The sequence below is a fragment of the Streptomyces sp. NPDC029122 genome (assembly GCF_055569445.1).
Window position 1 is genome coordinate 1 of record NZ_JBVHWK010000029.1, and the last position, 105996, is coordinate 105996.

The 105996-nt window shown below is 72.8% G+C and carries 86 protein-coding genes and 1 pseudogene; 60 read left to right on the forward strand and 27 right to left on the reverse strand.

Annotated features, from left to right (window positions below):
- Window positions 1-145: 145 nt before the first annotated feature.
- Window positions 146-1153, reverse strand: a complete 1008-nt coding sequence (locus ACZ4WZ_RS27415; RefSeq protein ID WP_467894342.1) for a TauD/TfdA family dioxygenase — start codon at window positions 1151-1153, stop codon at window positions 146-148.
- Window positions 1154-1369: 216 nt separating this feature from the next.
- Here ACZ4WZ_RS27415 and ACZ4WZ_RS27420 point away from each other — a divergent pair, with 216 nt between their 5' ends.
- Together ACZ4WZ_RS27420 and ACZ4WZ_RS27425 are read left to right on the forward strand one after the other, a co-directional pair.
- The gene (locus ACZ4WZ_RS27420) at window positions 1370-2158 is read left to right on the forward strand and encodes a 4'-phosphopantetheinyl transferase family protein (protein ID WP_467894344.1); all 789 of its coding nucleotides are present in this window, start codon (window positions 1370-1372) and stop codon (window positions 2156-2158) included.
- A 66-nt stretch (window positions 2159-2224) separates the two neighbouring features.
- Window positions 2225-2806: a hypothetical protein gene (locus ACZ4WZ_RS27425; RefSeq protein ID WP_467894346.1), complete on the forward strand. Its 582-nt coding sequence runs from the start codon at window positions 2225-2227 to the stop codon at window positions 2804-2806.
- A 28-nt stretch (window positions 2807-2834) separates the two neighbouring features.
- Here ACZ4WZ_RS27425 and ACZ4WZ_RS27430 read toward each other — a convergent pair whose 3' ends face one another.
- Entirely contained in the window at window positions 2835-4658 is a 1824-nt protein-coding gene (locus ACZ4WZ_RS27430) for an AfsR/SARP family transcriptional regulator (protein ID WP_467894348.1), read from the reverse strand.
- Window positions 4659-4791: 133 nt separating this feature from the next.
- Complete coding sequence (locus ACZ4WZ_RS27435; protein ID WP_467894350.1) at window positions 4792-5241, reverse strand: Lrp/AsnC family transcriptional regulator; 450 nt, start codon at window positions 5239-5241, stop codon at window positions 4792-4794.
- 143 nt (window positions 5242-5384) lie between these two features.
- Here ACZ4WZ_RS27435 and ACZ4WZ_RS27440 point away from each other — a divergent pair, with 143 nt between their 5' ends.
- Together ACZ4WZ_RS27440 and ACZ4WZ_RS27445 are read left to right on the forward strand one after the other, a co-directional pair.
- Complete coding sequence (locus tag ACZ4WZ_RS27440; protein WP_467894352.1) at window positions 5385-6386, forward strand: asparaginase; 1002 nt, start codon at window positions 5385-5387, stop codon at window positions 6384-6386.
- A 74-nt stretch (window positions 6387-6460) separates the two neighbouring features.
- Entirely contained in the window at window positions 6461-9817 is a 3357-nt protein-coding gene (locus ACZ4WZ_RS27445; protein ID WP_467894353.1) for an NACHT domain-containing protein, read from the forward strand.
- 44 nt (window positions 9818-9861) lie between these two features.
- Here ACZ4WZ_RS27445 and meaB read toward each other — a convergent pair whose 3' ends face one another.
- The 3 genes from meaB to mutA are packed head-to-tail and all read right to left on the reverse strand — an operon-like array spanning window position 9862 to window position 14921.
- Window positions 9862-10845 carry a methylmalonyl Co-A mutase-associated GTPase MeaB gene (gene meaB / locus ACZ4WZ_RS27450; RefSeq protein ID WP_467894355.1) on the reverse strand — a complete coding sequence of 328 codons (984 nt, stop codon included), beginning with the start codon at window positions 10843-10845 and terminating at the stop codon, window positions 9862-9864.
- Between the two features lie 12 nt (window positions 10846-10857).
- Window positions 10858-13059 carry a methylmalonyl-CoA mutase gene (gene scpA, locus ACZ4WZ_RS27455; protein ID WP_467894357.1) on the reverse strand — a complete coding sequence of 734 codons (2202 nt, stop codon included), beginning with the start codon at window positions 13057-13059 and terminating at the stop codon, window positions 10858-10860.
- Window positions 13056-14921, reverse strand: a complete 1866-nt coding sequence (gene mutA / locus ACZ4WZ_RS27460) for a methylmalonyl-CoA mutase small subunit (protein WP_467894359.1) — start codon at window positions 14919-14921, stop codon at window positions 13056-13058. The genes scpA and mutA overlap by 4 nt, the downstream gene beginning before the upstream one ends.
- An 877-nt stretch (window positions 14922-15798) precedes the next feature.
- Between mutA and ACZ4WZ_RS27465 the strand changes: the two genes are divergently transcribed.
- Genes ACZ4WZ_RS27465 through ACZ4WZ_RS27490 form a run of 6 tightly spaced genes read left to right on the forward strand, consistent with a single transcriptional unit; the run spans window position 15799 to window position 21551 of the window.
- Window positions 15799-16764 (forward strand): TauD/TfdA dioxygenase family protein, encoded by a 966-nt coding sequence (locus ACZ4WZ_RS27465; protein WP_467894361.1) that lies wholly within the window; start codon window positions 15799-15801, stop codon window positions 16762-16764.
- Window positions 16765-16784: 20 nt separating this feature from the next.
- Window positions 16785-17351 carry an NADPH-dependent FMN reductase gene (ssuE, locus tag ACZ4WZ_RS27470; protein ID WP_467894362.1) on the forward strand — a complete coding sequence of 189 codons (567 nt, stop codon included), beginning with the start codon at window positions 16785-16787 and terminating at the stop codon, window positions 17349-17351.
- Between the two features lie 30 nt (window positions 17352-17381).
- On the forward strand, window positions 17382-18422 hold the full coding sequence (locus tag ACZ4WZ_RS27475) for an ABC transporter substrate-binding protein (protein WP_467894364.1): 1041 nt from the start codon (window positions 17382-17384) through the stop codon (window positions 18420-18422).
- A gap of 6 nt (window positions 18423-18428) precedes the next feature.
- Window positions 18429-19244 carry an ABC transporter ATP-binding protein gene (locus tag ACZ4WZ_RS27480; RefSeq protein ID WP_467894366.1) on the forward strand — a complete coding sequence of 272 codons (816 nt, stop codon included), beginning with the start codon at window positions 18429-18431 and terminating at the stop codon, window positions 19242-19244.
- Window positions 19241-20176, forward strand: a complete 936-nt coding sequence (locus ACZ4WZ_RS27485) for an ABC transporter permease (RefSeq protein WP_467894368.1) — start codon at window positions 19241-19243, stop codon at window positions 20174-20176. Before ACZ4WZ_RS27480 ends, ACZ4WZ_RS27485 begins: the two co-directional genes overlap by 4 nt.
- Window positions 20177-20228: 52 nt before the next feature.
- Window positions 20229-21551, forward strand: a complete 1323-nt coding sequence (locus tag ACZ4WZ_RS27490; RefSeq protein ID WP_467894369.1) for an LLM class flavin-dependent oxidoreductase — start codon at window positions 20229-20231, stop codon at window positions 21549-21551.
- 28 nt (window positions 21552-21579) lie between these two features.
- Here ACZ4WZ_RS27490 and ACZ4WZ_RS27495 read toward each other — a convergent pair whose 3' ends face one another.
- Together ACZ4WZ_RS27495 and ACZ4WZ_RS27500 are read right to left on the reverse strand one after the other, a co-directional pair.
- Window positions 21580-22317 carry a DUF2470 domain-containing protein gene (locus ACZ4WZ_RS27495; protein ID WP_467894370.1) on the reverse strand — a complete coding sequence of 246 codons (738 nt, stop codon included), beginning with the start codon at window positions 22315-22317 and terminating at the stop codon, window positions 21580-21582.
- A gap of 43 nt (window positions 22318-22360) precedes the next feature.
- Window positions 22361-22984: a TetR/AcrR family transcriptional regulator gene (locus ACZ4WZ_RS27500; RefSeq protein WP_467894372.1), complete on the reverse strand. Its 624-nt coding sequence runs from the start codon at window positions 22982-22984 to the stop codon at window positions 22361-22363.
- 98 nt (window positions 22985-23082) lie between these two features.
- Between ACZ4WZ_RS27500 and ACZ4WZ_RS27505 the strand changes: the two genes are divergently transcribed.
- The 4 genes from ACZ4WZ_RS27505 to ACZ4WZ_RS27520 all read left to right on the forward strand — a co-directional run bounded on the left by ACZ4WZ_RS27505 (window position 23083) and on the right by ACZ4WZ_RS27520 (window position 25864).
- Window positions 23083-23478 (forward strand): cell division protein SepF, encoded by a 396-nt coding sequence (locus tag ACZ4WZ_RS27505; RefSeq protein ID WP_388938420.1) that lies wholly within the window; start codon window positions 23083-23085, stop codon window positions 23476-23478.
- Between the two features lie 66 nt (window positions 23479-23544).
- A complete protein-coding gene (locus ACZ4WZ_RS27510) occupies window positions 23545-24861 on the forward strand; it encodes an AAA family ATPase (RefSeq protein ID WP_467894375.1) in 1317 nt (438 codons plus the stop codon).
- On the forward strand, window positions 24858-25253 hold the full coding sequence (locus ACZ4WZ_RS27515) for a nucleotide pyrophosphohydrolase (RefSeq protein WP_467894377.1): 396 nt from the start codon (window positions 24858-24860) through the stop codon (window positions 25251-25253). The genes ACZ4WZ_RS27510 and ACZ4WZ_RS27515 overlap by 4 nt, the downstream gene beginning before the upstream one ends.
- 122 nt (window positions 25254-25375) lie before the next feature.
- Window positions 25376-25864, forward strand: coding sequence for a DUF6099 family protein (locus tag ACZ4WZ_RS27520; RefSeq protein ID WP_467894379.1), 489 nt, complete (start codon window positions 25376-25378; stop codon window positions 25862-25864).
- Window positions 25865-25962: 98 nt separating this feature from the next.
- Here the strand turns inward: ACZ4WZ_RS27520 and ACZ4WZ_RS27525 are convergent, their stop codons facing one another.
- Complete coding sequence (locus ACZ4WZ_RS27525) at window positions 25963-26223, reverse strand: hypothetical protein (protein ID WP_467894380.1); 261 nt, start codon at window positions 26221-26223, stop codon at window positions 25963-25965.
- 202 nt (window positions 26224-26425) lie between these two features.
- Between ACZ4WZ_RS27525 and ACZ4WZ_RS27530 the strand changes: the two genes are divergently transcribed.
- The 11 genes from ACZ4WZ_RS27530 to ACZ4WZ_RS27580 all read left to right on the forward strand — a co-directional run bounded on the left by ACZ4WZ_RS27530 (window position 26426) and on the right by ACZ4WZ_RS27580 (window position 39841).
- On the forward strand, window positions 26426-27349 hold the full coding sequence (locus ACZ4WZ_RS27530) for an LLM class F420-dependent oxidoreductase (protein WP_467894382.1): 924 nt from the start codon (window positions 26426-26428) through the stop codon (window positions 27347-27349).
- A 14-nt stretch (window positions 27350-27363) separates the two neighbouring features.
- Entirely contained in the window at window positions 27364-28230 is an 867-nt protein-coding gene (mmuM, locus tag ACZ4WZ_RS27535) for a homocysteine S-methyltransferase (protein WP_467894384.1), read from the forward strand.
- 115 nt (window positions 28231-28345) lie between these two features.
- Window positions 28346-28576 carry a hypothetical protein gene (locus tag ACZ4WZ_RS27540; RefSeq protein WP_388938431.1) on the forward strand — a complete coding sequence of 77 codons (231 nt, stop codon included), beginning with the start codon at window positions 28346-28348 and terminating at the stop codon, window positions 28574-28576.
- Between the two features lie 129 nt (window positions 28577-28705).
- Complete coding sequence (locus ACZ4WZ_RS27545) at window positions 28706-29446, forward strand: hypothetical protein (RefSeq protein WP_467894386.1); 741 nt, start codon at window positions 28706-28708, stop codon at window positions 29444-29446.
- A gap of 52 nt (window positions 29447-29498) precedes the next feature.
- Window positions 29499-30989: a 3' terminal RNA ribose 2'-O-methyltransferase Hen1 gene (locus ACZ4WZ_RS27550; RefSeq protein WP_467894388.1), complete on the forward strand. Its 1491-nt coding sequence runs from the start codon at window positions 29499-29501 to the stop codon at window positions 30987-30989.
- Window positions 30986-33559 (forward strand): polynucleotide kinase-phosphatase, encoded by a 2574-nt coding sequence (locus tag ACZ4WZ_RS27555; protein ID WP_467894389.1) that lies wholly within the window; start codon window positions 30986-30988, stop codon window positions 33557-33559. Before ACZ4WZ_RS27550 ends, ACZ4WZ_RS27555 begins: the two co-directional genes overlap by 4 nt.
- Before the next feature lie 197 nt (window positions 33560-33756).
- Window positions 33757-34224 carry a hypothetical protein gene (locus tag ACZ4WZ_RS27560; RefSeq protein WP_467894390.1) on the forward strand — a complete coding sequence of 156 codons (468 nt, stop codon included), beginning with the start codon at window positions 33757-33759 and terminating at the stop codon, window positions 34222-34224.
- Between the two features lie 55 nt (window positions 34225-34279).
- Window positions 34280-35506 (forward strand): arginine deiminase, encoded by a 1227-nt coding sequence (locus ACZ4WZ_RS27565; protein WP_467894391.1) that lies wholly within the window; start codon window positions 34280-34282, stop codon window positions 35504-35506.
- Window positions 35507-35590: 84 nt separating this feature from the next.
- Window positions 35591-36601 (forward strand): ornithine carbamoyltransferase, encoded by a 1011-nt coding sequence (gene argF, locus ACZ4WZ_RS27570; RefSeq protein WP_467894393.1) that lies wholly within the window; start codon window positions 35591-35593, stop codon window positions 36599-36601.
- A 110-nt stretch (window positions 36602-36711) separates the two neighbouring features.
- Window positions 36712-37539 carry an enoyl-CoA hydratase family protein gene (locus ACZ4WZ_RS27575; protein ID WP_467894395.1) on the forward strand — a complete coding sequence of 276 codons (828 nt, stop codon included), beginning with the start codon at window positions 36712-36714 and terminating at the stop codon, window positions 37537-37539.
- Between the two features lie 4 nt (window positions 37540-37543).
- Window positions 37544-39841 carry a bifunctional salicylyl-CoA 5-hydroxylase/oxidoreductase gene (locus ACZ4WZ_RS27580; protein ID WP_467894397.1) on the forward strand — a complete coding sequence of 766 codons (2298 nt, stop codon included), beginning with the start codon at window positions 37544-37546 and terminating at the stop codon, window positions 39839-39841.
- A 1-nt stretch (window position 39842) separates the two neighbouring features.
- Here ACZ4WZ_RS27580 and ACZ4WZ_RS27585 read toward each other — a convergent pair whose 3' ends face one another.
- From ACZ4WZ_RS27585 to ACZ4WZ_RS27595, 3 genes are all read right to left on the reverse strand, one after another.
- A complete protein-coding gene (locus ACZ4WZ_RS27585; RefSeq protein ID WP_467894399.1) occupies window positions 39843-40682 on the reverse strand; it encodes a GNAT family N-acetyltransferase in 840 nt (279 codons plus the stop codon).
- A gap of 252 nt (window positions 40683-40934) precedes the next feature.
- A complete protein-coding gene (locus ACZ4WZ_RS27590) occupies window positions 40935-41735 on the reverse strand; it encodes a PaaX family transcriptional regulator (protein WP_467894401.1) in 801 nt (266 codons plus the stop codon).
- A gap of 4 nt (window positions 41736-41739) precedes the next feature.
- A complete protein-coding gene (locus ACZ4WZ_RS27595; RefSeq protein ID WP_467894403.1) occupies window positions 41740-43359 on the reverse strand; it encodes an AMP-binding protein in 1620 nt (539 codons plus the stop codon).
- A 135-nt stretch (window positions 43360-43494) separates the two neighbouring features.
- Between ACZ4WZ_RS27595 and ACZ4WZ_RS27600 the strand changes: the two genes are divergently transcribed.
- The gene (locus ACZ4WZ_RS27600; protein ID WP_467894469.1) at window positions 43495-44619 is read left to right on the forward strand and encodes an acyl-CoA dehydrogenase family protein; all 1125 of its coding nucleotides are present in this window, start codon (window positions 43495-43497) and stop codon (window positions 44617-44619) included.
- Window positions 44616-45014 (forward strand): RidA family protein, encoded by a 399-nt coding sequence (locus ACZ4WZ_RS27605; protein ID WP_467894405.1) that lies wholly within the window; start codon window positions 44616-44618, stop codon window positions 45012-45014. The genes ACZ4WZ_RS27600 and ACZ4WZ_RS27605 overlap by 4 nt, the downstream gene beginning before the upstream one ends.
- 60 nt (window positions 45015-45074) lie before the next feature.
- On the opposite strand, the gene ACZ4WZ_RS27610 is transcribed toward ACZ4WZ_RS27605, so the two are convergent.
- Window positions 45075-45821 carry an SDR family NAD(P)-dependent oxidoreductase gene (locus ACZ4WZ_RS27610; RefSeq protein ID WP_467894407.1) on the reverse strand — a complete coding sequence of 249 codons (747 nt, stop codon included), beginning with the start codon at window positions 45819-45821 and terminating at the stop codon, window positions 45075-45077.
- Between the two features lie 104 nt (window positions 45822-45925).
- Between ACZ4WZ_RS27610 and ACZ4WZ_RS27615 the strand changes: the two genes are divergently transcribed.
- On the forward strand, window positions 45926-46831 hold the full coding sequence (locus ACZ4WZ_RS27615; protein ID WP_467894409.1) for a LysR family transcriptional regulator: 906 nt from the start codon (window positions 45926-45928) through the stop codon (window positions 46829-46831).
- 108 nt (window positions 46832-46939) lie between these two features.
- Here the strand turns inward: ACZ4WZ_RS27615 and ACZ4WZ_RS27620 are convergent.
- Window positions 46940-47362, reverse strand: a pseudogene (locus ACZ4WZ_RS27620) (M24 family metallopeptidase); the annotation flags it as partial.
- Window positions 47363-47394: 32 nt separating this feature from the next.
- Between ACZ4WZ_RS27620 and ACZ4WZ_RS27625 the strand changes: the two are divergent.
- From ACZ4WZ_RS27625 to ACZ4WZ_RS27695, 15 genes are all read left to right on the forward strand, one after another.
- Window positions 47395-47556: a hypothetical protein gene (locus ACZ4WZ_RS27625; protein WP_467894411.1), complete on the forward strand. Its 162-nt coding sequence runs from the start codon at window positions 47395-47397 to the stop codon at window positions 47554-47556.
- Window positions 47557-47697: 141 nt separating this feature from the next.
- Window positions 47698-50094: a collagenase gene (locus ACZ4WZ_RS27630; protein WP_467894412.1), complete on the forward strand. Its 2397-nt coding sequence runs from the start codon at window positions 47698-47700 to the stop codon at window positions 50092-50094.
- A gap of 93 nt (window positions 50095-50187) precedes the next feature.
- Entirely contained in the window at window positions 50188-51351 is a 1164-nt protein-coding gene (locus tag ACZ4WZ_RS27635; RefSeq protein WP_467894414.1) for an NAD(P)/FAD-dependent oxidoreductase, read from the forward strand.
- Between the two features lie 199 nt (window positions 51352-51550).
- Complete coding sequence (locus ACZ4WZ_RS27640) at window positions 51551-51862, forward strand: (2Fe-2S)-binding protein (protein WP_388938466.1); 312 nt, start codon at window positions 51551-51553, stop codon at window positions 51860-51862.
- The gene (locus tag ACZ4WZ_RS27645; protein WP_467894415.1) at window positions 51843-53372 is read left to right on the forward strand and encodes an FAD-dependent oxidoreductase; all 1530 of its coding nucleotides are present in this window, start codon (window positions 51843-51845) and stop codon (window positions 53370-53372) included. The genes ACZ4WZ_RS27640 and ACZ4WZ_RS27645 overlap by 20 nt, the downstream gene beginning before the upstream one ends.
- A gap of 75 nt (window positions 53373-53447) precedes the next feature.
- Window positions 53448-54374 (forward strand): dihydrodipicolinate synthase family protein, encoded by a 927-nt coding sequence (locus ACZ4WZ_RS27650; protein WP_467894416.1) that lies wholly within the window; start codon window positions 53448-53450, stop codon window positions 54372-54374.
- Window positions 54375-54407: 33 nt separating this feature from the next.
- Window positions 54408-55412 carry a proline racemase family protein gene (locus ACZ4WZ_RS27655; protein WP_467894417.1) on the forward strand — a complete coding sequence of 335 codons (1005 nt, stop codon included), beginning with the start codon at window positions 54408-54410 and terminating at the stop codon, window positions 55410-55412.
- Window positions 55409-56428 (forward strand): proline racemase family protein, encoded by a 1020-nt coding sequence (locus ACZ4WZ_RS27660; protein ID WP_467894419.1) that lies wholly within the window; start codon window positions 55409-55411, stop codon window positions 56426-56428. Before ACZ4WZ_RS27655 ends, ACZ4WZ_RS27660 begins: the two co-directional genes overlap by 4 nt.
- Window positions 56429-56490: 62 nt before the next feature.
- On the forward strand, window positions 56491-57417 hold the full coding sequence (locus tag ACZ4WZ_RS27665) for an ornithine cyclodeaminase family protein (RefSeq protein ID WP_467894471.1): 927 nt from the start codon (window positions 56491-56493) through the stop codon (window positions 57415-57417).
- 56 nt (window positions 57418-57473) lie between these two features.
- Complete coding sequence (locus ACZ4WZ_RS27670; protein WP_467894421.1) at window positions 57474-58184, forward strand: GntR family transcriptional regulator; 711 nt, start codon at window positions 57474-57476, stop codon at window positions 58182-58184.
- A gap of 263 nt (window positions 58185-58447) precedes the next feature.
- Window positions 58448-60190 (forward strand): ABC transporter substrate-binding protein, encoded by a 1743-nt coding sequence (locus ACZ4WZ_RS27675; protein WP_467894422.1) that lies wholly within the window; start codon window positions 58448-58450, stop codon window positions 60188-60190.
- Window positions 60191-60213: 23 nt separating this feature from the next.
- Window positions 60214-61191, forward strand: coding sequence for an ABC transporter permease (locus tag ACZ4WZ_RS27680; RefSeq protein ID WP_467894423.1), 978 nt, complete (start codon window positions 60214-60216; stop codon window positions 61189-61191).
- On the forward strand, window positions 61188-62174 hold the full coding sequence (locus ACZ4WZ_RS27685) for an ABC transporter permease (RefSeq protein WP_388938483.1): 987 nt from the start codon (window positions 61188-61190) through the stop codon (window positions 62172-62174). Before ACZ4WZ_RS27680 ends, ACZ4WZ_RS27685 begins: the two co-directional genes overlap by 4 nt.
- On the forward strand, window positions 62174-63196 hold the full coding sequence (locus tag ACZ4WZ_RS27690; RefSeq protein ID WP_467894425.1) for an ABC transporter ATP-binding protein: 1023 nt from the start codon (window positions 62174-62176) through the stop codon (window positions 63194-63196). Before ACZ4WZ_RS27685 ends, ACZ4WZ_RS27690 begins: the two co-directional genes overlap by 1 nt.
- The gene (locus ACZ4WZ_RS27695; RefSeq protein ID WP_467894426.1) at window positions 63193-64206 is read left to right on the forward strand and encodes an ABC transporter ATP-binding protein; all 1014 of its coding nucleotides are present in this window, start codon (window positions 63193-63195) and stop codon (window positions 64204-64206) included. The genes ACZ4WZ_RS27690 and ACZ4WZ_RS27695 overlap by 4 nt, the downstream gene beginning before the upstream one ends.
- Before the next feature lie 90 nt (window positions 64207-64296).
- Here the strand turns inward: ACZ4WZ_RS27695 and ACZ4WZ_RS27700 are convergent, their stop codons facing one another.
- Window positions 64297-66366 (reverse strand): S9 family peptidase, encoded by a 2070-nt coding sequence (locus ACZ4WZ_RS27700; RefSeq protein ID WP_467894428.1) that lies wholly within the window; start codon window positions 66364-66366, stop codon window positions 64297-64299.
- 83 nt (window positions 66367-66449) lie between these two features.
- On the opposite strand from ACZ4WZ_RS27700, the gene ACZ4WZ_RS27705 reads away from it, so the two are divergent.
- Window positions 66450-68015 (forward strand): MFS transporter, encoded by a 1566-nt coding sequence (locus ACZ4WZ_RS27705; RefSeq protein WP_467894430.1) that lies wholly within the window; start codon window positions 66450-66452, stop codon window positions 68013-68015.
- A gap of 36 nt (window positions 68016-68051) precedes the next feature.
- Window positions 68052-68627, forward strand: coding sequence for a hypothetical protein (locus ACZ4WZ_RS27710; protein WP_467894431.1), 576 nt, complete (start codon window positions 68052-68054; stop codon window positions 68625-68627).
- Window positions 68628-69074: 447 nt separating this feature from the next.
- On the opposite strand, the gene ACZ4WZ_RS27715 is transcribed toward ACZ4WZ_RS27710, so the two are convergent.
- The gene (locus ACZ4WZ_RS27715; protein ID WP_467894432.1) at window positions 69075-70454 is read right to left on the reverse strand and encodes a cytochrome P450; all 1380 of its coding nucleotides are present in this window, start codon (window positions 70452-70454) and stop codon (window positions 69075-69077) included.
- A 176-nt stretch (window positions 70455-70630) separates the two neighbouring features.
- Window positions 70631-72160, reverse strand: a complete 1530-nt coding sequence (locus tag ACZ4WZ_RS27720) for a helix-turn-helix domain-containing protein (protein WP_467894434.1) — start codon at window positions 72158-72160, stop codon at window positions 70631-70633.
- 199 nt (window positions 72161-72359) lie between these two features.
- Between ACZ4WZ_RS27720 and ACZ4WZ_RS27725 the strand changes: the two genes are divergently transcribed.
- The 11 genes from ACZ4WZ_RS27725 to ACZ4WZ_RS27775 all read left to right on the forward strand — a co-directional run bounded on the left by ACZ4WZ_RS27725 (window position 72360) and on the right by ACZ4WZ_RS27775 (window position 88609).
- Window positions 72360-73091, forward strand: coding sequence for a hypothetical protein (locus ACZ4WZ_RS27725; RefSeq protein WP_467894435.1), 732 nt, complete (start codon window positions 72360-72362; stop codon window positions 73089-73091).
- A gap of 315 nt (window positions 73092-73406) precedes the next feature.
- Window positions 73407-76124, forward strand: coding sequence for an aconitate hydratase AcnA (acnA, locus tag ACZ4WZ_RS27730; protein ID WP_467894437.1), 2718 nt, complete (start codon window positions 73407-73409; stop codon window positions 76122-76124).
- 320 nt (window positions 76125-76444) lie between these two features.
- On the forward strand, window positions 76445-77869 hold the full coding sequence (ngcE, locus tag ACZ4WZ_RS27735; RefSeq protein WP_467894438.1) for an N-acetylglucosamine/diacetylchitobiose ABC transporter substrate-binding protein: 1425 nt from the start codon (window positions 76445-76447) through the stop codon (window positions 77867-77869).
- 38 nt (window positions 77870-77907) lie between these two features.
- Window positions 77908-78852 (forward strand): carbohydrate ABC transporter permease, encoded by a 945-nt coding sequence (locus ACZ4WZ_RS27740; RefSeq protein ID WP_467894439.1) that lies wholly within the window; start codon window positions 77908-77910, stop codon window positions 78850-78852.
- A 12-nt stretch (window positions 78853-78864) separates the two neighbouring features.
- Entirely contained in the window at window positions 78865-79794 is a 930-nt protein-coding gene (locus tag ACZ4WZ_RS27745) for a carbohydrate ABC transporter permease (protein WP_467894441.1), read from the forward strand.
- Between the two features lie 339 nt (window positions 79795-80133).
- A complete protein-coding gene (locus ACZ4WZ_RS27750; protein WP_467894442.1) occupies window positions 80134-81348 on the forward strand; it encodes an ROK family transcriptional regulator in 1215 nt (404 codons plus the stop codon).
- A gap of 117 nt (window positions 81349-81465) precedes the next feature.
- The gene (locus ACZ4WZ_RS27755) at window positions 81466-82581 is read left to right on the forward strand and encodes a sugar ABC transporter substrate-binding protein (RefSeq protein WP_467894443.1); all 1116 of its coding nucleotides are present in this window, start codon (window positions 81466-81468) and stop codon (window positions 82579-82581) included.
- Window positions 82582-82758: 177 nt separating this feature from the next.
- Window positions 82759-83547 (forward strand): ATP-binding cassette domain-containing protein, encoded by a 789-nt coding sequence (locus ACZ4WZ_RS27760; protein ID WP_388938517.1) that lies wholly within the window; start codon window positions 82759-82761, stop codon window positions 83545-83547.
- A gap of 29 nt (window positions 83548-83576) precedes the next feature.
- The gene (locus tag ACZ4WZ_RS27765) at window positions 83577-84836 is read left to right on the forward strand and encodes a sugar ABC transporter permease (RefSeq protein WP_467894473.1); all 1260 of its coding nucleotides are present in this window, start codon (window positions 83577-83579) and stop codon (window positions 84834-84836) included.
- A 252-nt stretch (window positions 84837-85088) separates the two neighbouring features.
- A complete protein-coding gene (gene dxs / locus ACZ4WZ_RS27770; protein WP_467894444.1) occupies window positions 85089-87002 on the forward strand; it encodes a 1-deoxy-D-xylulose-5-phosphate synthase in 1914 nt (637 codons plus the stop codon).
- A 110-nt stretch (window positions 87003-87112) separates the two neighbouring features.
- Entirely contained in the window at window positions 87113-88609 is a 1497-nt protein-coding gene (locus ACZ4WZ_RS27775; RefSeq protein WP_467894445.1) for an amino acid permease, read from the forward strand.
- Between the two features lie 13 nt (window positions 88610-88622).
- On the opposite strand, the gene ACZ4WZ_RS27780 is transcribed toward ACZ4WZ_RS27775, so the two are convergent.
- Window positions 88623-89732: an LCP family protein gene (locus ACZ4WZ_RS27780; RefSeq protein ID WP_467894446.1), complete on the reverse strand. Its 1110-nt coding sequence runs from the start codon at window positions 89730-89732 to the stop codon at window positions 88623-88625.
- 155 nt (window positions 89733-89887) lie between these two features.
- Between ACZ4WZ_RS27780 and ACZ4WZ_RS27785 the strand changes: the two genes are divergently transcribed.
- Window positions 89888-91018 (forward strand): PLL family lectin, encoded by a 1131-nt coding sequence (locus ACZ4WZ_RS27785; RefSeq protein WP_467894448.1) that lies wholly within the window; start codon window positions 89888-89890, stop codon window positions 91016-91018.
- Here ACZ4WZ_RS27785 and ACZ4WZ_RS27790 read toward each other — a convergent pair.
- The 4 genes from ACZ4WZ_RS27790 to ACZ4WZ_RS27805 are packed head-to-tail and all read right to left on the reverse strand — an operon-like array spanning window position 90992 to window position 95048.
- Window positions 90992-92056, reverse strand: coding sequence for a hypothetical protein (locus ACZ4WZ_RS27790; protein WP_467894450.1), 1065 nt, complete (start codon window positions 92054-92056; stop codon window positions 90992-90994). The genes ACZ4WZ_RS27785 and ACZ4WZ_RS27790 overlap by 27 nt on opposite strands.
- Window positions 92053-92973 (reverse strand): N-acetylneuraminate synthase family protein, encoded by a 921-nt coding sequence (locus ACZ4WZ_RS27795; RefSeq protein ID WP_467894451.1) that lies wholly within the window; start codon window positions 92971-92973, stop codon window positions 92053-92055. The genes ACZ4WZ_RS27790 and ACZ4WZ_RS27795 overlap by 4 nt, the downstream gene beginning before the upstream one ends.
- Window positions 92974-92976: 3 nt before the next feature.
- The gene (locus ACZ4WZ_RS27800; RefSeq protein WP_467894453.1) at window positions 92977-93735 is read right to left on the reverse strand and encodes an acylneuraminate cytidylyltransferase family protein; all 759 of its coding nucleotides are present in this window, start codon (window positions 93733-93735) and stop codon (window positions 92977-92979) included.
- 35 nt (window positions 93736-93770) lie between these two features.
- Window positions 93771-95048: a DUF6716 putative glycosyltransferase gene (locus ACZ4WZ_RS27805; protein WP_467894455.1), complete on the reverse strand. Its 1278-nt coding sequence runs from the start codon at window positions 95046-95048 to the stop codon at window positions 93771-93773.
- A 272-nt stretch (window positions 95049-95320) separates the two neighbouring features.
- Between ACZ4WZ_RS27805 and ACZ4WZ_RS27810 the strand changes: the two genes are divergently transcribed.
- Window positions 95321-96298 (forward strand): glycosyltransferase family 2 protein, encoded by a 978-nt coding sequence (locus ACZ4WZ_RS27810; RefSeq protein ID WP_467894456.1) that lies wholly within the window; start codon window positions 95321-95323, stop codon window positions 96296-96298.
- Window positions 96295-98031, forward strand: coding sequence for a polysialyltransferase family glycosyltransferase (locus ACZ4WZ_RS27815; RefSeq protein WP_467894458.1), 1737 nt, complete (start codon window positions 96295-96297; stop codon window positions 98029-98031). Before ACZ4WZ_RS27810 ends, ACZ4WZ_RS27815 begins: the two co-directional genes overlap by 4 nt.
- Before the next feature lie 60 nt (window positions 98032-98091).
- Here ACZ4WZ_RS27815 and ACZ4WZ_RS27820 read toward each other — a convergent pair whose 3' ends face one another.
- From ACZ4WZ_RS27820 to ACZ4WZ_RS27840, 5 genes are all read right to left on the reverse strand, one after another.
- Window positions 98092-100230: a 3-hydroxyacyl-CoA dehydrogenase NAD-binding domain-containing protein gene (locus tag ACZ4WZ_RS27820; protein ID WP_467894460.1), complete on the reverse strand. Its 2139-nt coding sequence runs from the start codon at window positions 100228-100230 to the stop codon at window positions 98092-98094.
- A complete protein-coding gene (locus ACZ4WZ_RS27825; protein ID WP_388938543.1) occupies window positions 100227-101453 on the reverse strand; it encodes a thiolase family protein in 1227 nt (408 codons plus the stop codon). Before ACZ4WZ_RS27825 ends, ACZ4WZ_RS27820 begins: the two co-directional genes overlap by 4 nt.
- A gap of 245 nt (window positions 101454-101698) precedes the next feature.
- Window positions 101699-102985 carry an HRDC domain-containing protein gene (locus ACZ4WZ_RS27830; RefSeq protein WP_467894462.1) on the reverse strand — a complete coding sequence of 429 codons (1287 nt, stop codon included), beginning with the start codon at window positions 102983-102985 and terminating at the stop codon, window positions 101699-101701.
- A 126-nt stretch (window positions 102986-103111) separates the two neighbouring features.
- A complete protein-coding gene (locus tag ACZ4WZ_RS27835) occupies window positions 103112-103774 on the reverse strand; it encodes a helix-turn-helix transcriptional regulator (RefSeq protein WP_007267191.1) in 663 nt (220 codons plus the stop codon).
- Between the two features lie 274 nt (window positions 103775-104048).
- Window positions 104049-104705, reverse strand: coding sequence for a DUF3000 domain-containing protein (locus ACZ4WZ_RS27840; RefSeq protein ID WP_467894465.1), 657 nt, complete (start codon window positions 104703-104705; stop codon window positions 104049-104051).
- 91 nt (window positions 104706-104796) lie between these two features.
- On the opposite strand from ACZ4WZ_RS27840, the gene hemE reads away from it, so the two are divergent.
- Complete coding sequence (hemE, locus tag ACZ4WZ_RS27845) at window positions 104797-105861, forward strand: uroporphyrinogen decarboxylase (RefSeq protein WP_467894467.1); 1065 nt, start codon at window positions 104797-104799, stop codon at window positions 105859-105861.
- The last annotated feature ends 135 nt before the right edge of the window (window positions 105862-105996 follow it).

Genomic DNA, 105996 nt, shown 5'->3' on the forward strand with positions numbered 1-105996 from the left:
TGGCCACGCTGTTCCCGGGCCGCCTCGCCCGGACGGGCCCCCCCGCGGACGCCACAGCCTCGCGCCAGTAACGGCACGACGGCCGGAGGGCCGGCCCCCTGTCGGGGGCCCGCCCCTCCGGCCGTCGGTGCGTGCGGTGCGGGCCTCAGTTGAGCACCGCCCCGCCGCCCTTGCGGTCCACCCGGCTGCGCCGGTGGTCGAGGTGCGCGTAGACCCGGTGCAGCCAGCGGTCCTGGCCGTCGTAACGAGGGGTGAAGGAGGTCCTGCCGTGCACGGCGAGCCGGTTGTCCACCACCGCGAGGTCGCCGACCCGCAGCGCGAGGGCCGACATCGTGCGCATGAGCGCCTCGCGCAGCTCCGCCATGGCGGCCGCGGCCTCGTCGTCCAGCGGGTGCGTCGCGGCGAAGTCCACCAGGATGTTCGGGTCCTCGGGGTCCCCGACCAGGATGGGATGCGCCGGAGTGACGGAATTGAGGTCGCCGAAGGACGGCGGCGGCTCGGTGAGGAACCGGGGCGACGCCAGTACGGCGGCCGTGTGCTCGGAAAGCAGGGGAAGCGCCCGCCGGATCGAGGACGTGCACAGTTTCGCATCGCCCGTCGAGTCCTCGCGCACGCACAGCAGCCCCACGTAGTCGGGCTTGTTGTCATGGAAGGCGTTCTCGACGTGGAGTTCCAGCAGAACCGATCCTGCATTGCTCTGGGAATTCTCGCTCCCCGGCACCGGCACGACGTTCTGCACCAGGGCTCCGGTCTTCTCGCTGCGATAGGCGATGACCTCTCCGAGCTGCAGCATGGCCGCCGTCACCAGGGCCGACGCGACGGCCGGCACCCGCTCCACCGAACCGGGCACGCTCGGCGTCTCCGGCAGCGGGTCGTTCGCCACCACCGGCACGTTGCGCAGCAGCAGCACCGCGTCCGGGCCCGCGTCGTGACGGAAGCGGCGCAGCTCGGAGAGGATCCGGCGGGGCAGCATCGCCGAGGCGTCCCGGACGGCGTCCAGCCAGGCGGGCCCGTCGATCAGCGCCGGGCCGGACTCCAGCACCCGGGTCGCCAGGACGATCAGCTCGTCGCGCTCGGCTTCCGTGAGGGTCACGGCGTCCGGCGTCGTACCGGTCGCGGAAAGGGTAAGGGTGTGCTCTCGCGTCCTTGGCATGAAAAATTCCTCGGGGTAGATGAGCCTTGACCCGAGTCAGTTTCCGGACGTGCCCTATCACATTCCTATGGAAAACACTCCCGAACGGCCGGCGGAAATAGGTATAGGCGGGACGTAGTTGCCCGCCGAATGCTTATGGAGCGGCTTTGCCCGGCACATCGGCCGGCCCGCCGCGGTCCACGCACCGTTCGACGGGGGAGAAGAGAGGAGGATTTCATGGCATTAAGGGAAGAAGACTCCGCACACGGCGCGGCGATGGCCGCGGCCGGCGCCCTCGGCGCCCAGGGGGAGGCCCACGTCTGGTGGTGGCGTCCGCCGGAGAACACCGATCCGGCCGACCTGCCGCTGCTGGACACCGAGGAGTTCCGGCGGGCGCTGTCGCTCCCCGCGGAACGCGACGCCGCGGCCTTCGTCCGCTCCCGCGCCGCCGCCCGCCGGGCACTGGGGGCACTGTTCGCCCTCGAACCCCGGGACATCACCCTCGGCCGGGACGACTGTCCCGGCTGCGGCGACGGCAGCCACGGTCCGCCCCGGCTCGTCGTCCCGCCGGTGCCGCTCGCCCTCAGCATGAGCCGGACGAACGGCTGCGGGGTCTTCGTGCTCGGCGCCGGCGCCGCGATCGGCATCGACGCCGAGGCGCTGCGCCCCGTACGCGGCTCGGCGACCACCGATCCGGACCTGACCCCGGCGGAGCGCGCCCACCTGGCCGCCCTGCCGCCGGGCCCCGGGCGGGACGCGGCCTTCCACCGCATCTGGACCCGGAAGGAGGCCGTGGTCAAGGCCACCGGCCTCGGCCTGTCCGGCGTCGAACTGGGCCTGCTCGAAACCCATCCCGCCCGCTCCGGCCCGGTCCGGGTCACCCACACCCACCGCGGCCGGACCACCGCCTGGACCGTCGAGGACCTCGAGGTCTTCGAGGGCGTCGCGGTGGCACTGGCCCGGCCGGCGGGACCCGCCGCGCACGGCCCGGTCCACCACCACACCGACCGCCCGAACACCCCCTGAACCCGCCACGCTCCCCCTGACCGCCCGACCGCCCCGGTACCGCCTCAGCGAAAGGCCCGTAGCGCCATGACCATCGAGTCCTTCTTCCCCGTGGACGAGCTGATCGCCGCCCGTCCCCTCCCCGGCCGGCCGGCCTCCCAGGCCGCCCCCGGCGCCGCGCGCTTCGACGCGTCCGGACAGCTGCTGGGCCTGACCTCCCAGGACCTGGACGCGTACTTCGCGCGGATCGCGGAGGCCGTGGAACAGGACGACCCGGGCCCGGCCGCGCCCGGCGGCTGGGAGGAGCGGGAGCGGCTGCGCTTCTCCACCTGGGTCCGCCGGGTCTACGAACACCCGCTGTCCCCGGCCGTGTTCGCCCTCCCCGTCACCCGGCTCATCCGGGAGGTCCAGCTGGGCCAGGCGGCCGAACTGGCGTTCCGCATCGACGTGGGCCGGGCCCGGGCGAAGGCCGCGAAGCCGTCCGCCGAGGTGCGGGCCACGGCCGCCGTCGCGTCCGCCTGGGCCATCGTGGCCGACGCCTTCGCCCAGTCCCCGCGCCCGCCGCGCGAGCGGGTCGTCGGCGACGTGTGGACCATCGTCCGGGAGACCATCGAACCGGCCCTGCGGCCGGCCGGCACCTTCCAGCCGCGCTCCCACAGCTCCTGGTGAGCGCCCGGCGGGTGCCCGGCCAGCACGCTCACCGCACCGCGGAGGGGAAGGCGTCCCGTGTGGTCAGCGAGGCCGCCAGCAGCCGCACCAGGTCATTGCACCGGTACAGCGGCCTGCCCTGGGCGTCCAGCCCGGACAGCTCCATCAGGGCGCGGTCCACCAGGGCGTCCAGGGCCGACTCCGCCTCCTCCTCCGCCGAGCCCAGCACCAGCGCCGCGTACTGGGCGGAGAAGGGCTCCCCGTCCCAGTCGGCGAGTCCGGTCAGCGTGGCCAGCTCGGCGCCGCCCACCCGGCGCACGCAGTGCACCAGCGCCTCGCGCACGCTCACGTCCCCGTACGCCAGCTCGCCCAGCCGGCCGTCGGGATCGGCGAGCCGGGCCGCCAGCCGGGCCACCGGCCAGTGCGGCCGCGCCGCGAGCCGGGCCCCGGTCACGGAGAGGGCCAGCGGCAGCCCGGCGCAGTACGCCACCAGGTCGTCGGCCGCGTCCGGCTCCGCCTCCAGCCGGTCCCGGCCGATCAGCGAGGCCAGCAGTTCCTGCGCCTCCTCGTCGTCGACCGGGGTCAGCGCGATGGTGTCCGCGCCCGCCACCCGGGCCAGCCGGGCCTGACTGGTGATCAGCACGGCCGCCTCGGGGCCGCCCGGCAGCAGCGGGGCCACCTGCCGGTCGCCGACCGCGCCGTCCAGCACCAGCAGCAGCCGGGCGCCCGAGGTCCGGGTCCGGTACAGCCGCACCAGCTCCTCCAGGTCCTGCGCGGCGGCGGCCGGCGGGGGCTCCCCGAGGGCGCGCAGCAGCCGCACCAGCACCTCGGCGGGCTCCTTCGGGGCGCCGTCCGGGTGGCAGAGCTCCACGTACAGCTGCCCGTCGGGGAACCGTACGGCGCAGTCCTGGGCCGCGCGCACCGCGAGGGCGGTCTTGCCCACCCCGGCCATGCCGGTGATCAGCAGCCGGCGCGGGCGGCCGTCCTCACGGGTGAGCCGCTCGCGCAGCGCGGCCAGTTCGGTCCGGCGGCCGGTGAACTCCCCGTAGGGCGCCGGCAGCGTCGACGGCGCGGCCCGCCCCGCGGGCGCCGCGGGCGGAGCGCCGTCACCGGCGGGGGCGGCGGCGGCCGAGGCCAGGCCCAGGCCGCCGCCGAGCACCGCCTGATAGGTGGAGCCCAGCGCCTCGCCCGGGTCCACCCCCAGCTGGTCGGCGAGGACCGCGCGCCCCTCGTAGTAGGTGTGCAGGGCGTCGGCCTGCCGCCCGCAGCGGTACAGGGCCGTCATCAGCTGGGCGCGCAGGCGTTCCCGTACGGGGTGCTCGGCGACCAGCCCGGTCAGCTCGGCGGTCACCTGCTCGTGCCGGCCGACGGCCAGGTCGGCCTCGATCCGGCTTTCGAGCGCGATCATCCGCGCCTCTTCCAGCGGGGGCAGCTCCGTCTCGATCATCTGCTCCGTCGCGTTGGCCAGCGCGGTGCCCCGCCACAGGTCCAGCGCGTCGCGCAGCAGTGCCCCGGCCTCCTCGAACCGCCGCTCGGCGAGGGCCTCGCGGCCCAGCCGGTCGAGCCGGGTGAATTCGGTCAGGTCGATCCACGCGCCGGGCGCCCGCAGCACGTAGCCGGGCTGGCGCCGGACGATCTCGATCTCCTCGCCGAGGTGCTTGCGCAGCCTCGACATGTACGTGTAGATCTGCGCGCTCGCCGTCGCCGGCGGGTCCCACCCCCACAGGAGCGCGCTGAGCCGGGCATCGGAGACCACGCGCCCCTCGGACAGCAGCAGCGCGGCGAGCACCGTGTGCACCTTCGAACCGGAGAGCGGGATCGTAGCGCCGCCTCCCCGTCTGGCCTCGATCGGCCCGAGCAGCCGGAAGTCCATGCGGCACCCCCTTCTGGTGTGAGCGTCCGTTCTGGATTCCAGAAGCTATGCGGGGGCCTTATTGGCGGGTTATCGCGCGCCGTGCGCCTCCGGGGGCGCGGTGATATCCGCAGGTCGGGGCGGGGCCGCCGGATCAGACGGGCAGGCCCGTGGGGTCCTTGACGCGCTTCATGATGATCTGGGAGTTGACCTCGGTGACCCCGGACAGCGCCGTCAGCCGCTCGATCCACAGCCGTTCGTACGCGCGCAGGTCCGCGACCGCGATGCGCAGCAGGCAGCCCGGACTGCCGAACAGGCGGTACGCCTCGACGACGTCGGGGATGTCCTGGAGCGCCGCCTCGAAGGCCTCGACGGCGTCCCGGTCCCGGCGGACCTCCACCGACACCAGCACCTCGAAGCCACGGCCCACCGCCTCGGGGTCGATCACCGCGCGGTACCCCTGGATCACCCCGTCCTGCTCCAGCTGCCGCACCCGGCGCATACAGGGGGAGGGGGTCAGGCCCACGCGCTGGGCCAGCTCCTGGTTGCTGAGCCGGCCATCGCGCTGGAGCTCGCGCAAGATTTCACGATCAATGGCGTCCATGGCGCAATTATCCCTCGCCTTTTGTTGCGGGAGAGCTGGAACACGCAATCGTATTGCGCGTAGATCTCACTATCATTGCCCTCTCCAGAAAATCTGTACGAACTCCGGCCGGGGGTCGGTCCACACGTGAGGGAAGGGTGGCCATGGGGCGCATCGTCGTCATCAGCACCGGCGGGACGATAGCCAGCCGGTGGAAGGGCTCCGGCTTCGCCGCCGAAGCGGACGGCCGCGAGGTCATGGCCACCGCACCGCTGCCCGAGGGCGTCACCGTCGACGTCGTCGACCTGTTCAGCGTGAACAGCCCCCGCCTCACCACCGCCCACCAGCTCACCCTGCTGCGCACCGTCCACGAGGTCCTCGCCGACCCCGGCGTGGACGGCGTCGTCGTCACCCACGGCACCGACACCCTCGAGGAGTCGGCCTTCCTCGTCGACCTGCACCACCACGACGCGCGCAGCGTCGTCTTCACCGGCTCGCAGCTCCCCATGGGCTCCGCCGACGGCGACGGCCCCGGCAACCTCTACGACGCCCTCCTCACCGCCGCGACCACGCGCGGTCTGGGCGTCCTGATCACCTTCGCCGGCCGGGTGCACGCCGCCCGCGGCACCGTGAAGACCCAGGCCGTCGCCCTGGACGCCTTCGCCGACCCCTCGAAGGAACTGCTCGGCAAGATCGGCTTCGGCAAGGTCGCCGTGCTGCGCCGGCCCGAGCGCCCGGCCGCCCTCGCGCTGCCCGCCATGCCCGAACTGCCGCCGCGCGTGGACATGGTGATGCACCACGCCGACGCCGACCCGCTGCTGCTGAACGCCGCCGTCGAGGCCGGCGCCCAGGGCATCGTCCTCATCGGCACCGGCGCGGGCAACGCCACCCCCGAGATCGTCGAAGCAGTACGGGCCGCCGTGGCCCGGGGCGTCCTCGTCGCCCTGACCACGCGGGTCGCGGCCGGGCCCGTCACCGAGATCTACACGCACGGCGGTGCCGTCGACCTCGTCGCCGCGGGCGCCGTCCCGACCGGAACCCTGCGCGCCGGCCAGGCCCGTATCGCGGTCCTGGCCGCGCTGCTCGCGGCCACCGACCCCGCCGCCCGCACCCAGGCCCTGCGCGCCGCCCTCGGCACCCCGGACCCGGTGCTCGTCGACGCGTAGGGTTCCGCCGCCGCACCACTCCCGGGCCCCATAGGATTCCCGCAACGGACACGACGTCGCGGGGGGACGCAGACATGGAGCCCGGGATCATCGGCACCCGACTGGCCTCGGCGGCCATCGGCCCGCTCGTCAAGAAGCTCTTCGTCACCGAAGGCCCCGGGGCGGGCCTCGTCGACAAGCCGCTCCGGATCTCCGGATACGTCTCCTTCACCGGCGAGAAGCGCTCCCTGACGGAGTCCGACCTGCGCACGCTGGCCGCCAAGCTGGTCCGCCAGGCGCTGCGTACGGGGGAACGCCCCATCGCCGCCGACGAACAGCACGCGGTGGCCGACGCGCTGGCCGCCACCCTGCACGCCCTCGGCGACCTCACGCTCAGCGACGTGGACGCGGTCCGCATGGGGGCCGCCGACTTCGCCCGGGAACTGCGCCGCGCCGCCGACCGCCCCGAACGGGAACTGAGCGCGGACGGCACGCACTTCTACGAACGCCTCCTCGAAGCCGCCTGCCTGCACATCCTGCACTTCTTCACGCAGCGCTCCACCTTCGTCGCCCACGCCCTGGTGTCCCAGACCCGTGGCATCGCGGAGCTGACGGCCAAGGTGGACGAACTGATCCGCCGCGACCCCCTGCCCGGGGCGCGGGACGCGGCGTTCGAGGAGGAGTACCTGCCGTACGTGGCGCGCAGGCACGCGAAGCTCACCATCTACGGCATCGACCTGGGCAACTCCCCGACACGGTGGCCGCTGGACGCGGCGTACCTGAGCCTGGAGGTGACGGCGCAGCGCGGCCGCTTCACCTCAGCACTCCTGGACGCTCTGGAGGCGGGGGCCGTCGAAGGGCAGCCGCTGGCGCTGGACGTCGCCGCCCGCATCGGCGCGGCCCGGGCCGAGCGGCCGGCCGAGCCGGCCCTGGGCGAGAGCCACCTGTCCCTGTACCGCCGCGCGGACCCGGACGAGCGTTCCCTGGACCGGCTGGTGGCCGCCGCCGATGCCCCCCAGCCCGCCGACCAGGCCCTGGCCGGCAGCCGCCGGGTCCTGCTGCGCGGCGAGGCCGGCTCCGGCAAGACCACCCTGGTGCAGTGGCTGGCCGTATCCGCCGCCCGCCAGGACCTCCCGCCGCAGATGGCGTACCTCGAGGACCGCATCCCCTTCGTGCTGCCCCTGCGCACGCTGACCCGCCACGGCGCACGGCTCCCCGAGCCGCGGGAGTTCCTCACCGCCGCCGGCTGCCCGCTCGGCGGGAGCCAGCCCGAGGGCTGGGCGCACCGCGTCCTGGCCTCCGGACGGGGGCTGGTCCTGATCGACGGCATCGACGAGGTCCCCGACCGCGAGCGCGGCCGCGCCCGCACCTGGCTGCGGGACCTGATGGACCTGTACGACGGCGACAACCGCTGGCTCGTCACCTCCCGCCCCTCCGCCGTCGGCATGGACTGGCTCGCCGAGGACGGCTTCACCGAGCTGACCCTGTCCTCGATGGGCCCCGCCGAGACCGCCACCTTCATCAAGCGCTGGCACGCGGCCGCCCGCCAGGGAACGGACGAGGACAAGGAGCTGGAGGCGTACGAGGCCCAGCTCCTCGCAGCCGTCCGCCTCAAGGCCGACCTCGGCCGCCTCGCCACCAACCCCCTGATGTGCGGCCTGATCTGCGCCCTCCACCGTGACCGGCGGGGTTACCTCCCGCACGGCCGCAAGGACCTGTACGAGGCGGCGCTCTCCATGCTGCTGAGCCGTCGCGACCGCGAGCGCGACATGCGGGTCCCCGACCTCCGCGAGGAGCCGCAGCTCGACCTGCTCCAGCGGCTCGCGTACTGGCTGATCAAGAACGGCCGCACCGAGATGGACCGTTCACGGGCGGAGGACATCATCGCCCGCGCCCTGCCCGCCGTCCCGGAGGCGGCGGCCCTGGGGGAGGCGCCCGCCGTCTTCGAACACTTCCTCCAGCGCAGCGGCCTGCTGCGCGAACCGGCCCCCGGCACGGTGGACTTCGTCCACCGCACCTTCCAGGACTTCCTCGGCGCCCGCGCCGCCGTCGAGGACGGCGACTTCGGCCTGCTGACCGCCCACGCCGCCGACGACCAGTGGGAGGACGTCATCCGGATGGCGGTCGCCCTGGCCCGGCCCGCCGAACGCGTGACGGTCTTCCGCGACCTGCTCGCCCTGGGCGACCGCTCCACCGACCGGCGTACCCAAGCCCGCGTCTACCTGCTCGCCGCCGCCTGCCTCGAACACGCCACCACCCTCGCCCCGGACGTGCGCGCGGAGGTGGAATCGCGCACGGCCACCCTCATTCCGCCACGGGACCGGGAGGAAGCCCGAGCCCTGGCCGAGGTCGGCCCCCTGGTCCTGGGGCTGCTCCCCGGCCCCTCGGGCCTCACCGGCGGAGACGCCTACCACGTGGTGATCACCGCCTCACACGTCGCGTCGCCGGCCGCGGTTCCCTTCCTCGCCCAGTTCGCCCGGCATCCCTTCACGCCCGTCCGTTCCCAGCTCGTATGGGCCTGGTCGCGCTTCGACCTCGGCGACTACGCGGACGAGATCATCGCCCGGCTGGAGCCGGCCGGCCTCCTCTACACCGTCCAGTCCGACGAGCAGCTGGAGCAGCTGGAGCGCATCGGGCTCCGTCCGGCCGGGCTGGACGTGAGGCGCGGTGTGTCCTTGGCAGCCCTGTCGGACTTCCTGGACAGCTGTCGCCCCGCCCGGCTCGTGCTCCTGGGCGTTCCCGCGGCCGACCTGACGTTCCTGACGGCGCAGTCCGCTCCGCGCGCCCTCTCCCTCCTCGACTGCCCGAACGTGGCGGACCTGTCCGCGATCGGCGGGCTGCCCGTCGAGCAGCTGGACATCACCACCTCCCGGACGGACTTCGACCTGCGGGCGCTTTCAGAGCTCGGGCAGTTGCGGACCCTCACCATCGAGGGGCCCGCCGGCATGGCCTGGACCGTGCGGGACCTGCCCCCGAACGCCCCCTTGAGCGCCCTCTCCGTCTCCGGCGAGGTCGCCAGGACACACGCGCTCGAGGGGCTCGGGACCTTCTCCGAACTCCGTCAGCTGGTGCTCAACCCGACGTCCGGTCCGTTGACGGCCGCCGACTGGCAGGAGATCCGGGACCTGCCCCTTGACTCCCTCACGGTGCCCGCCGCGTCGCTCGACACGCTCCCGGCGGACGCGACCCTGCCGAATGTGATCAATCTGCACCTCTCCAGCAGCGGGGACGGAGCCCTCCGGAGTGCCATCCAGCGGCTGCCGGCCCTCTTTCCCCGGCTGACGTTCTGCCGGCTCCTCGGAGACCTCGGCGCGGAGGGGGACATCGACATCGCACCCCTGGCGGAACTGACGGAACTGGAGGACCTCTTCATCCAAACGCACCGAGACCGCATCCGCGGCGCCGACCTGCTCCCGAACGTGTCCCTGGGCTGCTCCCCGGCCGACGGCTGACCCCCGTGCGAGCCCGGTGCCCCGGGCCCGCACAGGGGGGCGGCTCAGTGGCCGAACGCCCCCAGGATCCGGTCCGCGGCCGACGTCGCCGTGACGGAGCCCTCCCGGACGGCCGCCTCCAGGGCGGGAGCCAGCTCCCGCACGGCGGGATCGGCCCGCAGCCGCTCCAGCAGGGCCTCGCGGACCATCGACCAGGTCCACTCCACCTGCTGCGCCGCCCGCTTCGCCGCCAGCCGGCCGCCCGCCTCCAGCAGCACCCGGTGCTGCTCCAGGCGGTTCCACACCTCGTCCAGGCCCGCCGACTCCCGCGCGCTGCACGTCAGCACCGGCGGGGTCCACGCCGCGTCCGCCGGGTGCATCAGGCGCAGCGCGCCCGACAGTTCCCGGGCGGCGGCCTTCGCGTCGCGCTCGTGCGGGCCGTCCGCCTTGTTCACCGCGAGGACGTCCGCCAGCTCCAGGACGCCCTTCTTGATGCCCTGCAACTGGTCGCCCGTACGGGCCAGGGACAGCAGCAGGAAGGAGTCCACCATCCCGGCCACCGTGGTCTCCGACTGGCCGACGCCGACCGTCTCCACGAGGACCACGTCGTAGCCCGCCGCCTCCATGACGATCATCGACTCGCGCGTGGCCCTGGCCACCCCGCCCAGCGTCCCCGCCGACGGGGACGGCCGGACGAAGGCCGCCGGGTCGACCGCGAGCCGCTCCATCCGGGTCTTGTCACCCAGGATGGAGCCGCCCGTACGGGTCGAGGACGGGTCGACCGCCAGGACGGCCACCCGGTGCCCGAGGCCCGTCAGCATCGAGCCGAACGCGTCGATGAAGGTGGACTTGCCCACCCCCGGCACCCCGCTGATTCCGATCCGGCGCGCCTTGCCCGTGTGGGGCAGCAGCTCCGTCAGCAGCCGCTGCGCCAGGGCGCGGTGGTCCGCCCGGGTGGACTCGACGAGGGTGATGGCACGCGCGACGTGCGCGCGCTTCCCGTCGAGCACGCCCTTCACGTACACATCGATGTCGATCTTCGGGGGCATACCCGGCGCCGCCTACAGCCCGTGGCCCAGATCCGCGGCCAGCCGCGTCACCAGGTCGTGGGCCGCGTCCGGGATGACCGTCCCCGGCGGGAAGACCGCCGTCGCGCCCATCTCCAGCAGCGTCGGGACATCGGCCGGCGGGATCACCCCGCCGACCACGATCATGATGTCCTCGCGGCCCTCCTCCGCCAGCTGCTCGCGCAGCGCCGGTACGAGGGTCAGGTGGCCGGCCGCCAGCGACGAGACGCCCACCACGTGGACGTCCGCCTCGACGGCCTGACGGGCCACCTCCGCCGGGGTCTGGAACAGCGGGCCGACGTCCACGTCGAAGCCCAGGTCGGCGAAGGCCGTCGCGATCACCTTCTGGCCGCGGTCGTGGCCGTCCTGGCCCATCTTCGCGACCAGGATGCGCGGACGGCGGCCCTCCGCCTCCTCGAACCGGTCGACGAGCGCACGGGTGCGCTCCACGGACGGGGACTCGCCTGCTTCGGTGCGGTACACACCCGAGATCGTACGGATCTGGCTCGCGTGCCGCCCGTACACCTTCTCGAGTGCGTCCGAGATCTCACCGACGGTCGCCTTCGCCCGCGCCGCGTCCACCGCCAGCGCGAGCAGGTTGCCCTCCAGGCCCTGGCCGGCGCCGCGCTCCGCGGCGTTCGTCAGCGCGCGCAGGGCGTCCTGCGTACGCGCCTCGTCGCGCTCCTCGCGCAGCCGCCGCAGCTTGGCGATCTGCTGCGCGCGCACCGAGGAGTTGTCGACGACGAGGACGTCGATCTGCTCGTCGTTCTCCACCCGGTACTTGTTCACGCCGATCACCGGCTGGCGGCCGGAGTCGATCCGCGCCTGCGTACGGGCGGCGGCCTCCTCCACGCGCAGCTTCGGAATGCCCGCGTCGATGGCCTGCGCCATCCCGCCGGCCGCCTCCACCTCCTGGATGTGCTGCCAGGCCCGGCGCGCCAGGTCGTACGTCAGCTTCTCCACGTACGCGCTGCCGCCCCACGGGTCGATCGACCGGCAGGTCCCCGACTCCTGCTGGAGCAGCAGCTGGGTGTTGCGGGCGATGCGGGCCGAGAAGTCCGTCGGCAGCGCCAGGGCCTCGTCGAGGGCGTTGGTGTGCAGCGACTGGGTGTGCCCCTGGGTCGCCGCCATCGCCTCGATGCACGTACGCGTCACGTTGTTGAAGACGTCCTGCGCCGTCAGCGACCAGCCGGAGGTCTGCGAATGCGTGCGCAGCGACAGCGACTTGGCGTTCTTCGGGTCGAACTGCCGGACCAGCTTCGCCCACAGCAGGCGAGCGGCGCGCAGCTTCGCGACCTCCATGAAGAAGTTCATGCCGATCGCCCAGAAGAAGGACAGGCGCGGCGCGAACGCGTCCACGTCCAGCCCGGCGCCCTGGCCCGCGCGCAGGTACTCCACCCCGTCCGCGAGGGTGTACGCCAGCTCCAGGTCGGCCGTGGCCCCCGCCTCCTGGATGTGGTACCCGGAGATCGAGATGGAGTTGTAGCGCGGCATCTTCTGCGAGGTGAAGGAGAAGATGTCCGAGATGATCCGCATCGAGGGCTTCGGCGGATAGATGTAGGTGTTGCGGACCATGAACTCCTTGAGGATGTCGTTCTGGATGGTCCCGGCGAGCTTGTCGGGGGAGACGCCCTGCTCCTCCGCCGCCACGATGTAGAGCGCGAGGACCGGCAGCACCGCGCCGTTCATCGTCATCGACACCGACATCTTGTCGAGGGGGATCCCGTCGAACAGCTGCCGCATGTCGTAGATCGAGTCGATCGCCACGCCCGCCATGCCGACGTCGCCCGTCACGCGCGGGTGGTCGCTGTCGTAGCCCCGGTGCGTGGGCAGGTCGAAGGCGACCGACAGGCCCTTCTGCCCGGACGCCAGGTTGCGCCGGTAGAAGGCGTTGGACTCCTCGGCCGTGGAGAAGCCGGCGTACTGCCGGATCGTCCAGGGCTGGTTCACGTACATCGTCGGGTACGGGCCGCGCAGGTACGGGGCCATGCCCGGGTACGTGCCCAGGAAGTCCAGGCCCTCCAGGTCGCGCCCGGTGTACAGCGGCTGCACGCCGATGCCCTCCGGGGTCTCCCACAGCAGGTCGCCGGCGGCGGCCCCGGTGGACTCCTTCACGGCCGCCCGCCACTGGTCCTCGGAGGCGCCGCGCGGGGGCGCGCCGAGGGCGAGCTCGGAGAAATCGGGGATGCTGCTCACTGCGCGACTCCCATCCGGTCGAGTACGGAGGACAGCACGGCGACCGCGTCGCAGCCGGCGAAGACGTACTCGTCCACGGCGCCGGCCGAGGTGCCGGGCCTGCCCGCGAGGAACACGGTCGTCGCGCCGGCCCCGCGCAGGGCGGCGGCCACCGCCCCGGCCTGTTCCTCGTACAGCGCGTCGCTGGAGCACAGCACCGCCACGCCGTCCGCGCCGCTCGCCGCGTACGCCTCGGCGGCGCCCGCCGCGTCCACGGACACCGGGTCGTGCACCGGCTCGATGCCGCCCGCCTGGAAGAGGTTCGAGGCGAACGTGGCGCGCGCGGTGTGCGCGGACGCCGGGCCCAGCGCGGCGAGGAAGATCCGCGGCCGGGCGCCGGTGGCCTCCAGGTGCGCGTCGCTGCGGGCGCGCAGCGCCTCGTACGCCTCGTCGCGCCGCACCCGGGGCAGACCTCCGGACGGCGCCGCCGGCAGGGGCTCGCGCACCAGGGGCTTCTCCGACAGCGACGGGAACTCGCTGACGCCGGTGACCGGCTCGCGGCGGGTGGCCAGCTTCTTGGAGCGTGCCGCCCAGGTGGCCGCGAGGCGCTCGGCGACCAGCCCGGAACGCAGCGCGGCGGCCTGTCCGCCCGCCCGCTCGACGGTCTGGAAGAACTCCCAGGCGGCGTGGGCGAGTTCCTCGGTGAGCTGCTCCACGTAGTACGAGCCGCCCGCCGGGTCGATCACCCGGGCCAGGTGCGACTCCTCCAGCAGGACGGTCGAGGTGTTGCGGGCGATGCGGCGCGCGAAGGCGTCCGGCAGGCCCAGCTCGCTGTCGAAGGGGAGCACGGTGACGGAATCCGCGCCGCCCACTCCGGCCGCCATGCAGGCGACGGTGGTACGCAGCATGTTCACCCACGGGTCGCGGCGGGTCATCATCACCGGCGAGGTGACGGCGTGCTGCCGCTGGGCGCCCGCTCCGGGAGTGCCGCAGGCCTCGGCGATCCGGGCCCACAGCCGCCGGGCGGCACGGAGCTTGGCGATGGTCAGGAACTGGTCGGCGGTCGCGGAGTAGCGGAACTCCAGCTGCCCGAAGGCGGCTTCCGAGCTCAGCCCGGCCTCCGTCAGGGCGCGGAGGTAGGCCACGCCGGTGGCCAGGGACAGCCCCAGCTCCTCGGCGGCCGAGCCGCCCGCCTCGTGGTAGGGCAGGGCGTCGACGGTCAGCGCGCGCACGCCCGGCCAGGAAGCCGCCGCCTCACGGGCGATCCCGGCGGCGGGGGCCGGGTCCAGGGCCTCTCCGGTACGGGCCTCGTGGCCCAGCGGGTCGATGCCGAGCGAGGCGCGGGCGGCGTCCGGGGCGGTGCCGCGCTCCGCGAACAGGGCGAGCAACGCCCGTGCGGCGTCGGCGTATTCGGCGCCCGCGTCCAGGGCGACCGGGGCGAGGTCGAGGTAGACCCCGTCCAGGGCCCGGCCCAGGCCCTCCACCGGGATGCCGTGGTGGCCGACGGTCAGCCACAGGGAGGTCGTGCCGTTCTCGAGGTCGGCCAGGGCCGCCTCGTTGACCCGTACCGGATCACTGCCCGCGATGCGCTGGCGCACGTCCCAGCCCGAGGTGCTGTTGCCCTCGGGAGTGCCGCCCCGTACGAAGGGCGCGAACCCCGGGAAACCGGTGTCGGGGCAGTCCGCGTCGGGGCGCGCCGTGTACAGCGGGCGGGTGATGAGCCCGTCCTCGAGCGTGGTGGACAGTGCTGCTTCCGCTGCCTCGCCGGTGACTTCCTTGCCCGACTTGCGCAGGACGCCCTCGACGAGGCGTTGCCACTGCTCATGTGTCGCGTCAGGAAATTCGGCGGCCAGGGAGAGCCCGTCGTCAGGCAGGACCGTCATGGCTCGAATGCTAGGGGGGCCTACTCGGCGGTACCAGAACCATCGGATGTGATCTCGCCCTCTCAGATGAGCCCGCCCTGGCCGGGCGGGGTACGGGCCGGCCCGCCGCCCCGCCGTTCAGGGGTGCCCCGGCGCCCGGATCGGGGTCGGGACCGATGCGAGTGGGGTGCGCCCCGGAGTCCTCCGGCCGGCCGGCCCGGCCCACCGACGCGGGAGCCGGGGGTCCGATCCGGCCCCGTCGGCGTTTTGAGCCCCGGGGAAGGCGGAAGGGCGGGTGGGGGACGGCCCCGCGCAGCGGTGACCACCCCGCGGCCGGATACCGGCCCCGGCCCCGACGCCCCACCGGGCCGCGGTCGTGGCGGCCGCGTTGCGGGGCCATGAAATCCAGCCAGCCGTTTCCGGCCGCCCGGCGGGGAGAAATCCCAGGTCAGCGCCGGTCACCGGCCGCCCCCCTAGCCCTCCGGCGGGGATTGACCCACCGCGGGGCCCCTGACACGCTCCGAGCCATGACCGCGAACGACCACCTCGCTCCGCGGCTCCGCACCCCCGGCCCCTGTACCGCGCCGGGCACGTGTCCGGGCCGCTGTCCGGCCCGCATCGGCGCCTGACTCCAAGCCGCCCCGCACTCCGCCGCCCTGCCGGTCCCGCCCCGCTCCGTCGTGCCCGAAGGCCCGGAGCCGGTTCCGGCGGTACCGGACCCCAGGACGTGCCGCCCCGCCCTCCACGGGCGGGCGAGGTCCGCCCCGGCGACCCCGCAGCCCCCCACGCCCCGCTTCCCCGGGGCGCCACCGGCAGCTCCCCTCCGGGCAGAGCCGGCACCCGCTGGTGTCCGCTCCGCCCGCCCACCCGACACCCGCCACACCTCCGAGGAGTCCCCGTGTCCACCGCCACCGCCTCCACCACCCCCGCGACCACCACCGTCACCCGCCTCGGCGGCCGCCTCGGCGCCGAGATCGGCGGCGTCCGCCTCGGCGGCGAGCTCCCCGCCGGGACCGTCGCCGAGATCCGCGCCGCCCTCCTCACCCACAAGGTCGTCTTCTTCCGCGGCCAGGACCACCTCGACGAGGCCGGCCACGAGGCCTTCGCCCGGCTGCTCGGCACGCCCGTCGCACACCCCACCGTCCCCTCCGCCGACGGCCGCTACGCCCTCGGCATCGACTCCCACCACGGGGCCCGCGCCAACCAGTGGCACACCGACGTCACCTTCGTCCCGGCCTACCCCGCCTTCTCCGTCCTGCGCGCCGTCACCGTCCCCCCGTACGGCGGCAACACCCTCTGGGCCAACACCGCCGCCGCCTACTCCCACCTCCCCGAGCCGCTGCGCGCCCTCGCCGACGGCCTGCGCGCCCTCCACTCCAACGAGTACGACTACGCCGCCCTGCGGCCCGACGGCCTTCCCGAGGCCCTCGCCCAGTACCGCGAGGTGTTCACCTCGACCGCCTTCCTCACCGAGCACCCGGTGGTCCGCGTCCACCCCGAGACCGGCGAACGCACCCTGCTCCTCGGCAACTTCGTCCAGCGGATCCAGGGGCTCACCGGCCGCGACAGCCGCGCCCTCCTCGACCTCTTCCAGGCCCACGTCGAGAGCCCCGAGAACACCGTCCGCTGGCAGTGGCGGACCGGCGACGTCGCCATCTGGGACAACCGCGCCACCCAGCACTACGGCGTCGACGACTCCGACGACCACGAGCGCATCCTGCGCCGCGTCACCGTCGACGGCGACGTCCCGGTCGGTCCCGACGGGGTGCCCTCCCGCCTGATCAGCCCGGAAGCCGTCCCGGAGCCCTCCTTCGGCATCGCCTCCGGCGCCTCCACCACCGCCACCGCCTCCACCACCGCCTGACCGCCAGAACGGAGCGCCCCGTGCCGCCCAGACTGCTCGCCCTCACCGGCAGCCCCTCCGCCCACTCCCGTACCGACGTCGTCGCCGACCACGTGCTGTCGCGCCTGTCGCACGCCGGCTTCGAGACCGCCCGCCTCCCCGTACGCACCCTCCCCGCCGCCGACCTGCTCTCGGCCCGGCGCGGCGAACCGGAGATCCGCCGCGCCCTGGAGGCCGTCGCATCGGCCGACGGCCTGGTCATCGCGACCCCGGTCTACAAGGCCGCGTACACCGGCCTCCTCAAGGCCTTCCTCGACCTGCTCCCGCAGGACGGCCTGGCCGGGAAGACGGTCCTGCCCCTCGCCACCGGCGGCAGCCTCGCCCACGTACTGACCCTCGACTACGCCCTGCGCCCGGTCCTCGCCGCCCTCGGCGCCCGGCACGTCACCGCCGGGCGGTTCGTCCTGGACTCCTCCGTCGAACGGGGAGCCGGCCCGGACCGGCTGCGGCCCGAGGCGGAGCTGGACCTCTTCCAGGCCGTCGACGAGTTCGCCGACGCCCTGCGCGGTCACGCCGCCGAAGCCACCGCCCTCACCGCCACCCCGTAACCAGCAGCCCCGTCACCCAAGGACCCCGCCATGCCCGCAGCACCCGCCACGACCACCCGCTCCCGGCGCCAGTTCCTCACCCTGCTCGGCATCTCGGCGGCGGCGGTGAGCTGCGGCACGGCCACCGCCACCGGAGGCGGCCGCCGCTCCGGCGGCCAGGTCACCACCCTCAAGTACCAGGGCAACGTCGGCGCCGTCACGCTCCCCGAGCTGGCCGACGACCTCGGCTACCTGGAGGGCCTCACGCTGGAGTGGGTCGGCAACACCATCAGCGGCCCCCAGGACATCCAGTCCGCCGCCACCGGCCAGATCCACTTCGGCGGCGCCTTCAACGGCGCCATCGTCAAACTCGCCGCCAGCAAGGCCCCGATCACCTCCGTCATCTCCTACTACGGCGTCGACCAGGACGCGTACAGCGGTTACTACGTCCTGGAGGACAGCCCGGTCCGCTCCGCCCGCGACCTGTTCGGCAAGAAGGTCGGCATGAACACCCTGGGCGCGCACTCCCAGGCGCTCCTCGACATCTACCTGAGCCGCAACGGCGTCTCCCGGGCCGAGGCCGCCAAGGTGGAGGCCCTGGTCGTGCCGCCCGTGAACACGGAGCAGGTGCTGCGCCAGAAGCAGATCGAGGTCGGCGTGCTCAGCGGGGTGCTGCGCGACAAGGCCCTGGCGGCGGGCGGGATCAGGCCGCTGTTCAGCGACTACGACCTGCTCGGCAGGTTCAGCGCCGGCTCGTACGTGATGACCAGGCAGTTCGTGAAGGAGAACCCGGACACGGTCCGCACCTTCGTCACGGGGGTCGGCAAGGCCATCGAGTGGTCGCGCACCACACCGCGCGAGGAGGTCATCGCCCGCCAGACCGAGATCGTCCGCAAGCGCGGCCGCAACGAGGACACCTCGACGCTCCGGTTCTGGCGCTCCTACGGGGTGGCGGGGCAGTACGGCCGGATCGAGGACGGGGAGTTCCAGCTGTGGCTGGACTGGCTCGGCGAGCGCGGCGAGATCAAGCCCGGCGGGCTCAAGGCGGCCGGCCTCTACACCAACGAGTTCAACGGCCTCGGGAAGGGCTGAACCGGCATGACGAAGATCGTGTTCGACGCGGTGACCAAGAAGTTCCCGGTCAAGGGCGGCGCGGGCGAGTTCACCGCCCTCGACGGCATCGACCTGGAGATCGGCGCGGGGGAGTTCCTGGTCGTCGTCGGCCCCAGCGGCTGCGGCAAGTCCACCCTGCTGGACCTCCTCGGCGGGCTCACCCGCCCCACCTCCGGACGCATCCTGCTCGACGGCGAGCCCGTCACCGGGCCCGGCCTGGACCGGGGCATCGTCTTCCAGCAGTACGCCCTGCTGCCCTGGCGCACCGCGCTCGGCAACGTCGAGTTCGGCCTGGAGGCGACCGGCGTCCCGCGCCGCCGGCGCAAGGACCGCGCCCGCGAGTTCCTCGACCTGGTCGGCCTCGCCGGTTTCGAGGACCGGCACCCGCACGAGCTCTCCGGCGGCATGCGCCAGCGGGTCGCGATCGCCCGCTCACTGGCGTACGACCCGGACGTGCTGCTGATGGACGAGCCCTTCGCCGCGCTGGACGCGCAGACCCGCGAGTCCCTCCAGGACGAGCTGCGGCGCATCTGGCTGCGCACCGGCAAGACGGTCGTCTTCATCACGCACGGCATCGAGGAGGCCGTGTACCTCGGGCAGCGGGTGGCCGTCCTCACCTCCCGCCCGGGCCGCGTCAAGGAGGTGGTCCCGGTCTCGCTCGGCGACCGGCTCGCCGGGGCCGCGGGCGAGGACCTGCGTTCCAGCCCGGAGTTCGCCCGCTACCGCCACGAGATCTGGGGCCTGCTCCACGACGAGGTGGCCCGCGCCCGGCAACTGGAGAAGGAGGAGGCCGCCGTATGAGCACCGACACCCCCGCCCCCGCCCGTCCCGGGCAGGAGGTACGAGGAGCCGGGCGCCCGGCACCGGCCCCGACGGCCCCCGCCGCCGCGGCCCAGGCCCCCGCCCCGGACCGGCCCCCGGCCGTCCCCGCCCCACCCGCGGCCGTCCGCCGCCCGGCCCGGGCCGCGGCCGTCCTGCGGTGGCTGCGGGCCGGCCTGCTCCGCTCGGCGGCCGTACTCGCCCTGCTCGCGCTGTGGGAGACCGCGCCCCGGCTCGGCCTGGTCGACGCCACCTTCCTGCCCCCGGTCAGCGAGGTGGCCCGGGCCTGGTGGGAGCTGCTCGGCGACGGGCAGCTGGGCGAGCACGTCCGGGCGAGCCTCACCCGCGCGTTCGGCGGCTTCGCCATCGCCGTGGCGGTGGCGGTGCCGCTCGGGCTGCTGATCGGCTGGTACCGGCCCGTCGCCGCCTTCCTGGGCCCGCTGCTGGAGCTCTTCCGCAACACGGCGGCCCTCGCGCTGCTGCCCGTCTTCGTCCTGCTCCTCGGCATCGGGGAGACGTCGAAGGTGTCGATCGTCGTCTACGCCTGCGTCTGGCCCGTCCTGCTGAACACCATCAGCGCCGTCCGCAACGCCGACCCCACCCTGGTCCGGCTCGCCCGGTCGATGGACCTGTCGACGCCCCGCCTCTTCCAGAAGGTGATCCTCCCGGCCTCCGTACCGGCGGTCTTCACGGGCATCCGGCTGGCGGGAGCGGTCTCCATCCTGGTCCTGGTGGCCGCCGAGATGATCGGCGCCAAGGCGGGGCTCGGATACCTGGTCAACGCCTCGCAGTTCAACTTCGCCATCCCGCAGATGTACGCGGGGATCGTCACGATCTCGGCGATCGGCGTCGCCTTCAACCAGCTCCTGGTCACGGTCGAACGCCGCCTCAGCCTCTGGCGCGTCCCCGCCTGACCCGCCTGGCTCCTCCGTCCCTCCGCCCCTTCGCCCGCCCCAGGGAACAGACATGCCCGCAGCCCGCACCCTCCACCTCAACGCGTTCCTGATGAACGCCGGCCACCACGACGCCGCCTGGCGGCACCCGGCCGGCAGCCCCGAGCGCATCACCGACCCGCGCTACTTCCAGGAGCTGGCCCGCACCGCCGAGCGCGGACGGCTGGACTCGGTCTTCTTCGCGGACGGCCTCGCCCTCTGGGGCAAGGCCCGGTACAACGCCCTCGGCGGCTTCGAGCCGATCACCCTGCTCTCCGCCATCGCCGCCGTCACCGAGCACATCGGCCTGATCGCCACCGCCTCCACGACCTTCCACGAGCCCTACCACCTCGCCCGCGCGTTCGCCTCCCTCGACCACATCAGCGGCGGCCGCGCCGGCTGGAACATCGTCACCTCCGGCACCGTCGACGAGGCCCGCAACTTCAACCGCGAGGAGCACCTGGAGCACGGCCTGCGCTACGACCGCGCCCGCGAGTTCCTCGACGTCGCCACCAAGCTCTGGGACAGCTGGGAGGACGACGCGATCGTCCTCGACAAGGAGCGCGGCGTCTACGCCGACACCGACAAGCTCCACCCGGCCGCGCACCGCGGTGAGCACTTCTCCGTCGCGGGCCCGCTCAACGTGCCCCGCTCCCCGCAGGGTCACCCGCTGCTCGTGCAGGCCGGCTCGTCCGAGTCCGGGAAGGAGTTCGCGGCCCGGTACGCCGAGGCCGTCTTCACCGCCCAGCAGACCCTCGCCGACGGCCAGACCTTCTACAAGGACCTCAAGTCCCGCCTGGCCCGCTACGGCCGCACCGAGGACGAACTGCTGGTCCTGCCGGGAATCGCCCCCGTCATCGGCTCAACCGAGGCCGAGGCGAAGGCGCTGGAGCAGGAGCTCACCGATCTCCAGGTCCCCGAGTACGGGCTCGCCCAGCTGTCCGGGATGCTCGGCACCGACCTCACCGGCGCCGACCTCGACGGCCCGCTGCCCCAACTCCCCGAGGAGCGGGAGATCAACGGCAACAAGAGCCGTTTCACGCTCGTCGCCGAGATCGCCCGACGCGACGGGCTCACCCTGCGCGAGCTGATCGCCCGCCTCGGCGCCGGCCGCGGCCACCGGGTGTTCGCCGGCACCCCCGAGCAGATCGCGGACCAGCTGGAGGAGTGGTTCACCCGGGGCGCCGCCGACGGCTTCAACATCATGGCGCCCGTCCTGCCCACCGGCCTCACCGACTTCGTGGACCACGTCGTGCCGGTCCTCCAGGCCCGCGGCCTCTTCCGCACCGAGTACACGGGGACCACCCTGCGCGAGCACTACGGTCTTCCGCGCCCCGCCAACCGCCACAGCCGGTAGGGGGACGGGAACGCGGCCCGGGCGGCCCTCAGGCCGGGAGCGAGTTGCGGTGGGAGCGCCGCCGGGCCGCGCTGAGCAGGGCCTGGATCTGGGCGCCCGCCTGGTCGACGTCGTCGAGGACGGAGGGGAAGGGCAGCCGCACGTCGCGGTGGCCGGTGCGCTCCTCCAGGCGCAGGGTGATCCCGTACCGGTCCAGGGCGAGGGGCAGCGCGCGCACGACGGCGGCCGAGGGCCGCGGCCGTACCAGCCGCAGCAGCAGGGTCACCAGCTCGGGGTGGTCGTCGAGGAGGTGGGTGAGCATGCCCGCCTCGTACGGGGCCAGCGGGTCGGGCCAGGCCTCGTCCAGTTCGTCCAGGCCGATGTACGAGGTCCCGCGCGCGGTCTCGAGCACCGCCCGGCCGTATTCCACGCAGGTGGCGGTCCCGGGGGCGGAGTCCTCGTCGGCCCAGGGCGTCAGCAGGTGGCCCAGGACGGTGACGCGGGCGCGCACCCGGTCGCGTACGGGCGTCGGGGCGATGTCGGTGAACTCCAGCCGGATGGCGGGCAGTCCGGCGCCCGGCAGCGGGGCGGGGTGCCCGGCCGGGGGTGCGGCGGGGTGCAGGTGCAGCCGGCCGAGCACGTCCCCGCCGTCCAGGTTGCGGACCTCGTGGCGCACCCCGTCGACGACCACCGTCATCGAGTGGGCGGCGGCCAGGACGGAGCGGACCAGCTCGGCCTCGGTGGGCCGGGCGGCGGAGGTGGCGGCGGGGGCACCGGGCAGGCGCATGCGGATCTCTCCCTCATCGGAGATTGACTTAGGTATGCCTAACCTAACCCATCGCCGAGGCGGGGAGCACCCCGCGCGCCAGCCGGGCGAGCGTCTCGGCGATCCGCACGGTCGGGTAGCCCAGGGTGTGCCGCTGGAACTGGTAGACCTCCGGGGAGAGCGGGCTGAGCAGGGCGTCCACGCTCACGTCGGGGTCGTCGGCACCGGCCTCCACCAGCAGGCCCCGCACGTGCGCGCGCCAGTGCCGGTACGCGCCGCCCGCGAACCGGGCCGGACCCGGACCGATGCCCAGGGCCAGCGGCAGGTGCCGCTCCAGGTGTTCCAGGGCCGCGGAGTAGAAGGCCGCCAGCCGCTGCGCCGGAGGAGCGCCGGGCCCCAGCGGCGGCGGACCGAACGCGAGCCGCCCCCCGAGGATGCGCTCGTGCTCCTCGAGGAGGGCGCCGGCCACGGAGGCGGGATCGGGGAAGCGACGGTAGAGGGTGGCCCGCCCGACCCCCGCGGCCTTGGCTATGTGGTCCATCGTCACGCTGCGAGGATCCCGCTCGGTGAACAACTGCTCGGCGGCGGCGAGGATCTGCGCGCGGTTGCGGACCGCGTCCTCGCGCAGCGGGGGCCGCCCGGCGGCCGTGATGTCGCGTGGCGTGCGGACCTCGTCGCCATTGGTCATGGCGGCGACCCTACGTGCTCCGTGTCGGTGTTGGGCTGAACGGGTGAAACGCGAGAGGATGGGTGGATGCACATGAAGCGCGCGGCCGAGGCGGCCCGGTGAGCAGGTACGACGTCACCGACGAGCAGTGGGAGGGGCTCGCGCAGGTGGTACCCCTGCGCAGCCGCAACGAGTGGCCCTCCCGGGTGGACCACCGCACCATCCCCAAGGCTCCCGGACCGGCCGCGGCGGAACAGCGGCGCTTCGTGGTGATCCGGGTCCAGATCTTCGCCGACGCGCGGGAGGTGGCGGAGTACCTGATCGCGCAGATCCCCGTACTGCTGGACCTCACCGGCGCGGACAGCGAAGTGGCCAAGCGGATCCTCGACTTCAGCAGCGGCGTGGTCTTCGGCCTGGGCAGCGGCATGCACCGCGTCGACCGCAACGTCTTCCTGCTGGCGCCGGTCGGCACCGAGGTGGAGGGGATCGCGGCGGCGGCCGTCCCCCGATCGTAGGAAGGTCACGGCGGCGGAACGGTTCGGCGGTCACCCGGCCCGCCCGGCGGACCGTACCGTCCGGCCATGGACGCCACCCTGGACACGGCGAGGCCCGGCGCACCCGCCGCCGCCCCGACCGGTACGCCCCCGTGCGACGAGACAGCTGACAGCCCGTTACGCGCGCACCCCGGCCGCGGCACCCGTTCCGGTACGCCGCCGGGCGCCGCGGGAGCCACCGCCTCCGACGGCGCTCCCGCCGACGCCGATGCCGGCCCACCCCGCCCGGCCGTCACGGAACTGCGGCTGTCCGCCTTCGGGACGCACCGGGCGGCCGTGTTCCCGCTGGGCCCCGTGACCCTCTTCACCGGCCCCAGCGGCAGCGGCAAGTCCCAGGCCCTGGCCGCCTACCGGGCGCTGGCCCAGCTCGCCTCCGGAGCCACCCTGGGCGAGGCCTTCCCCGACCCGCGGGCCCGGGTGCCCGAAGGGGCCCGGCCCGGCCCCGGCGGGCGGCGCGGCTTCCACCTCGGCTGCACGGTCGACGGCCCGTCCGGCCCCGTCCGCCTCGACCTCGCCGTCCAGGCCGAGCCCGTGCTGCGCATCGCCGGCGAACGGCTCTCCCAGGACGGCCGGATCCTCCTCACCACCGCCCTGCGCGACCCGCGCCGCCGCACCGTCGAGGCCGCCTGGTTCACCGGCGGAACCGTCGGCGTCACCCGCGCGCAGCTGCCGGACGACCGGCTCGGGACCGGTCTGCTGCCGCTGCGCGTGGCCGGGTCCACGGCCGGGCAGCGGCGGGTGCTGGCCGCCGCCGAGCAGGTGGTGGTCGCCCTGCGGGCGGTCTTCCCCTGTGATCCGCGGCCCGGCCGGATGCGGGCGCCCGTCCCGCCCGGGGAGGGCCGGCTGCGGACCGACTGCGGCAACCTGGCCGACGTACTGCGCCGGACCCGCCACGAATGCGGCACCCGCCACGCGCTGCTGGCCGCGGCGGCGCGGGCCGGATGCGCCGGGCCGGTGGCGGGGCTCGACGTACGGGCGGCCCCCGACGGCACCGGGCTCGTGACCGCCGTACTGGACCGGGGCCCCGCCCTCCCCGCCACCGGCCTGGACCGCCTCGGCGCGGGGGAGCTGCGTTTCCTGGCGCTGGCCCTCGTCCTGCTCACCGGACCCGGCGTGCTGGCCGTGGACCCGGCCGCCGAACTGCTCTCCGCCCGCCAGGCCCTCACCGTCCTCGCCGACGGCCTCGACCGGGGACTGGACCGCCGTCAGGCCGCCGAACTGCTGCGCCTGGCCCTCCTGTCCGGCGGGCGCGGGCACATCCGGCTGGTGGCGGCGGTCGGCGAGGACACCGCGGGAACCGGACGGGGGCTGCCGGGCGTCTCAGTGGTAGACCTGTCCCCATGAACGACGCCGCACCCACGGACGACGGGCCCGCTCATCAGCAAGGCGAACGCCTTTACCAGCTCCAGCGACGGCTGGCCGACTTCGCGGCCGCCCGGAACTGGGCCCAGTACCACACGCCCAAGAACCTGGCCGTGGCGCTGAGCGTGGAGGCCGCCGAACTGGTCGAGATCTTCCAGTGGCTGACGCCGGAACAGTCAGCGGCGATCATGGACGAGCCCGAAAGCGCACACAGAGTGGCCGACGAGGTCGCCGACGTGATGGCGTATCTGCTGCAGTTCTGTGAGGTTCTCGGGGTGGATGTGCTGGATGCGCTGGCCACGAAGATCGAGAGGAACGAACACCGCTTCCCGGTAACCGGTACTTCGGCACCAGATCGTCACTCTTCGGAGTGATGACGTCGTCCACAACCATGTTTGTGTCCACAGATTTCCGAATACCCCTGGCTTTACTGGCTCGCTGCCTTCACTCTGGGTAGTGAAGAATGAGGGGATGTCGTGCGGACGGGGGACGGCATATGGATGCGGTACGGCTCATCGCGGCCGGCCGGCACGCGCTGGCACGGAGCGGGGCGGCATGGGGCATCGTGGGCGAGGCCTGGCAGGCCCAGGCGCTCGCGCAGGGCATCGGGAGCTGGCTGGCCGTCGCCGGGCCGGCCGAGCTGAGGGCGGAGGCGCGGGGACTGGGCGAAGCCGGCGGCAGGGGGTGCGGGGTCATAGACCGGGCGGCCCTGCGCGGTGAGGGGAGACCGCCCGAACAGCCCCCGAGGGCGGCGCAGCTGAGCGGGGTGGCCGACGTACGGCAGGCGCTGCTCGGGCTCCAGGAGCTGCTCGGTGAGGTCGGCATAGCCCTGGTCGGGGTCGCCTGCGCGACGGACGAGGAGGGCCTGTACTGGCAGTGCATAGAGTCGATCGACGCGGCGGACGAGTCCAGCGACCGGGTACGGGCACTGCTGCGCCGGATGACGTCCGTGCGGGAGCGGGGTCCGGCTTCGGGAGTCGGCTGAGCCGGGAGTGAGCGGGAGGAGCGGCGCCGCCGGAGGGGGCCGCCGGGCCCGTGTCCGCGGCTGAGGGTCCCGGCGCGCGCGACGGGACCCCCGCGCGGTCAGTGGGACCGGTCCGAGCGGAGCTCGCCCTCGTACGCGCGGGTACCGGGGGCCGCTGGGGGAGTACGGTCCGCGGAGTGCTGGAGGTCGGCGTCGAGCTGCGAGAGGTCGGCGTTCAGCGCCGCCATCAGCTCCTCCATCTGCTGCAACAGGCCCTTCGGAGCCCCGCCCTGGGCGGGCGCCGCGGACTCCTGGCGTGCGTCGTCGTGTGCTGCCTGTCCGGTCTGTCCGGGATGCTCGGGCACGGACTCGTGGGACATGGCGGCCTCCTCGGCCCTGGCCCTTCCGATGCGGAAGGGGGCGGTGGACGCATCGGCGGGAGGCCGCCGGCGCGCGGGCCGGGCGGTCCGGCTCCGTCCGAGCCAACGATCTCCATCGCCGCTGGTCACTGGCGGGGCGGGGGGCGGGCTTCCGGTTGACGCGGATTCACCCGGCAGGGGTGGGACGGGCAGGATGGGGAGCATGGATCTCCGCATTTTCACCGAACCGCAGCAGGGCGCCAGTTACGACACGCTCCTGACCGTCGCCAAGGCCGCCGAGGACCTGGGCTTCGAGGCGTTCTTCCGCTCGGACCACTACCTGCGGATGGGCTCCGTCGACGGCCTGCCGGGTCCCACCGACGCCTGGATCACCCTCGCGGGCCTGGCCCGCGAGACGAAGCGGATCCGGCTGGGCACGCTGATGACGGCCGGAACCTTCCGGTTGCCCGGCGTCCTCGCGATCCAGGTGGCGCAGGTCGACCAGATGTCCGGCGGCCGCGTCGAACTGGGCCTGGGCGCCGGCTGGTTCGAGGAGGAGCACAAGGCGTACGGCATCCCCTTCCCGGCCGAGCGGATGGCCCGGCTGGAGGAGCAGCTGGCCATCATCACGGGCCTGTGGGCGACCGAGCCCGGCGCCACCTTCGACCACCGGGGCGTCCACTACCGGGTGGAGAACTCCCCGGCGCTCCCCAAGCCGGCGCAGAAAAAGGTGCCCGTCCTCATCGGCGGGCACGGCGCGCGGCGCACCCCGCGCCTCGCCGCCCGGTACGCCGACGAGTTCAACATGCCGTTCGCCTCGGTGGAGGACAGCCGCAGGCAGTTCGCCCGGGTCCGGGAGGCCGCCGCCGAGGCCGGGCGCAAGGCGGACGAACTCGTCTACTCCAACGCCCTGGTGGTGTGCGTCGGCAAGGACGACGCCGAGGTGGCCCGCCGGGCCGCCGCCATCGGACGGGAGGTGGACGAGCTCAAGGCCAACGGCCTGGCCGGCTCCCCGGACGAGGTGGTGGAGAAGCTCGGCACCTACTCCGCCATCGGCTCCTCGCGCGCCTACCTCCAGCTCCTCGACCTCGACGACCTCGACCACCTGGAGCTGATCTCCGCCCGGGTGCTGTCCCAGCTCGGTTAGGGGACCGTGGAACCATGCCCCGTGCGACCGGCCCGCTCGCCGAAGCCCTGGCCCGCAGGGTCGTGCTCCTGGACGGCGGGCTGAGCAACCAGCTCGCCGACCAGGGCTGCGACCTGTCCGGGGGGATGTGGACGGGCCGGGTGCTCGCCGAGCGCCCCGACCAGGTGGCGGCCGCCCACACGGCGTACGTCAGGGCCGGGGCCGAGGTGCTGATCACCGCGAGCTACCAGGTCGGGCACGACCCCGCCCTGCTGGAGCGGAGCGTGCGGGTGGCCGGCGGCGCGGCGCGGGCCGCCGGCCGCGAGGTCTGGGTGGCCGCCTCGGTGGGCCCGTACGGGGCGGTCCTGGCGGACGGCTCCGAGTACCGCGGACGGTACGGGCTGAGCGTGGCGGAGCTGGCCGCCTTCCACCGGCCCCGGGTCGGGGCGCTGCTGGCGGCGGGCCCGGACGTGCTGGCACTGGAGACCGTCCCGGACGCCCTGGAGGCCGAGGCCCTGCTGCGGGTGCTGGCGGGGACGGGGGCGCGTGCCTGGCTCAGCTACACGGTCGCGGGCGGCCGCACCCGGGCCGGCCAGCCCCTCGCCGAGGCCTTCGCCCTGGCGGCCGCCGCGCCCGAGGTGATCGCGGTCGGCGTCAACTGCTGCGATCCGGCCGACGTGCTGCCCGCCCTGGAGGCCGCCGCGTCCGTCACCGCGAAGCCGCTGGTGGCCTACCCGAACGACGGCTCCGTCTGGGACGCGGCCACCGGCACCTGGAACGCCCCCGCCACCCCGGCCCCCTGGCCCGTCCGGGCCTGGCGCACCGCAGGCGCGCGCCTCATCGGCGGCTGCTGCCGCATCGGCCCGGACGGCATCGCCGCCCTCGGCGCCCAGCGGGCCTGACCGGGACCCGTGGCGCGGGACCGGTGACGCGGCCAAGGCAAGGGCCCGCGGCCGACTGTCACTCGATCGGGTGAACGGCCTTTCTGGCCGGCTCCCGCTGGGATAGGCAGGAGAGATGAAGCGCACCAGCAGGACGGGCGCCGCCGCCAGGCGCCGCATCACCCGCTCCAGGGCGTGCGGGGAGAAGAAGCAGTTCGCGAACGAGGCCGCGGCGGAACGGGCCGCGAGCGAGATGAACCGGATCCAGCCGTGGCAGCACGAGCGGATCGCCTACCTGTGCCCGTACAGCGGCAGCGAACCGCACTGGCACATCGGCCGCCCGCTCAACATTCCCAAGCAGCGCTGAACACGAAGCCCACGGAGGTGCTCGCAGGACGGTGGCCGAATCACCCCCGTGGGTGGTCCGGCCGCCGCACCTCGGCCGGACCCGGTCGTTGTGCAGGGTCCGACACCCCCTACGGGCGAGAGGAACCCCATGGGACGCAGGAAGCCCAACAAGCCGGGGCGCAGCCGCCAGGCCCAGTACACGCTCCAGCAGTTGCAGCCCCCCGGCTACGACGAGTGGCTCAGGGTCGACCCGAAGTCCGCCGACGCCGCCGACGATCCGCGCCTGTCCCCGGACGCCGTCGACCTGGTGCGCCGCCTCGGGCGTCTGCGCGCCTTCTACCCGGGCCGCATCCCCGTCCAGGCCGTGCACCTCGACGTCGCCATCGACGAGGGCACCGTCCTGCTGCGCCAGGGCGACACGGTCGCGCCGCTGCCGGTCGACGTGGCCGCGGAGATGCTCGGCGCCGACCCGGCCGGCGACCAGGTCCGCAGGAGCCTGCACGAACTGCACGCCCACGGGGGCGTCCTCCTGGACACCGGCACGGAGGCGACCCTCCTGCGGATCGTCGCCCAGCGCCCCGAACGACCCGGAGACCCCTGGGTGTTCGCCGACTCCCCGGAGGACACGCTCGTCCCGAAGGTCTGCGTCCCCGCGCACCCCGGTGACATCGGCCCCGACGAGTTCGCCGCCCTGGCCTTCATCAGGTCCCACATGGCCGAGGGCGCCGAGCCCGACCCGGAGGATTTCGCCCGGCACGAAGGCGTCGGAACCGTCGAGCGGGCCCGCGAGCTCTTCGGGGCCGTCGCCGAGCTCGCCGGGGTCAAGGGCTGCTCCGCCTGCCCGTCCGGCCACATCTGCACCCGCGATCCCGGCCCGTCCGACGACTGATCTCCGGAAATCCGTTCGCCCCGGCGCTGCCGCCCAGGTCATGCTGGAGCGCATGTTCCTGACGATCAGCACCACCGGCACGACGGAGAATCCGGCCACTGACCTGGGGTTTCTGCTGCACAAGCATCCCGGGAAGGCGCAGGCGTTCTCCACCTCGCACGGCACCGCCCACGTGTTCTACCCCGAGGCCACGGCCGAGCGGTGCACGGCCGCGCTGCTGCTCGAGGTGGACCCCGTCGCGCTCGTGCGGCGCGGTCAGGGCAAGGGGTCGGGCGGAACGCCCGACGCCGCCCTCGCCCAGTACGTCAACGACCGCCCGTACGCGGCCTCCTCGCTCCTCGCCGTGGCGCTGAGCGCGGTCTTCCGCACCGCCCTCAAGGGCCGGTGCGCCCTGCGCCCCGACCTGCCCGGGCAGCCGCTCCCGCTGCGGATCGAGGTCCCGGTGCTGCCCGCCCGGGGCGGCCCGGAGCTGGTGCGCCGCCTGTTCGGGCCGCTGGGCTGGGACCGGGTGGAGACCGGCCCGATCGTGCTGGACGAGCGGTTCCCGGAGTGGGGCGACAGCCGCTACGTGCGGCTCGTACTGGAGGGCCGGCTGCGGCTGGAGGACGCCCTGCGCCAGCTGTACGTCCTGCTGCCGGTCCTCGACGACGCCAAGCACTACTGGATCGCACCCGACGAGGTCGACAAGCTGCTGCGCGCCGGGGACGGCTGGCTGCCCGCGCACCCCGAGCACGCGCTCATCACCGCCCGCTACCTGGCCCGCCACAAGCGCCTCACCCGGGACGCCATGGAGCGCCTGGAGCTGGCCCGGCTGGCCGAGGCCGACGGGAGCGAGGCCGCGGAACTCGACAACGCCGTCGACGACGCCGCGGACACGGCCGACGGGACTCCGGACGCCTTGGAGCGGTCCGTTCCGCTCGCCGTGCGACGGCGTGACGCGATCCTCGGCACGCTGCGCGAGGCCGGCGCCCAGCGGGTGCTCGATCTCGGCTGCGGCCAGGGCCAGCTGGTGCAGGCCCTGCTCGAGGACCCGGCGTACACCGAGATCGTCGGCGTCGACGTGTCGGTGCGGGCTTTGACGACGGCCGCCCGGCGGCTGCGGCTGGAGCGGATGGGGGAGCGCCAGAGCTCCCGGGTCCGGCTGCTCCAGGGGTCGCTCGCCTACACCGACAAGCGGCTGGCCGGCTATGACGCCGCCGTGCTGAGCGAGGTGATCGAGCACGTGGACCTGCCCCGGCTGCCGGCGCTGGAGTACGCCGTCTTCGCCGCGGCCAGGCCCCGCACGGTCCTCGTCACCACCCCGAACGCCGAGTACAACGTGCGCTGGCAGTCCCTGCCCGCCGGGCACGTCCGCCACCGGGACCACCGCTTCGAGTGGACCCGCGAGGAGTTCCGTGCCTGGACCGGCAGCGTGGCCGCCCGGCACGGCTACACCGTCGTCCACGTGCCCGTCGGGGACGAGGACCCCGAGGTCGGGGCGCCGACCCAGATGGCCGTCTTCACCACCGCCACCGAGAGCCCGAAGGAGGCCGAGGCAGCATGAGCACCACCACCGAGCGCGCGGCCCACCGCGTACTTCCCGTCACCGACCTGTCCCTCGTCGTCCTCATCGGCGCCACCGGATCGGGCAAGACCACCTTCGCCCGCAAGCACTTCAAGCCCACCGAGATCCTCTCCTCCGACCACTGCCGGGGCCTGGTCGCCGACGACGTGAACGACCAGAGCGCCAGCAAGGACGCCTTCGACGTCCTCCACCACATCGCCGGCAAGCGGCTGGCCGCCGGCCGCCTCACCGTCGTGGACGCCACCAGCGTCCAGCGGGAATCCCGCCGCGAGCTCGTCCGCCTGGCCCGCGAGCACGACGTCCTGCCCATCGCGATCGTCCTCGACATGCCCGAGGCGGTCTGCGCCGAGCGCAACGCCGCCCGCCCCGACCGGGCGGGACTGCCGCGCCGGGTCATCCAGCGGCACCGCTCCGAGCTGCGCCGCTCCCTGCGCGGCCTGGAACGCGAGGGTTTCCGCAAGGTGCACGTCCTGCGCACGGTGGAGGAGGCCGACTCCGCCGAAGTGGTGCTGGAGAAGCGCTTCAACGACCTCACGCACCTCACCGGCCCCTTCGACATCATCGGTGACGTCCACGGCTGCTCCTCCGAGCTGGAGACCCTGCTCGCCGAGCTCGGCTACGAGGACGGCGTCCACCCGGCGGGCCGCACCGCGGTCTTCGTCGGCGACCTCGTCGACCGGGGCCCCGACAGCCCCGGCGTGCTGCGCCGGGTGATGGGCATGGTCAGGTCCGGCAACGCCCTGTGCGTGCCCGGGAACCACGAGAACAAGCTCGGCCGTTACCTCAAGGGTTCCAAGGTCCAGCAGACCCACGGCCTCGCCGAGACCGTCGAGCAGCTCTCCCGCGAGAGCGAGGAGTTCGTGGAGGAGGTCAGGGAGTTCATCGCCGGCCTGGTCAGCCACTACGTCCTCGACGGCGGCCGGCTCGTGGTCTGCCACGCGGGGCTGCCCGAGAAGTACCACGGCCGCACCTCCGGCCGGGTCCGCGCGCACGCCCTCTACGGGGAGACCACCGGCGAGACCGACGAGTTCGGCCTGCCCGTGCGCTACCCGTGGGCCGAGGACTACCGGGGCAAGGCGGTCGTGGTCTACGGCCACACCCCCGTCCCGGACACGGCCTGGATCAACAACACCATCTGCCTCGACACCGGCGCCGTCTTCGGCGGCCGGATGACCGCCCTGCGCTGGCCGGAGCGCGAACTGGTCGACGTACCGGCCGAGAAGGTCTGGTACGAGCCGGTCAAGCCGCTCGCCGCCGAGGTGCCCGGAGGCCACGAGGGGCGCCCGCTCGACCTGTCCGACGTGCACGGCCGCCGGGTCGTGGAGACCCGCCACCTGGGCAACGTCGGCGTCCGCGAGGAGAACGCGGCCGCGGCCCTGGAGGTCATGAGCCGCTTCGCGGTGGACCCCCGGCTGGTGCCGTACCTGCCGCCGACCATGGCGCCGACGGCCGCCTCCCAGGAGGACGGCGCCGGCGGGCCCTTCCTGGAGCACCCCGCCGAGGCCTTCGCCCAGTACCGGGCCGACGGCATCGCCCGGGTGGTGTGCGAGGAGAAGCACATGGGGTCCCGCGCCACCGTCCTGCTGTGCCGGGACGCGGACGTGGCCCGCGAGCGGTTCGGGGTCGAGGACGGCTCCACCGGCTCCCTCTACACCCGTACCGGCCGGCCCTTCTTCCCGGACCGGCAGATCACCGAGGAGTTCCTCGCCCGGCTGCGTGCCGCGGTCGACGGGGCGGGGCTGTGGGAGGAACTCGGCACCGGGTGGCTGCTCCTCGACGGGGAACTGCTGCCCTGGTCCCTGAAGTCCACCGGCCTGCTGCGCAACCAGTACGCGGCCGTGGGCGCCGCCTCCCGCACCGTCCTCCCGGCGGCCGTCGCCGCCCTGGAGGCGGCCGCGGCCAGGGGCGTGGACACCGGCGCGCTGCTGGAGCGCCAGCGCGGGCGGGCCGCCGACGCCGCCGCCTTCACCGAGGCGTACCGGCGCTACTGCTGGACCACCGACGGGCTGGACGGCGTACGGTTCGCGCCGTTCCAGCTGCTCGCGGCGGCGGGCCGGTCCCTGGCGGCCGTACCGCACGACGAGCAGCTGGCCTGGCTGGACCGGCTCGCGGACGCCGACGAGCGGACCGGCGGCCCGTTGCTGCGCCGGACCCGCCGCGTGTACGTGGACACCGGCGACGAGGAGTCCGTCCGCGAGGGCACCGACTGGTGGCTGGGGCTCACGGCCGCGGGCGGCGAGGGCATGGTCGTCAAACCGCTCCGGGCGTACGCCCGGGACGGCAGGGGCCGGCTGGTCCAGCCGGGGCTGAAGGTCCGCGGGCGCGAGTACCTGAGGATCATCTACGGTCCGGAGTACGCCCGTCCCGGCCGGCTGGAGCGGCTGCGCCACCGGTTCCTCGGACACAAGCGCTCGCTCGCCCTGCGCGAGTACGCGCTCGGTCTGGAGGCGCTGGACCGGCTGGCGGCGGGGGAGCCGTTGTGGCGGGTCCACGAGCCGGTGTTCGCGGTGCTCGCGCTGGAGTCGGAGCCGGTCGACCCCCGGCTGTGAGCGGCGTCCGTAAAGGCGCGGCGTAAAGCGGAGGCCCCCGTACGGCCGCGAATTAGGTCGTATGGGGGAACTTTCCCCGGGAAGCCCCGGGAAAGCGCCGGCGGGATCGTTCATCCAGGGCAGCGGAGTGTCCGCGACCCAGGAAGGACGGAACGTCACTTATGAAGATGACCGCGCGCGGAAGCATTGCGGCGCTCATGACCTGTATGGCCGCGGCCGGCGCGGCCTCCCCGGCCGTGGCCGACTCGGTCCCTGTGGGTGTCCCGCTGGAGGCGGTGGAGACCACGCTGGGGCTGCCCGCCCCACAGCTGGCGACGGGGGTCCCGGTGCCGCTCGTCGGTGCCCCGGAGGCACCCCGGTTCCACCGGGGCGACCTGCTGCCGACCCCGTTGCTCCCGATGGTGCCGATCGCCGCCGACCTCGGGGCCACCCGTCTCACGTCGCCGGTGCCCAACCTGATGGGGGAGCAGAAGACGGACGGCGAGGGGTTCATCGAGTCCTCGGCGAGCACCCTGCTCACCCGCACCCCCGGCGCGAACGTCCGTGCCCCGCTGACGATGCCGGACGCGAGCAACTCGGGGATCCCGAACCTCGCCGTCCCGAACCTGGGCCTGTCGGTCCCGGACGTCGTCGGCACCCCGACGGCACTTCTCGGCCTGCGCTGAGCCGGGAAAGCCGACGCGAGGTCAGAAAGCCGCTTGGTCTGGGAACGTGTACGGCATGGGATTCCACGTCGACTCCGAGACCGGGCGGCTTCGCCGCGTCATCCTCCACCGGCCCGATCTGGAGCTGAAGCGGCTCACACCAAGCAACAAGGACGCCCTGCTCTTCGACGACGTGCTGTGGGTGCGCCGGGCCCGCCAGGAGCACGACGGCTTCGCGGACGTGCTCCGCGACCGGGGGGTGTCCGTCCACCTCTTCGGCGACCTCCTGCGGGAGGTCCTCGACGTCACCGAGGCACGGCACCTCGTACTGGACCGGGTCTTCGACGAGAAGGAGTACGGGCCGCTCGCCACCGACCACCTGCGCGCGGTCTTCGACGGGCTGCCGTCGGAGGCCCTCGCGGAGGCGCTCGTCGGCGGCATGACCAAGCGGGAGTTCCTGGAGCGGCACGCCGAGCCGGTCTCGGTGCGCTTCCACGCCCTCGAGATGGACGGCTTCCTGCTCATGCCGCTGCCGAACCACCTCTTCACCCGTGACACCTCCGCCTGGATCTACGACGGGGTGTCCATCAACGCCATGCGCTGGCCCGCCCGCCAGCGCGAGACCGTGCACTTCGAGGCGATCTACCGGCACCATCCGCTCTTCACCGGATCCGGCCCCTTCCACTACTGGTCGCAGGGCCAGCCGGACTACCCGTCCACGATCGAGGGCGGCGACGTCCTGGTCATCGGCAACGGCGCGGTACTGATCGGGATGAGCGAGCGCACCACCCCGCAGGCGGTGGAGATGCTGGCCCGCGGCCTGTTCGCGGCCGGCTCGGCGACGGTCATCGTGGCCCTCGACATGCCCAAGCGGCGGGCCTTCATGCACCTGGACACGGTGATGACGATGGTCGACGCAGATACGTTCACTCAGTACGCCGGCCTCGGCATGCTGCGCTCCTACACGATCCGGCCGGGCGAGGGGGCGAGCGACCTCCGGGTCAGCGACCACCCGCCGGAGCACATGCACCGGGCCATCGCCTCCGCCCTCGGCCTGGACGGGGTGCGGGTGCTCACGGCCACGCAGGACGTGCACTCGGCGGAGCGCGAGCAGTGGGACGACGGGTGCAACGTGCTGGCCGTGGAGCCGGGAGTGGTCGTCGCCTACGAGCGGAACGTCACCACCAACACCCACCTGCGCAAGGAGGGGATCGAGGTGATCGAGATCCCCGGCAGCGAGCTGGGGCGGGGCCGCGGCGGTCCGCGCTGCATGAGCTGCCCCGTCGAGCGGGACCCCGTGTGACATGATCCACCCGTTCTGTATAGCAATACGGAGGATCGTATAGACTTCCAGCATCCCCTGTCAGCGCCACCCAGGAGCGTCCCCATGGCCACCGACCTCTTCGGTCGCAGTTTCCTCAAGGAGCTCGACTTCACCGCCGCCGAGTTCCGCGGCCTGGTCGAGCTCGCCGCCGAACTGAAGGCGGCCAAGAAGGCGGGGACCGAGGGGCGGCTCCTCCAGGGGAAGAACCTCGCGCTGATCTTCGAGAAGACCTCCACCCGCACCCGCTGCGCCTTCGAGGTCGCCGCCGCCGACCAGGGCGCCCACACCGTCTACCTCGACCCCTCCGGGTCCCAGATCGGCCACAAGGAGTCCGTCCGGGACACGGCGCGGGTGCTCGGCCGGATGTTCGACGGCATCGAGTACCGGGGCGACAGCCAGGAGGCCGTCGAGGAGCTGGCCGCCCACTCCGGCGTGCCCGTCTTCAACGGCCTGACCGACGACTGGCACCCGACCCAGATGCTCGCCGACGTGCTCACCATGACCGAGCACAGCACCAAGCCGCTGGAGCGGATCTCCTTCGCCTACCTGGGCGACGCCCGCTTCAACATGGGCAACTCCTACCTGGTGACCGGCGCCCTGCTGGGCATGGACGTACGCGTCGTCGCGCCGAAGGCGTACTGGCCGGCCGAGGCCGTCACGGCGCGGGCCCGGGAGCTCGCCGCGGCCAGCGGGGCCCGGATCACCCTGACCGAGGAGGTCGCGGAAGGCGTGGCGCAGGCCGATTTCGTGGCCACGGACGTCTGGGTCTCGATGGGCGAGCCCAAGGAGGTCTGGGACGAGCGGATCGCGGCGCTGGCCCCGTACGCCGTCACCATGGACGTGCTGCGCGCGACCGGCAACCCGGACGTGAAGTTCCTGCACTGCCTGCCCGCCTACCACGACCTGGGCACCAAGGTGGCCCGGGAGGTCCACGAACGGCACGGGCTGGACTCGCTGGAGGTGACCGACGAGGTGTTCGAGTCCGAGCACTCCGTCGTCTTCGACGAGGCGGAGAACCGGCTGCACACCATCAAGGCCGTGCTCGTCGCGACGATGGCCAAGCCCGCCGCATAGTCATACGTGCCGCCCGGCGGGGACCCCGTGCGCCCCCGCCGGGCGGAACCGCGGCGCCTTCTGTCGCGTTTCTCTGACGGCAGTCACCGATCGGTGATAACTTCGACCGCGTGAGCCCCTTCACCGGTTCCACTCCAGCGACCGAACGGTGGCGCCACCTGCGGGTGACCCGGCAGGACGGCGTGGCCACCGTCACCCTCGACCGCCCCGAGAAGCTGAACGCGCTCACCTTCGGCGCCTACGCCGACCTGCGCGATCTGCTCGCCGAACTGTCCCGCACCCGTTCCGTGCGCGCCCTCGTCCTCGCCGGCGAGGGCCGCGGCTTCTGCTCCGGCGGGGACGTGGACGAGATCATCGGCGCGACCCTCGCCATGGACACCGCCCAGCTCCTCGACTTCAACCGGATGACCGGCCAGGTGGTCCGCGCGATCCGCGAATGCCCCTTCCCGGTCATCGCCGCCGTGCACGGGGTGGCCGCCGGCGCCGGCGCCGTCCTCGCCCTCGCCGCCGACTTCCGGATCGCCGACCCCTCCGCCCGCTTCGCCTTCCTCTTCACCCGCGTCGGCCTGTCCGGCGGCGACATGGGCGCCGCGTACCTGCTGCCCCGTGTCGTCGGCCTCGGCCACGCCACCCGGCTGCTGATGCTCGGAGAGCCCGTACGCGCCACCGAGGCCGAGCGGATCGGCCTGCTCAGCGAACTGGTCGACGAGGGCAAGGCCGACGCCCGCGCCGCCGAACTGGCCGCCCGCCTCGCCGCCGGACCCGCCCTCGCCCACGCCCAGACCAAGGCCCTGCTCACCGCCGAACTGGACATGCCCCTGGCCGCCTCGGTGGAACTGGACGCCAACACCCAGGCCCTGCTGATGAACGGCCAGGACTACGCGGAGTTCCACGCCGCCTTCACCGCGAAGCGGCCCCCGGAGTGGAAGGGCAGGTAGCCACATGTCCGCGAGCGCCATGAGGGTGGCCGTCGTCGGCGGCGGGCCGGGCGGACTGTACGCCGCCGCGCTGCTGGCCCGCCGGGGGCACACCGTGGAGGTCTGGGAACGCAACGCCCCCGACGACACCTTCGGCTTCGGCGTGGTCCTCTCCGACGAGACCCTCGGCGGCATCGAACGGGCCGACACCGTCGTCCACGCCGCCCTCGGCGCCGAGTTCGTGCGCTGGGACGACGTGGACGTCGTGCACCGGGGCCGCCTGCTGACCTCCGGCGGCCACGGCTTCGCCGCCCTCGGCCGCCGCCGGCTGCTGGAGATCCTGCACGAACGCTGCGCCGGCCTCGGCGTCCGGCTCCGCTTCCGCGCCGAGGCCCCCGACGCCTTCGAACTGGCCCGCTCGTACGACCTGGTGGTCGCGGCGGACGGGGTGCACAGCGCGACCCGCGCGCGCGGCGCCGCCCACTTCCGGCCCACCGAGACCCCCGGACGCTGCCGGTACATCTGGCTCGCCGCCGACTTCGCCTTCGACTCCTTCCGCTTCGAGATCGCCGAGACCGAGCACGGGGTCGTGCAGCTGCACGGCTACCCGTACGCCCGCCCCTCCTCGGGGCCCGCCGGGCCACAGGGCGGGTCCGGTGCCTCGACCGTGATCGTGGAGATGCGGGAGGAGGTGTGGCGGGCGGCGGGCCTCGACCTGTGCGACGAGGCCGAATCGGCGTCCCGCTGCGCCAAGACCTTCGCCGAGGCACTGCGGGGCCGGCCGCTGCACGGCAACCGCTCGGCGTGGACCCGCTTCCGCACCGTCGTCAACGAGCACTGGTCGCACGGCAACGTGGTGCTGCTCGGCGACGCGGCGCACACCGCGCACTTCTCCATCGGCTCCGGCACCAAGCTCGCCGTCGAGGACGCCCTCGCCCTCGCCGAAGCCCTGGACCGCGGGCCCGACGTCCCCTCCGCCCTCGCCGCCTACGAGGAGGAACGGCGCCCGGCCGTGGCCAGCACCCAGCGCGCCGCCGCCGCCAGCATGCGCTGGTTCGAGGAGCTCGCCGGATACGTGGACCAGCCCGCCCGGCAGTTCGCCTTCAACCTGCTCACCCGCAGCCGCCGCGTCACCCACGACAACCTGCGGCTGCGCGACGAACGGTTCACCCGGGCGGTGGAACGCGACTTCGGCTGCCCCGAGGACGCGGACGGCACGGGAACCCCGCCCATGTTCACCCCGTTCACCCTGCGAGGACTCACCCTTCGCAACCGCGTCGTGGTCTCGCCGATGGACACGTACTCGGCCCGGGAGGGCGTGCCCGGCGACTTCCACCTCGTCCACCTGGGCGGGCGGGCCCTCGGCGGCGCAGGGCTCGTCATGACCGAGATGGTGTGCGTCAGCGCCGAAGGCCGGATCACCCCCGGCTGCGCCGGCCTGTGGACCGCGGAGCAGGCGGCCGCCTGGAAACGGATCGCCGACTTCGTCCACGCCTCCGCGCCCGGTACGGCCCTCGGCGTCCAGCTCGGCCACTCCGGCCGCAAGGGGTCCACCCGCCTGATGTGGGAAGGCATGGACGAACCGCTCCCGGACGGCAACTGGCCCCTGGTCGCCGCCTCCGCCCTGCCCTACCGGCCCGGGGTCTCCGCCGTCCCGCGCGCCCTGGAGGCCGCCGACCTCGCGGCGATCCGCTCCGACTTCGCGGCGGCCGCCGTCCGCGCCGCCGAATGCGGCTTCGACCTGCTGGAACTGCACTGCGCGCACGGCTACCTGCTGTCCGGGTTCCTCTCCCCGCTCACCAACCGCCGCGACGACGCCTACGGCGGCCCCCTGGAGAACCGGCTCCGGTTCCCCCTGGAGGTCTTCGACGCGGTCCGCGAGGTCTGGCCCGAGGACCGCCCCATGACGGTCCGGCTCTCGGCCACCGACTGGGCCCCCGGCGGCACCACGCCCGAGGACGCCGAACGGATCGCGGCGGCCTTCGCCGCCCACGGCGCCGACGCCGTCGACGTCTCCACCGGACAGGTCGTCGCGGACGAGGTCCCCGAGTACGGGCGCTCCTACCAGACCCCCTACGCCGACCGGATCCGCAACGCGCTCGGCGTCCCCGTCATCGCCGTCGGCGCGATCTCCTCCTGGGACGACGTCAACTCCCTGCTGCTGGCCGGCCGCGCCGACCTGTGCGCGCTCGGCCGCCCCCACCTGTACGACCCGCACTGGACCCTGCACGCGGCCGCCGAGCAGGGGTACGCGGGCCCCGGCGCGCCGTGGCCGGCCCCGTACCGGGCCGGCAGCCGCAGGCCCCCGATCGGCAAGGGGTAGATCAGAGCGCCTCCAGCACGACGCGGTCCTCGACCGGGGTGTAGCCGAGGCGCTGGTAGACGCCGTTGCTGGTGGGGTTGGCCAGGTCGGTGAAGAGCAGCACCTGTGCGGCGCCGGCCGCGTACGCGGCGCCGCTCGCGGCGTGCGTGACCCCGGCGGCGTAGCCGCGGCCCCGCGCGGCGGGCGGGGTGTAGACCGGCCCGATCCGCGAGGCGCCGGCGAGGGGGCGGGAGAAGCCGGCCACCGACACCGGGACGCCCCCGTGCTCCCAGAGGAGGCAGCCGCCGTAGGAGATCCGGTCGCGCAGGGCGGCCTCGGAGGGGGTGCCCGGCTCGTCGCACTCCAGGTGGAACGCCGTGAGCCACTCCACCAGCAGCGGCAGGTCCGCCTTGGCGGCGGGCCGGCCGCGGCCCTCGGGGACCGGGTCCGGGGCGCGGAGCCCGTCCAGCCGGTACAGCCGCAGCTCCTCGGTGACGCGGGCCGGCGCTCCCCACACCCCGGCCAGCACCGACGCGTCGGACCGGCGGGCGTTCAGGGCCCGGGCACCGCGGAGCAGCGGCTCCGACGCGAAGACGGAGCCCAGCTCCCGGACCGCCTCCACGGGCAGCGCCCCGAGCAGCAGCGGGAAGGGCGGGGTGCACAGCAGGGCCCCGGCGACGGTTCCGTCCGCCCCGGTCCACCAGCCGAAGACGGGGTCGGCGGAGCCGAAGGCGTGCGGGCCCCGCCGCACCAGGGCATCGGTGACGGTCAGCAGGCTGGTGTTGACGACGGGCTGCGCGGCGACGGCCGGGCGCGCTGCGGCCAGATAGGCCGCCAGATCAGTGCTGAAGGTCCATGTCATGCCCCATCGTGGCGGGCCGGGGGAGCCGGCCGCACCGGGATTTCCGGCGCAGCAGGCCGGGGGCCGGTGGGCGCGCGCTCCCCCGCGTGGGGGAGACGCTCCCCCCGCACGGGGGAGGAGCGGGGCCCGGGCCGCTGGGATCTTGGGAACACGAGCAGCCGCCGGCCGGCGGCAGCCGCGGGACGAGGAGGAACCATGAGCGGGACGCACCCCATCCAGGCGGAGTACGGCCGGGTCACCGGACCCGCGCGGCTACGGACGCACGAAGCGGGCGCCCGTGTCGCGCAGCCGGGCGTGGAGTTCGGCGAAGACCGCCGCGGCGCGGTCGCCGGGCCAGTCCGCCGGGAGCAGCTCCCGCGGCAGCCCGGGGTCGGCGTAGGGCAGTCGCCGCCAGGAGTCCAGGGCGGCCAGGTAGGCCCGGTAGGCGGCCTCGGGAGTGGGCTCGGGGCCCGTCTGGAGGGCCCGCAGGACCGGTTCGTGCCGGTCGAGGAACTCCTCGTGCTGCTTGGCCAGGGCCGTCAGGTCCCACCAGCGGCCCACCGCCTCGGCGGTCGGGGCGAAACCGAGATGCGGGCCGCGGAAGAGTTCCACGTACCCGGTCAGGTGCAGCCGCTCGAGGGTGTGCCCCGTCTCCTCGGCCAGCTGGGCGGGTGCGATCCACACGCCCGGGGCCACCGCCCCGAAGCCCAGCCGGGCCAGGCGCGAACGCAGCAGGTGCCGCTTGTGCCGCTCCTGCTCCGGGACGGAGAAGACGGCGACCAGCCACTCCTGGGACACCGGCACGGCTCCGTAGATCCGCCGGTCCCCGTCCTCCAGCAGCAGCCGGGCCTCCTCGGAGAGCTCGTATCCGGCCGAGCCGTCCGCGGCCTTCGCGGGCACCAGGAAGCCGCGCCGCTTCAGCCGGGACACCGAGGAGCGGACGGAGGGCGCGTCGACCCCCGCCGCGCCCAGCAGGCGGACCAGCGCCGATACCGGGACGGCCCCTTCGAAGGACCGCCCGTAGGCTCCGTAGAACGTGACGATCAAAGATCGCGGAGTGTGCTGCTCGACCACGGGTTCACTCTAGATCGCGCAGCCGGAACCGCTGAAGTTTGCCGGTCGGGGTCCGCGGCAGCGCGGGCAGGAAGACGAAGGAGCGCGGGCACTTGTGCGGGGCGAGCTCCCCCTTCATGAAGGTCCGCAGGGCTTCCTCCGTCAGCACCGCGCCGTCGCGCGGCACGGTGTAGGCCACCACGACCTGCCCGCGCCGCTCGTCCGGACGGCCGACGACCGCCGCCTCCGCGATGTCCGGATGGCGCAGCAGGGCCTCTTCCACCTCGGGGCCCGCGATGTTGTAACCCGAGGAGATGATCATGTCGTCGGCGCGGGCCACGTAGCGGAAGTAGCCGTCGGGGTCCCGGACGTAGGTGTCGCCGGTCAGGTTCCAGCCGTCCCGGACGTACTCGCCCTGGCGGGGGTCGGCGAGATAGCGGCAGCCGACCGGTCCGCGCACCGCCAGCAGCCCAGGCTCGTTGTCCGCCACGGGCCGCCCGGACGGGTCCACCACCCGGGCCTCCCACCCGGGGACCACCCGGCCGGTGGTACCGGGGCGGATGTCCTCGTCGGCGGCGGAGATGAAGATGTGCAGCAGTTCGGTGGCGCCGATGCCGTTGATGATCCGCAGCCCGGTGCGCTCGTACCAGGCCTGCCAGGTCGCGGCGGGCAGGTTCTCGCCGGCCGAGACGCAGCGGCGCAGCGCGGACAGGTCGTAGGCGCCCGTGTCGTAGGGCCCCAGGGTGTCCAGCATCGACCGGTACGCGGTGGGCGCGGTGAACAGCACCGTGACCCGGTGCTCGGCGAGCGCGGGCAGCAGCGTCCGGGGCGTGGCCCGCTCCAGCAGCAGCGCGCAGGCGCCGGCGCGCAGCGGGAAGACGACCAGCCCGCCGAGGCCGAAGGTGAACCCGAGCGGCGGACTGCCCGCGAACACGTCGTCGGGGCGGGGCCGCAGGACGTTGCGGGAGAAGGTGTCGGCGACGGCGAGGAGGTCGCGGTGGAAGTGCATGCAGCCCTTGGGGCGCCCGGTGGTCCCGGAGGTGAAGGCGATCAGCGCGACATCGTCGGCGGAGGTGTCGACGGCGGGGAAGGGCGCGGTGTGCGCCTCGGCGAGCCGCAGCAGGTCGTCCGCGCCCGCGCCGCCGTACGGGGTGATCCGCAGTCCGGGTACCTCGGCCCGGGCGAGGTCGTCGAGGGCGCTCACATGGCACAGGGCGTGCCGCACCTCGGCCATGGAGCACACCGTGGCCAGTTCCTGGGCGCGCTGCTGGGCCAGGACGGTGACGGCCACCGCGCCCGCCTTCATCACGGCCAGCCAGCAGGCCGCGAGCCAGGGACCGGTGGGGCCGCGCAGCAGGACCCGGTTGCCGGGGACGACGCCGAGGTCGATGGTGAGGACGTGGGCGAGGGCGTCGACGCGCTCACGGAGCTCCCCGTACGACCACACCCCGCCGGCGCCGTCGCGGAAGGCGGGCCGGTCCGGCCCGAAGCGCTCGACGGTGGCGTCGAGCAGTTCGGCGCCGCAGTTCAGCCGGTCCGGGTAGGCCAGTTCGGGCAGCTCGAACAGGAGCCGCGGCCAGGCGTGGGCGGGCGGCAGGTGGTCGCGGGCAAAGGTGTCGGCGTGAGCGGATGGCTTGAGCTCCAAGGCGGTTACGCCCCCTTGCGACGTCCGGATTTTTGGGGTGGAGCCGGCCGTGCGAATGCCTTCCGAGCGTATCGTGACGGTGACGGCAGTCAACAGGACGCGATAAGAGTGTCGACAGGACTTGGGGGCATGCGGATGGCCGGCTTCGCGCTCGCGGCGGAACAAGAGGAATGGTGCGGCCGGTTGCGCGCCCTGGCGCGCGAGCGGCTCCGGCCGCTCGCCGAGAAGGGCGAGCCCGGACGGGTGAACCGGCCCCTGCTGGCCGAGCTGGGGGAATTGGGCCTGCTGGACCGGGTCTTCGGCTCGGGGGCGCTGGAGCTGTGCCTGCTGCGGGAGTCCCTCGCCTACGGGTGCACGGAGGCGGAAACGGCCCTGGCCCTCCAGGGGCTCGGGGCCCACCCGGTGCTCCGGTCGGGCAGCACGGCCCAGCGGGAGCGGTGGCTGCCGGGGGTCCGGGCGGGACGGCACGTGGCGGCCTTCGCGCTGAGCGAGCCCGGCGCCGGCTCCGACGCCGCGGCCCTCGCCCTGACGGCGGCCCCGGACGGGCCGGGCTGGCGGCTGACGGGGGCCAAATGCTGGATCTCCAACGCCCCCGAGGCCGACTTCTACACCGTCTTCGCCCGTACGGGCGAAGCCCCCGGAGCCAAGGGCATCACGGCCTTCCTGGTCCCCGCCGACCGCCCGGGGCTGACGGGGGAGGCCCTGGAGATGCTCTCCCCGCACCCGATCGGCTCGCTCGCCTTCGACGGCGTACCGGTCGGCCGCGAGGACGTACTCGGCGAGCCCGGGCAGGGGTTCCGCGTCGCGATGGAGACCCTGAACCTCTTCCGGCCCAGCGTGGGCGCCTTCGCGGTCGGCATGGCGCGGGCCGCGCTCGACGCGACGCTGGCCCACACGGCGGGCCGGACCGCCTTCGGCGGGGTGCTCGCCGACCTCCAGGCGGTCGCGCACCGGGTGGCGGAGATGGCCACCCGCACCGAGGCCGCCCGGCTGCTGGTGTACGCGGCGGCCGGGGCGTACGACAGCGGCTCGCCGGACGTCCCCGGCCGCGCCGCCATGGCCAAGCTCCTCGCGACCGAGACGGCCCAGTACGTGGTGGACCACGCCGTACAGCTGCACGGCGCGGCCGCCCTGCGCCGGGGCCATCTGCTGGAGCACCTCTACCGCGAGGTGCGCGCGCCCAGGATCTACGAGGGGGCGAGCGAGGTGCAGCGCACCATCATCGCCAAGGAGCTCTACCGGGGGGTGGCGGCGCGATGAGCCCCGAGCGCCTCAACCCGCCGGAGCTGTCCCCGGCCACCGGCTTCTCCCACGCCGTGTCGGCCACCGGGTCGCGGATCGTCTTCCTGGCCGGCCAGACCGCGCTGGACGGCTCCGGGAAGGTGGTCGGGCAGACCCTGCCGGAGCAGTTCGAGTGCGCCCTGGCCAATCTGCTGACCGCCCTCGCGGCGGCCGGCGGCGCCCCGTCCGACCTGGCCCGGGTGACGGTGTACGCCGTGGACGTGGAGGCGTACCGCGCGCACGCCGCCGAACTGGGCCGCGTCTGGCGCCGCCTCGCGGGCCGCGACTACCCGGCGATGGCGGTGGTCGGGGTGGTCCGCCTCTGGGACACCGAGGCCCAGCTGGAACTGGACGGGATCGCGGTGCTCCCCTGAGCGCGCCGCCCGCGTGCGGCCGGGGCGCCCGCCGGCCCCGCCGCCGGCGTGCGGCCGGGGTCAGGAGCGGCCGGTGACGTGGCCGCCGTCCACACGCAGCGCGTGGCCGGTGACGAACTCGGCTCCCGCCAGGTACAGCACCGCCTCGGAGATCTCGGAGACCTCGCCGATCCGGTTCATCAGGGCGAGCCCGCCGAAGGAGTCCACCTCGGTTCCGGTGTGCAGCGGCGTGCGGATCACCCCCGGCGCCACGAGGTTGACGCGGATGCCGTCCGCCGCCAGCTCGGCGGCCAGGCTCGTGGTCAGCGCGTGCACACCGGCCTTGCTGACGATCGGGGCGGAGGCGGGGAAGCCGGCGATCGCGTGGTCCACCAGCACGGTGCCGATGTTGACGATGCTGCCGCCCCGGCCCTGGGCGCGCAGGGCCCGCACCACGGCCTGGGTGGTGAGGTAGGTGCCCTTGAGGTTGCCGGTGAGGAAGCCGTCGAGCTGCTCCTCGGTGACCTCGGTGAAGGGCGTCGAGGCGAAGGTGCCGGCGTTGTTGACCAGCACGTCGATGCGGCCGAAGCGCTCCAGCGCGGTGCGCACGAGCAGCTCGCCGGTCTCCTTCGCCGCGATGTCACCCGCCGCCCACGCGGTGCGCTCGGGCTGTCCCAGTCCGGCCGCGGCCTTGGCGAGGCGGTCGCGGTCGCGGCCGCCCAGGACCACGTTGGCCCCGTCGGCGAGGAAGGCCCGGGCGATGTCCAGGCCGATGCCGCTGGAGGATCCGGTGATCAGGGCGGTGCGGCGGGTCGTGGTGTCGGTCATGTCCGTGGGTGCCTTTCGGTCGGCTCGGTGGAGACACCAGAAACGTATGAGCCGTCAACCGATAACACCACGACGGAAATTGGAGCATGGGATAATCCAGCGTTATGGATGTGGATCTGCGGGACCTGGAACTCCTCGACGCCACCGCCGAGACGGGCTCGCTGACCGCGGCCGCCGAGCGGCTCTACGTCAGCCAGCCCGCCCTGAGTCAGCGGCTGACCCGGCTGGAGGACCGGCTCGGGACGCGGCTCTTCGACCGGCGGGGCCGCCGCCTGGTGCCCAACGCGGCCGGCCGCCGGATGCTCGTCACCGCCCGCCGCGTCCTGGGCGAGCTGGAGTCGGCCACCCGCGACCTGCGGGACATCCGCGACGGCCGCGAACGGCGGGTGCGCTTCGCCGCCCAGTGCAGCACCACCTTCCCCTGGCTGCCGCCCGTACTGCGCGCCTTCCGGGAACGGGAGCCGGACATCGAGGTGCGGATCGGGACCGTTCCCGACGACGCCCCGATCCCGGCCCTGCTCGAGGACGAGATCGACGTGGCGCTCATCACCAAGCCGGACGCGCGGATGGACCGGGTGACCCTGACCCGGCTCTTCGAGGACGAGATGGTGGCGGTGGTGCCCGACGGCCACCCCTGGGCGGCGCTCCCGCACCTGACCGCCCGTGACTTCGACGGCGCCGACCTCGTCCTCTACGACGTCTACGACCAGAGGCGCATCCCGGCCGAGCCGCTGCCGATCCCCGCCGGGGCCCGGCCCGGCCGGGTCACCACCATGCCGGTGGTGACCGATCTGGTGGTCGAGATGGTGGCGGGCGGCCAGGGGGCGGCGGTGCTGCCGAACTGGGTGGCCGCCCCGTACGCGTCCTCGCACGGCCTGGCCCTGGTCCGGATCGGCGAACGGCCGATGACCCGGACCTGGTTCTGCGCCACCCGGCCGGGTCCCCACCCGCCGCACCTGGAGAGCTTCCTGGAGGAGCTCATGACCCGTCTCAGGGCTCCCGGGCGATGACCGGCGGTCGGCAGGCACGGCGGGGAGGGCCGGCGCCCGTCCGGCAGGGCGGCCGGCGGGGCGCACGCGGATGACCGGCGGGCGGCCGGCAAGGCCGTCCGTGCGGGCTCAGCGGGCGTCCAGCAGGGTGCCCGTCCATTCCTCGATGCCCGCCACCGTGCGCGGCAGGGTCGCCCGGCATCAGGCGGGCGCCGTCGGCCGAGATGACCAGGTCGTCCTCGATGCGCACCCCGAAGCCGCGCAGCCCGGCCGGAAGCGTCTCGCCGTCCGGCTGGAGGTAGAGCCCGGGTTCCACCGTGAGGACCTGGCCCTCCTCCAGCACCCCGTCGAGGTACGTCTCGGCCCGCGCCTTCGGATGTCGGCCGTGTAGAGGGTGTCGGTCTCCACGCCCGCTTCCGGCAGCAGGAGTTCGTCGCGGTTCAGCCGGCCGTCGTTGCGGATCCAGTGCAGTACGCGCGCGTGGGCGCCCGACGCGGCGATGGTGTCGTAGCCCGTGCCGTTGCCCTCGGTCCGGCCGCGCAGGCCGAAGAGAAGAGCGCGGAGAGCCGGGCGCGGCGGGCGGGGTGACGGCGTACGAGGCCGTGCGCGCGGTGTCGGCCGGCGGTGTGGCCACCCAGTCCTCCGCCATGAAGCGGGGCAACTCGGCTGATACCGGCAGGTCGTGGCTGCCGGTGTTCAGGCGGGAGGAGGCGTCGGTCGCGGGGGGCTCCCTCAAGAAGTACTGAACTGGTGTACGCCTAGGTCTTGCCAGTGCAATTTCACATTACTATGTTACAGCTCACACCGCGGCACGTTAATCCCCGTCAAACGCCGTGTGACGCAGGGCAGTTCGCACCTTTCCCCCACCTCCCAAACAGGAGTCATCGGTGTTCCAGCACAGAGCTGTGCGTACGTCTCTCCTCTCCGCCGCCGTGGCGGTCACCCTCCTCGCCACCGCCGGCCAGGCCTCGGTCCAGGCCGCCGCCCCGGCCGCCCCGGCCGCCCCGGCCACCACCTTCTCCGCCGGCGCGCGGGGTGCGACCACCGCGGCGCCCAACCCCTTCGACGAGGTCGACCGGCTGGCCGACGCCAAGCCGCTCACCCCGGCGCCCGCCCCGGCCCCCGGAGGCAAGGCCGTCACCGACGGCCGGGTCCCGGGCGCCGCCCCGGCCGTGGAGGCCCCGGGTTCCACCGCGAGCGCCGAACGCGCGGAGAAGAGCCGTGAGTCCGCCCTGACCGCGCCGACGGCGAAGAGCGTCGCCGCGGGCGTCCCCTGCACCCTCGACGGGATCAAGAACCTCACCCCGGAGCAGTTCGCCGACTTCCTCGCCGACCAGGCCGTCACCGCCGACGGCTGTCTGCGCGGGCTGATCTGGACCTGGGACGCCCGTCTGGCGCCCGTCATGTCCGACGCCCACGTTCAGGCCGTCGCCCGCCGCATATCCAGCCTGGCCGCCGCCCACGACGGCCGTAACTCCTCGCACCTGGAGGAGATGTTCACCTACCTGCACGCCGTCGCCTACCACGACTTCTCCCGTGACGAGATCGACGTCACCGACGCCCCCACCGTCGCCGCGATCCGCCAGGCCATCGACGCCTTCGGCAACGCCGCTCGGACCTTCGACGTCACCCCCTCCAACGCCCGCACCCTGCGCGAGGCCCTGTACTCCGCCGGCCCGGGCCTGCGCCACCACCAGCTCGGCCTCATCAAGAAGGTCCTGGCCACCATGGACCCGGCGCACCCGGCCACCCACCTCGACGCCGGCTGGGCGGGCGCCGTCCTCGCCGCCCTCTCCACCAACTACCTGGGCGTCTACCCGGGCAACCAGGACACGGCCTTCCACGCGGCGGTCGCGGGGGACGCCCCGTACCGCGCGGCCTTCAAGGCCTTCGCCGGCTACACCCACCTGAAGGGCACCGGCAACGCCTGGGTGGCGCGCGACGCCCTCAGCGAGTACGCCCGCTTCGGCCAGGTCGAGGGTCTGCGGGACCAGGTCGTCGCCGACCTCGGCACCATGCTGGAGCCCGCCAAGTCCGGCTTCGGAACCGAGGTCTGGGCGAAGATCGTCTCCTGGCTCAACTTCTACGAGGCCTGCAAGCCGTACGGGGTGTGCAAGGAGGACATCGAGAAGCAGATCTTCCCGTACACCTACACCTACGACAACGGCGCCATCAAGGTCCGCACCGGCCTCGACAAGAACACCGTCGACCAGCTCTACTACGCGAGCAAGCAGGTCAAGACCCAGTTCCACCGCGTGCTCGGCACGGACCAGCCGCTCGCCGGCGACCCGAACAGCACCCTCAACATCGTGCTCTACGGCTCCCGTGCCGACTACGAGAACTACCACCCGATCCTGACGGGCTACGACACCAACAACGGCGGCATCTACATCGAGAACGGCGGCACCTTCTACACCTACCAGCGCCGCGTCCCGCAGGACTCCTCCCTCACCCTCGAAGAGCTCTTCCGCCACGAGTACACGCACTACCTCAACGGCCGCTTCGCCGTCCCCGGCTTCTTCGGCCAGGGCCCCTGGTACGAGGGTGACCGCACCACCGCCATGGACGAGGGCACCGCCGAGTTCTTCGACGGCGCCACCCGCGACAACGGCATCGCCGTCCGCAAGTCCCTGGTCAAGAGCATCATCAACGACACCGCCGGCGGCGGCCCCCGCATGACCGTCGAGCAGCTGCTGAACGCCACCTACGACGGCGACGGCTTCCGCTTCTACAGCTACGCGGGCACCTTCTTCGAGTTCCTGTGGACCGAGAAGCCCTCGCTGCTGCGCGAGATGTACCGCCACCTGCGGGCCAACGACGTCGCCGGCTACGACGCGTGGCGCCACCGCCTGGGGGCGGACACCTACCTCCAGCGCGACTACGACCGCTTCCTGGACGCCCAGATCGCCAAGGTGGACCAGCTCTTCGTGCCGAACACCACCTTCACGCCGAACGAGCGGCTGCGCGACGCGGCGCTCGCCTCGGTGAAGTCCTCCTTCGCGGCCGCCACCTACAACACCCCGGACTGCGTGGAGAACGGCGACCCCGGCAAGCGCCGCTTCACCTGCACGGGCCGGATCACCGCGAACCTGAAGAACTGGCGCAGCGACGACCAGAACTTCAAGGACATGTCCGAGACGGTCGACTACTTCATCCTCGACCGGGCGGGGGCGGCCTCCAACAACCTGGCCGACATGAACTGTTCCTTCGGTCCGCTGGAGATCTGGAGCAACAAGACGGCGGCCACCTCCTCCTACAGCTGCGAAGGCCCGCTCCGCAGCTGACACCCACGTCCGGCCGGCCCCGCACCTGACGGGGGGCGGGGCCGGCCGGGCCCACCCTAGGCACCTTCAAAAGAATGTGACATATTACTGACCATGGACGTCGTGATCATTGGCGCCGGCGTCGTCGGAGCCGCGTGCGCGTACTACGCGAGCCGCTCCGGTCTGTCCGTGGCGGTGGTGGACCGGGGGCCCGTCGCCGGCGGCACCACCGGCGCGGGGGAGGGCAACCTGCTCGTCTCCGACAAGGAGCCGGGCCCCGAGCTCGGCCTCGCCCTCCTCTCGACGGAGCTCTGGCGCGACCTCCGCGCCGAACTTCCCCGAGCGGTCGAGTACGAACCCAAGGGCGGCCTGGTGGTCGCCCCCGACCCGGCGACCCTCAAGGCCCTGCGCGACTTCGCCGAAGGCCAGCGCGCCGCGGGGGTCATCGCCGCCGAGGTGGGACCGGACGCCCTGCACGACCTGGAGCCCCACCTCGCCCCGGGCCTGGCGGGCGGCTTCCACTACCCCCAGGACGCCCAGGTCCAGCCCGCCCTGGCGGCGGCCCACCTCCTGGCCGCCTCGGGCGCCACCCTGTACCTGGGCGAAGAGGTCACCGAACTCCTGCTGGAGTCCGGGACGGTCCAGGGGGTGCGCACCTCCCGGCGCACCCTCAGGGCGCCGGCCGTGGTCAACGCGGCGGGCACCTGGGCCGGTGCCATCGCCTCCCTGGCCGGCACGGCCCTCCCCGTCCTCCCCCGCCGGGGCTTCGTACTGGTCACCGAACCCCTGCCCCGCGTGGTCCGCCACAAGGTCTACGCGGCCGACTACATCGCCGACGTGGCCAGCGACTCGGCGGCCCTCCAGTCCTCGGCCGTGGTGGAGGGCACCCCGTCGGGCCCGGTCCTCATCGGTGCCACCCGCGAACGCGTCGGCTTCGACCGCACCCTTTCCGCCGAGGCCCTGCGCCGGCTGGCCTCCCAAGCGGCAGCCCTGTTCCCGGTACTCGCGGACGTCAAGGTGATCCGTACCTACCACGGCTTCCGCCCCTACCTCCCGGACCACCTCCCGGCCATCGGCCCCGACCCCCGGGTGCCGGGGCTCCTCCACGCCTGCGGCCACGAGGGCGCGGGCATCGGCCTGGCCCCGGCCACGGGCGCCCTGATAGCCGCCGCCCTCACCGGCACCGAACCCCGCCTCCCCATCGCCCCCTTCCGCCCGGACCGCTTCCCGCGGCCGCCGGAGCCGCCGGGGACGGGGTGGGACGCCGTCCGGGACTGACACGGCACGAACCCGGCGCGCCGCCGCCCGGTCGTGGCGGTATCCCGACCGGGCGGCGAACATCGAAGCCCGCCCCGTAGGACACCCCGCCCCGGCCCCGCAGCCCCGCCCCACCCCGCCCGGCCAGGGCGACCGCACCGCCCCCCGGCCCCGCCCCACCCCGCCCGGCCAGGGCGACCGCACCCCCGAGGAGACCCTGATGCGCAGCCCCCGCGAGCTGGTGGGCGGCAGCCCGGCGGCCGCCCACCCGATCAGCTTCGACGGCCGCGAACTCCCGGCCCAGGAGGGCCAGTCCATCGCCGCCGTCCTGTGGTCCGCCGGGATCCTCGCGTGGCGCACCACCCGTGAGGGCGGCGCTCCCCGCGGGGCCTTCTGCGGGATCGGCGCCTGCTACGACTGCCTCGTCACCGTCAACGGCCGCCCCAACCAGCGGGCCTGCCTCGTCCCCGCCCGCCCCGGAGACACCGTCACCACCCAGGAGGGCACCGGCCATGCCGACCTCGCCGTCTGACCGCGCCACCCCCGCCGGCGCGGGCGCAGCCGCCGACCTGGCCGACCTCGCCGTCATCGGCGCCGGCCCCGCCGGCCTGGCCGCCGCCGTCACCGCGGCCCGCCTCGGCCTGCGCGTCGTCCTCCTCGACGCCGCCGACCGCCCCGGCGGCCAGTACTACCGCCACCCCGCCCCCGCCCTCGGCGCCACCCGCCCCCAGGCCCTGCACCACGGCTGGCGGGCCTTCGCCACCCGCGAAGCCGCCCTGCGCGCCCACGAGGCGGCGGGCCGCGTCACCTATCTCCCCGGGCACCACGTCTGGACGGTGGTCCCCGCACCCGCCGGCACCTGGGCCCTGCACGCGGTGGCCGGCCACGGCCCCGACGAGGCGCCCGCGACCCGCCGCGCCCGCCACGTCCTCCTCGCCACCGGCGCCTACGAACGGCAGCTGCCCTTCCCCGGCTGGACGCTGCCCGGGGTCGTCGGCGCCGGCGGAGCGCAGGCCATGCTCAAGAACAACCTCGTCCTGCCCGGCCGCCGCGTCGTCGTCGCCGGCTCGGGCCCCCTCCTCCTCGCCGTGGCCGGCTCCCTCGCCGCCGCCGGAGCGGGCGTGCCGGCCGTCGTCGAGGCCGCCTCCTACACCGCGTACGCCCCCCGGACGCCCGCCCTCCTGCGCAACCCCGCCAAACTCGCCGAAGGCGCCACGTACGGCGGCGCCCTGCTGCGCCACGGCATCCGCCTGCTGACCCGGCACGCCGTCACCGAGGCGCACGGCGCCGGCCGGGTCGAGGCGGTCACCGTGACCCGGCTCGACGAGGACTGGCGCCCGCTGCCCGGCACCGCCCGCCGGATCCCCTGCGACGCCCTCGCGGTGGGACACGGCCTGGTTCCGCAGCTGGAGCTGGCCACCGGACTCGGCTGCGCCACCCGCCGCTGCCCCGACGGCACGGCCGCCCTGGAACTGGACGCGGCGCAGCGCACGTCCGTTCCCGGCGTCTGGTCGGCGGGGGAGACCGGGGGCATCGGCGGCGCCGAACTGGCGCTCGCCGAAGGGGAGATCGCCGCCCACGCGATCGCCGGACGGCCCGTCCCGGCCGCCCTGGTCCGCCGTCGCGCCCGGCTGCGCGCCTTCGCCGACGCCATGGCCGCCGCCCACCGCCCCGGCTCCGGCTGGACCGGCTGGCTGCGCGAGGAGACCGATGTGTGCCGCTGCGAGGAGGTCCCGGCGGGCCGGATCCGCGAGGCCGCCCGGGACCTGGGCGCGCGGGACGCCCGTACGGTCAAACTGCTCACCCGGGCCGGAATGGGCTGGTGCCAGGGCCGGATGTGCGGTCCGGCCGTGGCCGCCCTGGCGGGGGAGGCCGCCGTACCGGACCGGCGCCCGCTGTCCTGCCCGGTTCCGCTGCGCCACCTGGCCGGCCTGGAGCGGACGGCCCCGCGGAACGGCTCCCCCTCGAACGGTTCCCCCTCGGACGGTCCTTCCCCGGGCGGGCCCCCTTCGGGCGGCCAACTTCCCGCCCCCGGCCGCTGATCGGTCCCCCCGGACCCTTGTGGCCACCTCACACCCGCTAGTAAAATGTCACACACCACACTAGGGAGCCCCCTCATGAACCACGCGCCCACCCCCGCGCCCCGCCCCGACACCCGCACCCGCCCCTGGCACGGCATCATGGTCGCCACCGCCCTGCCCCTGCGCGCCGACCTCACCGTCGACTACGACGCCTACGCCGAACACGTCGCCTGGCTCATCGCCAACGGCTGCGACGGCGTCGTCCCCAACGGCTCCCTCGGCGAGTACCAGACCCTCACCGACGAGGAGCGCGCCCGCGTCGTCCGTACCGCCGTCGAGGCCGCCGGCGACGGAGCCCGCGTCATGCCCGGCGTGGCCGCGTACGGCAGCGCCGAAGCCCGCCGCTGGGCCGACCAGGCCGCCGAGGCCGGAGCGGGCTCCGTCCTGCTCCTGCCCCCCAACGCCTTCCGCGCCGACGAGGAGACCGTACGCGCCCACTACGCGGAGGTCGCCCGCTCGGGCCTGCCGGTGGTCGCCTACAACAACCCGTACGACACCAAGGTGGACCTGACACCCTCCCTCCTCGCCCGCCTCCACGCCGACGGCAGCATCGTCGCGGTCAAGGAGTTCAGCGGCGACGTCCGCCGGGCCTACGAGATCGCCGAACTCGCCCCCGGCCTCGACCTGCTCATCGGCGCCGACGACGTCCTGCTGGAACTGGCCCTCGCGGGCGCCGTCGGCTGGATCGCCGGCTACCCCAACGCCCTTCCGCAGTCCTGCGCCACCCTGTACCGGGCCGCCGTCGCCGGCGACCTCGCCACCGCCCTGCCGCTCTACAAGTCCCTGCACTCCCTGCTCCGCTGGGACTCCAAGACCGAGTTCGTCCAGGCCATCAAGCTCTCCATGGACCTCGCCGGACGCCCCGGCGGCGCCACCCGGCCGCCCCGCTTCCCCCTCACCGGGGAGACCGAGGCCGCCGTGCGCGCCGCCACCGAGAAGGCCCTGGCCGAAGGACTCAACTAGGTCCCCCGGGAGGGGACGACGGAGGGAACCGGAATGCGCACGCGCCACATCTACCACGCGGTGGACTCCCACACCGAGGGCATGCCCACCCGGGTGATCACCGGGGGAGTCGGGGTGATCCCCGGCGCCACCATGGCCGACAAGCGGCTCCACTTCATGGAGCACATGGACCACGTCCGTACCCTGCTCATGTACGAGCCGCGCGGCCACGCGGCGATGAGCGGCGCCCTCCTCCAGCCCCCCACCCGGCCCGACGCCGACTTCGGCGTGCTCTACATCGAGGTGTCGGGTCTGCTGCCCATGTGCGGGCACGGCACGATCGGGGTGGCGACGGTCCTGGTCGAGACCGGCATGGTCCCGGCCGTCGAGCCGGTCACCACGGTCCGGCTCGACACCCCGGCCGGACTGGTGAGCGTCGACGTACGCGTCGAGGACGGAGCGGCCACCGCCGTCACCTTCACCAACGTCCCCTCCTTCTGCGTGGGCCTGGATCTGAAGGCCGAGGTCCCCGGCTTCGGTACGGTCACCTACGACCTCGCCTACGGCGGCAACTTCTACGCCTTCGTCGAACTCGACGCCCTCGGGCTCCCCTTCGACCGGGCCCGCAAGGACGACCTGATCGCGGCGGGGCTCGCGGTCATGGACGCGGTCAACGCCGGCCCCGACCGCCCCGTCCACCCCGAGAACCCCTCCATCGCCGGGGTCAAGCACGTCTACCTCGCCGCTCCCGGCTCCGACGCCCGCCGCTCCCGGCACGCCATGGCCATCCACCCCGGCTGGTTCGACCGCTCGCCCTGCGGTACGGGGACCAGCGCGCGCATGGCCCAGCTGCACGCCCGGGGGCTGCTGCCGCTCGGCACGGACTTCGTCAACGAGTCGTTCATCGGCACCGAGTTCACGGGCCGGCTCGTCGGCGAGAGCACGGTCGGCGGACACCCGGCCGTGGTCCCCACCGTCACCGGCCGGGCCTGGATCACCGGCACCGCCCAGTACTTCCTCGACCCGACCGACCCCTTCCCCGGAGGGTTCCTGCTGTGACCGCCGTCCGCACCACCGACTACCACACGGCGGGGGAGCCCTTCCGCATCGTCGACACCGCCCCCGACGGGATGCCCCCCGTCCCGGGGGACACCGTCGCCGAGCGCTGCGCCACGGCCATCGGCCCCGGCGGCTCCGGGACCGCGCCGCGCCGGGGCCCGCTGGACGACGTACGGAGGATGCTCGTACAGGAACCGCGCGGGCACGCCGGGATGTACGGCGGGTTCGTCGTGCCCCCGGACGACGACGGGGCCCACCTCGGGGTGCTCTTCTGGCACAAGGACGGCTACTCCACCGCCTGCGGCCACGGCACCATGGCGCTCGGCGCCTGGGCCGTGGACACCGGGCGGGTCGCGGCCCCCGACGACGGGGACGCCCAGGTGCGCATCGACGTACCCTCGGGCCGGGTCACCGCCACCGTCCACCGGGCGCAGGGCCGCACCACCGGGGTCACCTTCCGCAACGTCCCGGCCCGGGTCGCCGCCCGCAAGGTCCCGGTCGCCACCACCCTCGGCATCGCGGAGGTGGACATCGCGCACGCCGGGGCCTGCTACGCCTCCGTTGCCGCACGCGACCTCGGCCTGGAGGTCACCCGGGCCGCGCTGCCGTCCCTGGTGCGCGCCGGGCGGGAGATCCGCGCCGCGCTGGCCACCCACCCCGCGACCTGGCACCCGGGCGGGCCGCTGCTGTCGGGCGTGTACGGGGTGATCCTCCACGAGGAGCTGCCCGACACCCCCTTCGGGCCGCACCAGCGCAACGTCACCGTCTTCGCCGACGGGCAGACCGACCGCTCGCCCTGCGGCTCCGGCACCTCCGCCCGGCTCGCGCTGCTGGCGGAGGACGGCCGGCTCGGGGCGGGGGAGGACCTGCTGCACGAGTCGGTGACCGGCACCGTCTTCACCGGGCGGTTCCTGGGGGACGGGGTCACCGAGGTGACCGGTACGGCCTACCGCACCGGCGAGCACCTCTTCACCGTCGACCCGTACGACGCCCTCGGCGCGGGCTTCCTGCTGTGACGCTCCCGCCCGTCCCGCCCGGGGGCCCCGGAGCCGCGCTCCCGCAGTTCGGCGCCGGGGAGATGGCCCGCCTGCTCACCCCGGCGGCCGCCGCCGACGCCCTGGCCGGCGCCCTGCGCGCCGGTCTGGATCCGGAGGCCTGCCCGCGACGCACCGGCGTCCCCGTCCCGGCGGGGGAGCTGCTGCTGATGCCGGCGGCCACGGGCGCGTACGCCGGGGTGAAGATCGCCGGGGTGGCGCCCGGCAACCCGGCAAGGGGACTGCCCCGGATCACCGGCAGCTACCTCCTCCTGGACGGCCCGACCCTGTGCCCGCTGGCCCTGCTCGACGGCGCGGCCCTGACCGCCCTGCGCACCCCGGCGGTGTCCGCGCTCGCCCTGCGCCATCTGGCCCCGGAGGGCCGGCCGCTGCGGCTGCTGCTCTTCGGCTCCGGCCCGCAGGCGTACGGCCACCTCGAAGCGGTGCTCGCCGTCCGGGAGCTGGCCGGGGCGGTGGTCGTCGCCCGGGGTGCGGAGGGCGCCGCCCGGCTGGCCGCGCACGCCCGGTCCCTCGGGGTTGCGGCCCGCACCGGCACGGGCACCGCCGAGGAGGTGGCCGGCGCCGATCTGATCCTGTGCTGCACGACCGCCCGGGAGCCGCTGTTCGACGGGCGGCTGGTCGCCCCGGGAGCGGTGGTCGTCGCCGTCGGCTCGCACGAGCCGGACGCCCGGGAGACGGACACCGCCCTCGTGCGACGCGCGGCGGTGTACGTGGAGTCGCGGGCGGCCGCGCTGCGCGAGGCGGGGGACCTGCTGGTGCCGGAGGCCGAGGGGGCGATCGGGCCCGGTCATATCAGCGGCACCCTCGCCGACCTGGTGAGGGGCCGCGATCCGCTGGCGGGGCGGCCGAGTTGTCCCCAGCTCTTCAAGAGCGTGGGCATGGCCTGGGAGGATCTGGCGGTGGCGGTGGCGATCTACCGGGCGGCGACCGGGGTCAGCAGCGAAACGTGACATTGTACGCTGTTCCCCTGCCCGTCGCTGGTGTGCGGGGTCTCGGAGGAAGAGCAATGGGTGACCTGAAGCAGCACAGTCTCATCAAGGCGCAGGAGCGGCTGCGCGACCAGGTCGGCCATGCCCTCCGGGCCGCCCTGATAGCGGGCGAACTGCGCCCCGGCAGCGTCTACTCGGCGCCCGGCCTGGCCGCCGAGCTCGGCGTCTCCGCCACTCCGGTCCGCGAGGCCATGCTCGACCTGGCCCGTGAGGGACTGGTGGAGCCGGTCCGCAACAAGGGCTTCCGGATCACCGAGGTCAGCGAGCGCGACCTTGACCAGTACACCGAACTGCGCACGATGATCGAGGTCCCGACCATCGGCAAGATCACCAAGATCGCCACGGTCGAGCAGCTGGAGGCCCTGCGCCCCGTCGCCGAGGAGATCGTCAGCAGCGCCCGCGAGCACAACCTCATCGGCTACCTGGAGGCCGACCGCCGCTTCCACCTCGGCCTGCTCGCCCTCGCGGGCAACGAGCGCCTGGTCGAGACAGTCGGCGACCTGCGCAAGCGCTCCCGGCTGTACGGCCTCACGGGCCTGGACGAGGCCGGCAAGCTGGTCTCCTCCGCCGAGGAGCACATCGAGCTGCTCGACCTGATGCTCTCCGGCGACGCGGAGGCCGCCGAGGCCTGCATGCAGCGCCACCTCGGCCATGTCCGCTCGCTCTGGGCCCAGGGCCGGGACGAACCCGTGGGCCGCACTCCGGGCGTGCTCGGCTCGGGCGTCTGACCCGGGGCCGGCCCGGCGTCTGACCCGGCGTCCGGTCCGGCATCCGGCATCCGGCGTCCGCCCCGGCAGCCGGCCCCGCGTCACTCGGGGCTGAATCACGTACGGCCTCAGGGCCCGGACCGTCGGTCCGGGCCCAACTCGCGTGCGCCCGAAGGGTTTTGGACACGGCTGGATAACGGCGACGGCAACCCCTTGTCAGTGCAATTTCACATTACTATGTTACCGGTCACACCCTAAAGCGCGGCCCTTCCCTGGAGTGACCCATGACCAAGCGCACCCAGCTCACCCTCGCCACCGCCCTGGTGGCGACGCTCGTACTCGGCGCCTCGGGCTGCTCCGGCACCAAGAAGGGCCCCGCGGCCGGCGGCGCGTCCAACCCGGCCACCGCCAACGAGGGGAAGGTCCTCGGCGGCACCCCGGTCAAGGGCGGCACCCTCACCGTCCTGTCCAACCAGGACTTCTCCCACCTCGACCCCGCCCGCAACTGGGTGATGCCGACCATCGACTTCGGGACCCGGCTGCTCTACCGCACGCTCGTCACCTTCAAGGCCGAGCCCGGCACGGCGGGCAGCGAACTGGTCCCCGACCTCGCCACCGACCTCGGCACCCCCTCCAACGGGGGCAGGACCTGGACCTTCACCCTCAAGGAAGGCGTCAAGTACGAGGACGGCAGCCCCATCAAGGCCCAGGACATCAAGTACAACGTCGAACGCTCCTTCGCCCCCGACCTCACCGGCGGCCCCGACTACGCGGCCCAGTACCTCGCCGGCGCCGAGGGCTACAAGGGCCCCCTCCAGGGCCAGCACCTCGACTCCGTGAAGACCCCCGACGACCGGACCATCGTGTTCGAACTCAAGCGCCCGGTCGCCGAGTTCTCCGCCACCGCCACCCTGCCGACCTTCGCGCCCGTCCCGCAGGCCCAGGAGAAGGGCACCCAGTACGACGCCCGCCCCTTCTCCTCCGGCCCCTACAAGATCGAGACGTACGACCGCGACAAGAAGCTCGTGCTCGTCCGCAACGAGCACTGGGACCCGAAGACCGACACGGTCCGCAAGGCCTACCCCGACAAGTTCGTGGTGGTCATGGGGCTCAAGGGCGGCCAGATCGACGACCGGATCATCGCCGGCGAGGGCGCCGACGCCTCCGCCGTCCAGTACTCCGACATGCGCCCCGAAAGCGCTCCCAAGGTGCTGCCCAAGCCGGACGTCAAGGCGCGCCTGCTCGCCGAGTCCCAGGGCTGTACGGAGATGCTCCACCTGAACAACTCCCGCGCCCCCTTCAACGATCCCAAGGTCCGCGAGGCCATGCAGTACGCGATCGACAAGGAGGCCGTCATCACCGCGGGCGGCGGCCCCGCCCTCAACGAGATCGCCACCGCCTACCTGCCCCCGGCCCTGTCCGGCGGCAAGCAGGCCGACACCCTCAAGATCGCCCCGTCCGGCGACCCCGCCAAGGCGAAGGAACTCCTCAAGGCCGCCGGCAAGGAGAGCCTGAAGGTCTCCCTGGCCGTCTCCACCGGCGACAAGGGCAAGGCCGAGGCCATCCAGCAGGGCCTGTCCCGCGCCGGCGTCGAGGTCGTCATCGACACCGTCGACCCGGGCGCCTACTACGACGTCATCGGCGACCTCTCCACCACGCCCGACATGACGCTCACCGGCTGGTGCCCCGACTACCCCTCCGGCTCCACCTGGATCCCCTTCGTCTTCGACGGACGCACCATCAAGGACAAGGGCAACCAGGGCAACTACAGCCAGTTCCGCGACGAGGCCGTCATGAAGCGGATCGACGAGATCAACGCCATGGCCGACGCCAAGCAGGCCAACCAGGCCTGGATCGACCTCGACGCGGAGATCATGAAGAAGTCCCCGTCCATCCCCGTCCTGCTGGAGCGCAAGCCGCTGCTCGTCGGCCCCAACATCGCCGGCGCCCACGGCCACCCCGTGTGGACCGGCACCATCGACTACGCGACCGTCGGCCTCAAGGACCCCTCGAAGAGCCAGGGCTGAGACGGCGAGGGACCCACAGCGCCATGACCACCACCGCACCGGCGTCCGGAGCCCCGGCCCCAGACGCCCCACCGCCCGGAGCACCGGCCAAGGACCTCCCGCCGGGCAGCAGCCCCTGGCAGCTCGCCCGGCGGGAACTGGGCCGCCGCCCCGCCGTCCGCGTCAGCGCCGGCGTCGTACTCCTCTTCGTCCTGATGGCCGTCACCGCCCCCTGGCTGGGAGCGCTCGGCGGCTGGTCCCCCGACGAGTTCGACAAGAGCGCCGTCGACCCCTACCTCGGCGGCCTCCCACTCGGCCCCCTGGGCGGCATCAGCCCCGAGCACTGGCTCGGCGTCGAACCCGTCACCGGACGCGACCTGTTCGCCCGCGTCGTCCACGGCGCCCAGGTCTCCCTGCTCATCGCCTTCGCGGCCACCGCCATCGTCGTCCTCGCCGGGACCGCCGCCGGCATCGCGGCCGGCTACTTCGGCGGCCGCACCGACGCCGTCCTGTCCCGGCTGATGGACCTCACCATGTCCTTCCCCTCGCTGATCTTCATGATCGCGATGCTGTCGGTGGCCAAGGACGTCAACCGCATCGTCCTGATGACCGCCGTCATCGGGCTCTTCGGCTGGCCCGGAGTCGCCCGCGTCGTCCGGGGGCAGACCCTCTCCCTCAAACACCGCGAGTACGTCGACGCCGCCCGCGTCGGCGGCGCGAGCGCCTGGCGCATCCTGACCCGCGACATCCTCCCGGGCGTCGCCGCCCCGGTCATCGCCTACACCACCCTGCTCATCCCCGGCATGATCAGCACCGAGGCCGCGCTCAGCTACCTCGGCGTCGGGGTCCGCCCGCCCACCCCGTCCTGGGGCCAGATGATCGCCGAGTCCGTGGCCTTCTACGAGACCGACCCGATGTACTTCGTCATCCCGAGCGTCTTCCTCTTCCTCGCGGTCCTCGCCTTCACCCTCCTCGGCGACGCCCTGCGCGACGTCCTCGACCCGAGGGGCGGCCGCAGTTGATCCTCTACCTCCTGCGCCGCCTCGTCGCCCTGGCCGGCGTGCTCCTCGCCATCGCGGCCGTCACCTTCCTCATCTTCTACGTCCTGCCCTCCGACCCGGCCGCCGCCGCCTGCGGCAAGACATGCAGCGCCGAACGACTGGCCGACGTACGCGCCCACCTGGGCCTCGACCAGCCCCTGTGGCGGCAGTTCGCCGACTTCCTCACCGGCATCTTCACCGGCCGCACCCTCGGCTCCGGCCAGTACGCCGTCCAGTGCGACTTCCCCTGCCTGGGCTACTCGTACGAGAACTCCCTGCCGGTCTGGGACCTGCTGATGGACCGGCTCCCCGTCTCCGCCTCCCTCGCCGTCGGCGCCGCCGCCCTCTGGCTCCTGCTGGGCCTCGGCGCCGGCGTGACCGCCGCCCTGCGCAAGGACACCGCCACCGACAAGGCCCTGATGGTCGGCGCCGTCGCCGCCGCCTCCCTGCCCGTCTACTTCACCTCCGTCATGCTCATCTACGGGGTCATCCGCACCGCCGGACTGCTGCCCTACCCCAGCTACCAGCCCTTCACCGACGACCCCCTCGGCTGGGCCGCGAACCTGCTGCTGCCCTGGACCGCGCTCGCCCTGCTCTACGCCGCCATGTACGCCCGCCAGAGCCGCGGCTCGATGATCGAGGCGATGGCCGAGCCGTACATCCGCACCGCCCGCGCCAAGGGCATGCCCGAGCGCACCGTCGTCGTCAAGCACGGGCTGCGCTCCGGCATGACCCCGATCCTCACCATCTTCGGCATGGACCTCGGCGGCCTGCTCGCCGGAGCCGTCATCACCGAGTCCATCTTCGGACTCCCCGGCGTCGGCAGGCTCTTCTACGGAGCCCTCGTCAGCTCCGACCAGCCCGTGGTCCTCGGCGTCACCCTGCTCGCCGCCTTCTTCATCGTCGTCGCGAACCTCGCCGTCGACCTCCTGTACGCCGTCATCGACCCGAGGGTGAGGTACTGATGACCACCCCGCTGCTCGAAGTACGCGACCTGTGCGTCACGTTCACCACCCCGCGCGGCACCGTACGCGCAGTCGACTCGCTCGGCTTCACGGTCGAGGCGGGCCGCACCCTCGGCATCGTCGGAGAATCCGGATCGGGGAAGTCCGTCACCTCCCTCGCCGTCATGGGCCTGCACCGCACCGGCGCCGAGGTCAGCGGCTCCGTCACCCTCGCCGGGCAGGAGCTCACCGGCCTGCCCGAGAAGGAACTGGCCAAGGTGCGCGGCCGCAGGATGGCCATGATCTTCCAGGACCCGCTGTCCAGCCTGCACCCCTACTACACCGTCGGCGAGCAGATCGCCGAGCACTTCCGCGTGCACTTCAAGGCCGGACGGGCCGCCGCCCGCAAACGCGCCGTCGACATGCTCGGCGAGGTGGGAATCCCCGAACCGGCCCGCCGGGCGGGGGAGTACCCGCACCAGTTCTCCGGCGGCATGCGCCAGCGCGCGATGATCGCCATGGCCCTCGCCTGCGAACCCGACCTGCTCATCGCCGACGAACCCACCACCGCCCTCGACGTCACCGTCCAGGCGCAGATCCTCGAACTGATCGCCCGCCTCCAGGAGGAACGCGGCCTCGGCGTCGTGATGATCACCCACGACCTGGGGGTGGTCGCCCGCGTCGCCCACGAGGTGCTGGTCATGTACGGCGGCCGGGCCGCCGAACAGGCACCCGCGGACGCCCTGTTCGCCGACCCCGCCCACCCCTACACCAGGGGCCTGCTCGACTCCCTGCCCCGCCTCGACAGCGCCGACGACGTCCCGCTGCCCTCCATCCCCGGCTCCCCGCCGTCCCTGCTGAACCCCGCCCCGGGCTGCGCCTTCGCCCCGCGCTGCCCCCGGGCCGCCTCCGGCCCGCAGCGGGAGCGGGAGCGCTGCGCGGACGAGCTGCCCGAACTGCGCCCGTACGGGTCCCCGGCCCGGACGGCCGCCTGCCACTTCGCGGGCCCCGCCCCCGTCCCCACCCCGGAGGTGTCCCGATGACCGCCCCGGCCACCCGCCAGGACCGGGCCGCACGGCCGGACGACCCGGCCCGGCCCCTGCTCTCCGTACGCGACCTGACCATGACCTTCCCCGGCAAGCGCTCGCTGACCGGGCGCCGGGCGGCACCCGTACGGGCCGTCGACGGGATCTCCTTCGACCTGGAGGCCGGCCGCACCCTCGGCCTCGTCGGCGAGTCCGGCTGCGGCAAGTCCACCACCGGCCGGATGCTGGTGCGGCTGCTGGAACCCACCTCCGGCAGCGTCACCTTCGACGGCCGGGACATCAGCCACCTCTCCCAGGGCGCGCTGAGGCCGCTGCGCCGGAACATCCAGATGGTCTTCCAGGACCCCCACTCCTCCCTCAACCCCCGCCAGACCGTGGCCCGGATCATCTCCGACCCCCTGATGGTGCAGGGCTGGAGCGCGGCGGACGCCCGCCGCCGGGCCGCCGAGCTGATGGAGCTGACCGGGCTGATCCCCGAGCACATCGACCGCTACCCGCACGAGTTCTCCGGCGGCCAGGCCCAGCGCATCGGCATCGCCCGCTCGCTCGCCACCAGCCCCCGGCTGGTCATCGCCGACGAACCGGTCTCCGCGCTCGACGTCTCCGTCCAGGCGCAGATCGTCAACCTGATGGAGCGGCTGCGCGCCGAACTCGGCCTGGCCTACGTGTTCATCGCGCACGACCTGTCGGTCGTCAAGAGGGTCAGCGACCGGGTGGCGGTCATGTACCTCGGCCGGATCGTCGAGATCGGGGACAAGAAGTCCCTCTACGAGAACCCGCAGCACCCCTACACCCGGGCGCTGCTGTCCGCCGTACCGCTGCCCGACCCGGCGGCGGAGCGGCGGCGTGAGCGGATCGTGCTGCTCGGCGACCCGCCGAGCCCGGCCGCCCCGCCCCCGGGCTGCACCTTCCATCCGCGCTGCCCCCTGGCGCAGGAGATCTGCCGCACCGAGCGGCCGTCGCTGCGGCTCGTCGCCTCGCGCGAGGTGGCGTGCCACCTCGCGTAGGCGGCGGACCCGGGTGACCGACGGGACCACGGGAGGGGGAGGGGCCCCGGAGACGACGAAGTCTCCGGGGCCCCGCGCCGTTCGCGCCGCTCAGGCGGCCGGACCCAGCTCGCGGCGGAAGAACTCCAGCTCCAGCGCCATGATCTTCTCCCGAGCGCCGCCCGGGGTCATGTGCGTGACGCCGGGCAGCGCCAGCAGCTGGTGCGGGCGGCCGGCGTCCGTGAGGGCCCGGGACAGGCGCAGGGTGTGGGAGGGGTGGACGTTGTCGTCGGCCAGGCCCGTGACGAGGAGCAGCGGCCGGACCAGCGCGGGCGCGTCGGGGATCAGGGAGTCACGCTCGTACACCCGCGGGTTCTCCTGCGGGAGTCCGAGGTAACGCTCGGTATACGCGGTGTCGTAGTGCCGGAAGTCGGTCGGCGCGGCCCCGGCGGCCGCCGCGTGGAAGACGTCCGGGCGGCGCAGCACGGCCATGGCCGCCAGGTAGCCGCCGTACGACCAGCCGCGCACCCCGACCCGGCCGAGGTCGAGGTCGCGGTGGCGCTCGCCGAGCGCCCGCAGCGCCGCGACCTGGTCCTCGAGGGTGACCTCGGAGAAGCCCCGGTACATGGCGTGGGTGAAGGCGGGCGAGACGTACGGGGTGCCCCGGTTGTCGACGGTGACCACGGCGAAGCCCTGGTCGGCCCACCACTGGCGGTGCTGCCAGCGGCGCGGCTCGGCGCACACGTCCTGGAAGCCGGGTCCGCCGTAACCGTCCACCAGTACGGGCAGCTTCCGGCCGGGGACGTGGCCGCGGGGCAGCACGAGCGCGGTGGGGACCCCGTGTTCGGTGACCCGCTCCAGGGCCGGTTCCACCCGGTACGGCAGCGGCGCGGACAGATCGGCGGGGCTGGACTCCCGGCCGTCGGGGGTGCGTACGGTGCGCCGGATCCCCTCGGCGCCGGCGCCCGTGAGCAGCAGGGCCCCGGAGGCCGCCGCGGAGACGGAGTGCACCCCGGGACCGTCGGCGAGCGGGGTCAGCGCACCGGTGCCGGGGTCCAGCAGCAGCACCTGCTGCTCGGCGGGGTCGCGCTGCCCGGCCTCGATCAGCAGCAGGCCCTGGTGCAGGCCGGCCACCCGGCGGACCTGTATCCCGTCGCCGGTGAGCGGCTCGCCGTCGACGGCGAGGGCGCGCGCGGCCCCGCCGGGGGTGTCGGTGGCGGTGAGCATCCGGCCGTCGGGCAGCCGGGCCGGGGTACCGGGCACGAGCGGGTCCACCCACTGGGGGTGCGTGGTGCGGGAGAGTTCGGTGGTGCGGCCGGTGGCCGGGTCGGCGCTCAGCAGCAGCACGTTGCGCTGGAGCCGGTCCTGGACGGTCAGCAGGATCTCCGTCCCGGAGTCCCAGTCCGCGTCGGAGACGTACGGGAAGGTTCCGGCGTCCCAGTCGAGCCGGACCCGGCCGCCGTCCGGGCCGAGCACCCACAGCTGCACGTCGGCGTTGGGGCCGCCCGCCTCGGGGTACGCGAAGTCCTCGGCCGGGAGCTCCGGGTGCGCCGGGTCGGTGAAGTGGCGGCGCTGGAGGGCGCTCTCGTCGACGCGGGCGGCGAGCAGGGTGACCCCGTCGGGGGACCACCAGTGGCCCCGGGCGCGCCCGAGTTCCTCGGCGGCGGCGAACTCCGCGACGCCCCAGCGGGCTCCGTCGGCGGGGCTGGTGCGGCCGCCCGGGTGGACGTACAGGGCGTCGTCCGTGACGTACGCGATGCGCGAGCCGTCGGTGTTGGGGCGGGGGTCCAGGGCGGGGCCGGCGGTGGGGACCGGCGAGGGCGTGCCGGTGCCGTCGCAGGTGACCTCGTACAGCTTTCCGTGGAGAGGGAAGACGGCGCGGCGGCCGTCGCCGGTGAGGGCGTACGAGCCGATCCCTGCGGCGACGAGCCGGGTGCGCTCGCGCAGCCGGCGCTCGGCGACGGGGAGCGGGCCGGGTTCGGGGGAGAGCGCGCGCGGGTCGGCGAGCCGGGTTTCGGCACCGGTGGCGGTGTCGAGGATCCAGAGGCTCTCCAGGGGGTCGGTGGGGCCCGTGGAGCGCAGGAACCAGAGGAGGCGGCCGTCGTCGCCGAAGGAGAAGGCCCGGGGGGAGCCGTACGTGAACCGGGCCGTGTCGGCGGAGAGCCTGAGGAAATCATCCATGATTCCCATTCTGGCATGTGCAATGTCACATGGCATAAGCCATTCGAGTGGTGGGCCCCCTTCCCCGGGCTTAGCGTCGACTAGTGGACCCGAACGCACTGCCGACCAACAACGGGACCGACGGCAAGGTCCGCGGGAGCGGAAACGGCCCGGCCCTGTTCGTCCTTGCCTCGTGCCAGCTCATGGTCGTGCTCGACATCACCATCGTGAACATCGCGCTACCACACATCCAGACCGCCCTCAATTTCTCGACCGAGAGCCTCTCCTGGGTCGTCAACGCCTACACCCTCACCTTCGGAGGCCTGCTCCTGCTGGGCGGCCGAACCGGCGACATCCTCGGCAGGAAGCGCGTCTTCGTCTTCGGAGTGCTGCTCTTCGGCCTGGCCTCCCTCCTCGGCGGACTCGCCCAGAACGCCGGCCAGCTGATGGCGGCCCGGGCCCTCCAGGGCGTCGGCGGAGCCATCGCCTCCCCGACCTCGCTCGCCCTGATCACCACCACCTTCCGCGAAGGCCCGGCACGCAACCGGGCCTTCGGCGTGTTCGCCGCCGTCTCCGCCGGCGGCGGTGCGATCGGGCTCCTGGCGGGCGGGGTGCTGGTCGAATGGCTCAACTGGCGCTGGGTGCTCTTCGTCAACGTCCCGATCGCCCTGCTGATCGCCTTCCTGGCCGCCAGGGTCCTGCGCGAGTCCGCGCGCCACCCCGGGCACTTCGACCTCCCCGGCGCGCTGCTGGGCACCTGCGGCATGGTCAGCCTCGTCTACGGCTTCATCCGCGCGGCCCAGGAGGGCTGGCGCGACGGGCTCACCCTCGGCTCCTTCGCCGCCGCCGTGGTCCTGCTGGCCCTGTTCCTCCTCAACGAGCGGCGCTCGCCCCAGCCGATCACGCCGCTGCACATGTTCGCCGACCGCAACCGCGCGGGAACCTACGGGATCATGCTCTTCCTCGCCTGCGCGATCTTCGGCATGTTCTTCTTCCTGACCCTGTTCGTGCAGAACGTCCTCGGCTTCAGCCCGCTGCGGGCCGGACTCGCCTTCCTGCCCGTCAGCGTCATGGTCGCGCTGGCGGCCGGTTTCGCCTCTCAACTGCTGCCGAAGTACGGGCCCAAGCCCTTCATGGTCGGCGGCGCGCTGTGCTGCGCGACGGGACTGGGCTGGCTGACGCTCAGCGACGCCCACTCCACCTACCCGGGCAGCATCCTCGGCCCGCTCCTGGTGTTCGCCACCGGCATGGGGCTGCAGTTCGTCTCGCTGACCCTGATGGCCCTGTCCGGCGTCCCCGACCGGGAGTCCGGCGCGGCCTCAGGGCTGCTCAACTCGATGCAGCAGGTCGGGGGCTCCCTCGGGCTGTCGATCCTGGTCACCGTCTTCGGAACGGCCGGCCGCAACGAGGCGAAGGAGCAGGTGCCGGCCTTCCTCGGCACCGCGAGCCCCGAGCAGAAGGCCTTCTTCACACGCACCGGGCAGCTTCCCCGCCCCTGGGCCGACCAGGTGCTCACCTCGGGCGTGAGCGCGGCCTTCGTGGCGGCGTCCCTCTTCACGCTCGCCGGCGCCGTCATCGCGCTCCTCGCGATCCAGGTGCGGTCCTCGGACCTGGAACACCTCCAGGGCAACCACACCCCGGCCCCCGTCCCGGACGAGCGGGGCAGGTAGGCTCGGTCGCTCATCGCAAACCGGGGGGAATTTCCGATGTTCCGATCGTCCGTGCGCGGCGCCGCCGCGGCAGCCCTGACCGTCACCCTGGCGGCCTTCACCGTCTCCTGCGGGAGCGAACCCGAGCCGAAGGCCACCTCGGCCCCGCCGCCCTCGGCCTCCGCCGCCCCGTCGCCCGCCGCGTCCGCCGCCACGTCCCCGACGCCCGGCGCCTCCGGCGGTACGGGCGCACCCGCGTCACCCGCCGCGACGTCCACCGCCCGGCCCACGACCCCGGCCTCCGCGAGCGGCCTGCCCTCCACGCCGCCCGAACGCGTCCGGGACGCCTTCGCCGGACTCCAGGCGACCCTGGGCGACTCCTGCACCCCCGGCAACTGCGCGTACTTCCTCGGCCGCGTCCACGACGAACTCCACCGCCTGGACCGGGCGATGAAGGCCGACCCGAAGGGCCCCGGCCACTTCCCCGAGCCGATCGCCCTGATCGCGAAGCTCGACCGGCAACTCGGCGGAGACCGCGGCTTCGAGAACCTGAAGAAGCACCAGAACGCGCTGACCTCCACCCGGGACGAGATCAACACCTGGATGCAGGACCACCCCGACGACTACCGCTGACCGGTCCCTCCCGCTAGAGCAGCGCCGCGCGCGGCCGGGCCCCGTCGGCCCGGACGACCGTCCGCAGGGCCGGCCAGGAGCCGTCCGCGAAGGCCGGGTCCACCCGGGCCCGGCGGCGCCGCAGCCGCGGGACGCGGCGCAGGGCGCACTAGGGGCGTACGACGCGCGTGCCGGATCGCCCCGCCCCCACGGCGGGCGGACGGTGACCTTCCCGGGGCCGTCGACCGAGAGGGCCCCGTACGGCCCGGCCGTCTCCTCCCGCCAGTGCGTCCAGTGGAACCCGAACACGGCGAGGGCGAAGCGGCCGGCCTCGCTGTCCCACCCGCCGCGCGGCGCGGGCCCGTGCGCGACCCGGCCGGGCAGCAGCACGCGCGGCGGTCGGCGTACGTGCGGGGACAACCGGGTCGGAATCTCCTCTTCCATCGGCCCGTGATGAGCGCGGGCCCGCTAGACCTCCACGCGGCGGATCCGGCAGCGCGCCGGCCCCTCCGCCCGCAGGGTGATCCCGGCGCTCACCGGGATCTCCTGGTCCACGGCCTCGAACTCGTACGCGCGCAGCAGCATCGCCAGCGCGATCACCGACTCCAGCATCGAGAAGTGCTGCCCGATGCAGGCGCGCGGGCCGCCGCCGAAGGGGAACCACGCGTAACGGTGCCGGCCGGCCTCGGCCTCCGGCGTGAAGCGCTCGGGGTCGAAACGCTCCGGGTCGCTCCAGTACCGGGGGTGGCGGTGCGTCACCCAGGGGGCCAGGATCACGTCGGCGCCGGCCGGAACGGCACGGCCCTCGATCTCGGTGGCGGCGACCGCCTTGCGGCCGATCACCGGGGCCGCCGGGTAGAGCCGCATCGCCTCCTTGAGCACCTGCGTGAGGTAGGTGAGCCGCTCCAGGTCCGAGGCCTGCGGCGTACGCCCGCCGCCCAGCACGCTGCGGACCTCCTCCCGGGCCCGGGCCTGCTCCTCGGGGTGCCGGCCGAGCAGGTGCAGGGCGAAGGCCAGCGAGGTCGCCGTCGTCTCGTGGCCGGCGAGCAGGAAGACGAGCACCTGGTCGCGCAGTTCGGCGGCGTCGAAGGTGCCGTCGTCCGCGCTCCGCGCCCCGGCGAGCAGCGTCAGCAGGTCCTCGCCCGCCGGCTGCCCGGCAGCGGCTCCCCGCCGCCGGGCGATGATCCCGTCGCAGACGGCGTACAGCTCGTCCAGGGCGGCCGCCGCCCGCCGGTTGCCCGGGGTCGGCCAGGTGCGCGGGAGGTTGGCGGGGGAGTAGCCGCGGCGCAGCACGTACTCCGTGATGACCGGAAAGCACCGGTGCACGACGTCCACGGTGGCATCGACGTCCGCGCCGAACAGGATCCGGGACACCGCGCGCAGGGCCAGGCGCATCATCTCGGCGGAGACGTCGACGACCCCGTCCCGGGCCTGCGCCCATGCGGCCAGGGTGCCCTCGGTCTCGGCGGCGACGGCCCCGGCGTAGCCGTCGACCCGCCTGCGGGTGAACAGCGGCTGCACCAGGCGGCGCTGGCGCAGGTAGTCCGTGTCCTGGCTGGTCAGCAGGCCGTTGCCGAAGGAGTCCCGGACCTCCTGGTAGAAGGCGTTGTCCTTGCGGAAGTTGGCCGCCTCGGAGGCCAGCACCCGCTGGGCGCCCTCCGCGGAGAACACGCAGTACAGCTCGGCGCGCAGCCCGGGCGGGCCGGCGCTGATCCGCACGACGTCCCCGTGCCGCTGCCGGGCCCGCTCATAGGTCCCGAGGGAGTCCGACTTCAGGTCGAAGAGCGACCCGAGCAACGGCACCCCCTCCAGCCCGGGAACCCGAGCCCCGCCCGTCCGCACCACCATGGCCGCCCCCGCCTCTCGTCACCGTCCCGGCGGATTCTGCCCGCCCCGCCGCCCCGGGGGCGAGGCCCCCTCAGCCATCCGGCCGAATCCCGCCCCTGGGCGGGACGATGAAGCCCCCGCCGGCCGGCTGGGCGCCGGGGCGGGGGCTCCTGACCCGTTCTCGGGGTGAGCTGTCGCTAAATGTCCCGGAAGATCTCGATCTGGGCGCCGACCGAGTTGAGGCGCTCGGCGAGCTCCTCGTAGCCGCGGTTGATGACGTACACGTTGCGCAGGACCGAGGTGCCCTCGGCCGCCATCATCGCGAGGAGGACGACCACCGCGGGGCGGAGGGCCGGGGGGCACATCATCTCGGCCGCGCGCCAGCGGGTGGGGCCCTCGACCAGGACGCGGTGGGGGTCCAGGAGCTGGAGCCGGCCGCCGAGGCGGTTGAGGTCGGTCAGGTAGATGGCCCGGTTGTCGTACACCCAGTCGTGGATCAGGGTCTTGCCCTGGGCGGCCGCGGCGATGGCGGCGAAGAACGGGACGTTGTCGATGTTCAGCCCGGGGAAGGGCATCGGGTGGATCTTGTCGATCGGGGCTTCGAGCTTGGAGGGGCGGACCGTGAGGTCGACCAGGCGGGTGCGGCCGTTGTCGGCGACGTACTCGGCCGAGCGGTCGTGGTCGAGGCCCATCTCCTCCAGGACCGCGAGCTCGATCTCCATGAACTCGATCGGGACGCGGCGGATGGTGAGTTCGGACTCCGTCACCACGGCGGCGGCCAGGAGGCTCATCGCCTCGACCGGGTCCTCGGAGGGGGAGTAGTCCACGTCGACGTCGATGGCGGGTACGCCGTGGACGGTCAGGGTGGTGGTGCCGATGCCCTCGACCTCGACGCCCAGGGCCTCCAGGAAGAAGCACAGGTCCTGGACCATGTAGTTGGAGGAGGCGTTGCGGATGACGGTGACGCCGTCGTGGCGGGCCGCGGCCAGCAGGGCGTTCTCGGTGACCGTGTCCCCGCGCTCGGTCAGGACGATGGGCCGGCCGGGGGAGACCCCCGCCTCGACCTTCGCGTGGTAGATGCCCTCGGTCGCGGTGATGTCCAGGCCGAAGCGGCGCAGGGCGATCATGTGGGGCTCGATGGTGCGGGTGCCGAGGTCGCAGCCGCCGGCGTACGGCAGGCGGAACTGGTCCGTGCGGTGCAGGAGCGGGCCCAGGAACATGATGATGCTGCGGGTGCGGCGGGCCGCGTCCGCGTCGATGGCGTCCATGTCGAGCTGGGCCGGCGGGACGATCTCCAGGTCCACGCCGTCGTTGATCCAGCGGGTGCGGACACCGATGGAGTTGAGGACCTCGAGGAGCCGGTACACCTCCTCGATGCGGGCCACCCGCCGCAGGACGGTGCGCCCCTTGTTGAGCAGGGAGGCGCACAGCAGCGCCACGCACGCGTTCTTGCTCGTCTTGACGTCGATGGAGCCGGAGAGGCGGCGTCCGCCGACGACGCGCAGGTGCATCGGGCCGGCGTAGCCCAGGGAGACGATTTCGCTGTCGAGCGCTTCACCGATTCGGGCGATCATCTCAAGGCTGATGTTCTGGTTGCCGCGCTCGATGCGGTTCACCGCACTCTGGCTGGTGCCGAGGGCATCGGCGAGCTGACTCTGTGTCCAGCCCCGGTGCTGCCGGGCGTCACGGATGAGCTTGCCGATGCGTACGAGGTAGTCGTCTGCCATGGATGCACCGTATCTCAGATATGAGATGTGATCCGCGTGGGGTGCGCCAGACGGGTGCAATCGGTCCGTCAGATTCCACTTCCGGCCCAACCCCGCTTGCATGACCCGGACTCCGCCGCGCCCTTCTCCGGTCGAATCGGGCCAATCATTCGAAACTTCCCAGGGGCGGGCCGTTGAGTCGATCGACAGGGAGAGCGACATGTCGGATCGGGACGCCGCCGTCCAGCCGGGCGTCGCGCCCGCCGCTCGTCCCACCGCGGGAACCGTGTTCGCCGAAGGGGGCGACTCCGACGGGCGCGCGCACGCCGCGCCGGGGCTGTGGGCCATGAACGACGCGGGTTGGAGCCACCCCCTTGCCGCCACGGGGCCGAACCTGGTCTCGTGGTTCCAGGCCGAGGCGAGCGCGTCGCCCGGCGGCCGGCCGCTTCCCGTGCAGCCGTTCCTGCGCTGCGCGCAGGACACGACAGAGCGGATCGGCACCGTGCGCCTCACCGCGGTCCAGGTCCTCCTGCCGGTGCAGGGCGTTGACGCCTCGGCTCGCCCGCCGTACGCGACGACGCCCTCCATGCGGACGCCGGACTGGTTCGCCGCGTACGACCCGCGGGCTCGGGTGTCGGTGAAGGTCCGCGTCGACGGCGGCCTCGACCCGACGATCCCGGTGGTGGCGCCGCGGTTCGCCCGCCGCCTCGTCCCTCCGGAGCAGAACGTGTTCGCGGGTGGGCTCGACGAGGTCGCTCCCCCGGGAGGCTTTCCGGCGCCGCCGTTCGACGACAGCTTCTGGGACGGTCCGCCCCTGCACGGTATGACACTGTCCGGCGAGTTGGCGGAGTGGTCCTGCGGCGCGGCCGGCTGGCTCGCCGCGACCGCGGCCGACGCCGCCGCCCACATCGGCATCCGTACGCCAGTGCTGTTCACCGTCGTGCGGGCCTGACCGTCCGGCACCCCACCCGACGCGCCGGAGTCGCCCGGCGCTCGGCCCTGGGCGCGCGAGGTCATCCGGGCGTGCCGGAGCGTCCGCCCGGTGGACGGCCGTGGACGGCTCCGGCGGGCCGCGAGGTGTGCACCTCGTCCCCGCCCCCGGACATGTACTAGAGTTATCTCGACATCGAGATATCTGCCGAAGGCGTTCCGCAGCCGCCCCCGCTGATAAGGGTTACCTAACTTAGCCTGACCTTAGCGGATTGGCCACAGGGCGTGGCGGCAGGATGCGGTTATACGCGCGAAATCATGCATGAAGGAGACTGTCGTGTCGGCGAACAGCTTCGACGCCCGCAGCACGCTGCAGGTGGGCGACGAGTCGTACGAGATCTTCCGGCTGGACAAGGTTGAGGGCGCCGCCCGCCTTCCCTACAGCCTGAAGGTCCTGCTGGAGAACCTGCTCCGCACGGAGGACGGCGCGAACATCACCGCCGACCACATCCGGGCGCTCGGCGGCTGGGACTCCCAGGCGCAGCCCAGCCAGGAGATCCAGTTCACGCCGGCCCGCGTGATCATGCAGGACTTCACCGGCGTGCCCTGTGTCGTGGACCTCGCCACCATGCGTGAGGCCGTGAAGGAGCTCGGCGGCGACCCGTCCAAGATCAACCCGCTGGCCCCGGCCGAGCTGGTCATCGACCACTCCGTCATCGCCGACAAGTTCGGCACCAAGGACGCGTTCTCCCAGAACGTGGAGCTGGAGTACGGCCGCAACAAGGAGCGCTACCAGTTCCTGCGCTGGGGCCAGACCGCCTTCGACGAGTTCAAGGTCGTCCCCCCGGGCACCGGCATCGTCCACCAGGTCAACATCGAGCACCTGGCCCGCACCGTCATGGTCCGGGGCGGCCAGGCGTACCCCGACACCCTCGTCGGCACCGACTCGCACACCACCATGGTCAACGGCCTGGGCGTGCTGGGCTGGGGCGTCGGCGGCATCGAGGCCGAGGCCGCGATGCTCGGCCAGCCGGTCTCCATGCTGATCCCGCGCGTCGTGGGCTTCAAGCTGACCGGCGAGCTGCCGACCGGCACCACCGCCACCGACCTGGTGCTGACCATCACCGAGATGCTGCGCAAGCACGGGGTCGTCGGCAAGTTCGTCGAGTTCTACGGTGAGGGCGTCGCCGCCACCTCCCTCGCGAACCGCGCCACCATCGGCAACATGTCGCCGGAGTTCGGCTCCACCGCCGCGATCTTCCCGATCGACGACGAGACGCTGAAGTACCTGCGCCTGACGGGCCGCGACGCCCAGCAGGTCGCGCTGGTCGAGGCGTACGCCAAGGAGCAGGGCCTGTGGCTGGACCCGGCCGCCGAGCCGGACTTCTCCGAGAAGCTCGAGCTCGACCTCTCCACGGTCGTTCCCTCCATCGCCGGCCCGAAGCGCCCGCAGGACCGCATCGTCCTGGCCAACGCGGCCCAGCAGTTCGCCCAGGACGTGCGCAACTACGTGGACGACGTGGACGAGGCGGGCAAGGAGTCCTTCCCGGCCTCCGACGCCCCGGCGAACCACCCGAACGGCACCCCGTCGAAGCCCACCCTGGTCACCCTCGCGGACGGCTCCTCCTTCGAGATCGACCACGGCGCCGTCACCGTCGCCGCGATCACCTCCTGCACCAACACCTCGAACCCCTACGTCATGGTCGCCGCGGCGCTCGTGGCCAAGAAGGCGGTCGAGAAGGGCCTGACCCGCAAGCCGTGGGTCAAGACCACCCTGGCCCCCGGCTCGAAGGTCGTCACCGACTACTTCGACAAGGCCGGTCTGACCCCGTACCTCGACAAGATGGGCTTCAACCTCGTCGGGTACGGCTGCACCACCTGCATCGGCAACTCCGGTCCGCTGGACGAGGAGATCTCGAAGGCGATCAACGAGCACGACCTCGCGGTCACCTCGGTCCTCTCGGGCAACCGCAACTTCGAGGGCCGCATCAACCCCGACGTCAAGATGAACTACCTGGCCTCCCCGCCGCTGGTCGTCGCGTACGCCATCGCGGGCTCCATGAAGGTGGACATCACCAAGGACGCCATCGGCACCGACACCGAGGGCAAGCCGGTCTTCCTCCAGGACATCTGGCCCTCCGAGGCCGAGGTCAACGACGTCGTGGCGAACGCCATCGGCGAGGACATGTTCAACAAGTCCTACCAGGACGTCTTCGCGGGCGACGCCCAGTGGCAGGCGCTGTCGATCCCGACCGGCAACACCTTCGAGTGGGACCCGCAGTCCACCTACGTGCGCAAGCCCCCCTACTTCGAGGGCATGACGATGGAGACCACCCCGGTCTCCGACATCACCGGCGCCCGCGTGCTGGCGAAGCTGGGCGACTCGGTCACCACCGACCACATCTCCCCGGCCGGTGCGATCAAGGCCGACACCCCGGCCGGCAAGTACCTCACGGAGCACGGCGTCGAGCGCCGCGACTTCAACTCGTACGGTTCCCGCCGCGGCAACCACGAGGTCATGATCCGCGGTACGTTCGCCAACATCCGCCTGCGCAACCAGATCGCGCCGGGCACCGAGGGCGGCTTCACCCGCGACTTCACCGTCGAGGGCGCGCCGGTCTCCTTCATCTACGACGCCTCGCAGAACTACCAGGCCGCCGGCATCTCGCTGGTCATCCTGGCGGGCAAGGAGTACGGCTCCGGCTCGTCCCGCGACTGGGCGGCCAAGGGCACCGCGCTGCTCGGCGTCAAGGCCGTCATCGCCGAGTCCTACGAGCGCATCCACCGCTCGAACCTGATCGGCATGGGCGTCCTGCCCCTGCAGTTCCCCGAGGGCGCCACCGCGGCCTCCCTGGGCCTCACCGGCGAGGAGACCTTCTCCTTCACCGGTGTGGAGGAGCTGAACAACGGCACCACCCCGCGCACGGTCAAGGTCACCACCGACACCGGTGTCTCCTTCGACGCGGTCGTCCGCATCGACACGCCGGGTGAGGCCGACTACTACCGCAACGGCGGCATCATGCAGTACGTCCTGCGGAACCTCATCCGCGGCTAAGGGCGCGCCAGGCGGAGCGATCCGCCGTCTGTCGGCACCATAGGGCCGTACCCCCGTTAAGGGGGTGCGGCCCTTCCGCTTTTCGCGGCGGCGGTCCCAGGTGACGGACAGGTCTCAACTCGGAAAAGCCGGGAACGATCCTTGCGCACGATCTTGCTGAGCCGAGCGGAAGTGGACTATACCTGTGCCCGTCCGGGCCGCCGTGCGATCAGCGGCTCCGGGCCGGGGGATGCCGGGGTGCCCGCGGTGAGACCCGCCTTGTGGCAACTGCCGCGATTTCCGGCCTCCTTCACACTCCTGACGAAGGCGAGGACATGAGCATGGGATCCACTGGTGAGGGCCTCGGCCGCCGTGATCTGATCAAGCGTTCCGCAGCGCTCGGACTGATCGGCGTGCCGACGATGAGCTTCCTGTCCGCCTGCGCCTCCGGTGGTGAGGGCACCACGAAGGGCCCCGACAAGGGGGTCGTGTCCAAGGAGAACCCCTTCGGCGTCGCCAAGGGCGGCAAGCTCGACGTGGTCGTCTTCAAGGGCGGCTTCGGCGACGACTACGCGAAGGCCTGGGAGGCCGCCTTCGACAAGAAGTGGGGCACCACCAGCTCCCACGTCAGCACCCAGGAGATCGCGGCCAAGCTCCAGCCCCGCTTCAACGGCGGCACCCCGCCGGACGTCGTCGACGACTCCGGCGCCCAGCAGATCAAGATCGACGTCCTCGCGAAGGGCGGCCAGCTCGCCGACCTCAGCGTCGTGCTCGACGCGCCCTCGCTCGACGACCCCGGCAAGAAGGTCCGGGACACGCTCATTCCCGGTACCGTCGAACAGGGCACGCAGGGCGGCAAGTTCGTCGCCCTCTACTACGTCTACACCGTCTACGGCTTCTGGTACTCGGGCAAGCTCTTCAAGGAGAAGGGCTGGACCGAGCCCAAGACCTGGGACGAGTTCCTGGCCGTCTGCGCCAAGGCCAAGGAGGCCGGCATCGGCGGCCTGGCCCACCAGGGCAAGTTCCCGTACTACATCAATGTCGTCATCATGGACCTGATCGCCAAGAAGGGCGGTCTGGAGGCCATGAAGGCCATCGACAACCTGGCGCCGAACGCCTTCGAGGGCAACCCCGCCGCCCTGGCCGCCGTCGAGGCGGTCTACGAGGTGGTCGAGAAGGGCTACCTCATGCCCGGCACCAACGGCCTGACCCACACGGAATCCCAGACCGCCTGGAACCAGTACAAGGCGGCGTTCATCCCCTCCGGCTCCTGGCTGGAGAACGAGCAGCTCAAGCAGACCCCCGACGACTTCGACATGAAGTTCCTGCCGGTCCCGGTCCTCGCCGACAGCAAGCTCCCCTTCGAATCCATCCGGGCCGGGGCCGGCGAACCCTTCATCGTCCCGGAGAAGGCCGCCAACAAGCCGGGCGGCCTGGAGTTCCTGCGTTCGATGCTGTCACGCGAATGGTCCACCCTCTTCGCCCAGCAGGCCAACTCGCTCACCGTCGTCAAGGAAGGGGTCGACCCGGGCGTCAAGCTCCGCCCGGGCACCGCCTCGGCCGTCTCCGCCGTCAAGGCGGCGGGCCCGAACACCTTCAACTACCTGTACCCCGACTGGTACAGCGAGATGGACGCCGAGATCCAGAACGCGTCCAATGAGCTGATGACCCAGCGGATCCAGCCGAAGGAGTGGATCAAGCGGGCCCAGGCTGCGGTAGACAAGGCTGCGAAGGACCCCAACGCCAAGAACAACCGCCGCAGCTGACCACACGTCCACCGGCAGCGTCATCAGGGACGGACACCATGAGCCACGTAGCCCGGCGCGGAGGAAGGACCGGCTTCATCGCCGGCTTCCTCCTCCTGCCGCTCGCACTGTACCTGACCTTCGTCATCTGGCCGTACGTTCAGACGTTCGGATATTCCTTCACCAACTGGTCGGGCCAGTCGCCGACGTTCGACTTCGTCGGCCTGGAGAACTACTCCGCCCTGATGAGGGACGAGGTCTTCCGCATCGCCCTCTGGCACAACCTGCTGCTCCTGGTGTTCGTCCCGGTGATCACCATCCTGCTCGCCCTCTTCTTCGCCTTCATGGTGAACGCGGGAGGGCGCGGCGGGGCCGGCGGGGTGCGGGGCGTCCGCGGATCGGCCTTCTACAAGATCGTCTACTTCTTCCCGCAGGTCCTCTCCCTCGCCATCCTCGCGGTGCTCTTCGGGGCGGTGTACCGCAGCGACGAGGGCGGCCTGCTCAACGGCTTCCTCATCCGGGCCGGGCTGGTCGATCCGGCCCATCCCGTCGAATGGCTCAACGACCCCGACCTCGTCCTGTGGTGCCTGCTGCTCGTGGTGGTCTGGCACGGCGTCGGCTTCTACCTCGTCCTCTTCTCGGCGGCCATGCAGTCCGTGCCGAAGGACATCTACGAGGCCGCGCTGCTGGACGGCGCCGGCCGTGCCCAGACCTTCTTCAGGGTCACCCTGCCCCTGCTGTGGGACTCCGTGCAGACCTCCGCGGTCTACCTGGGCATCGCGGCGATGGACATGTTCGTCCTGGTGTCGACCATGACCTCGGCCCAGTTCGGCGGCGGACCCGACCACCACAGCGAGGTCATGGCCACCGTGCTGATGCGCAACTTCCTGTACTTCGGCAAGAGCGGCTACGCCTGCGCCATGGGCGTGGTCATGCTCGTCCTGACCATGATCCTCTCCATCGTCACGCTGCGTGCCACCCGCCGCGAGCGCATCGAGTTCTGAGCGGGAGACACGATGACCACAGTGATCAAGGCGCCGGGCGAGCCCTCGGCGGAGCGGTCCGGCGCCGCCGGCGGCCGGGGCGGGGACGGCGGCGGGCGCCGCTCCGACGGCCTGGCGCTCAACGTCTTCTCGCACGGCTTCCTCGCCGTCTGGGCGGTACTGATCGTGCTGCCGCTGGTCTGGCTGGTGCTCGGATCGTTCAAGACCGACACGCAGATCGGGGCCTCGGCCCTCAGCTGGCCCTCCAGCTGGCACTTCGACGCCTTCGGCCGTGCCTGGGACAAGGGCATCGGCGGCTACTTCGGCCACACCCTGATCGTGATGGCCTTCTCGGTCCCGCTGACCATGCTGCTCGGCTCCATGGCCGCGTACGTACTGGCCCGCTACCCCTTCCGGGGGAACCGGATCATCTACTACTTCTTCGTCAGCGGGGCGATGTTCCCCGTCTTCCTGGCGCTCGTACCGCTGTTCTTCATGGTCAAGCGCCTGGACATGCTCAACACGTACCAGGGGCTGGTCCTGGTCTACATCGCCTACTCGATGCCCTTCACCGTCTTCTTCATGCACTCCTTCTTCCGGACCCTGCCGACGGCGGTGCACGAGGCGGCCGTGATCGACGGGGCCTCCGACACCCGGATCTTCTTCCAGGTGATGCTGCCGATGGCCAAGCCGGGCCTGATCAGCGTGGGGATATTCAATGTCCTGGGCCAGTGGAACCAGTACATCCTGCCGTCGGTGCTGATGCAGCCGCAGAGCGGATCGGACCCCGAGCGCTACATGCTCACCCAGGGTCTGATCCAGCTGCAGTACCAGATGGGCTACGAGACGGACCTGCCGGTGCTGTTCGCCGGCGTGACCATCGCGATGATCCCCATGCTGGTGGTCTACCTGTCCTTCCAGCGTCAGATCCAGGCCGGCCTGACCTCGGCGACGCTGAAGTAGCGGCCGGCCGGCCGGTCGTCCGTCCGGCCGGCGCCGGTGCCACGGGGTGCGCCGCGGGCGTGGGTGACGTATGCCTGACAGGAGAGTCCGGGCGTGCGAAGGGAAGGAGGGCGGAGGGACCGGCGCCCCGGCGGCCATGGCACGATCTTCGCAGCCCTTGTTCATACTTTCTGGCTATGTGTCCGGTTCGCTCCGCCTCAGGGTCTTGACGGCGGAGTGGCCAAAGGCTCGACTTAAGGTTCACAAGTTGGAGAGAAGCCGGGGGTCTCGGAGCGCATAGCCGCGACACCGGCCGGGGCGCGACGGATGTCCGTCGCTCATGGCAGGAGTGGATGAGTCGTGCAGACTCCCGGATCGCAGTCCTCGCTGCACCGCGCGAACCTGGAACGAGTCGTGCGGGCCGTGCGCCTCGCCGGTTCGCTGACCCAGGCGGAGATCGCCCGCACCACCGGACTGTCGGCGGCCACGGTCTCCAACATCGTCCGCGAGCTCAAGGAGAGCGGGACCGTCGAGGTCACCGACACCTCGGCCGGCGGACGCCGGGCCCGCAGCGTCTCGCTCAGCGGGGACGCGGGCATCGTGATCGGCGTGGACTTCGGCCATACCCACCTGCGGGTGGCCGTGGGCAACCTGGCCCACCAGGTGCTGGCCGAGGAGGCCGAGCCGCTGGACGTGGACGCCTCCTGGGTCGACGGCTTCGACCGGGCGGAAACCCTGGTCGGGCGCCTGGTCCAGGGCATCGGCGTGGCCCGCGACAAGGTCATCGGCGTGGGGCTCGGCGTACCGGGCCCCATCGACGTGGAGTCCGGCACGCTGGGCTCGACCGCGATCCTGCCGGGCTGGGCCGGGATCAACCCGCGCCAGGAGCTCTCGCAGCGCCTGGGCGTACCGGTCTACGTGGACAACGACGCGAACCTCGGCGCGCTGGGGGAGCTGGTCTGGGGCAGCGGCCGGGGGGTCCGCGACCTGGCGTACATCAAGGTCGCGAGCGGTGTGGGCGCGGGCCTGGTGATCAACGGCCAGATCTACCGGGGACCGGGCGGCACCGCCGGGGAGATCGGGCACATCACCCTGGACGAATCCGGCCCCGTCTGCCGCTGCGGCAACCGCGGCTGCCTGGAGACCTTCGCCGCCGCGCGCTACGTGCTGCCGCTGCTCCAGGGCACGCACGGGCCCGAGCTGACGATGGAGAAGGTGGTCGAGCTGGCCCGGGGCGGGGACCCGGGCTGCCGCCGGGTGGTCACCGACGTGGGCCGCCACATCGGCAGCGGCGTGGCCAGCCTCTGCAACCTCCTGAACCCGAGCCGGGTGGTGCTGGGCGGTTCGCTGGCGGAGGCCGGTGAACTGGTGCTGTCGCCGATCCGCGAGTCCGTGGGGCGGTACGCGATCCCCAGCGCGGCCCGTCAGCTGTCGGTGCTCACGGGCTCGTTGGGCGGCCGGGCGGAGGTGCTCGGCGCACTGGCCCTCGTACTCAGCGAGATGGGCGATTCGACGCTTTTGGCGGAAAATGGCATTGGGGTGCGAGCTCCCGCCGTCATGTCTTCAGTTAGATAACGGATGGCACCGTTGTCATCTCGTTAAGGATTCACTCCTTGACGACAAATTGCGGCCGGGGTTGACTCACATCCACCTCGGCCGCAGCGTTGCGGCCTCGTCAGGGAGGTTCAACGAATGAACACGCGTATGCGCAGAGCCGCCGTAGCCGTCGCCGCGGGTGCCATGGCCGTTTCGCTGGCCGCATGTGGCAGCGCCAAGGAAGCGGGCGGCGAGAAGAAGCCCTCCGGCTCCGCCGCCGCCGGTGACGCCATCAAGGTCGGTCTGCTCCTGCCGGAGAACCAGACCGCGCGCTACGAGAAGTTCGACAAGCCGCTGATCGAGAAGAAGGTCGCCGATCTCACCGGCGGCAAGGCCGAGGTGGTCTACGCCAACGCCAAGCAGGACGCGACCACGCAGAACTCGCAGGTCGACACGATGATCACCAACAAGGTGAACGTCCTGATCATCGACGCGGTCGACGCCAAGGCCATCGCGGGCTCGGTCAAGAAGGCCAAGGACGCCGGCATCCCGGTCGTCGCCTACGACCGCCTGGCGGAGGGCCCGATCGACGCCTACACCTCCTTCGACAACGAAGAGGTCGGCAAGGTCCAGGGCAAGGCCCTGCTGGAGGCCCTGGGCGACAAGGCCAAGGACGGCCAGATCGTCATGATGAACGGCTCCGTCACCGACCCGAACGCCGCGCTGTTCAAGAAGGGCGCCCACTCCGTCCTCGACGGCAAGGTGACCATCGGCAAGGAGTACGACACCAAGGAGTGGAAGCCGGAGAACGCCAACACCAACATGGCGGGCGCGCTCACCGCGCTCGGCAAGGACAAGGTGATCGGCGTCTACTCGGCCAACGACGGCATGGCCGGCGGCATCATCACCGCCCTCAAGGCCGCCGGTCTGTCCCCCCTCCCGCCGGTCACCGGCCAGGACGCCGAACTGGCCGGCGTCCAGCGGATCGTGGCGGGCGAGCAGTTCATGAGCGTCTACAAGCCGTACGCCCCCGAGGCCGCGGCCGCCGCCGAGATGGCCGTCGCCCTCGCCAAGGGCGAGAAGATCGACGGCATCATCAACAACAAGGTCGACAGCCCGACCTCCAAGGGCGTTCCGTCCGTGCTGATCCCGGTCGTCTCCCTCACCAAGGCCAACATCAAGGACACCGTGGTCAAGGACGGCGTCTACACGGTCGAGGAGATCTGCACCGACAAGTTCGCGGCCGCCTGTGCCGCCATCGGCCTCAAGTAAGGCCCCGTCGCCGCCTTCGCGCGGCGGCCCACCCGCCCTGCCCGGTGCCCCGCACCTCATACCCCGCCACCCGCGGGGTGCCGGGCAGAAACGCTTCATCTTTCGCTTGTCGAATCCCCCATCCGCCCCGCTCCTGCTCTTTTGCACGACATCCCCGCCGGTCAGGCGGCGAAGGAGATGGTTCATGTGTCCGCTGCGCCCGTGCTGGCGTTGCGAGGGGTCTCGAAGCGGTTCGGCGCCGTCCAGGCCCTGACCGACGTAGAACTCGAGATCCACTCCGGTGAGGTCGTCGCCCTGGTCGGCGACAACGGCGCCGGCAAGTCCACGCTGGTCAAGACGATCGCCGGCGTGCACCCCATCGATGACGGAGTCATCGAGTGGGAGGGCCGCCCGGTCTCCATCAACAAGCCCCACGACGCCCAGAACCTCGGCATCGCGACCGTCTACCAGGACCTCGCGCTGTGCGACAACATCGACGTCGTCGGCAACCTCTTCCTCGGGCGCGAGCTCAAGCGCTTCGGCGTCCTCGACGAGGTGGAGATGGAGCGCCGCGCCCGCGAGCTCCTGACCACCCTGTCCATCCGGATCCCCAGTGTCAGGATCCCCATCGCCTCGCTCTCCGGCGGCCAGCGCCAGACCGTGGCGATCGCCCGCTCCATGCTGGGCGAGCCCCGGCTCGTGATCCTCGACGAGCCCACCGCCGCCCTCGGCGTCGAGCAGACCGCACAGGTGCTCGACCTCGTGGAGCGGCTGCGCGAGCGCGGCCACGCGGTCATCCTCATCAGCCACAACATGGCCGACGTGAAGGCCGTCGCCGACAAGGTGGCGGTGCTGCGGCTGGGCCGCAACAACGGCGTCTTCAACGTCGCCGACACCTCGCAGGAAGAGATCATCTCCGCCATCACCGGGGCCACGGACAACGCCGTGACCCGCCGGGCGGCCCGCACCGGGGAGGCCCGCAAGTGAGCACCGAACACCACACCTCGGCGGAAGAGGTGGCCAAGCTGGCCAACCCCGCCGCCCCGGCGGACGCGATTCCCGTGGTGGACCCGCGCCTGCTCGTGCGCGAGCAGGGGCTGTCCGGCTACCTGAGCGAGTTCGGCCGCAAGATGAAGGCCGGCGACCTCGGCTCCATCCCGGTCGTCCTCGGCCTGATCATCATCTGGGGCATCTTCCAGGGGCTGAACTCGAACTTCCTCTCCCCGGAGAACCTCTCCAACATCGCGATCACCATGGTCGCCACCGGCATGATGGCCGTCGGCATCATCTTCGTCCTGCTGCTCGGCGAGATCGACCTCTCGGTCGGCTCCGTCAGCGGCGTCTCGGGCGCGATCGTGGCCGTCCTCGCCGTCACCCACGGCATCAACGAGTGGCTCGCGATCCTCGCCGCCGTCGCCGGCGGCGCCCTGATCGGTGCCGTCCACGGCTTCTTCTTCGCCAAGATCGGTGCACCCGCCTTCGCGGTCACCCTGTCCGGCCTGCTGTTCTGGTCCGGCGCGATGCTCCAGATCCTGGGCAGCAACGGCACCGTCAACCTCGACTCCGAGGGCGTGGTCGGGCAGCTCACCACGTACTACTTCTCGGACGTGGCCGCCGGCTACGGCCTCGCGGCGCTCGCCACGGTGGCGTACTTCCTCGCCACCTTCTTCGACAACCGCCGCCGGGAGGCCGCCGGGGTCCCCTCGCGGCCCCTGAGCGAGATCCTGCTGCGCACCGGCATGCTGGCCCTGTTCACGTTCGGCCCCGCCGTCGTGTTCAACCAGTACAAGGGCCTGCCGCTGGCCCTGGTGCTCTTCGTGGTGGCCCTGGTCGGCACGGACTTCGTCCTGCGCCGCACCACCTTCGGCCGCAACGTCTTCGCCCTCGGCGGCAGCGTCGAGGCCTCCCGCCGCGCGGGCATCAACGTCAACGGGATCCGCATCGCGGTCTTCGCGATCGCGGGCACCTTCGCGGCCATCGGCGGCCTCTTCTGGGCCTCCAAGATCGCGGCGGCCAACCAGAGCGCCGGCGCCGGCGACCTCCTGATGAACGTCATCGCGGCGGCCGTCATCGGCGGAACCAGCCTCTTCGGCGGCCGCGGACGGACGTGGAACGCCCTCCTCGGTGTGATGGTCATCACCAGCATCCAGTACGGTCTGGCCCTGGAGGGCATCGCGACCCCGATCCAGTACATGATCACCGGTGCCGTCCTGCTGGCCACGGTGGTCATCGACTCGGTGACCCGCAAGACCCAGAAGACGGCCGGCCGCGCCTGACCGCGCGACCTGGGCCGATCCCGGGCGGTAAGACCCGTCACAGTGCCCGGTGCCACTCCGTGTGGCACCGGGCACCCGTGCGTGCGCGCATGCGTACGGATGTGCAGGTATACACCCGTTCGGGAGGTGTGACGCCGCTGCGGGGTGCACAGGTATGACACAGGTGTGGCCCGCCAGGCACCGCCCGATGACCGGCTCCGCGAGCGGAACATTAGACTCGACAGACCAGCAAGCAACTGCAAGGAGGCACGGGTGCTGCTGACCCGCATCAAGGGACCGCGCGATCTGGACCGGCTCAGCCAGGAGGAGCTGATCCAGCTCGCCGCCGAGATCAGGTCCTTCCTCGTCGACGCCGTCTCCAAGACCGGCGGGCACCTCGGCCCCAACCTCGGCGTGGTCGAACTGACGATCGCCCTGCACCGGGTCTTCGAATCGCCCAAGGACAAGGTCCTCTTCGACACCGGCCACCAGGCGTACGTCCACAAGCTGCTCACCGGCCGCCAGGACTTCGGGAACCTGCGAGCCAAGGGCGGCCTGTCCGGCTACCCGTCGCGCGCCGAGTCCGACCACGACGTGATCGAGAACTCCCACGCCTCCACGGTGCTGGGCTGGGCCGACGGCCTCGCCAAGGCCAACGAGGTGCTCGGCCGCGAGGACCACCACGTCGCCGCCGTCATCGGCGACGGCGCGCTGACCGGAGGCATGGCCTGGGAGGCGCTGAACAACATCGCCGCCGCCAAGGACCGCCCGCTCGTCATCGTCGTCAACGACAACGAGCGCTCGTACGGCCCCACCATCGGCGGCCTCGCCAACCACCTGGCCACCCTGCGCACCACGGACGGCTACGAGCGCTTCCTGGCCCGCGGCAAGGAGATCCTGGAGCGCACCCCGGTCGTCGGGAAGCCGCTCTTCGAGACCCTGCACGGCGCCAAGAAGGGCCTCAAGGACTTCATCGCCCCGCAGGGCATGTTCGAGGACCTGGGCCTGAAGTACATCGGCCCCATCGACGGCCACGACATGGAAGCCCTGGAGTCCGCCCTCCAGCGTGCCAAGCGCTTCAGCGGCCCGGTCATCGTCCACTGCCTCACCCAGAAGGGCCGCGGCTACACCCCGGCGCTGGAGCACGAGGCGGACCGTTTCCACGCGGTCGGCGTGATCCACCCCGACACGGGGCTGCCGGTCAAGACCGCCGCCGCCAGCTGGACCTCCGTCTTCGCCGACGAGATGGTCAAGCTCGGCCACGAGCGCGAGGACATCGTCGGCATCACCGCCGCCATGCTCCACCCGGTCGGCCTCCACAAGTTCGCCGAGGCCTTCCCCGACCGCATCTACGACGTCGGCATCGCCGAGCAGCACGGCGCCACCTCGGCCGCCGGGCTCGCCACCGGCGGCGTCCACCCCGTCTTCGCGGTGTACGCCACCTTCCTCAACCGCGCCTTCGACCAGGTCCTCATGGACGTGGCCCTCCACAAGTGCGGGGTCACCTTCGTGCTGGACCGGGCCGGGGTCACCGGTGACGACGGCGCCTCCCACAACGGCATGTGGGACATGTCCATCCTCCAGGTCGTCCCCGGCCTGCGCCTGGCCGCCCCGCGCGACGCCGAGCAGCTGCGCGCCCAGCTGCGCGAGGCCGTCGAGGTCAAGGACGCCCCGACAGTCGTGCGCTACTCCAAGGGCGTCGTCGGCCCGGCCGTCCCCGCCGTCGGCCGGATCGGCGGCATGGACGTCCTGCGCGCCCCGGCCCCCGAGGTCACCCGGCCGGACGTACTCCTCGTCTCGGTCGGCGCCCTCGCCCCGATGTGCCTGGAGATCGCCGACCTCCTGGACAAGCAGGGCATCTCCTCGACCGTGGTCGACCCCCGCTGGGTCAAGCCCGTGGACGAGGCCCTGGCCCCGCTCGCGGACCGCCACCGGGTCGTCGTCACCGTCGAGGACAACGGCCGCACCGGCGGGGTCGGCGCGGCCGTATCCCAGGCCCTGCGCGACGCGGGGGTCGACGTGCCGCTGCGCGACTTCGGCATCCCGCAGCGCTTCCTCGACCACGCGCTGCGCAAGGAGATCATGGCCGAGATCGGCCTGACCGCTCCGGACATCGCCCGCCAGGTCACCGGTCTGGTCGCCAAGCTGGACGGGCGCTACGAGAACGAGCCCGCCGCCATCGACTAGCGGGAGGGGCCGGACGGGCCGGACCGCGCGGTTGCACGTCACGGGCCGGGAGATCACCCTTGAGGGGTGGGCCTCCCGGCCCGTTCGCGTACTTCTTGGGAGGTGCGTAGGTGAGCACGGATCAGAACAGCCCGTTCCGCACCAAGACGGTGGAACAGTCCATCCGTGACACGGAGGAGCCGGAGCACGCGCTCCGCAAATCGCTCTCCGCCTGGGACCTGACGGTCTTCGGTGTCGGCGTCATCATCGGCACCGGCATCTTCGTCCTCACGGGCATCGCGGCCCGGAACAACGCCGGACCCGCCACCGCCCTCGCCTTCGTGGCCGCGGGCGTCGTCTGCGCCCTCGCAGCGCTCTGCTACGCGGAGTTCGCGTCCACCGTCCCGGTGGCCGGCTCGGCGTACACCTTCGCGTACGCCTCGATCGGCGAGCTGCCCGCCTGGATCATCGGCTGGGACCTGGTGCTCGAATTCGCGCTCGGCACCGCCGTCGTGGCGGTCGGCTGGTCCGGATACGTACGCCACCTCATGCACACGAACCTGGGCTGGGACATGCCCGTCGCGCTGTCCGGGCCCGACGAGGGCGGAACCTTCGACCTGCTGGCCTTCCTGCTGGTCCTGGTGCTGACCGCGGTCCTCGTCATCGGGACGAAGCTGTCGGCCCGCATCACCGCGGTCGTCGTCGCCATCAAGGTCACCGTGGTGATGCTGGTCATCATCGCGGGCCTGTTCTTCATCAAGGCCGACAACTACTCGCCGTTCATCCCGCCCGCCGAGCCACAGGCCGGCGGAGCCGGCTGGCACGCGCCACTGGTCCAGCTGCTGTTCGGCTACGCACCCACCAACTTCGGCGTCATGGGCATCTTCACCGCGGCCTCACTCGTCTTCTTCGCCTTCATCGGCTTCGACGTCGTGGCCACCGCGGCCGAGGAGACCAGGAACCCCCAACGGGACATGCCCCGCGGCATCCTGGGCTCGCTGCTGATCTGCACGGTGCTGTACGTCGCGGTGACGGTCGTGGTCACCGGCATGCAGTACTACCGGGAGATGTCGCCGACCGCCCCGCTCGCCGACGCCTTCAAGGCCGTGGACCAGCCCTTCTTCTCCGGGGCCATCAGCCTCGGGGCGTCCGTCGGCCTCATCACGGTGTGCATGATCCTGCTGCTGGGCCAGACCCGCGTGTTCTTCGCCATGAGCCGTGACGGACTGCTGCCGCGGGTTTTCTCCGTCACCCACCCGAAGTACCGCACCCCCTACCGGGCCACCCTGCTGCTCGGCGTGCTCATCGCCGTCGTCGCCGGGTTCACCAGCCTCGAGAAGCTCGCGGAACTGGTCAACATCGGCACCCTGTTCGCCTTCGTCATCGTGGCGCTCGGCGTGATCATCCTGCGCAGGACCCGCCCCGACCTGCACCGGGCCTTCCGCACCCCGTGGGTGCCGTTCATCCCGATCCTGTCGATGGCGGCCTCGCTCTGGCTGATGCTCAACCTGCCGGCCGAGACCTGGCTGCGCTTCGGGATCTGGATGGCGGTCGGCATCGTCGTCTACTTCCTGTACGGCAGGCGCAAGAGCCGCCTGGGCCAGGCCGGCCAGGACGCGGAGTACTAGCGGACGCGGCGGTTCACCGGGAACCCGCCGACGGGGACGGCTTGGGCGCCGGCGACTTGGCGCCCGGGCCGCCCTTGGCGGGGGAGTCCTTCGCCGAGGCGGGGACCTTCTGGTCGGTGCGCAGGGCCTCCCACAGCTGGGAGGCCTGCTCCTGTGCGACGACGACCCTGTTGCGGTCCACCTTGTCGTAGGCCACCGGCAGCATGATGGTCTCCATGGTGGACGGGTCCACGCCCTTCACGCTCCGCGCGAAGTCGGACAGCGCGGTGAGCGAGGCCAGATCGGAGTCGGTGGTCAGTGACTTGGTGCCGGCGTCGGCCAGCTTGTAGAGCCGCGCCGGATTGCCGAAGGCGTCCTGGTTCTTGATCTCGGACAGCATCGCGATCATGAACTGCTGCTGGAGCCCTATGCGTCCGAGGTCGCTGCCGTCCCCGTAGCCGTAGCGGGTCCGTACGAACTTCAGCGCGTCGGTGCCGTTCAGCCGGTGCGTGCCCGCGTCCAGCTTGAGGCCGCCCTTCGCGCCGGTCATCGGCCGGTCGAGGGTGACGGTGACCCCGCCGAGGGCGTCCACCAGCCCCTTGAAGCCGGCGAAGTCCACCTCGACGAAGTGGTCCACGCGGATCCCGGACAGCTGCTCCACCGTCTTGACCACGCAGGCCGGACCGCCCAGCGTGTAGACGGAGTTGAACATGACCCGGCCGGCCTCGGGGACGGTCCTGCCGTCCTTGTCCTTGCACTCGGGCCGGGTGATCAGGGTGTCGCGCGGGATGCTCACCGCGGTGGCCCTGGCCCGGCCCTCGGGTATGTGCACCAGCATGGCGGTGTCGGAGCGGGCCCCGCTGACGTCGCCGTGGTCCAGTTCGCGGTTGGCGCCGGCCCGCGAGTCGGAGCCGAGCACCAGGACGTTCCGCGCGTTCCCGGCCGACTTGGGCGGCCGGTTGTCCGTGCCGATGGCCTGGTCCAGGTCGACGCTGTCGATGTTCCCGTTGAGGTGGTCGTAGGCCCACCAGCCGGACCCCGCCGCGCCGAGGACCACGACGGCCGCCGTCCAGGCGAGCCCCCGCCGGATCCGTGCGGCGCGCGAGCGGGGCGGAGCCGTGGTGGGGGTGGAGTCTGAGGTCATGCCCGGGGACCGGTCCTTCCGAACGGGTGGCGGGAGATCCGGTGGGGATCTCGGGGGGATCTCGCGGGCTACAACATAGACGCAGGAGGCCGCCCCGGGCCCCCGGGGTATCCTGATTCTGTTCGAATGGTGAAGCGGAAGGGTTGCTGCGGTTCATGGCGACGCGATCCCGACGCGCTCCGAACAGGTCCCCCGAGCGGCCCTCCCCCGGAGCGGGCCGAGCCCCCGCGGGCGACTGGAACACCGTGGCGCTGGGCCCCCTGACCGGCCGTTGGCTCCTCGCCGGCAAGGACGGCCGGCTCACGGCCTACGCGCGCGCCGAGGACGGCCTGCTCCGCTGGACCGAGCGCGCCCCCGGCGGGCCCGGCTGGAGCGGCCCCGACCTCTTCCCCGCCGACGGGCTGACCGACCTCACGGTGGGCCAGGGCCCGGACGGGTACGCCCACTTCGCGGGCCGGCGCCGCACCAGGACCGAGGACGCCGAGACGGTCACCTACCACCACGCGGTGCAGTACCAGAGCGGCCGCCCGATGGGCCCCTGGCATTCCCTCGGCACCCTCTACCAGCGACCCGGGATGTCCCACCGCGGCGGCCCGCCGACGCTGGCGGTGGACGCCCAGGGCGCGCCCCACGTCTTCGTGCGCAACGCCGGGCGCGGCGTCCACGTCAGACGCCAGGACAGGAAGGGCGGCTGGCAGGACTGGGAAGACCTCCGGGGCAGCAAGTTCTTCGAGGGCACCGGCGCCGACTCCACCCCCGAGGGCCGGATCTGGTTGGCCGCCCCCGGCGAGAGGGGCCTCTCCCGCTGGGCCCAGTCGGGGCCCGAAGGCCCGCTGGAGCGGGTCGAGGACATCCCGTACCTGGTCCAGGACGGTTCGGTGCGCACGCTGGAGACGGCTCCGGGCCGCGTCACCCACTTCTGGCACGCGGCCGACGGGAGCGGGGTGTTCGCCTGCCGGGACGGCGCCGGCGTGCTGGGGCTGGGCGGCGGGCCGGCGGTCGGGGCGGTGGCCGCCGTACGCGCGCTGGTCGACGGCTACGACTGCACGGTGCTGGCCTACCGGGCGGTGAACGGGCGCACCGCCCTCGCGGCGTACCCCACGGAACACGAGGCGGCCGGACTCTGGTGGACCGAGATCGGCGAGGAGTGCCTGGGCTCCCCGGCCCTCGCCGTCGACGCCCGGGGCATGGTCGTCATCGCCTGTATCGGTGCCCGGGGCGAACTGCTGGTCAACCGGCAGAAGGACAGTTCCGGCCTGTCACTGGGCCGCTGGCAGCGGTTCTGACGGCTCGGGGCGCCGCCGCCCCTGGGGCGGGATCCTCGGCAGGTTGTGCCGGTCCACCGCCAGCGCCGATATCCGGCGCAGGAAGTCCACGGAGCGCCCTGCCGTGTCCGGGGTGATCCAGGCGTCGTCGATGTCGCACAGCTCCACCCGCACGGGGGAGCCGGCCAGCACGATGGGCAGGGTGTAGGCGATGGTGGACGCGAAGGTCAGCACGGTCCGGCCGATGGGCTCGGTCAGCGCGGTCAGTTCGAGCGGCAGCTCGGGGTGGACGATCTCCATGCCGGTGAGCCGGGCGATCCGCTCCAGCTTGGGGCCGCTCTCCCTGCGGTGCGCGAAGTAGCGCCCGGCCGCCCGGTGGCGCGCGATCCAGCCGACCGCTTCGATGTACCGGTCCTCGTCGACGACGCCGGTCTCCACCAGGGAGCTGCCCGCCAGGTCGGCCCCGGACCGCACGCGCACCGGACCGAAGGAGGCCCGGCTCCAGGCGTAGTCGTTGGGCCGTACCTCGGTGCCGGGCGGCGCGGTGACCGGCATGCAGGTGAAGAAGGTGGCCCGTTCCAGGTCCCCGCGGGCCAGCCAGCGGTTCACCGGGCCGCCCTTGGCGGAGGGCTTGAGCTCGCCCTGGTGCCAGCGGGTCAGCTGCTGGCCGTACGTGAGCAGGCTGACCAGCTCGGTGGTGGCGGTGCCGTCGTCGACGACGACCACCTCACGGGCCTTGGAGCGGGGCAGCAGCAGCTGGATCGTACGGGAGAACAGGTCCCCGATGACCAGGCGGCGGGCGGCCGCGACCGCCCGGCCGAGCCGGACCAGTTCGCCCGCCCGCCCCAGGTAGCCGGCGCGCACCTCGTAGCGCCGCCAGACCACTTTGGACTGCGAGGCGAACCGGCACAGCCGGCGGACCTGCGCGCGCGAGCGCGGGTCCGTCGGCTGGAGGACGGCGATGGTGAGGGACGCTGCCTCGCCCGGGTGGACGTACGCCCACTCGAGGACGTTCAGTAGTTGAGCCGGGCTCTCCACCAGGGCGAGGGTGTCGCTCATGCCGAGGCCGTCACCCCCTCGGCGGCGAGGGTGCCCTGGACGCGGCGGAGCTTCTTCATGGGGCCCAGTTCGGAGGCGTAGACGCGCTTGACGCCGTCACCGAGGGCGGTCTCGATGGTGCGGATGTCGCGGACCAGCCGGGCGAGGCCGCCGGGCTCGACGGAGGCGGCCTGGTCGGAGCCCCACATGGCGCGGTCGAGGGTGATGTGCCGCTCGACGGCGCAGGCGCCGAGGGCGACGGCGGCCAGGGTGGTCTGCAGGCCGGTCTCGTGGCCGGAGTAGCCGATCGGGACGTTGGGGTACTCCTCCTGGAGCGTGTTGATCACGCGCAGGTTGAGTTCCTCCGCCTTGGCCGGGTACGTCGAAGTGGCGTGCAGCAGGACGACGTTGGCGCTGCCCAGCACCTCCACCGCGTGCCGGATCTGCTGGGGGGTGGACATGCCGGTGGACAGGATGACCGTCTTGCCGGTCGCGCGCAGGGCGAGGAGCAGCTCGTCGTCGGTCAGGGAGGCGGAGGCCACCTTGTGGGCCGGTACGCCGAACTTCTCCAGGAAGGTCACGGCCTCGGTGTCCCACGGGGAGGCGAACCAGTCGAGGCCCCGCGCGGCGCAGTGCTCGCCGATGGCCCGGTACTCGTCCTCGCCGAACTCCACGCGGTGGCGGTAGTCGATGTAGGTCATCCGCCCCCAGGGGGTGTCCCGCTCGATGTCCCACTGGTCGCGCGGGGTGCATATCTCGGGGGTGCGCTTCTGGAACTTCACCGCGTCACAGCCCGCGTCGGCGGCCGCGTCGATCAGCGCGAGGGCGTTCGCGAGCTCACCGTTGTGGTTGATCCCGATCTCACCGATCACATAGGTGGGCCGGCCGGGGCCGACCTCCTTGTTCCCGATGCGGCGGATCCGGTTGCTGTGCACCACTGTTCAGAGTTCCTTTCCGGGGTACTGCGAGGAGTCCGGCGACGACGGGGCCGCCGGGGTCTGCTGCGGGTCGAGGAGGGGGGCCAGGGCCCGTGCCCGGCCGAGGTCGCCGGGCTCGTCGATCTCGATGGCCCGCTCCGGGGCCGTGGGGACGAGCTGGGTCCGGCCGAAGAAGCGGTGGCCGTGCCGGCGGAAGCCGTCGGCGCGCATGGCGTAGACGGCGCCCGACTCCAGGTACTCGGGGGTGCGGTCCTGGCGGCGCAGGCGTACGGAGCTGTCGTGGTTGACCCCGTGCGCGTGGTGGCCCGGGCCGGCCCCGTCGGGGCCGGTGCCCCACAGGAAGCCGTGGAAGGGCACCGCGGTGAAGGCGGAGTCGGCGCCGTCGCGGACCACGGCCAGGACCGTCCCGTCGACCTCCTCCGGGGTGGTGAAGGGGCTGGTGCACTGGACGAAGACGAGGACGTCCACGGGCTCCCCGTGCCGCTCCTCCAGCACGTCCAGCGCGTGCAGCAGCGCCGACTCGCTGGAGGCCCGGTCGGAGCCCAGCTCGGCGGGGCGGTCGACGACCTCGGCGCCGGCCTCGCGGGCGGCCCGCGCGATGGCCGCGTCGTCGGTGGAGACCACGACCCGGGTCACGTGGGCCGCGCCCCGGCAGGCGAGGACCGCGCGGGCGACGAGCGGGACCCCGCCGACCTCGGCGGTGTTCTTCCCGGGGATGCCCTTGGAGCCGCCCCGGGCGGGTATGACGGCGGTGACGTTCACGAGGCTTCCCCCTGGGGTGCCGACGACGGGGGCGCTCATACGCCGCCCCACTGCTGGATCTTCGGGGCCACGCGCTGGACCCCGAACTGGTAGGCCACCTTCAGCACGCGGCGGGAGGTGCGCCGCATGGGGCCGCTCGGGCGCCCCGCGGCGGCGCCCGAGCCGGGGGAGCCGTCCGGGTTCAGGCCCCGGCGGCGAAGCAGCGTCCCCACGTATTCGGGCGCGCTGTCGGCCGTGTAGTACGGGGATATCGGCGGCAGCGGGACACCATGCAACCGTTCGATGCGGTGGCGCAGTTCCCCGTACGGATCGACCGCGCGGATGCCCTGGTCGGCCGTCCAGGATTCGTCCGCGAGCGGGGCGTCGCCCTCGTCTATCGCGGTCCAGTCGGTGATGCAGCCCGAACCGGTGAAATAGTGGTTTCCGTGGACTTCCCGAACGCCGAGATCGCTGAGGATGGCGGTCGGCATTCCGCGGTGCATCGATTCGAGCGCGGCCGTGGAACTGACCGTCACCAGCAGGTCGGTACGGTCGAGGGTGTCCGACATGTTTCCGTAGACGAAATGCAGATTGGGCGGCAGCGGTTCTTCCAGCTGTTCCGCGAGGACCTGGTAGTGGAAGGCCTCCACATGGGTGGTCGCCTCGCCGGGCCTGCTGCGGAGTTTGACCAGTACGTCGCGCCCCGGGCGCAGTCGCGCGTGGGATATGGCGCGGCGCAGCATGTAGAGCCGGCCGTTGCGGTCGGCGGGCACCGAGGGCTGGACGGCGAAGCACACCGTATAGGGGTGGGTGGCGTGGGTCCGGCTCGGGTCGTACGGTCTCTGGTCGAGGAAGGGGAGCGCCGTCTGGACGATGCAGGAAACGGGAATTCCGAGGGGTTCGTACACCTCGGTGAAACGGCGCCGGTCGAAAGGGCTGTTGGCGAGGACGATGTCGGCGCCGGCGCGCAGCAGGAGCCCGTCGGCCATCTTCTCGTAGACGACGCCGACGTAACCGGTCATGACGATCGGCCGCCGGGGCGCCCCCGCGAACCGGTGGGCGAGCGCGTGCAGGGCCGCGTGCGTGGCGCCGCCCACCGTGCCCAGGATGATCAGATCCGCTCCGTCGAGTTCCGGCGCCGCCGCGAAACCGGCGAGCGTGGCCTCGGTGATCGAGGCGGGGGTGATGCCGACCTCCGCCAGCTGGCGCGCGGTCGGGGTGCTGCGGCCGCGCAGCATGTGGGCGTGCACCTCGCTGCCCGGTGCCAGGCCCACCGCCAGCCCCGCGCCCCATTTCCAGCGGGTGTCGGAGTCTGCGAGCACGTGGATGCGCACTTGGTGATTCCCGGGTCGGTCGGCGGAGCCCAACTGCCGTCGGCGTACCCGCGGCCGAGCGCGGGCAGGGGCGGGACTGCCGCCGGGCCCGATAGACCCTACATGCTCACCTCAGCCTTATGTGTCACGAAAAGGCTTCGACCGCCGAGGGAGTTGTACGTCACACCCGGGGGTTCCGGGAGCCTCTCCGGGCGCTTCTATCATGATGTCCGGTCCGTCCGTGCGGCTTCGGCGGAGGTGTGTGGGCAATGGGGAGAAGGTGAGTGCTTCCGGTGGTGACCCTTTCGGTGATCGTCGCGATGTGTGACGTCCGGGAGTTCTGCCGGACGGCGCTCAAGTCGCTGGCGCTCAATGCCCGGGAGGATTTCGAGTTCATCGTCGTGGACGACGGATCCGTTGACGGGACGTCAGAGATCCTGCGGGAAATGGTGCCGGGGATTCCCGGTGCCGTACTGATCCGGAACGAGCGGAACCTGGGGATATCGGCCACCCGCAACATAGGCCTCGCGGCCGCCCGCGGACGCTTCTTCACCTTCCTCGACGGCGACGACTGGTACGCCCCCGGATATCTCGCGCAACTGGTCGGCTGGATGAGCCAGGCCGGCGTCGATTTCCTGCGCACCGGCCATGTCCGTGTCTACGGCAGAAAGCGGAAGATCGTCATGGCGCCCCTCGCGCCGAGGGCCCTTCCGCTGAATCCCGCCGATTACATCGGCCCGGTCGACGCCTCGACCTTCATGGACTACCCGCAGTCCTGGGCCGGCATCTACGACCGCGAGCGCCTCCTTGAGGCCGGCGCGCTGTTCTTCGACGAGAGCCTGCGCACCGCCGAGGACCGCCCCTGGTTCTACAAGCTGCACCTGCGGACGCGTTCCTTCGGAGTCGTCGACCTCCACGGCATCTTCTACCGCCGGGATGTGGCCACTTCCCTGACGAAGGTCCCCGACGAGCGGCAGCTCGACTTCCTTCCGGCCTTCCGCCTCATATTCGAGGAACTCGCGGGACATCCGCGCGGATATGAACTCTCCTTCAAGGCGATGCGAACCCTCTGCGCGCTCATCGTCATTCACATGGACCGCGCCGAGTCGTACGAGGAACTCACCCGCGGCCTGCTGATGGAGCGGGCCGCGCAGATCCTCTTCGACCTCCCCCAGGACGTCCTCGAGGGGACGCTGGAAGGAATGGACTCCACACGCGTGAAGAAGCTCAGAGCACTGATGTCCCGTCACCTGGGCGCCGCCGCCCGATGACCCGGATATTCGCCGCCTCCACCCTCTACGGAGCCATGACGGTGGCCGCCGCCATCGACGCCGGCCAGCTCGGTCACGACGACCGCGAGCGCATCCTGCTCGTGTGCAACAACGTCGACATCCCCGAAGTCGCGACCCCCCTCCACCAGATGCCGGGCGCCGCCGCCGTGCTCGCGCGCTTCCACCGCGTCGTCTACTGGAACGACCTGATCTACCCGTTCCACCCGGCGCTCTGGTCCCCCCGGGACGAGGACGCCCCGCTGTGGCGCACCGTCATGGCGGAGAAGATCGGCATCCGGCCGGGCCCCCTGGAACTCGTCGTGGAATCGATCCAGGTCAAGCCCGCCCAGACGCTCTGCAAGATCTTCTCGGACGCCACGCTGGCCGTGTACGCCGACGGGCTCATGAGCTACGGCCCCACGCGCAACGACCTGCCCCGCGGCATCCACGGCCGCATCGAGCGGGTGCTCTACCTCGACCTGGTCCCCACCCTGCTGCCCATGCTCCTCACCGAGTACGGGATCCCCTCGCAGCCGGTGCACACCGCCGCCGTCCTCAAGCTGATGGCGGAGGTCACCCACGAGTGCCGGCCGATCCTCGACCGGGTGATCCCGCCGCAGCTCGCCCGGACCGGCCCGGACAGCGCCGTCCTGCTCGGCCAGTACCTCTCCCCCCTCGGCATCCTCACCGAGGAGGAAGAGGAGGAGCTGCACCTGCGCATGTTCCGGCACGCGCTGCGGCTCGGCCACACCTCGATCGTCTTCAAACCCCACCCCAGCGCCCCCTCGAGCCTCGCCGACACCCTCGGCGAGGCGGCCCGCGCGGCCGGGGTCCCCTTCCTGCTGCTCGACGTACCGGTCCTCGCCGAGACCGTCTTCGAGTACCTGCGCCCCCGCCAGGTCATCGGCTGCTTCTCCACCGGCCTGTTCACCGCCCGCGCGCTGTACGGGATCCCCGTCGCCCAGATCGGCGCGCTCGAGGTGATCCGCCGGATGCGGCCGTACGCCAACAGCAACCGCATCCCCGCCACCCTCACCCACGCCCTGCTGCCCGACCTGGACGCCCCGGCCGGCCCGCCGGCCGACCGGGTGCTGGACGTCGGGTACATCCGGGGCGAGGTCACCCCGTACGTCCAGGCCGTCGGCTACTGCATGCAGCCCAAGCGGTACGCCTTCCTGCGCCCGGTGGCCGAGGAGTACGTGGCCGCCGCCGTCGACCAGTGGGAGGGCCGGCCCGAGCTGTCCATGCACTTCAACGAGCGGACCCGGACCCGCCTGGACCTGCCGGGCCCGCGCACCTGGAAGTGGCGGCGCGGCAAGGGCTGGACCTTCCTTGCCGCCAGGGAGCGGGCCGACGACGACGCGCCCTTCACCGACATCACCCTCAGCGGCTTCGCCTCCCTCGTCGAGGCGAAGGACGACCGGGGCGTCCTGGAGGTGGGCGCGCGGCTGCTCGCCGAGCACGAGAACCTCGACCTGCTCATCGGCATGGCCCAGGCCCACATCCGCCGCAAGGAGACCGACCAGGCCAGGCGGCGGATCGAGCGGGCCGTCCAGATCTCCGCGGACAGCGGGCGCGCCCTGGTCTGGCTGCGGATCGCCGAGACCGCCGCGAAACTGGGCAAGCCCGGCGACGACCTGCGCCGCGAGGCGGGCCGGCGGGCACTGAGCCTGAATCCGGACTCGCCGGCCGCCCAGCGCCTGGTCAAACCCGGCCGGCTGGGCCGCAGGTGACACGGGAACGGCCCCGTCCGCACCAGGTGCGGACGGGGCCGTTCTGCGTACTGCGGGGTGTTACGCCGGGACGCTGGCGACACCGGGGGCGAGGAACTTCTTGCCGTTCACCCGCTCCGAGACGCCCTCACGGTCCAGGTACGGGGTGATGCCGCCCAGGTGGAAGGGCCAGCCCGCACCGGTGATGAGGCAGAGGTCGATGTCCTGGGCCTCGGCCACGACACCCTCCTCCAGCATCAGACCGATCTCCTGCGCCACCGCGTCCAGGACGCGGTCCCGGACCTGCTCCTCCGTCAGGACGGAGTCGCCCTGCACCAGGAGGGCGGCGACCTCGGGGTCCAGCTCCGGCTTGAAGTTGTTCTCTGCGGAGTAGACGTAGAAGCCGCGCTTGCCGGCCTCGACCACGCGCTTGAGGTTCGGCGAGACGGTGAAGCGCTCCGGGAAGGCGCGGTTCAGGGTCTCGGAGACGTGCAGACCGATCGCCGGGCCGACGAGCTCCAGCAGCACCAGCGGGGACATCGGCAGGCCGAGCGGCTCGATGGCCTTCTCGGCGGTGACGACCGGGGTGCCCTCGTCGATGACGTTCTGGATCTCGCCCATGAAGCGGGTCAGGATGCGGTTCACGACGAACGCCGGGGCGTCCTTGGTGAGGACCGCGGTCTTCTTCAGCTTCTTGGCGACACCGAAGGCCGTGGCCAGCGAGGCGTCGTCGGTCCGCTCACCGCGGACGATCTCCAGCAGCGGGAGGATCGCGACCGGGTTGAAGAAGTGGAAGCCCACCACGCGCTCCGGGTGACGGAGCTTGGAGGCCATCTCGGAGACCGACAGCGAGGAGGTGTTGGTGGCGAGGATCGCGTGCGCCGGGGCGACCGCCTCGACCTCCGCGAACACCTTCTGCTTGACGGACATCTCCTCGAACACGGCCTCGATGATGAAGTCCGCGTCCGCGAAGCCCTCGGCCTTGTCCAGGACACCGGTCACCAGGGCGGTCAGGCGGTTGGCCTTGTCCTGGTTGATGCGGCCCTTGCCGAGGAGCTTCTGGATCTCGGCGTGGACGTAGCCCACACCCTTGTCCACGCGCTCCTGGTCGATGTCGGTGAGGACCACCGGCACCTCCAGGCGGCGCAGGAACAGCAGCGCCAGCTGCGAGGCCATCAGGCCCGCGCCCACGACGCCGACCTTGGTCACCGGGCGCGCCAGCGACTTGTCCGGGGCGCCGGCCGGGCGCTTGCCGCGCTTCTGGACCAGGTTGAAGGCGTAGATGCCCGAGCGCAGCTCGCCGCCCATGATGAGGTCGGCCAGGGCCGTGTCCTCGGCGTCGAAGCCGGCCTGGAGGTCGCCGTCCTTGGCCGCGGCGATGATGTCCAGCGCGCGGTAGGCGGCGGGAGCGGCACCGTGCACCTTGGAGTCCGCGATGAAGCGGCCCTTGGCGACGGCCGCGTCCCAGGCCTCGCCGCGGTCGACCTCGGCCCGTACGACCTCGGTCTCGCCCTTGAGGACCTTCGCGGTCCACAGCAGGGACTGCTCCAGGAAGTCCGCGCCCTCGAAGATCGCGTCGGCGATGCCGAGCTCGAAGACCTGCTTGCCCTTGAGCTGGCGGTTCTGGTTCAGCGAGTTCTCGATGATGACCGAGACCGCGCGCTCCGCGCCGATCAGGTTCGGGAGGATGGCGCAGCCGCCCCAGCCCGGAACCAGGCCGAGGAAGACCTCGGGCAGGGAGAAGGCCGGGATGGCCTTCGAGACGGTGCGGTACGAGCAGTGCAGGCCGACCTCGACACCGCCGCCCATCGCCGCGCCGTTGTAGTACGCGAAGGTGGGGACGGCCAGCGCGGAGAGGCGCTTGAAGACGTCGTGGCCGCCCTTGCCGATGGCGAGCGCGTCGTCGTGCTTCTTCAGCAGCTCGACGCCCTTGAGGTCGGCGCCGACGGCGAAGATGAACGGCTTGCCGGTGATGCCCGCGCCGACGATGGAGCCGGCGGTGGCCTCCTGCTCGACCTGGTCGATCGCCGCGTTCAGGTTGGCGAGGGACTGCGGGCCGAAGGTGGTCGGCTTGGTGTGGTCGAAGCCGTTGTCCAGCGTGATGAGCGCGAAGCGCCCGGCGCCGAACGGCAGGTCCAGGTGGCGGACGTGCGCGGACGTGACGACCTCGTCCGGGAACAGCTCGGCCGCACCCTTCAGGAGCTCAGCGGTGGTGCTCACTTGGCGTCTCCCTCGGCGGTGAAGTGCGGGTTCTCCCAGATGACCGTGGCGCCCATGCCGAAGCCGACGCACATGGTGGTCAGGCCGTAGCGGACGTGCGGCTGCTCCTCGAACTGGCGGGCCAGCTGCGTCATCAGGCGGACGCCGGAGGAGGCCAGCGGGTGGCCGAACGCGATGGCGCCGCCGTACTGGTTCACCCGGGCGTCGTCATCGGCGATGCCGTAGTGCTCCAGGAAGGCCAGCACCTGCACGGCGAAGGCCTCGTTGATCTCGAACAGGCCGATGTCCTCGATGGACAGGCCGGCCTGGGCGAGGGCCTTCTCGGTGGCCGGGATCGGGCCGTAACCCATGACCTCCGGCTCGACGCCGGCGAAGGAGTACGAGACCAGGCGCATCTTGACCGGGAGGTTGTTCTCCCGGGCGAAGTCCTCGGACGCGATGATCGCGGCGGTGGCGCCGTCGTTGAGACCGGCGGCGTTGCCCGCGGTGACCCGGCCGTGCGTACGGAACGGGGTCTTCAGGCCGGCCAGGTTCTCCAGCGTGGTGCCCGGGCGCATCGGCTCGTCGGAGGTGACCAGGCCCCAGCCCGTCTCGCCCGCGGCCTCGTTGGTGTTGCGCACCGAGATCGGGACCAGGTCCTGCTGGATCTTGCCGTCGGCGTACGCCTTGGCGGCCTTCTCCTGCGAGCGCACGGCGTACTGGTCGGCGCGGAGCTTGGTGATCGTCGGGTACCGGTCGTGCAGGTTCTCGGCGGTCATGCCCATGAACAGGGCGGACTCGTCGACCAGCTTCTCGGAGACGAAGCGCGGGTTCGGGTCCACGCCCTCGCCCATGGGGTGGCGGCCCATGTGCTCGACACCGCCGGCGAGGGCGACGTCGTACGCACCGAAGGCCACGCCGCCCGCGACCGCGGTCACGGCGGTCAGCGCGCCGGCGCACATGCGGTCGATGGAGTAGCCCGGGACGGACTGCGGCAGGCCCGCGAGGATGCCGGCCGTGCGGCCCAGCGTCAGGCCCTGGTCGCCGATCTGCGTGGTCGCGGCGATGGCGACCTCGTCGATCTTCTTGGGGTCCAGGTCCGGGTTGCGGCGCAGCAGCTCCCGGATCGCCTTCACGACGAGGTCGTCGGCGCGGGTCTCGTGGTAGATGCCCTTCGGGCCCGCCTTGCCGAACGGGGTGCGGACGCCGTCGACGAAGACGACGTCCCTGACGGTACGAGGCACGTTGGCTCTCCTCCAGGTACGGGATGGCGCTGCTGCGCGGGGGCGGCCCGGCCGGTGTGGCTGAGCGCCCGCTCACCCGGCCCATGCTACTTGCGGGTAACCAATGTGCACACCCCCTCCCCGAGGAGCGGCGAAGGTCACACTCCGTCGGCGCCGGCCGGAGCGGCGGCGGACCCCGGCGCAGCGGGACGAACACGTGCAGGCCCCCGGCTCGGGAGCCGGGGGCCTGCACGGGGTTCGGCGGCTCAGGCGGTCGCGGCCAGGGCCGTGACCAGGGCCGGGGTCACCTGCTCGATCTGCCAGGGGCGGGCGCCGTGGCCGGCCAGGGCCTGCGCCACCGCGTCCGCGTCGAGCGGCTTGGGCGGCTCCCAGCACACCCGGCGCACCGTGTCGGGGGTGATCAGGTTCTCCTGCGGCAGGTTCAGCCGCTCGGCCAGGGCGGAGACGGCCGCACGGGCCGCCGACAGCCGGGCCGCGGCGGCCGGGTCCTTGTCCGCCCAGGAACGCGGCGGGGGCGGGCCCGACGGGGACGCGCCCGGCTGCGGCAGCTCGCTCTCGGGCAGGGCCCTCGCCCGCTCCACGGCGGCCATCCACTGGTCCAGCTGGCGCCGGCCCATCCGCTGCCCGTACCCGGGCAGGGCCGACAGGGCGTGCACGTTCACGGGCAGGGCCAGGGCCGCCTCCACGATCGCGGCGTCGCCCAGCACCTTGCCGGGGGAGACGTCCCGGCGCTGCGCGATGCGGTCGCGGGACTCCCACAGCTCCCGTACGACCGCCATCTGCCGGCGGCGGCGCACCTTGTGCATGCCGGAGGTGCGGCGCCAGGGGTCCTTGCGGGGCGGGGCGGGCGGGGCCGAGGCGATGGCGTCGAACTCCTGGCGGGCCCACTCCAGCTTGCCCTGCCGGTCCAGCTCCTTCTCCAGCGCGTCCCGCAGGTCCACCAGCAGCTCCACGTCGAGCGCGGCGTAGCGCAGCCACGGCTCGGGGAGGGGGCGGGTGGACCAGTCGACGGCGGAGTGCCCCTTCTCCAGGGCGTAGCCGAGCACGCTCTCGACCATGGCGCCGAGTCCGACCCGGGGGAAGCCGGCGAGGCGGCCGGCCAGCTCGGTGTCGAAGAGGGAGGCGGGCACCATGCCTATTTCACGCAGGCACGGCAGGTCCTGGGTCGCGGCGTGCAGGATCCACTCGGTCCCGGAGAGGGCCTCGCCCAGCGCGGACAGGTCCGGGCAGCCGACCGGGTCGATCAGCGCGGAGCCCGCGCCCTCGCGGCGCAGCTGCACGAGGTAGGCGCGCTGGCCGTACCGGTAGCCGGAGGCGCGCTCGGCGTCCACGGCCACGGGCCCGGTGCCGGCGGCGAAGGCCGCGACGACGCGGGCGAGGGCCTCGGCGTCGGCGACGACCGGCGGGATGCCCTCACGGGGCTCGAGCAAGGGAATCGGCGTCGGCTGCCCATCGGACGGAACCTCGGCGTCCGGGGGGCCGCCCCCGGTGGTGGTGCGCAGGTGTGCTGCGGTCTCTTGGGCGTCGGTCACCGGTAAAGGGTATCCGTGTATGGGACGCGCCCGTCGCCGGAACGTTCCGTCGACGGGCGCGCGGGGAAGAAGGCGGCCGGTTCCCGGGGTCTCCGGGCGGTCCGCCCCGGGAACCTCGGGACGGGATCAGTGGATGATCCCCGTCCGCAGCGCGACGGCGACCATCCCGGCCCGGTCGCCGGTGCCCAGCTTGCGGGCGATCCGGGCGAGGTGGGACTTGACGGTCAGGGCGGACAGGCCCATCGAGACGCCGATGGCCTTGTTGGACTGGCCCTCCGCGACGAGGCGCAGGACCTCGACCTCGCGGCCGGAGAGCTCTCGGTAGCCGCCCGGGTGGCTCGGGGCACCCGGGGGGCGGCGGTGCATACGGGCGGCGGCGGCGCCGATGGGGGCGGCGCCGGGCCGGGTGGGGAGCCCGATGTTCGTCCGCGTACCCGTGACGACGTAGCCCTTCACTCCGCCCGCGAGGGCGTTGCGCACGGCACCGATGTCATCGGCGGCGGACAGGGCCAGGCCGTTCGGCCAGCCGGCGGCGCGGGTCTCGGAGAGCAGGGTGAGACCGGAACCGTCGGGCAGGTGTACGTCGGCCACGCAGATGTCGCGCGGGCTGCCGACGCGGGGGCGGGCCTCCGCGATGGACGACGCCTCGATCACGTCACGGACTCCGAGGGCCCACAGATGGCGGGTCACGGTGGAACGGACGCGCGGGTCGGCCACGACGACCATGGCCGTCGGCTTGTTCGGGCGGTAGGCGACCAGGCTTGCGGGCTGCTCGAGAAGAACGGACACCTAGGCCTCCTGGGGGAGTGGCGGGACGGCCGGCTCGGGGAAGGAAGCCGGTTCGCACCGTGCGGATGGTCACTGACTCCTTCGGCACGTCACCCACCCGGCTTTAGGGAATGATCACGATTTGGTGAGTAACAATTCGGGCAATTCGGACGCACGATCGATCAAAGGGCGATCAGAAGGCCGCCCGGCGAACGCCCTTCTGACACACCGTTACGACATCGAGCGGTCGTTCCCGTGCGCGCACGGGGCCGGACGGCCCCCTCGGGGCGGCCGGCTACGGGTGGTGCGGACCGCGCCGCTGTGGCAGGGACACCACGCCCGTGGCGTTGTCCGTCGGCCCCATCGGAGGCAGTCCCGCGATCTGGCACAGCAGCTCGCACCACGCCGCCAGGTGCGCGGTGGTGTCCGGCACCCCGCCCACCCCCTCGCGCGGCGTCCACGAGGCCCTGATCTCGATCTGGGTGGCCGGACGCCGCTCCGCGAGCCCGCCGAAGTAGTGCGAGGCCGCCATCGTCACGGTGCCGCTCGCCTCCCCGTACGCCAGCCCGCGCGCGTCCAGCGCGCCCGTCAGCCAGGACCAGCACACCTCCGGCAGCAGCGGGTCCGCCGCCATCTCAGGCTCCAGCTCGGCCCGTACCAGCGTCACCAGCCGGAAGGTGCCCTGCCAGGCGTCGTGCCCCGCCGGATCGTGGAGCAGGATGAGCCGGCCGTCGGCGAGGTCGTCCTCGCCCTCCACCACCGCCGCCTCCAGCGCGTAGGCGTACGGCGCCAGCCGCTGGGGCGGCTTCGTCGGCTCGATCTCGATCCCGGGCCGCAGCCGCGCCTTGCGCAAGCCGTCGACCGCCCGCCGGAACGGGAGCGGGACGGAACTCTCCTTCGCGCTGTCCGTACCCTCGGCGCCATCTGAAAATCGTCCCTGAGCCGCAGCCATGCCGGGAAGACTAGGCGGAACGAGCGCCCGTACGGCGCAGGGACACCCGCCCCGGGCCGGGCACTTCTTCATACGTGCGAAGATTTGGGTCGTGAGCGCCAACGACCGCCCCCAGGGCCCGCCGAGCCAGACGTACGATTCCGCCTTCCTGAAGGCGTGCCGGCGGGAGCCGGTGCCGCACACCCCGGTGTGGTTCATGAGGCAGGCCGGCCGCTCACTCCCCGAGTACCGCAAGGTGCGCGAGGGCACGGCCATGCTGGAGTCCTGCATGCGCCCCGACCTGGTCACCGAGATCACCATGCAGCCCGTGCGGCGCCACGGCGTCGACGCGGCGATCTTCTTCTCCGACATCGTGGTGCCGCTGAAGGCCATCGGCGTCGACCTCGACATCAAGCCGGGCATCGGCCCGGTCGTCGCCCAGCCGATCCGCCGCCGCGAGGACCTCGCACAGCTGCGCGACCTCACCCCGGAGGACGTCCCGTACGTCACCGAGGCGATCGGCATGCTCACGGGTGAACTGGGCGGCACGCCGTTGATCGGCTTCGCCGGCGCGCCTTTCACCCTTGCGAGCTACCTCGTCGAGGGCGGCCCGTCCAAGAACCACGAGCACACCAAGGCCCTGATGTACGGGGACCCGGAGCTGTGGGCCGAGCTGCTCGACCGCCTCGCCGAGATCACCTCCGCCTTCCTGAAGGTCCAGATCGAGGCCGGCGTCTCCGCGGTCCAGCTCTTCGACTCCTGGGTCGGCGCCCTCGCCCCGGCGGACTACCGCCGCTCGGTCATGCCCGCCTCCGCGAAGGTCCTGGAGTCCGTCGCCTCGTACGGCGTCCCGCGCATCCACTTCGGCGTGGGCACGGGTGAGCTGCTCGGCCTGATGGGCGAGGCCGGCGCGGACGTCATGGGCGTCGACTACCGGGTCCCGCTGGACGAGGCCGTCCGCCGCGTCGGTCCCGGCAAGGCGCTCCAGGGCAACCTGGACCCGGCCGTCCTCTTCTCCACCCCCGAGGCCGTCCAGGCCAAGACGGACGAGGTCCTGGCCGCCGCTGCCGGCCTGGAGGGCCACGTCTTCAACCTCGGCCACGGCGTCCTGCCGACCACCGACCCGGACGCGCTGACCCGTCTGGTGGACCACGTCCACACCAGGACGGCCCGCTGATCCCCGCCGCCCGCCCGGGCGGCCCCGGGGGGGGGGGGGGGGAGGGGGGGGGGGGGGGGGGGGGGGGGGTGGGGGGGTGGGGGGGGGGGGGGGGGGGGGGGGGGAAGAGGGGGGGGAGGGGGGGGGGGGGGAGAG

Coding starts and splice junctions, on each gene's coding strand:
- ACZ4WZ_RS27435 (WP_467894350.1), bottom strand. CDS start 5,241: ATGGACGCCATTGATCGTGAAATCTTGCGCGAGCTCCAGCGCGATGGC.
- ACZ4WZ_RS27540 (WP_388938431.1), top strand. CDS start 28,346: ATGAAGCGCACCAGCAGGACGGGCGCCGCCGCCAGGCGCCGCATCACC.
- ngcE (WP_467894438.1), top strand. CDS start 76,445: ATGGGATCCACTGGTGAGGGCCTCGGCCGCCGTGATCTGATCAAGCGT.
- ACZ4WZ_RS27585 (WP_467894399.1), bottom strand. CDS start 40,682: ATGACATGGACCTTCAGCACTGATCTGGCGGCCTATCTGGCCGCAGCG.
- ACZ4WZ_RS27445 (WP_467894353.1), top strand. CDS start 6,461: ATGGAGCCCGGGATCATCGGCACCCGACTGGCCTCGGCGGCCATCGGC.
- ACZ4WZ_RS27720 (WP_467894434.1), bottom strand. CDS start 72,160: ATGGCAGACGACTACCTCGTACGCATCGGCAAGCTCATCCGTGACGCC.
- ACZ4WZ_RS27655 (WP_467894417.1), top strand. CDS start 54,408: ATGCGCACGCGCCACATCTACCACGCGGTGGACTCCCACACCGAGGGC.
- ACZ4WZ_RS27785 (WP_467894448.1), top strand. CDS start 89,888: ATGGCGACGCGATCCCGACGCGCTCCGAACAGGTCCCCCGAGCGGCCC.
- ACZ4WZ_RS27525 (WP_467894380.1), bottom strand. CDS start 26,223: ATGTCCCACGAGTCCGTGCCCGAGCATCCCGGACAGACCGGACAGGCA.
- argF (WP_467894393.1), top strand. CDS start 35,591: ATGGCCACCGACCTCTTCGGTCGCAGTTTCCTCAAGGAGCTCGACTTC.
- ACZ4WZ_RS27500 (WP_467894372.1), bottom strand. CDS start 22,984: ATGACCAATGGCGACGAGGTCCGCACGCCACGCGACATCACGGCCGCC.
- ACZ4WZ_RS27555 (WP_467894389.1), top strand. CDS start 30,986: ATGAGCACCACCACCGAGCGCGCGGCCCACCGCGTACTTCCCGTCACC.
- ACZ4WZ_RS27440 (WP_467894352.1), top strand. CDS start 5,385: ATGGGGCGCATCGTCGTCATCAGCACCGGCGGGACGATAGCCAGCCGG.
- meaB (WP_467894355.1), bottom strand. CDS start 10,845: ATGCCCCCGAAGATCGACATCGATGTGTACGTGAAGGGCGTGCTCGAC.
- ACZ4WZ_RS27840 (WP_467894465.1), bottom strand. CDS start 104,705: ATGGCTGCGGCTCAGGGACGATTTTCAGATGGCGCCGAGGGTACGGAC.
- ACZ4WZ_RS27700 (WP_467894428.1), bottom strand. CDS start 66,366: ATGGATGATTTCCTCAGGCTCTCCGCCGACACGGCCCGGTTCACGTAC.
- ACZ4WZ_RS27645 (WP_467894415.1), top strand. CDS start 51,843: ATGCCGACCTCGCCGTCTGACCGCGCCACCCCCGCCGGCGCGGGCGCA.
- ACZ4WZ_RS27745 (WP_467894441.1), top strand. CDS start 78,865: ATGACCACAGTGATCAAGGCGCCGGGCGAGCCCTCGGCGGAGCGGTCC.
- ACZ4WZ_RS27495 (WP_467894370.1), bottom strand. CDS start 22,317: ATGCGCCTGCCCGGTGCCCCCGCCGCCACCTCCGCCGCCCGGCCCACC.
- ACZ4WZ_RS27695 (WP_467894426.1), top strand. CDS start 63,193: ATGACCGCCCCGGCCACCCGCCAGGACCGGGCCGCACGGCCGGACGAC.
- ACZ4WZ_RS27640 (WP_388938466.1), top strand. CDS start 51,551: ATGCGCAGCCCCCGCGAGCTGGTGGGCGGCAGCCCGGCGGCCGCCCAC.
- ACZ4WZ_RS27600 (WP_467894469.1), top strand. CDS start 43,495: ATGGCCGGCTTCGCGCTCGCGGCGGAACAAGAGGAATGGTGCGGCCGG.
- ACZ4WZ_RS27415 (WP_467894342.1), bottom strand. CDS start 1,153: ATGCCAAGGACGCGAGAGCACACCCTTACCCTTTCCGCGACCGGTACG.
- ACZ4WZ_RS27545 (WP_467894386.1), top strand. CDS start 28,706: ATGGGACGCAGGAAGCCCAACAAGCCGGGGCGCAGCCGCCAGGCCCAG.
- ACZ4WZ_RS27715 (WP_467894432.1), bottom strand. CDS start 70,454: ATGGTGGTGCGGACGGGCGGGGCTCGGGTTCCCGGGCTGGAGGGGGTG.
- ACZ4WZ_RS27520 (WP_467894379.1), top strand. CDS start 25,376: ATGGATGCGGTACGGCTCATCGCGGCCGGCCGGCACGCGCTGGCACGG.
- ACZ4WZ_RS27815 (WP_467894458.1), top strand. CDS start 96,295: ATGACCCGGATATTCGCCGCCTCCACCCTCTACGGAGCCATGACGGTG.
- ACZ4WZ_RS27605 (WP_467894405.1), top strand. CDS start 44,616: ATGAGCCCCGAGCGCCTCAACCCGCCGGAGCTGTCCCCGGCCACCGGC.
- ACZ4WZ_RS27790 (WP_467894450.1), bottom strand. CDS start 92,056: ATGAGCGACACCCTCGCCCTGGTGGAGAGCCCGGCTCAACTACTGAAC.
- ACZ4WZ_RS27615 (WP_467894409.1), top strand. CDS start 45,926: ATGGATGTGGATCTGCGGGACCTGGAACTCCTCGACGCCACCGCCGAG.
- ACZ4WZ_RS27425 (WP_467894346.1), top strand. CDS start 2,225: ATGACCATCGAGTCCTTCTTCCCCGTGGACGAGCTGATCGCCGCCCGT.
- ACZ4WZ_RS27480 (WP_467894366.1), top strand. CDS start 18,429: ATGACGAAGATCGTGTTCGACGCGGTGACCAAGAAGTTCCCGGTCAAG.
- ACZ4WZ_RS27710 (WP_467894431.1), top strand. CDS start 68,052: ATGTTCCGATCGTCCGTGCGCGGCGCCGCCGCGGCAGCCCTGACCGTC.
- ACZ4WZ_RS27550 (WP_467894388.1), top strand. CDS start 29,499: ATGTTCCTGACGATCAGCACCACCGGCACGACGGAGAATCCGGCCACT.
- ACZ4WZ_RS27485 (WP_467894368.1), top strand. CDS start 19,241: ATGAGCACCGACACCCCCGCCCCCGCCCGTCCCGGGCAGGAGGTACGA.
- mutA (WP_467894359.1), bottom strand. CDS start 14,921: ATGACGGTCCTGCCTGACGACGGGCTCTCCCTGGCCGCCGAATTTCCT.
- ACZ4WZ_RS27515 (WP_467894377.1), top strand. CDS start 24,858: ATGAACGACGCCGCACCCACGGACGACGGGCCCGCTCATCAGCAAGGC.
- ACZ4WZ_RS27690 (WP_467894425.1), top strand. CDS start 62,174: ATGACCACCCCGCTGCTCGAAGTACGCGACCTGTGCGTCACGTTCACC.
- ACZ4WZ_RS27680 (WP_467894423.1), top strand. CDS start 60,214: ATGACCACCACCGCACCGGCGTCCGGAGCCCCGGCCCCAGACGCCCCA.
- ACZ4WZ_RS27510 (WP_467894375.1), top strand. CDS start 23,545: ATGGACGCCACCCTGGACACGGCGAGGCCCGGCGCACCCGCCGCCGCC.
- ACZ4WZ_RS27560 (WP_467894390.1), top strand. CDS start 33,757: ATGACCTGTATGGCCGCGGCCGGCGCGGCCTCCCCGGCCGTGGCCGAC.
- ACZ4WZ_RS27665 (WP_467894471.1), top strand. CDS start 56,491: ATGGCCCGCCTGCTCACCCCGGCGGCCGCCGCCGACGCCCTGGCCGGC.
- ACZ4WZ_RS27490 (WP_467894369.1), top strand. CDS start 20,229: ATGCCCGCAGCCCGCACCCTCCACCTCAACGCGTTCCTGATGAACGCC.
- ACZ4WZ_RS27565 (WP_467894391.1), top strand. CDS start 34,280: ATGGGATTCCACGTCGACTCCGAGACCGGGCGGCTTCGCCGCGTCATC.
- ACZ4WZ_RS27670 (WP_467894421.1), top strand. CDS start 57,474: ATGGGTGACCTGAAGCAGCACAGTCTCATCAAGGCGCAGGAGCGGCTG.
- ACZ4WZ_RS27635 (WP_467894414.1), top strand. CDS start 50,188: ATGGACGTCGTGATCATTGGCGCCGGCGTCGTCGGAGCCGCGTGCGCG.
- ACZ4WZ_RS27530 (WP_467894382.1), top strand. CDS start 26,426: ATGGATCTCCGCATTTTCACCGAACCGCAGCAGGGCGCCAGTTACGAC.
- ACZ4WZ_RS27780 (WP_467894446.1), bottom strand. CDS start 89,732: ATGACCTCAGACTCCACCCCCACCACGGCTCCGCCCCGCTCGCGCGCC.
- ACZ4WZ_RS27430 (WP_467894348.1), bottom strand. CDS start 4,658: ATGGACTTCCGGCTGCTCGGGCCGATCGAGGCCAGACGGGGAGGCGGC.
- ACZ4WZ_RS27755 (WP_467894443.1), top strand. CDS start 81,466: ATGAACACGCGTATGCGCAGAGCCGCCGTAGCCGTCGCCGCGGGTGCC.
- ACZ4WZ_RS27420 (WP_467894344.1), top strand. CDS start 1,370: ATGGCATTAAGGGAAGAAGACTCCGCACACGGCGCGGCGATGGCCGCG.
- ACZ4WZ_RS27475 (WP_467894364.1), top strand. CDS start 17,382: ATGCCCGCAGCACCCGCCACGACCACCCGCTCCCGGCGCCAGTTCCTC.
- ACZ4WZ_RS27740 (WP_467894439.1), top strand. CDS start 77,908: ATGAGCCACGTAGCCCGGCGCGGAGGAAGGACCGGCTTCATCGCCGGC.
- ACZ4WZ_RS27650 (WP_467894416.1), top strand. CDS start 53,448: ATGAACCACGCGCCCACCCCCGCGCCCCGCCCCGACACCCGCACCCGC.
- ACZ4WZ_RS27675 (WP_467894422.1), top strand. CDS start 58,448: ATGACCAAGCGCACCCAGCTCACCCTCGCCACCGCCCTGGTGGCGACG.
- ACZ4WZ_RS27580 (WP_467894397.1), top strand. CDS start 37,544: ATGTCCGCGAGCGCCATGAGGGTGGCCGTCGTCGGCGGCGGGCCGGGC.
- ACZ4WZ_RS27725 (WP_467894435.1), top strand. CDS start 72,360: ATGTCGGATCGGGACGCCGCCGTCCAGCCGGGCGTCGCGCCCGCCGCT.
- mmuM (WP_467894384.1), top strand. CDS start 27,364: ATGCCCCGTGCGACCGGCCCGCTCGCCGAAGCCCTGGCCCGCAGGGTC.
- ACZ4WZ_RS27760 (WP_388938517.1), top strand. CDS start 82,759: ATGGTTCATGTGTCCGCTGCGCCCGTGCTGGCGTTGCGAGGGGTCTCG.
- ACZ4WZ_RS27610 (WP_467894407.1), bottom strand. CDS start 45,821: ATGACCGACACCACGACCCGCCGCACCGCCCTGATCACCGGATCCTCC.